Origin of the sequence: Gilvimarinus gilvus, from assembly GCF_030518155.1 — a bacterium.
In the GTDB taxonomy this organism is placed as follows: domain Bacteria; phylum Pseudomonadota; class Gammaproteobacteria; order Pseudomonadales; family Cellvibrionaceae; genus Gilvimarinus; species Gilvimarinus gilvus.
On record NZ_JAULRU010000569.1, the window covers coordinates 230687 to 346029 of the forward strand.

A 115343-nucleotide genomic window follows, 5' to 3' on the forward strand; every position below is an offset into this window, starting at 1 on the left:
CTGATATTAGCGAAGCCGCGAGCTATCTCGGCGAGATTAGCCGACAAGAGCAAGAAAAACATTCCGGTGGTGGCGGTCCCAATGCCGGCGCGAGCTTCGAAGCAAGTTTTATTCTGGGCGGCCAGGTCGAGGGAGACAAGCCCCGATTGGCCATGGTCTACCCCCAAGGCAACCATATCACCACATCAAAAGACACCCCATATCTGCAAATTGGCGAAAGCAAATACGGCAAACCGATTCTTGATCGCATTCTGAGCCGTACCACCTCACTGGAGGACGCGTCACGTTGCGCCCTGGTTTCGATGGACTCCACCATGCGCAGTAACTTAACAGTCGGCCCACCGATAGAGCTGGCGGTATACGCTACCGACAGCTTTAATTTGACCCGATTCCGCTTTGACGATGACGATGAATATTTGCGCGAACTGAAAAAAGCGTGGGATCAGTATCTTATTGAAGCCTTTGACCGGTTGCCACCATTGCAGTGGTCTGATGCTCAATCACCCGATGAATCAGCTTGAGCTTCTCGGTAATCTTTGGCGTGATAACAAACGGGTAGGCGTCGGGTAACCCCATACTTCTATTCAGCGCATTGAGCTTTACCGACAAAGCCAGCCACTGCTCGATCGCTTCGCCAGCATCGACCCGGCCATTCTTTTGCAGCGGTTCTACCAGCTTGAAGTGAATGGCGGTGTCCAGCGTATCAAGAATGTGTAGATAGTGCGCCCAAGTTTCTGCCCAATCCTCAAGCGGGTGCGATTGTGCGTATGAACTGATATACGCCGACTGCCAATTTTCCATCTGGGGTTGCTGATAGTGCGCCTTCAGCGCTTGCTGATAATCCAGTTGAGGGTTACCAAACAACGCTTCGAACGGAGCACGCCAAGATGTTCTGGCCACCAACATTTCATAGTAGTAATGACCTATCTCGTGACGAAAATGGCCCAAAATTGTACGGTAATGCTCCCCTAGCTCCTCTTTCACTCGCTCCCGGTAGGCGTCGTCAGCTTCCGCTAGATTGATGGTAATCAATCCGCTGCTGTGTCCGGTAGCAACGAAACTCTCTGCATAATTAGGATTAGTGCGGGCATCCTCTAAAAACGCAAACGCCAAACGCACCGGAGCGTGCTTGTCGCTTTGAATCGGCAAACCCAAACTAAGCAATGAGTAGATTAAGTGCCTTTTGGCCGCCTCCAACTTGCTCCAGCGATTGATATTTTCCGCCGACACCAGGTCGGGAACGGTTTTGTTGAGTCGACATGATAAACAGTAGCGATTTTTTGAGCCCTTTTTAACCAACCAGTTACACGCGTTAAAGTCGTAATAGTTTTGACAATAATTAAAGTCTTCGCCGCTGTCGCTGCGTAACCAACCATCCGTTTTCGGGAAAGCTCGCATAATCAACAGATTGGGATCGAAGCCAAGTCGGCGCTCACAACTTAAACACCGATTGTTAAAAAAGAATATGCGATTGCCACACTCGCATTGAAAGTCTTTCACTGAGTCACCTGAACCTGCGGCAAAAACCAAGTATCCGCAATTTCTGAATGAACTTCACCTATACTCGATTGAATCGAGTCGATGTACTCGTGTAAGCCTGATTCGATCAGCTGAAGGATATCCGCTGTCTTTAACTGTCTGCGAACACTCGCCAATACACGTTGGGCATTGTCGCTGTTGGGCAACCGATCAAATGCCTCGCTAAGCTCACTCAGGCAGTGTGCAACAGACCGGGGAAATAGAGAATCTTGCACCAAAAACATCACTACATCTTCGGCATTAACGCGGTCCAATACATGTTGGCGGTACATTTGATAGCCACTTAACGACCGCAACACGCTCATCCACAAAATGTTTTCGAATGGCTCATTGGCTTCAGTTTCCTCTAGCGCTTTGGTCAGTATGCGGCTAGTGCCCACATCAACAATACGCGAGGTCATATCGGCCCGCTCTAAATTTCGGCCGAGCCGAAGAAAACTATAGGCATCGTTATGGCTCATACAACCGGCCAGCATACCGGTAAATTGCTGGACCTTTTCAATAACCTCTTCCAGTAACGCCTGCCGTTCACCTCGGGCGGCCCCTTTAGGGAACCGATCTTTGAGATAAAGGTACAAGTCATTGACTAGCGTATACACCTCCGAGGGCAGAATTTCGCGGGTAATTCGCGCATTCTCCCGAGCGTAGGTGATGGAGCTCATCAACGAGCTCGGGTTATTCATATCGGCCAATAAAAACCGCATGACGGCACGCTCATCGGCGCTGTCCAAATCTCGCCGATAAAAATCACTGCCACCACTAATATCTACTAACGTGCCCCAGCCGACACTGACACCACGGGGCAAATCCAGCAACAACTTGGTGTTAACGTCAACCAGTCGCGCAACGTTTTCACAGCGCTCCATATAACGTCCCATCCAATACACTCGCTCGGCGACTCGTGACAGCATTACTTATCCTCCTCGGCAACGATCCAGGTGTCTTGACTACCACCGCCCTGACTGGAATTTACCACGTATGACCCTTTGCGCATGGCAACGCGGGTTAAACCCCCAGCGGTTACACTACTGGTGCGCCCCTGTAACACAAAAGGGCGAAGATCCACATGCCTGGGCTCAGCGTTTTTGCTATCAATAATCGGATTAGTGGATAACGCAATTAAGGGCTGCGCCATATAGTTTCGAGGGGACGCTTTTATTCTCGCAGCAAATTCTTCGCGCTCTTTTTTTGTGGATTGCGGCCCGATCAACATGCCGTAGCCACCGGACTCATTGGCAGGCTTTACCACTAACTTATCAAGGTTTTCGAGCACGTGATCGCGCTGTTTTTTGTCGATGCATAGGTAACTGGGCACGTTCGGAAGAATCGGTTCTTCGCCCAAATAATACTTAATCATGGCGGGCACAAAAGTGTATATAACTTTGTCATCGGCCACCCCCGCCCCCGGCGCATTGGCAATGGCCACATTGCCTTTAAGCCAGGCACGCATCAAGCCGGGAACCCCCAGCGCTGAATCAGGATTAAACGCTTCCGGATCAAGAAAAAGATCATCAATACGCCGGTAAATGACATCAACTCTGGACAAACCATTGATCGTGCGCATAAACACATGGTCGTCTTCGACCACCAGATCGCTGCCCTCAACCAACTCCACGCCCATTTGCTGAGCCAGATAGGAATGCTCAAAGTAGGCAGAATTGTAAATTCCGGGGGTCAGCACAACCACTTCCGGGAATTCCAGCGGTCGCGGAGATATAGCGGCCAGTGTGTCAAACAGTTGGTTGGGATACTCAGTCACCGGCAGAATGTTGTGATTCTCAAACAACTCAGGAAAAACACGCTTGGTAACCTTACGGTTTTCCATCATGTATGACACCCCTGATGGAACCCGTAAATTGTCTTCTAACACGTAAAAACTACCGTCGTTATCGCGAATCAAATCGCTACCACAAATGTGCGCCCATACCCCAAAAGCGGGCTTCATACCAACACACTCTGGACGAAAGTTAACAGAGTCGGCCAACAGCTCAGCTGGCAGGACTTTGTCCTTGATGATTTTCTGCTCGTTGTATATGTCGTCAATAAAACAGTTTAAAGCGGCCAACCTCTGAGTCAGGCCACGCTCTGTTTTTTTCCACTCTTTCTGCGAAATGACGCGGGGGATAATATCAAACGGCCAGGCTCGATCAATGTTGCCCGCTTCAGAGTAGACCGTAAAGGAGATTCCCATGGTCTTTATGGCCAGCTCTGCCGAGTGTTTACGTGCGGCAATATCTTCACTGGAAAGACTGGCCAGATACTTAGCCAGGTTGCGGCTTACCTTACGCGGATGGCCGGGAGAACTGATTAATTCATCGTAAAACTCGCCACTTTCATACTCTCGCCAATCGATCTGCATTGAATCTCCCTCATGCCACGAATATGGATTGCGAACTGAATGCACGGATCACTCTAACACGATCATTCACATCTGCGTTTTTTTACACTACAGGTAGCATAAGTCAGACCACAGTGCATGGCAAAACAAACCCGGTATTTCTGGCAATTTACCGCTAACACTGTGGCGCAGGTGCCTTGAATTGGTTCAATAACAGAAAATACTGCGCTATTTAGCCCCAATCGATCGCATCTTGCGTATAGACGTTGATTCTGCTTGCTTTATAATTGCGCCATGACAGCAAAAGATCGGTTTAACAAGTTCATGCAAGCGCCATTTGCAATCTGCTACAAGCAGTTTCGCTTAGGAGCCATGATCTTTTTCTGCGGTATGGTGACAATCTATATTGCCTCGCAAAGTATGGAGCCCTCACTTCAGCAAGAGCTCATCACTTTACTGGGCGTGGTCGTGGTAGGTATAGGCTTCGCAATTGCCATGCTGGCGCAAGCGCGCATACTGTTCAGTCGTTTGTATCACTTTTGGCACGATCGTCGCCATTGAGCACGTCCGGCATTTTCTGGAGCGCGTACACGTCAAACCGACTGGACTTGCCTTCCAACGAGTAGTTAGGTTTCATATCAGCCAGACACGGAGCCTTGCGAGGCCGTTTAACCACAACCCGCAAACGTGCCAGATTCAGCGCAAGCTGTATTAGTTCACCTGCATCGGGGTCGTCGCCCACCAGCGTGTGAAATGCCCGCATCTCTTTCTTTACTTGTGCCGACTTCTGTCTTTGTGGAAACATAGGGTCGAGATAGACAACGTCAAACCTCTCGGGGCCTGACATGAACGCGCGAGCATCTCCGGCTTCCAATTTCATCCGTGCAACAATGCCAGCTAGTGTCGTGTCACCTGTGAGCTGTGCTCGAGCGAGGCCATCGTGTAAGAGTGCATGCACCATAGGATTGCGCTCCAACAAATGAACCGAACAGCCCAGCGTCGCCAACACAAAAGCATCTCTTCCCAACCCTGCGGTCGCATCGAGAATATGGGGCTTTACGCGCGCCCCAATACCGCAGGCCTTAGCAATCATTTGTCCTTTACCGCCACCGAATTGGCGCCTGTGGTTTACCGCACCACTGGCAAAGTCACATTTGACCGGCCCCGGCGCCTTGCCACCTGTGTGAGCAAGCTCGACGCCCGTTGGGGCAAACACCAATGCAAAATCGGCGCGCTCTATTTCACTGGGGGATACATCGAGAAGCAACTCCACTTTGCAGGATTGGGCAAGCCGAGCGGCCTCTGGGCGGCGGTGGATATCATTGCAGATGACGACAACGTGAGACATAGAGAGCTCCTTAGCCCTCTATATTATCAAACAGGACCACCTATTTACGACTGTGGTATTAAGTCGATTTCGACACGGCGATTTTGCGCTCGCCCTTGTGCTGATCCGTTACTGGCAATGGGGTAACGCGGGCCATAGCCTACCGACTGCAATCTGTTGTAGGCGACATTCCCCCGGGCAAGATACTCTTTTACGCTCTGAGCCCGCCTTTCACTCAACAGCTGGTTGTACTGTGCAGAGCCAGTAGAGTCTGTATGGCCACTGATTTTCACATTGGTTTTCTTGTACTCACGCAGCACTGCGGCCACGGATTGTAAAACTTCGTGAAACTCGCTGCGAATCGTATACTGATCGGTGTCAAAGGTGACGTTCCCCGGCATAATCAGCGAGATGGTATCTCCCTCACGACGCACCTGAACCCCACTGCCTTGCAATTTTTGGCGCAACGCAGCTTCCTGTCGGTCTTGATAATGACCGATTCCGCCACCTATAGCACCACCGGCCAGAGCCCCCGTCAACGCGCCTTTCTCGCGGTCTTTTTTACTGGACGAGGCGACCCCAATGGCAGCACCGGCGACCGCCCCCACGATAGCGCCAGTAGTCGCATTCGACGTTTTTTCCTCGCCGCTGTATGGATCAGTGGTGGTGCAAGCGGTTACCGCAAAAAGCGTGGCACATACAATTATTTTCTTCATATTGACTCCTACATACTGCCAATGTTGTTAATAGCGCTGATGGTACAATAAATCCATAGCCAGTATCCGAGCACTTGTTAACACAACAGCCGACCGTAAATGTTGTTAGTGTTGCCAAACGCTTGTGCCACAATGGCAAAGTACGGCTTAACCGAAACTGAACACTACGAGCATCATAACCTATGTCTAAACTTACCCAGGCTCTCTGGCTACTTGCCACTGTCATTCTCGCGGCCTGCTCAGGCTATGAAGTCTCCTTTAACGACAATGTTCTTTACACGCCCAAAGAGTTACTCAAAGACGTTGAGGTCGCCGACCGCAACCTAGAGCTTTGTATTGTACAAACGATCAAGGATGAAAAGATTACTAATGTGGCGCAATTGACAAGGCTACGCTGCACGCACGCGGGGATCGTATCGCTGGCGGGACTGGAGCGTTTCTACGCTTTAACTGAGCTGGACTTGTCTGACAACGAAATCACTGACATTGAGGTGCTAGAGCGACTCGGCAAACTAACAATGCTTCTGCTCGATGGCAACAACATTCGAGAGGCAGCACCTCTGCTGCGCCTGCTTAAACTCACCGAGCTTACGCTTGGGGAAAACGAGCAGCTAGCGTGCGAAGAGCTGAATAAGGTGGAAACACAAATCAAACAAAACAACGGGACCATCGAGTATCCATTGCATTGTCAGCACTAAACCGCAAAGGTTAAACCCACGGAGTTGCGAAACTGGCGGACCACGCGCATAGCAACGGGCTCCGAGTTGATTGGGCCAACAACCTTGCGAAACATCACATGGACAATCGTACCCACAGGTGGGCTGGGTTGATTCTCGACCGTTACCTGAGCACCACCATCGGAAATGTCTGTGGTGAAACCGATAATCGTACCGATGCCCGGGTGGGTCATCTCAACCCGAATGCTACGGCTAGTCCGCTCATGCTGGCGACGCTCCATGGCAGCATTTTCTCCTCTATTGTGGCATAGAATGTTGTTCATTTTTGAATATAGCAGATTTCAGGCAAGCGCCGCGCTGGTTAATGGCGCGCGCAACTGAATCCAGCCAAACCCCTCATCCTGACACGCGTATTGCACTCTCGCCACCGACTGTGTGACGGGGTCGAGTACAGCGCGAGCAGCGGCAAGCGAGTTATTCTTCTGGCTAATATGGGCAATCACCAACGCTTGCAGCTTGTCAGTATCTACACGCGCCAGGAAACCAGCCGTCTGCTGATTGCTTAGGTGCCCCCACGCGCCCCCCACACGCTGCTTAAGCGATGGCGGGTACGGGCCACTGGCGAGCATCACCGGATCGTGGTTGGCCTCCAACAGCAGCGCATCACAGTCGCAGTAACGCTCCTCCACGTGGGGCGATATGCTCCCCAGATCCGTCAAGACACCGAATTTTATACCGTCACTGCAAAATATAAATTGCGATGGTTCACGGGCATCATGAGGCACAGGTACAGGTTCGACCTCAAGGCTACCGATACGAAAAGCCCGATAACCTTCAATCAAGCGCAACTGAGGAATAACACCTAAATCACGGCTGTGATAGGTGCCAGGTGTCATGTAAACCGGCAGCTGATATCGGCGAGCCATAGCCGCTATGCCCTTTATGTGGTCGCCGTGCTCGTGGGTGACAAGTAAGGCACTGAGGTCGCGGGGGCTGCGCTCTAGACGGGCCAGACGCAGCTCAGCTTCTTTCATACTGAAGCCGCAATCGAGCAACAGAGCTCCGTCACTCCACTCAATGAGTGTACCGTTGCCCTGACTGCCGCTACCGAGAGAGGCGAACCTCATAAAGCCCCCACGCCCAGCGGCGACTTAAATAAGATTGGTACGCAGCACAGTAAGCAACTCTCTCGCCAAATGGGGATCGAGGCGTTTGCCGTAAGCATCGCGCAGATGCACGGTATAGTCGCCACTTTCACCTTTGAGGAAGACAAGGTAGCCTGGTGCTTTCGGAAATTGTGTTTCTTTATTGGGCTTAGACAAGGGCGCTGTCTTAAAGTTATCTCCGGTCGGAACAACGGTCATTAATTGCGCTAATGTGTAGGGGCTCTCATGTATAACCTTGCCATCGCTGGCAAATAGCCCACTAAACCAACCCTCATCATCCTCTTCAACTTTTTCATAGTGCAGGTAATAGATGCCCTGCTCTACCGCGCTGTCGTAAATAGCAAAGCCATCTTGCTTCATAGCGTGGAATAACGTCGCTTTTGCACGCGCTTCGTTTAAGCGTATTTTCATCACCGGTTCGTTGGCCTCAACCACCAAACCCGACTTAGCATCACCACCAATGGCTTGCGCCAACAGCGACGTACCGCCAATCGTGGTATCGGCGGCCAGTGCCGCGGCCATTTCATCCAACAACCAAGACTCCCGCTCCTTAGATGAAGACTGCGCTGGCCATTCGGCCGACTCAGGCGGCTCGCTGCCTACAACGGATTGGTGCAGGATATGTATTTCACTGGTTTCGGGCTGAACGCCCTGATCAATTTGAACGCGATAGCGATCTGTTGTGCTTAAATCCGACTTGAATTGCAGCCAATGACTGTCAATTAGACCCCGACTGATATCGGCGCTTGCCACATCGACATTGTTTTCGTTGAGGAAACTACGCACCCTCGGCCATACTTCTCCGGGCGATACGTTCATCAAAATCCAACGTTCTTCGGCTAATCGCTGGATCTTGATGTTTTCCTGCATAAGGTTTGTCGCCAGTGGCTGCGGCCGCGGCACCCCTGCCCGGTATTCGGACTCTTCGTCGAACTCGCTTTCCGTGATCGGCGGTATAGGATACAGCTTACCCAGCGCCTGGTCGTTCATTCCCTCGGGCACTTTCATGGGCTCAATCTTATCGGCCTTTTGGTAATCACCATCGCGATTACGAAAATAAGCGTTATCTCCAAAGAAGACGCCACAACCGCCTACCAAGAAGGTCAAACCTAACACCGTAACCCGAAGGGCTATTTTTTTTATCATAGTGACTATTTCAAATCCGCTTAAATCAAATTGGCATGGCGTAAGGCTGCCCGCACTTGCTCGTGATATTGCTCCGACAAAGGCGTCAATGGCAGTCGAATTCCCCGCTCACAAACCCCCATTTGCGCCAGCGCCCACTTAACCGGGATCGGGTTGGCCTCTAAAAAAAGTGACTGATGCAAGGGCATTAAGTCGTCGTTAAGCGCCCGGGCTTCATCTGCTTTTCCGGCAATGGCCAACTCGCACATTTGCGCTAGCTTATCCGGTATGACATTCGCGGTGACAGAAATATCCCCATGACCGCCAAGAATCATCAATTCAACCGCCGTCTCGTCGTCGCCAGAGATCACCTTGAACCCCTCGGGGGCCGCATCAATGATCGCTTTGGCGCGATCCATATCGCCTGTGGCCTCTTTAATGCCGATGATATTGGGGATTTTCGCCAGCTCCAGCACCGTTTCTGGCAGCAAATCAACGGCGGTTCTGCCAGGCACGTTATACAAAATTTGCGGAATATCAACGGCTTCGGCAATGGCCTTGTGATGCAGATACATGCCCTGCTGGGTGGGTTTGTTATAATACGGGGCGACCAAAAGACACGCATCGGCGCCCACAGACTTAGCGCCTTCAGTCAGCTCGATGGCCTCAGAAGTTGAGTTCGCGCCAGTACCCGCGATAACCGGAATACGCCCAGCCACCCGGTCAACCACAAATTTGATTACAGCCAAATGCTCATCGACATCAAGAGTTGCTGACTCACCAGTTGTGCCCATAGCCACTATGGCGTGCGTCCCCTTTTCCAAATGCCAATCCAGCAAGCGGGACAAGCTGTCCCAGTCCAGACTGTTGTCATCGTGCATGGGGGTTACCAGGGCAACCATACTGCCTTGAATCATAGTTACTCCAAACTCGGAAGGTGCGCCGACTAGGGCGCTATTGCGGCCAGATGCAAGGTACAACGACCGCAGGTTAAACAATGGGCGTCATGTTACGCACCACCGAAGGTCGAGACAAGCGCCGCCTAACTCTTTTTAAACTCCAGCATACGTCGCAGTGGCCGCATGGCTTGCTCCGCTAAGGCTTCGTCCACAAAAATCTCATTGTCCGTGCGCTCGAACACATCCGCCAAATTATCCAGAGCGTTCATGGCCATCCACGGGCAATTGGCACAGCTGCGACAACTCGCACCACTACCGGCGGTTGGGGCCACATGAAACACCTTATCCGGACAACGTTGCTGCATCTTGAAAAAAATGCCTTGGTCTGTCGCCACAATAAATTCCCGGTTTGGCAAAGTTTCCGCCGCCTGAATTAACTGTGAAGTTGAGCCAACCACATCTGCCAACTCCACCACCGCCTGTGGCGATTCTGGATGCACCAGCACAGCAGCACCCGGGTAAAGCGCTTTAAGGTCTTCAATGCCCCGGGCCTTGAACTCCTCGTGAACAATGCAGGCACCGTCCCACAGCAGAACATCGGCACCGGTCTGTTTCTGCACATAGGCCCCCAGATGCTTATCCGGAGCCCAGAGAATTTTTTCTCCGCATTTATCAAGATGCTCTACCACATCCAGCGCGATGCTTGAGGTAACCACCCAGTCAGCACGGGCCTTAACCGCCGCCGACGTATTGGCGTAGACAACCACTGTTCTATCGGGGTGCTGATCACAAAACTCTGAGAACTCGTCGGCCGGACACCCGATATCCAGTGAGCATGTCGCCTCTAAGGTTGGCATTAACACACGCTTATGCGGCGTGAGAATTTTGGCCGTCTCGCCCATAAACTTCACGCCCGCTACGATCAACGTATCGGCGGGATGCTCTTTGCCAAAGCGAGCCATCTCAAGCGAATCTGCCACACAGCCGCCGGTCTCTTCGGCCAACTCCTGAATGATTGGGTCGGTATAATAATGCGCCACTAAGACCGCATTGTGCTGTTGCAACAACGCCTTAATGCGCGCTTTATAGTCACTCTTTTCCTGTTCGCTAAGTTGAGCATGAGGGTTAATGCCAGCCAGATGCTCAATCACAACCTGACGATCGGCAGCAAACGACTCATCAACATCGGCTTCAATAACTTTACTGGACATAATGTAACGACCCCAATTGCCCCACATCCTGTGCAGGACGGGTTGATCTGTAAACACGGCATTCTAACATAAGGCTCGCTGTATTCGTGCCGCTTGCCCGCTAACTGGCTGAGAATTAAGCAAAAAAAACGCCGAACCCACAGGGCTCAGCGTTTTTGAATGGTGGGTCGTGCGCGACTCGAACGCGCGACCAATTGGTTAAAAGCCAACTGCTCTACCAACTGAGCTAACGACCCATAAAAACTGTTTGTAACTTCGACGCATTCGTTGTCGACCGGCCCGCGGCGCTCAGTAACCGTTGACGATGAAAATGGTGGGTCGTGCGCGACTCGAACGCGCGACCAATTGGTTAAAAGCCAACTGCTCTACCAACTGAGCTAACGACCCGTCTGACCTTGCAAAGCCTTGCTTGTGGCGTCCAAATCAGAGGCGCACATAATAATGATTTAGTCAGAAAAAACAAGCAATTTTTTGCAATTCACCCGTAATAAACCACAACTGATCAATAACTTACCGATGCGGGCAGTTTTTCAGCGCATTTCCATCATGCCGGGCGCTACAGGCCTTCTCTGCACTAAGTTGCACAGCCTAGCGATAACGGGTTGGATCTATCACACCCGCCTGCTCGAATCCCACTTTACGCAGCCGACAGCTGTCGCATAAACCACAGGCACGGCCGTCGTCATCAGCCTGATAGCAAGACACGGTAAGACCGTAGTCTACCCCCAACGACAGGCCTCGCTGCACAATCTCAGCCTTGGTCAGGTCAATCAGTGGCGTTCGTATACTTAAGGTGTGCCCCTCGGTACCCGCGCGTGTCGCCAAATTAGCCATCTTTTCGTAAGCCGCAATATAATCGGGCCGGCAATCCGGGTAGCCTGAGTAGTCGACCGCGTTCACGCCAATGAAAATATCATCTGCGCCGAGGACCTCAGCCCAACCCAATGCAATAGATAAAAACACGGTATTTCGGGCCGGTACGTAAGTCACCGGAACCCCCTGTGTTGCATGCTCCGGAACGTCGATTTTGTCATCGGTTAACGCCGAGCCGCCAATGCTGCGTAAATCTAAATCGATAACTTTGTGCTCAACACTGCCTAGCGCTTTTGCGGCTCGCTCTGCCGCTAGCAACTCGGCGCGCATACGTTGCCCATAGTCAAAACTAATCGTGTAACAGGCAAAACCCTCGCTGCGGGCAATGGCCAGGGCCGTGGTTGAGTCCAAACCACCGGATACAAGCACAACGGCTTTTTTCTCGCTCATAACGACTCCATCAAATCTTAATGACCCGGGGTGTCATCCCACAAAAGTTTATGTAACTGTAACTGAAAGCGCACCGGCAGATTATCGTCGACAACCCAATCGGCAAGATCGCGCGGCTCAATTTCACCAAAGCTGGGCGAAACCAGCACATCGGCGACTCGCTCAGCCAGTTTGTGCTCATCCATCTTCAGGCGCGCCCAGTCGTAATCTTCCCGTGAACAGATCACAAACTTAATCTGGTCCCGACCGCTTAAATGCTCCAGGTTCTGCCAAAGGTTGCGATGGCTTTCGCCGGACCCGGGTGTTTTCAAATCCATAACTTTTACCACGCGCGTATCAACATTATCTAGCGCTATTGCACCGCTGGTCTCCAGTGACACTTGATACCCCTCATCACATAGCCTGGACAGCAATTCAGGCGTGCCGGGCTGTGCCATCGGCTCACCTCCCGTCACACAGATGTAGCGCGCCCTGTAAGAAGCAACCTTCGCCAACACCTGCTGCAAAGACATACGCTCGCCACCGTAAAATGCGTACTCACTGTCACAATATCCACAGCGCAGCGGGCAGCCCGTCAGTCGCACAAATACGGTGGGTAACCCCACGGTATTAGACTCCCCCTGCAGCGAGTAGAAAATCTCTGTAATTTTTACGCTTGGTTCACTCATTAAATCTTCGCTCAAATCAGGCGGCCAGCTTTCAGGCAACCGCTGCAAATGCTATTCTAATCGGCTATTTTGCCACTTCGTACTAAATTCATGAAACCGGTCAAATCCAAAAAGGAACAACGCCAGGAACTTGAGGCGCAAATCCGCGACTATCAAGACCGCGGTGGTACGGTATATGAAGTACCGCGTGGCATCTCTGGCAGAGAGGATACCAACACCCCTCTGCCTCACGTGTTCGATAAAAAGGCCGATCCGGATACCAGAACACCGGTCAACGAAGTGATCGCTGCCATAGAGGAGCGCAAGAAACCCAAAGCACCACCCAAGCGGCCTCGCCATGGCGCCTCAAAGTCACGCAAAAAAATCATCTACGATGAATTTGGCGAGCCATTGCGCTGGGAATGGGTAGATTAGCCGACAATGCCGGCCACCCACTAAACTAATCGTCTATCAAACCGTACTGCACGCGCAGAACGTCAATAATTTCCTGTTTCGGGTTATCCGACAAGACAATTGCTTCGCCAGTAATTTTTTCAGCAATGTCGCAATAAGTTTTTGACACCTGCATGAGTGCCGCCGAAGGCAATGCATTGTCTTTGGCCAGCGCCTTGCGCTCTTCCATGCGGTCTTTATTAAGCAAAATATCCGGGTCTTCAAAGTGATTCAGCAGCAGCTGACGGAAGGCTTCTTTCGACTTTTCGACAATTTTGCCATCACGGTATTGCGGCCCATCCCAAATACGCGACGAATCCGGCGTACCCACCTCGTCCATATAAATAAGCTTATCGTTACCAGAGGCATCGGTAACGTAGCCAAATTCAAACTTGGTATCGACAAATATTTGGTCGAGCTTGGCCAGCTCTTCCGTGATTACGTTAAAACCTTCTTGCAGCAGCTTTTCATACACATCAACATCTGCCTTACTCTGCAAGTTGAAGGCTGCATAATTTGCCTCAATGTCGCTGCGGGTAATATTGACATCATCCACCGCAGGTACCCCGGGGATACCTTCAAGAATACCCTTTGTTGACGGCGTTATGAGCAGCTCAGATAGCTTCTGGTCTTTCTGCAGACCATCCGCCAGCTCAATGCCACAAAACTCGCGTTCGCCTTTAGCGTAAGAGCGCCACATAGAGCCTGTAATGTAGTGTCGGCAAATTGCCTCAATCAGCACGGGGCGCGCCTTTTGGACGATCCAGACCAGCGGGTGCGGAATATCCAAAACATGGCTATCGGCCAAGCCTCTCTCGCGAAACAAGCGAAACCAATGATTAGAAATGGCGTTGAGCGCGGCTCCCTTGCCGGGCACGCCTTGCATCCCACCCTCACCATGCCATATACAGTCAAAAGCAGAAATACGGTCACTGATGACCATAATGGCCAATGGCGCATCCGCCGTTACGTCGTAGCCCTTCTCGGCAATCAGCCGCCGACTATCGGCTTCGGTAAGCCAGTAAACAGAGCGTACTTTACCGCTGTGAACCGGCAATTCAGTGCGAATGGGGAGATCGTTGTTAACAGCGAGAACCCTGTCAGCAAGATTCATAGGATATTCCTATCAGTGTAGGTCGAAAAGCGGGCGATAATAGCATATTTGCCGCCCGGTGAAACGGCTCTACCAGGGCAAACGGGAGCCATCCCAGTGGAAAAATTGCCCGTTATCCTCAGCGCTTAAACCGTCAATAACATTGCACAAGCGCTCCGCCGACTGCTGGGGCGAATAAATTTTGCCTTTGGGAATGCGATCGACAAACGGCTCTGAAAGCGCAGAGTGTGTTGTACCAGGGTGCACCGCCACCACACAAATGCCACTGTAGCGCCTCGCCAACTCTATTGCCGACGTTTTAATCAACATATTGAGTGCCGCTTTGCTGGCCCGGTAGCCGTACCAGCCTCCCAGCCTATTGTCCTCGATGCTGCCGACCTTAGCACTTAAGAACGCCATCCGGGGCTCGCTGTTGGCATCAAGCACAGACACTATATGTTTTAAGAGGAGAGCCGGCACAATCGTATTGACCGCAAAGTAATGCTCGAGAGCGTAGAATTGAATATCAGCCAAACGCTTCTCAGGAACAACCAGAGAGTCGTGCAAGACTCCAACACAACAGACAAACAGTGATGGCTTGTAACCGCGTTTTTGAATGTGCGCCACCGCCCGACTAAGGCCGGCCTCTGTATACGCGCACTGAACTATGTCCTCAAAATTGGGCCTGAGCCGTGAATCGCGACACAGTCCAATCACCCGATCGCCCTGAGCGCATAAACGCGCAGCCAACGCCTGTGCCAGAGCACTGCTCGCTCCGGCGATTAATACATCGCGCATATACCCACCTGATTTTCAAACGTTACAACCAGTCTTTACGTTTGAAATACCAAAGTGGTGCAATGGCTGACGCCAACATAATTAAAATTCCGGTTATGTAGCCCCACTCCCAGTGCAAGCCTGGAATAAATTCGAAGTTCATTCCGTAGAAGCTGGCAACCACTGTCGGTGGCAGAAAAATCACCGCCGCAATCGAAAACGTTTTAATAATTTGGTTTTGCTCGATATTGATAAACCCCTGCGTGGAGTCCATCAGAAAGTTAATTTTATCAAACAAAAATGCCGTGTGAGACATCAAGGTATCCACATCACGCTTAATTTCGCGCGCGGTTTCCTGCAATTCAAAGTGCTCGCGTAAATGACGCTGCAAAAATGAGATAGAGCGCTGTGTGTCCATCAGGCACAGACGGATTTTGCCGTTACTATCCTCGAGCTTCGCTAACCGATCAATGGCGTCCTCGAGATCCGCATCGTCATCTTCCAGCACGGTGTGACTAACATCCTCAAGTTTACGATGTATGTCTTCGAGCACATCGGCGAGATTCTCCACCTTTTGCTCGAACATGGTAATCAACAAATCCTGCGGCGAGTGGGCCTGAACCTGGCCGCGGCGAGCACGCATTCGCAACAGGCGGAAATCCGCCAACTCACCATCGCGCAGCGTAATGAGGCGCTTCTCCTGTAAAATAAAAGCAACCGTGCTGGTAATATGGCGCCCCTCGGTTGGCGCCAAAAACAAGGAGTGAACGTGTAAACCCGCCGAATCCTGAAAGTAGCGTGCAGAGAATTCGATCTCTTCGACATCTTCGGTCTCGGGCAATTCCGCGCGCAAAAAAGTATTGAGTTGCTCGCGCTCCTCTTCCGTTGGCTCATGCGCATCAATCCAGACTGCCTCGCGCATTGCGGATCGCACATTGTCTGGCTCGACATTTTGATCTCGCAATTTGGCGCTCTGAATATCAAACATTCTCAGCATGCTCTGCACTCCCGGCCTATAGTGGTGATTCTTATCTTACCGTATTAAGTCTACTCAGCTTCTAGTCTTTTTTCTCCGTATTGCTCTTGTCGCGCTTGCGTCGTCTGGGTGGATACGGTGAAGCCTCCCCCTCCGGTCGCGTTTTAAACCGCCGATGCACCCACAGATACTGACTGGGAAACCGTCGCACAACGGATTCTACGACAGCATTCGCGCTGGACGCATCACGCTCATCGTCGCCACTGGGAAAATTGGCAAGGGGCTCTTTAATACGCACATGGTAAATGCCTTGCTCGTCCCGCCAGTGTTCAAAGGGACAGACAACTGCACGACCCATTTGCGCCATGCGCGCCGTCGCTGTCACTGTGGCGGCCTGAATACCAAAAAAAGGAGCGAATACCGTATTTTGCACCCCGTAATCCTGATCGGGTGCGTACCAGATACGGTGTTTTTTACGTAAATTTTTAACCAGCTGGCGGACATCATTGCGCTCAATGGCACTGCCAGAATAGCTTTCACGAGCCCGTGCCATAGCGTCCGCCAGCAGCGGATTGCGATCCACGCGGTAAATCATGTCGCACTCTATATTCAGCCCCATAATCCGGCCGGCCATATCAAGTGTGGTGTAATGGCCGCCGAGCAATAGCACCCCCTTGCCCTGTGCCTGCAAACGCTCAAGGATATCCAGCCCCTCTATGGTGTATAAATTGTTAAACTTACGATCGGGCGCCCAGAGCGCAATGGCTGTTTCGATAAAGCTTAAGCCAACATCACGCATGATATCCCGCACTCGCTGCTCTTTTTGTTCAGCGGACAACTCCGGAAAACACAAGGCCACATTAACCCGGGTGATCTCGCAACGACTCGCCGCAAAGCGATAAAACAGCGCCCCCAATCCTCGCCCTAAAGGCCGGGTTATCGACAGTGGCAAGTAAGCAATAAGCACCAATACACCCAGTACCAACCAGGTTCCCCAGTATTTTGGATGGGTATAGCCGCTGAGAGGGCGTTTGGGAGGGGTAACGGCCATAAAGACAGCGTTCCTGCATGAAAATCGTATATATTTGGTTGCGCGAGACTTACGGCGACAACCGAGAAGCTGGCCGGGATTATAGCAGGGCTCAGCAAGCTTGTGATCCACCTGTCACGGCCAAAAGGTATTAAACCTCAGTCAATGCAAAACCGATTGGAGTTAGTGAGCGAAACTCTGGTAGTGTTGGCGTTGGCATATGCGACGGAGACACCCGAGTGCAGCACACCGAAGACCAGAAATTAACAGCGCTGAGCCAGCGCATTGACGATAGCCATGACGCTCTGAAGGCCAGGCTAGACCAGCTATACACGCAACGCGAAGCCAGTACAGGCGCAGAACGGGACAACGTCGAAGAACAAATACGCGCTTTGCGCGACCAGGAAATTCGCCTATTAAAATCAAAAAAAGCGGCTTGGATGGCGCACTGGCTGCGCACTGAAGGCGAGATCGAAGTTATCGAGCACCCTTATCGTAAATTAGGGGCAACACTGATGATCATTAGTGTTATTGCACTGATGGGGCTTGCCACTTACGCCTGGCAGATTAACAGCTAATTCTTTTGTAAATAGCCTTTAACGGGCCTAAATGGCAGCAAATTACCAGCCGCCAGCTAACACAGCGGGTTAGATACAGAGAAATTAATGAGGGGCTTAAAAAAGAAATGGGCAGCGCCCGAAACGGGAGCTGCCCCAACAGGAGCATGAATCAATCAGAAGAATCGGCAGGAACCGAAGACTCGATAAGAGTCTTAAGCTCACCACTTTCATACATCTCGGTCACAATATCGCAACCGCCTACCAGTTCACCGTTCACCCACAATTGCGGGTAAGTCGGCCAATTGGCGTACTGCTTTAAACCTTCGCGGATTTCAGGGTTTGACAGTACGTCCACGTACGCAAATCGCTGACCGCACGCCATCACGGCCTGTGATGTACGCTGTGAAAAACCACACTGAGGGGCATTTGGCGAGCCCTTCATATACAAAATAACCGGGTTTTCAGAAAGCTGCTGTTTAATCGTATCTACGACGCTCATAGACAAATACTTACCTCTAAACTTCGGATCGGGGCTTAAAAGCCCGAATGCTGGTGGGTCGACGAATAAGAAACCAGAATAACCTAGCGGCTTACTCAGGTATTCTATTCTACCGCACTGCAGCACCTGATCCAAATTTGCGTCGCCAGCATTCCCTGCGGCCACCCAATTGGGCAACCTGACTTGGACAACAGGGCCCATCGAATCTCTCGCACCGGCCCCGTTACCCAGTCTGGCAATGATACCCCAATTACTTGGCAAATGGGACTCTTAATCGTGAATAAATTGCTACTTTTGGTCAATATTTGCGCTTTTTTACCTAACGTCAAACCTCGCGCTCGTTCACCGGGGCAATGACAACGCTACCATTGCTGTGTAACCGCCACCCCCAAATTAAATTGCCTGCCAGGCGCGGGTTCAATGGTGCGCCCCCGGCTCTGATTGACGATGACCGAGCCCACAACACTTTTATCGGTCAGATTGGCGCACTTTGCCCACAGTTCAACGCCCCAGCGCCCGAGTTGCCAACCGGAAGATACCGCCACATCCCAGGTCAGCGCGCTCGGCACACGCTCCGAATTATCATCCGATGTCATCACCCCCGACCGATAATAGCCGCTGATCGACACTTTAACGTCGTCACCCCAGGGCTTCCAATCCCACTGGCTGTATAGATTTTCGCGAGCCACCCCGGGGATTTGATTGCCGGCATAGGGCCCCTTGCTGTATTCAGCCTCTAACCAGGTGGCACTGAGTCGCCAATCCAGCTGTGCTGAAATCGCGCCATCCAGCATCCACTCAATCCCCTGCCGTTCGGTCTCGGCACCGTTGCGATAGGTGGTCCGCCCCCCTTCCGATTGGTCGACAACCAACTCATCAAGAGTCCGGATAACAAACATAACAACGCTGTTTTGCCAGTTGTCTGAAGCCAATCGCCACCCCAGCTCCAGCTGACGGTTACGGGCAGGCACCAGCGCGTCGTTAAAGCCCGTCCCCTCATTGCGATACGCCAACTCCGTTAATGTTGGCGTTTCAAATCCTGAACCGATATTCCCAAATAGACTGGACTGCCCGACTTCATAATTGACCCCCGCAAAATAGGACGGTTCGGAAAAACTAAGCTGGCTGCTATCGTCAGGATTCACCTCGGTTACGAAGTTATCCATCACATCAAAGCTGACCCGACTGAACCTCGCACCAGTGCGTACGGTCCAGGGCGGCGCTATGCGCCACGTCAGACCGGTAAAGACATCGCTGTTGGCAACTTCATCGACCTCATCTCGCTTTAGCTCTCCGCGCCCACCGCGGTTATTAACGAAGCCTTTACGATCATCGCGCATGAAGCCAAATTCCCCACCCAATAACCAATCGAGCGAGCCAACACTGCGCTGCGCACTTGCGGTGACGCCAGCGAACTGCCGGTCCAGATCGATCACCGCACCACCGCTGTTGAGATCGTCGCCGGGAAAACTTAAAAACTGAGCAACATCTCGTGTGCCCAGCCAACCAGACGCCTGCCACTGTCCCCACGTCTGCGCCTTGCTGGCACTGAGCGACATTTGTTGATGCTCAATAGACTTGCGCGGATCAAAGATCTTTGCCACCGGGTGGACCTGCTGCGGGTCCTCTATCCATTGCTCGTAGGTAATACCCTGAGGGTCTTCTGTGAGGGGGTCGCGACTGGCATCAAAACGGGCGCGCACATCGAGCCCCGAGTCGCCCTGAAAGTACCACTGAGCGGCCAATTGTTGGCGCTTAGCACTTGAGTGCTCGCGAAAACCCTCGGTGGAAAATTGTCTGGCGATCACACGCGCAGAGTGCTGTGCGCCGGCCCAGTCCGATTGCAATTGATAGCGGCGCTGTCTGGCCGAACCGGCAGCAATCCCGAACGAGGTTGCAGTGAACTCTGGCGCCACCGAATTAAATGCAATTGTGCCCCCGGCTGCGTTACCGTATAAAGAAGCGACGGGGCCACGCAATACCTCAACACTTGCCACACTGTCCAGCAACAAACTTGACGTCTGGCTCTGACCATCAGGCATGGTAAGCGGCACACCGTCCACACGCAGATTGATACCTCGCACCCCAAACGCTGAGCGCGCGCCGAACCCCCTGAGAGAAATACGGGTATCTTGCGCGAAGTTTGACCGACTGTCGGCTTGCACTCCGGCAAACCCGGCCAACAATTCGGCGCTATCTTGACGCAAACCGGGCATCTGACGCTCAGCATCCAGCACACTGACAGCTCCCACGGCCTCTTTCCAACGGCCAGAATGAAAAGCCGTGGTTACTACCACGGTCTCTATGTCCGGCTCTTGGGCAACCTCTGCACCGAGTACTCCCGGGCAAAGAATTAAGGCCAACAGTCCAAGCGCTCGCGCCTGGCCCCAACGTGTCAACATCATGTATTAATTTTTCGCTCCCGCGGTTAAGACTCAAGCTTGCGTTTGGTTAAATGCGTCGCACTGTGATCAAGTGGATCTTCCGGCCAGGGATGCTTGGCATAGCGACCGCGCATCTCCCGACGCACGTCAGGGTATACATCGCGCCAAAAGAATGCCAAATCACGCGTGATCGCCAGTGGACGCCCCGCCGGCGACAGCAACTCAATCGCCAGCGGAACTTGACTGGCAGGCAAAGTAAAATGTTCTGCCCCGAAAAATTCTTGCAACTTAGCGGCTATGCGCGGTTCCGACATGGGCCCATTTTGAATCTGACTTTGAATGTCTCCTCCTGCACTGTAGTCCACACTAAGCTTGCGTCCGCTCGGTAAGGTCAGCGCTGGCGGCAACAACTTAGCCAGAGCCTGGACGGACTCATGGCCGAGATAAAACACAAGTGCCTCCTTGAATGGTAAATGCTCAATGTCCGACTGCGCGTTGAGAAACCCTGACAGCCAATCCCCCAAATTGGCCAACAGCGCGTCTGCGTCTAGTGCCGGTAGGTCAAGCATGTCATGGCGCAGAGCCAAACGGGCCCGCAACAATAAACTTAACGCTTCCTGACTCCAGTGCAGTGAGGCCAAGCCCCGAGATTGAATCGCCTCGACAATTGCAGCGGGAATATCGGCGGCCAGCACAGGCGCCCGATCGGTAGCAACCAGCTTACCGCCCAAACGATAGCGGTAAATTTGGTACCAGGTTTTTTTTCTGCCCGCCCCCTGCTGTTCCACCGCCGACTCTGCGGTTGCCAGCTGTCGCACCTGCTCGTCGGCCAGCTGTAAATCGGTCGCAACACCCACCAGTGATTTGCCCCGTGTCGACACTTGCAACACCAAAACCCACGGGGCACGGTTAGCCAGCTCTACGGTAACACCAGAATTAATTCGGTAGCGACCATCACCATCACTGTGGCCGATCCGATCCGCCAAAATCATCGCCAGACACTGAGCGGCCCGGGGTGCAAGCGGCTCCCAACGTGCGCTCGGTTTAACGTCTACCTCAAGAACCCGACACCAACGTCGCAGCAATGCTGCCCAGCGGCGATCAAGCCTATACTCTCGCTCGGCCTGACGCAGCCAGTCTTCTATATCTCCGTCGCCGGGCAGGTCAAAGTGCATGGCGAGCGCCAGTAACAGCAACCAAGGGGATTTCTCTGCAAAATCCACGGTGTGCAACAAGAGCGCAGCAATACGTGGGTGGGTCCCCAAGGACGACACTTTTTGTCCCAATTTGGTGATCGCACCGCACTCGTCAAGCAGCTGCCATTGACGCAAACTACGCTGGGCCTGCTGTATCGCCATCTCTCCGGGAGCCTCCAACCACGGCAGCTCCAATGCAGCCGTTCCCCAGTGCGCCAGCTGCAGTACCATCGGCAGATAGTCGCAGCGGCGAATCTCCGGAAGTGTTTGGGGTGGCAAATGTTCAGACTCTGCCCACAAACGAATACAGTGCCCGGCTTGCACACGTCCCGCACGGCCGCGCCTTTGCTCGGCGCTGGCAGCAGAAATTCGGCGCGTCTGCAGCCGACTCACTCCGGTACGTTGCTGGTAATCAGGCTCGCGCACCAAACCAGCATCCACCACCAGCGTAACATCGGCGATGGTTAAAGAGGTTTCCGCTATATTGGTGGCCAATATGACGCGGGGGCCCGAAGCCGGATCAAGCGCAGCCAATTGTTCCCCGCTGCCTACCCGGCTGTGTAGGGTGAATACAGATAAATTCGGATGATTGACCGACAGTGCGCGCTGACACCGCTCAATATCCCGCCACCCGGGCAAAAAGACTAACACGGTTTCCCGCTGCCAACCGGGCGACTGAGAGAGCGCCCGCAGCAGGTGATCCTCTATGCGCTCTTGGGCGTTAGTCAGTATCTTCGGCGGGCAGTAACTGACATCAACTGGAAAGCAACGTCCCGGGCTGTACAAAGCTTGTGCGACCTGTTTGCGCAACAGGCGGTCAGGTGTCGCCGACATAAGCACCAGCTGCAAATCTTCTCTTAGCACCTGCGCCTCTTGCAGCAACGCCCAGGCGATATCTTGCTGCACAGAGCGCTCATGAACTTCATCGAGCATAACCGCAGCCACACCGGTTAACTCTGAATCAGCCAATAGACGCTGCAACAAAATCCCGGGGGTCATCACCAGTAACTGGGTTGTATCGCCGCTGCGCGATTCAAAAGGAACGTGATAACCAACGACACCGCCAACCTTGTCATGAACCAATGCGGCTAAACGGTTAGCCAAAGCACACACGGCGAGAATGCGCGGCTGTATTAACCAAATTTGACCTTGGCCACCGAGCTTATTGAGCACCCAAAGCGGCGCCAGCGTTGACTTGCCCGCACCAGGCTCTGCCTCCAATAAAATACTGCCGTGCGTCAGAGCTACCAGAAAATCACTTTCTAGCGCCTGCAAAGGTAATTCGTTAAGGCGTTCAGTCATAGTGCCTTAGCAGGCTCTCCCCAACCGCCGCCTCCGGCAGTCGCAAGTGTCAGAACATCACCGGCCTTAACGTCCAATGCAATTTTGGCCGGAACCTTCGCACCATTAATTTTGTTTTCCCCCACCGCGCCCGGCTTACCGCCGTTTAACCCCCACGGGGCATAGCGCCGTCTTTCGGTCAACAGGGTTAATCGGGCCGGCGCCAGAAACGTATATTCCCGAATCAGCCCGTCGCCCCCTCGCACCTGGCCGTCGCCGCCCGAATCGCGGCGTAACTGATAGCGAGTTACCCGTATCGGATAGTGCCGTTCAAGACTTTCAATCGGCGTATTTAGGGTATTGGTCATATGGGTTTGCACACCACTTAAACCGCCACCGGACACGCCTGCTCCCATGCCGCCGCCGTTTGTTTCGTAGTAATCCCAACGCGGCTGATCTGGCGTGGCCATTGCGCCCATGGCCACGTTATTCATAGAACCTGTACTGGCGGCTGGTATGCGTTCAGGTAGCGCCTGCGCCAAGGCACCCAGCAGCACATCCACCATGCGGGTTGACGTTTCAACATTGCCGGCGGCTACCGCAGCCGGTCGGCGGGCGTTCACCAGACATCCCTCTGGCGCCGTTATATGAATTGCCCGAAAAGTGCCGGCACACGCCGGCGTTTGCGCCGGCATCAAACAACGCAAAACATAAAAGGCCGCTGCGGCCGCGACCGATAGCGGACAATTAATATTGCCTTTGACCTGATCGGCAGTGCCGCTAAAATCCACGGCCACTCCATCTTCATGTACATCAACGGTCGCGGCGATAACAACATCTTGCTGGCCTAAGCCATCGTCATCCATGTAATCACGAAATTGGTAACGTCCATTGGGAATAATACTGAGTGCATTTCGGGCCAGACGTTCGGCATAATCGTTCAGCAACGCCACGGCCTGTGCAAAGCGGTCAAGCCCCACAGCCTGAACCTGCTCCGCCAACCGCTCAGCCCCTAAACCGCTGGCACTGATTTGCGCCGCGAAATCACCGCGGGCTTGTATCGTGTGAGTCGCTCCGGTATCCGTGCCACACAACCGCGTCAGCACAGGCTCCACCACCGCACCGTCCTCAACCAGCAGGGTCGGGGCAATGATTACCCCCTCTTGCGCCAAACTTTGCGACACCGGCATGGAGCCTGGCTCGCTCGCACCAATATTGGCGTGATGCGCGCGATTGGCGGAAAATCCGATGAGCTGCTGTTCGACGTAAATCGGGGCAATCACCGTGACATCAGGCAGGTGTGTCCCGCCCAGATAGGGGTCGTTCACCACCAGCATATCGCCGGGCCGCCACCGCTGCGCATCGACAATATCGGCCATCGCATAAGCCATACTGCCCAGGTGCACGGGGATATGAGCAGCCTGCGCGACGAGCTGCCCCCGGTGATCAAATAAAGCACATGAAAAATCGAGCCTGTCCTTGATATTGGGAGAAAACGCTGCGGACTTAAGCAACGCGCCCATCTCATCGCAGATGGCAGACAATCGGCTGGCAAATACACTCAATTCTATGGCGTTCATAATATCTCCTCGCTGGCGGCATTTTACGGTATTTGCCAAGCGTGCCCAATCCCTATAATATCGGCTGTTTGGCGGTGTTTGTGCGGCGCCCGTTCGCCGAACACATAAGACTAAAAGCAGGTCGCTTGCGGCTGGTGGTCACAATTGGCCGCCCACTATTTCGAAAGTATTTCCTTGAATACGTCCTCGATCAGAACCAACTTATCCTGGTTCCGGCGAAGCGTTTTTTGTTTTTGACTTTGGGAGTTGGAGTAATTCAGATGTCGACATTGATGAATACCTATGGCGAACGGACCCTCACCCTAACCAAGGGTGCTGGCAGCCGCGTGTGGGATGATGCCGGCAATAGCTACATTGACGGTATTAGCGGTATCGCGGTGTGCGGACTGGGGCACTCCCACGCCGCCGTCACTCGTGCGCTTAGCGAACAAGCCAATACACTTTTGCACGTCTCTAACCTGTACAACATTCCCCCGCAAAAAGTGCTGGCCGATAAACTCTGCGCGGTGTCGAAAATGGACAAGGTATTCTTTTCCAATTCAGGCGCTGAAGCCAATGAAGCGGCCATAAAGATTGCACGTAAATACGGCAATGATAAAGGCATAAACACACCCACGATCGTGGTTATGAACAGCGCTTTTCACGGTCGCACCATGGCGACACTAACCGCCACAGGTAACACCAACGCACAAAAAGGCTTTGAACCTTTGCTACCTGGCTTCGTTCGCGCACCCTTCAATGACATTGCTGCCATCGAAGTACTGGCCGCCGAACACAAAAATATTGTCGCTGTTTTAGTCGAGCCCGTTCAGGGAGAAGGCGGAGTGCGCGTGCCCGATGACACCTACTTACCCGAACTTCGCGATCTGTGTAACCGCCACGAATGGCTACTGATGCTCGACGAAATTCAAACCGGAAATGGCCGCACGGGCACCTACTTTGCGTATCAGCATTACGATTTTATGCCCGACGTCGTCACTACCGCCAAAGGCCTTGGCAACGGTGTGCCGATTGGCGCATGCCTGGCACACGGTATTGCCGCCGATGTGTTCGCCCCTGGCAATCACGGCTCGACGTTTGGTGGCAACCCGCTGGCCTGTCGCGCGGCCGAGGCGGTCATCGACACCTTGACCGAAAGCCAATTGATCTCCACTGTGGCCCAACGCGGCGCGCAAATGCTGCAAGCATTTCGCGACAAGCTCGCCGGCAACGAATTGGTTGTCGATATTCGTGGCAAAGGTTTGATGATCGGCATCGAACTCGAACACCCCTGCATGGAGCTGGTGGCTGAAGCCAGAAAAGCCGGATTACTGATCAACGTTACGGCTGGCAACACCATCCGGTTATTGCCGACGTTCATCATGACAGACGATGAAACTGACACCTTGGTAAACGGTGTTGTTGAACTCATCCAAAATTTTCAACCGACCGAGTAAGGCGTCATTATTATGAACTCTCGCGCCCCCCAGACACACAAAACAGTTCGTCACTTTCTGACACTGAATGACATCAGTAAAACGGAACTGCAAGATATTATCGCTCGCGCCATTGAGCTGAAAACCGAAGTCTACGAAGGTCGCGACAAACCATTGTTAGAGCGCAAGGTAATGGGGATGATTTTTGAAAAATCCTCCACCCGCACCCGCGTCTCCTTTGAAACTGGCATGGCCCAGCTTGGCGGCCACGCCATGTTTTTGTCTCCTCGCGACACCCAACTTGGCCGCGGCGAACCGATCGAGGATTCCGCGCGCGTACTGTCTCGCATGGTCGATATCGTTATGATTCGCACCTTTGGTCACGACATCATCGAGCGTTTTGCGGCCTACTCGAAAGTACCGGTTATTAATGCGCTAACCGATCAGTTTCACCCCTGTCAGCTACTTGCCGACATACAGACCTTTGTCGAATTACGCGGCTCAATGCAGGGCAAGAGCGTAGCCTGGATTGGGGATGGCAACAATATGTGCAATTCCTATATCAACGCCGCGGGCCTTTGTGACTTTGAATTGCGTATTGCCGCGCCCGAAGGTTTTGCCCCGGATGCCGACTTGGTTGCCTCCCAGAAACATCGAATCAAGTTGTGCGCCACACCGACCGAAGCGGTGCGCAATGCCGACCTTGTCGTCACCGACACCTGGGCCTCGATGGGCCAGGAAGAAGAAAAAGGTGCGCGAGAGCGCGCTTTTGCCGACTATCAGGTGAACAGTGAACTTATGAGTCATGCTGCCGCCGACGCTTTGTTTATGCACTGCTTACCGGCGTACAGAGGCAAAGAGGTCAGCGCCGAGCTTTTGGATGCGCCCGATTCCGCAGTCTGGCAGGAGGCGGAAAATCGATTGCACGCGCAAAAAGCGCTGATCGAATTCCTCCTCACTCAGTAGACCAACGCAGGGCTTTTCATCGAGCCCTGTGTTGTGCTTTGATGGCATTAAATTTCGACTCAACAAGTGGAGCTTTATGAGCCATTGGCAAGCATTTCTCGAAGATCAGGGAGCGCACATTTACCCCGATGGCGCTGCCGATTTTCCACCTGATGACACATCACCAAATGCGCTGTGCCATTTAGGTACGTCAACACTGGTTACCGTGACGGGCCCCGATGCTATAAAATTTTTGCAAGGTCAAGTAACCTGTGACTTGCGCGAGCTTACGCCCATGCGCTGGCTCAGAGGGGCCCAGTGCAATTTAAAAGGTCGCGTTACTACCAGCTTTGCCGTCGCACAACTCGATCAAGACACGCTGTTGCTGCGCTGCGCCACGGACCTTGTCGAGCCGTTTGTCAAAGGTCTGGAAAAATACGCCGTTTTCTCCAAAGTTACGATCCGTCCCGCCCCCGACTGGCACGTTATTGGCGTATGCGGAATTAATTCCGCGGAGGTATTGGCTGAAACCACAGGCCTGCGCACAAGTGAAGCGGGGGGGCTCGCAATAAACGAACAAGCGCTGGCTCTGCAGCACAATGCCGAATTGATAGAAGTTTGGGTTCACGACAATCAAGCCCAGCCCCTTTGGCAGCAACTGACAAGTTGCTGTTCACGCGCGCCGACCCACTGCTGGCTCAGGGGACAAATTGATGCCGGGTGTGCGGAGATAAGTGCAGCCACCTCTGAGCTTTTCACCCCGCAGGATTTGAACTACCCCGAGTTGGGAGCTGTGAGCTTTAAGAAGGGTTGTTACACTGGACAAGAGGTAGTGGCTCGCCTTCACTACAAAGGCAAATTAAAAAAACACCTCTACCCCATAGAGTTTGCCGCCGACACCAGCCCGGCGCCTGGTTGTGAGCTGGCGGATGAAAGCGGCAAAAGCCGCGGTCATTTAGTGCAAGCGGCACCCGTGCAAGATACACTCTACCGAGGCTTAGCTGTATTGCCTGACGATGAGAGCGTGCCGCTCTATATCGGCAAACAGCCACAACGGGCACTGCGCTTAAAATTGCCCTATGATATAAACAGCTAATGCACTGTAGACTAACTCCATAAGACAGAAACAGGACTGCTGATGAGTCAAGTAGTAGATACCGTCCGGCAGGACATAATAGCCGCAATTAAATCCGACAAGCTGGTACTGCCAACCTTGCCCGAAGCGGCGCTGAAAGTCCGCGAGGTAGCGGAAGACCCCGACGCCGATATGGACCAGTTAAGCGCCGTTATTGGCAGTGATGCCGCCTTATCTGCGCGAATTGTACGAGTTGCCAATAGCCCATTGTTGCGTGCCAACAAGGCCATTGAGGATTTGAAAACCGCGGTGATGCGTCTGGGTATTCAGTACACCTGTAACATTGCGACCGGTCTCGCGATGCAGCAGATGTTTCAGGCCACCTCGGACTTGGTCGACAAACGCCTGCGCGACACCTGGAACCGCGCCAGCGAAATCGCCGGCATTAGCCACGTTTTGTGCCGCCATTACACTAAACTGCGCCCCGATCAGGCGACCCTCGCCGGGCTTATCCATAAAATTGGCGTTTTACCCATTCTAACCTACGCCGAAGAGCACCCCTCTTTACTCAAAGACAGCTTCACGCTGGACACAGTCATTAATCAACTGCAAGGTGCGATTGGGGATTTGATTCTGAAAGCCTGGGACTTCCCGCCTGAGCTTGCACACATACCCTCTCAACACATGAAATTTGACCGTGAGGTAGCACAAGCCGATTACGCCGACATTGTGACCGTGGCTATGTTGCAGAGCTACCTCGGCACCGACTCATCGCTGGGGCAGGTCGACTATCATCAGGTCAAAGCCTTTACCCGCCTGGGCATGGACCCAGACATGCAAATGGCCGAAGGCGAAGATCTATCCGATGAAATGGAAGCGGCAATGACGTTGTTGCAGTAAACAAAGTCTGACGACTGAGGTCGGATGTCTGAAGCGTCCGACTTCAGACCTCTGGCACCCGACGAAAGCAGCCTTCCGGCTGCTTTTTGATTTTCCCGTTTCCCGTAGACCGCCTCTTCCGTCCGCCCTTTCACAACCGCCAATCTATCGGCTCTACGCCTCGACTTCGCAAATACTCATTAGCTTGACTAAAGTGTCCATTGCCAATAAATCCGCGGTGAGCAGACAAAGGCGATGGGTGTGGCGACTTCAGCACCAGGTGCTTGCGCGTATCAATTAACCGGCCTTTCTTCTGGGCATAGCTGCCCCACAGCAGAAACACTACGCCTTCGCGATCGCGGTTTAGGGCGTCGATTGCAGCATCTGTAAACGACTCCCAGCCCTGTTTTTGATGCGAACCGGCTCGCCCTTGCTCAACGCTCAAGGTCGCATTAAGCAGTAACACGCCCTGCTCCGCCCAGCGCTGTAAACAGCCGTGATCTGGCCTTTCGATACCCAGGTCACGCTCAATTTCCTTGAAAATATTAACCAGCGAGGGGGGTGGCTTTACACCTTCGGGAACCGAGAAACACAAACCATGAGCCTGACCCGGCCCGTGGTAAGGGTCCTGCCCCAGAATCACCACTTTGACCTTATCAAAAGGCGTACTGTTAAAGGCGTTAAACATAAGCTGGGACGGCGGAAAAACCACTTTTTTAGCCTGCTTTTGTGCTAACAAAAAAGCCTTAAGCGAAAGCATATGCGGCTGGCTAAACTCACCCTCCAGCTCGCGCAGCCAACCGGGCTCTAAATCGACAGAATTTGCCAAGGTTCCGATTCCTGTTCTGAAGTTGGTCCCAATGTATCATAGAGCCAACCATGCTATGCGATACCGATTTTCAGAGATAAAAAAACCCGGCAAAAGCCGGGTTTTCGAATCCATAAAGCCTTAACTTACAGCTTGCCAGAATTCTCAGACAGGTAAGAAGCAACGCCATCGGCTGAAGCGTCCATACCCTTGTCACCTTCCTGCCAACCTGCAGGACATACTTCACCGTGCTCTTGGTGGAATGCAAGCGCGTCAACCATACGCAGCATTTCATCAACATTGCGGCCCAACGGCAGATTGTTAACCACTTGATGCTGAACCAAACCGTCTTCGTCAATCAAGAAAGAACCGCGGTATGCAACACCGGCGTCGGCTTCTACGTCAAAGGCCTGACAAATTTCGTGCTTGGTGTCAGCTACCATGGTGTATTTCACTTGGCCGATACCACCTTCATTGACCGGGGTGTTGCGCCATGCACTGTGGGTGAACTGCGAGTCAATAGACACGGCAATCACTTCAACGCCGCGCTTTTGGAAAGCTTCAAAACGATTATCAAAAGCAATCAGCTCAGATGGGCAAACAAAGGTGAAATCCAGAGGGTAGAAAAAGATAACAGCTTTCTTTCCTTTGATGGCTTCGGACAATTTAAATTCGTCAACGATTTCGCCGCTGCCTAATACCGCTGCTGCTGTAAAATCTGGTACTTGCTTACCTACTAATACGCCCATGTCTTAATCTCCTAAGTTTACGGACTGACAAAATATCTCCCCAGAGAGATGGGGGCTGCAACGCAAATTGCAAGGACCTCTCGGGGAGTGTGACAAAGCTTTTACAATCAGGCACTTAGCCTGTGATAGAGAGACACTATGTTACACCCTCCACGGCTACTGTCTTATTAATTTTCTATATAGGTCTGATTGTTTTTACCGAACCTGTGCATAAACCCGACAAATTGATGATTTATGTGTCAGTGTCTTGCCGGACAAGCTAAACAACAACCATTCTCAAAACCTATTGACAAGGATTCTCATTAGCAATATTATCCATTTATAGTCTTTACTCGGGAGTGATTACGGCTCTATGTACGTCTGTTTATGCAAAGGGATAACCGATCGCCAAATTCAGGCCGCTGTGCATGATGGCGCTCACAGCTTGGGCAAACTGCGCAAGTCACTTGGCGTTGCTAGCCAGTGCGGCAAATGTGCGAGCCTTACCCGGGATATATTAGACGAAACCCTGCAGGAGATTCCCGAAATTGGCGGCCTACCGCAATTTTATGCCGTTGCATGATAAACTTGCTCAACCGCAAAAGACAATAAGAACCACTCTCCTAATCATTTAAAAACCCTTTCACATCAAACACTTAGCTTGACAGGTTCAAGTTTTGGGCCCACACTTACGCCGAAAACATTCACCCTACGCCGTCAGTGGTAAGGAGTTACTCATGAAAGGCGATCCTAAAGTTATTGAATTTCTCAACAAGGTACTTGGCAACGAGCTTGTGGCTATTAACCAGTACTTTTTGCACGCCCGCATGTACAAAGACTGGGGCCTTAAAGAGCTAGCTGACCACGAATATCACGAGTCCATCGATGAGATGAAACACGCCGATATGCTGGTAGAGCGAATCCTGTTCCTGGAGGGCTTGCCCAACTTACAAGATCTCGGCAAGTTATTGATTGGTGAAAATACCAAAGAGATGCTGGAGTCCGACCTAAAAGTCGAAATGAAGGCGATTCCTGATTTGCGCGACGGCATTGCGTATTGTGAGGAAGTTCGTGACTACGTGAGCCGCGACTTGCTCAACGATATACTGGAGTCGGAAGAAGAACACGTGGACTGGCTCGAAACACAACTGTCACTGATTGAAAATATAGGCCTGCAAAACTACCTGCAATCGAAAATGGATGGGGATGAGTGATTTGCTGAGGTCTGAGGTCTGAGGTCTGAGGTCTGAGGCATTAAAAAGGCTGGGTTAAACAACCCAGCCTTTTTAGTCTAACTACTCTTTTTTCGTCCGACTTCGGACGTCCGACATCCGACTGTTTAATCAATTCAACAAGCCATAAACCCCTACCGAGTACGCTCGTTTTTCCTTGGCGCCCTTTAAACTGCGAATTTTCAGTGATTGTCCTAGCGTAACAGGGTCGTCATAATAGCGGGCATTACCGGTCCCCTCATCAAAACTTACAGTGCCGGCTTCCTGAAAGAAGTAACCAATATAATCGCCCTGCTCTACGCCCACACTGACAGGGAGGTTAACCCGCGAAACACCGGCTTCCGTCGCCTGTAGTACCTGACTTTGCCAGATAACAACCACCTGGTCCTCAACCGGGCGCATCACCTGAACGGTGAACGTACCTGGCTTTACAAAGTGTGCGCTGATACCGGTAATCGTGCCGTCGGCAGGCATTGGGTTGTCCATATCGACCATTAGCAATGGCTCGCGATCCACCTGGCTGCGCTGTACTAATTCACCGCCAACGTAATCGAGCAAATCACTTTGCACCATAAAATCTTTCAGCTCATCGATTTCTTTTTGTACAAATCGACGCACCTGGCCGCGCAGCTCAGATGATTCTTGCACCCGCACAGTTTTTTCTGTGTCCAGCACCGACATAACCCGGGTGAGCTCATCAATTTGTGACTGCAGAGCTTGCTCCTGATTTTTGAGGGAAACGATTTTGGCGCGCGCCTGATCAAGCTCAGTTTGCAATTGCTCGTTCTCATCCTGCATTTTTTGTATATTGGGTTGGGTCTGACACCCCGTGGCCAACGCCGTAACCACCAATAGGCTAGCTACCAATGTTTTAGTCATCTCAAGCCTCATTAATCAATTCTGACCACAGCAGGCACTGTGCCCGCTGAATATTCGAGTTTTACTGCCACTAAGTATAGCGCTATTCGGCCACTTTAAAGGATATTGTTGCCAGGCGATCGTCAGCTAACGACAAATCAACGTGATACGCCCCTTTGCCAAACCCCGCCACCGGGCGCTCAATGGCAAAAAACTTAATACCCTCGGTACCACTCACAATAACCGGCTTTTGCGCAATTTGAACACTGCGCGAACCGTCCATCAATACAGCCTGTATAACAGTCGTTTCGCCGCTAAAATTAGCGTACTCAAAACCGACATGAATAATGCGCCCGGGGCTCAATGTTTCAGCCTGCGGCGCACTTATGTCTGTCATCGCTTGCGTCGCCAAACGCAATGTCGCTATTTTGGGCTGAAGCTCCTCCAGTAAGCGGTCAAGCTGCAATCGCAGTGCCAGCAACCCTTCGCTTTGCGGAAAATGGTCGCGCGCATTATCTAGCTGCAGCAGAGCTTCATCCACGTTTTTATCTTGGATAAGCTGATCAATGCGATTGATTAAGCCCTGTTCCACTCTAAACAACCCTTCTTCAGCAACGTCTTCGGCCTCTGGAACTTGCTCCAGCAATTGTTGGTATGTGTCAAAAGCGCTGTTGCCGGACGGGGTGATCAACTGATTATGCGACATCTGCTCCTGCGCTTTGGCATCAAGAGACGCGATGGTGCTTTGTCGCTCTTTGAGTGCAAGCTGCGCGTCGGCAATCTCAGATTGCAAAGTGCGCAAAGCCTCATTTTCTGGTTGCACCTTAAGGCCACGTTCGACCATTGCCAAAGCCGCTTCAAATTCTTGTACGGCAACTTTTTCGCCACCGAGCTCGTAATAGCGCGCGGCGATTTTATCGAGCCCCGCTAAGGCTTCTGTATTGTCGGGATCTCGCTCCAATACCGATCGGTAGCTGGCCAACGCATTGGCGCCCGGGGGCGAGCTTAGGGCATCGCGCTGCAAATAGGCTTCGGCTTCGGCAAGTGTACTGGCAATTTCATTCGCACCGGCCAACCTTTCTACCGCTTCGCTCAGGCCGGCATCGCGCTCAGTATCGGGAAACAGATCGGCACTTAGCTCAGCCAATTGCCTAGCTTCAGCCAGATTAGCATCCGCAACAGCACTGTCAAAGCGTGCCGCGATGGACGCTTGCATAGCCGCCAGCCCCTGCTCTGCGGCCGCCACTGACGCGGCATCTGCGCTTAGCAACATTTGGTTGTACAAGGCGGCGAGTTCCGGTGCTACCGATGCGTCCTGCTCAAACTCCGCGAAAAGAGCCTCAGCGCCGGCTGCGGGGCGCGGCGCCGCACTCGATTGCGTACTCGCCCCAGCAATATCGGCGCTATCGTCAGAACCTGCGCTGTCGCTATTGGCTGCAAGCGCACCGGCAGGCGCTATATTCGCCGTACCAGCCTCAGAGCCAGCCTTCTCATCAACCGGCTCACCACGAATAAGGGCCTTGACATCCGTAGGTTCTGAAACGGACTCGCCAGACGCCGAAATCGCCGCAACGGGCTGGGGCTTTAAGGCGTCCGACGCGTTGTTTTGCGGCGAGCTTGCGCCCAAATATTGCCAACCGAACCAGCCACCACCGCCGATCACCCCGGCGGTTATTACCGCACTCCACCAGGACCGGCGGCTCGTCTGAGTAGGCGCTTTCGGTCTGTCACCAATACCGTCATCTCCCTGAACGCTGAAGCTTTCGTCGCCCGACAGCGCCATATCGTCGTCGCGTGTGGCGCGCGCTACTTCTTCCGTATCGACACGGGTATTCGCAATGGGGGCAGAAACAACGGTCGCCGCCGACTCTTCGATCTCATCAATTTGTGGCTTTAGTGCCAGCTGGTGTTTGACTTTTTCAATCTCAGCTCGGGGCAGCGCATCGAGATCAGCGATAAATTCAGCGCCATTTTGATAACGCTGGTCAGGTTTTTTCGCCAGTGCTCTATTAATAATTGGCTGAAATACAGCAAGATGCTCGGGTAAATCTGGAATAGCATCGGAGACATGCATGATGCCGACCGCAACCGCTGAGTCGGCATCAAAAGGAACATAGCCACAAACTAACTGGAACAGAACAACCCCAAGGCTATATAAATCACTGCGCGGATCGACCTTGGCCCCTTTTGCCTGCTCCGGGCTCATATAGTGCGGCGTACCCATGGTAGTGCCCGTTTGGGTCATTCCCGAGGCGACATCAGAGGCGCGTGCAATACCAAAATCCATGAGTACGGCGCGCCCATCCTCGCCGTGGATCATAATATTTTCAGGCTTTACATCGCGATGCACATACCCCTTGCGCCCGGCATAGTCGAGCGCCTTCGCAACATCCTTGACAATGGCCAGAGCAACATCCAGATCCAGATTGTAGCGGTTAACTTTTAAATCATGCCCCGGCACGTATTCCATCGACAGGTAGTGGTTACCCTCGTGCACGCCAACGTCGTAAACGGTGACAATGTTTGGGTGCATCAAACGCGACACTATGCGCGCTTCGCGAATAAAACGCTCGCCAAAGCTCGGGTCTTTTGACAATTGCGGTGACATAACCTTAAGCGCCACTTCGCGCTCAAAGCTTTCCTGAATGGCCAGGTAGACGGTCGCCATACCGCCCTCACCTAGGGTGTCAATGATTTTGTAACCGGGTATTTCCATTTACTGCGCCATAAAAAACCAAATAGAAACGCTCTCGTAGGCGGCCTGGACGGCGGTTTCACCTACCACTGCAGCCATTGCGGCATTTATATGCTAGCGCCGCAGCCTTATGGCTACTTATAGCCACTGCTTATATTATCCCCGAACAATATAGCCCGTTACCAGTAATAGCAATAGATGGGTCGGATAGAAAAGCCAGACGGTTCATACTATAGCCTAGCAGGCGGTTGAAACAGGGGGTAATGGTGTCCATCCGCCACCGGCTCAAACTGGATCTCGCTTTACAGTAGGGCAGCCCTCTTTTCGCAGGATTAGGTAAACCCTAATTGCTCAAAACGCCGCCAATTGCTACTATTGCGCCCTTTCACTACCCCGGATTTATCCCAAGCCTCCCGCCAAGCAGGAGGCCACAGAACTGTTTGACCCCAGAACATTTTGCCTCAATACAAGAGACTCTCTATGACTCAGGATTTTCGCCGCGCCCCACTGGCCGAGCTAGCTCACCACGATGCGTTCATTCAGCGCCACATCGGCCCGGATCAAACTCAGGCCGCCACTATGCTGAACACACTGGGGCTGGATAGCATTGCGACCCTGATTGAGAAAACAGTACCTGAAAAAATCCGCAGCCAAGACGCGCTGGCGCTTGAGCCGGCCAAATCAGAAGTTGAAGCCCTAGCCGAATTGAAAACCATTGCCTGTAAAAATAAGCTGTTCACAAGCTTTATCGGCATGGGCTATTACGACACCCACGTGCCCAACGTCATTTTGCGCAATGTATTGGAAAACCCCGGCTGGTACACCGCCTACACCCCCTACCAGCCTGAAATCGCCCAGGGCCGGCTCGAAGGCTTGCTCAATTTTCAGCAGATGATCATCGACCTCACCGGTATGGATTTAGCCAATGCCTCCATGCTGGATGAAGGTACAGCCGCGGCTGAAGCCATGGCAATGTGTAAACGCCAGAACAAAAAAAACCGCTCCGACGTGTTCTTTGTCGCCGACGACACCCACCCACAGACCATTGCTGTTGTAAAAACCCGAGCCGAGCATTTTGGCTTTGACGTGTTGGTAGCCCCGGCAGAGCAACTTACGGGCACAGAGTGTTTCGGCGCCTTGCTGCAGTACCCGGGTACCACGGGTCAGGTGCGCGACCTAACAGATTTGATCAGCGCAGCTCACGAACAAAAAACACTGGTAACCGTCGCCTCGGACTTGCTGGCACTGACCCTACTCAAATCACCGGGCGAGATGGGCGCAGATGTGGTGATTGGCACCAATCAACGCTTTGGTGTCCCTATGGGCTTTGGTGGTCCGCACGCCGCCTTCTTTGGCTTTCGCGATGCCTTTAAGCGCAGTGCGCCGGGCCGCATAATTGGAGTATCGGTAGATACCCGCGGCAAAACCGCCCTGCGTATGGCCATGCAGACCCGCGAGCAACACATTCGCCGCGAAAAAGCCAATTCCAATATTTGTACCTCACAGGTATTACTGGCCGTTATGAGTGTGTTTTACGCCATCTATCACGGCCCGGAGGGGCTTAAGCGTATTGCCGAGCGCGTTGCGCGCTTAACCGACATGCTCGCCGTAGGCTTACGCGAGCGCGGTTTCGACACCCTTCATGCGGATTACTTTGACACACTGTGCATCAAAGTTGGTGAATCCCAGCAGGCGCTGTATCAAACCGCGTTGGCCAACAAAATTAACCTGCGACTGGTCGGTGAAGATTGTATCGGTATCAGTGTCGACGAAACCACCACCCTGCACCAAATCAGCCAGCTGTTAAATGTGTTCAGCGCCGGTGATCACGGCATGGACTTAGCCGCGCTCGATGCGCAGTTGAGCAGCGATCAGGCCAGCGCCGGCCTGCCCGAACCGCTGCGCAGAAACGATGCCATTTTGACCCACCCGGTGTTTAACACCTACCACAGTGAAACCGAAATGCTGCGCTACTTAAAGCAGCTAGAGAGCAAAGACATTGCACTCAATCACTCGATGATTCCGCTCGGCTCCTGCACCATGAAACTCAACGCCACCGCCGAAATGATACCGGTGACCTGGCCCGAGTTCGGCAAATTACACCCTTTTACCCCGATCGATCAGGCGCAAGGCTACCAGCAAATGTTCGAGCAACTGCAACAAATGCTCGAAACCTGTACCGGCTATGACGCGGTAAGCCTGCAACCCAATGCCGGCAGCCAAGGCGAGTACGCGGGCCTGGTCGCCATCAAAAAATACTTTGCAAGCAAAGGCGAGTTCGAGCGCGATATTTGTTTGATACCGGCTTCGGCCCACGGCACTAATCCGGCCTCGGCACAAATGGTTGGCATGAAAGTGGTGGTGGTAAACTGCGACAGTAAAGGCAATGTCGACCTCACCGACCTCAATAGCAAAATCACCGAGCACGGCAGCCGTATCGCGTGCATTATGGTGACCTACCCGTCTACCCACGGCGTATTTGAAGAAGGGATTACCGAGCTGTGCGCGGCCGTGCACAACGTCGGTGGTCAGGTGTATATCGATGGCGCCAACATGAACGCCTTGGTAGGTGTTGCCGCTCCGGGCAAGTTCGGCGGTGACGTATCCCACCTAAACCTGCACAAGACCTTTTGTATTCCTCACGGCGGCGGCGGCCCCGGCATGGGCCCGATTGGTGTCGCCGAGCATTTAAAACCCTTTTTGCCCGCTCACCCAATTCAAGCAGTGCCCGGTACCGACATCGCCAACGGCACGATTTCAGCCGCGCCCTGGGGCTCCGCCAGCATTCTGCCCATCAGCTGGATGTACATTAAAATGATGGGCCGCGAAGGCATGGCACACGCCACAAAAATGGCTATCCTTAATGCCAACTATGTCGCGAAAAAACTCGGCGATCACTACCCCATTTTGTACAAAGGCGCAGAGGGCTTTGTCGCCCACGAATGCCTGCTGGACTTACGCCCACTGAAAGAAGCCAGTGGCGTGACCGAAGAGGACATCGCCAAGCGCTTAATGGACTTTGGTTTTCACGCGCCCACCATGTCATTTCCGGTGCCCGGCACACTCATGATTGAGCCAACCGAATCGGAAAGTCAGGAAGAGCTGGATCGCTTTTGCGAGGCCATGCTTATCATCCGCAAAGAAATTGCCCAGATCGAAAGCGGCGAAGTGGAATACAGCACCAGCGCTCTGCACAACGCCCCCCATACCCAGGACGATGTTTTAGAAGATAACTGGCAACGCGCCTATTCACGCGAGCAAGCATCAAGACCCGCCGCCTGGCTCAGAGCCCACAAGGTTTGGCCTTCGGTTAACCGCATTGATAACGTCTACGGGGACAGAAACCTGGTGTGCTCCTGCCCGACAATTGACGAGTATCGCAGCTAATAAAATCGTGATGTGGATTGGTTATCGGGTTAGAGACAAGCCAGCAACTTCAGAAAATTACGGCCTTCTTTCGTCACTTTATAGGAACCCGCTTTGCGTTCAATAAAGCCGAGTTCAAGGGCCGTATCATAAGAGTTGTGTGCGCTGGGCTGCGAAAGCCCCAGAAATCGAGAGGTCTCACACGGGCCATATAGGCCATACAAGGTGCCCGCCAAAATGGTCAGCAGACGAAGGCCAGAGGAGCTGCAATTTTCGCGAATGTATTTGTGGGCATTGATCGTTTTGCGCAGTGTGGCCCTTGGCACCTTGCCCTCGGTTATGGTGTGAAGCTGTGCGCGATGCTTCGCCAGCATGGCATGCCCCGACTTGGTGATGGTGTAGAGCGTGTGGGGCGGGCCAGAACCGCCAGTATGGACTTTTCCGACAGGGCGTATCCACTTGCGGGTTTTCAGGGCCGCCAACGGCAAGGGGCGCAGTGATTGGGATTTTAAATTATCGCGCAGGTCACTGAGGCTAAACTCATCGCCTATGTGCTCCAGTATGCTTAAGCTCGCCACGGTGCTGAAGGTCAGCAAGGGGGTTCGGGCGTTTAGCTTCTCAATGTCCTTAAGGATTTTGCGGTGGGGTTTGCTCAACTCTTCGCCGCAAGCATTGGTGGGGCCGCGATTGGTCACCCAAAAATCTGGAGCTTTCAGGCATTCGTCGCGATAGGCTTTGGCCTTGTTCGGTGCGCTCTTGCCGTACTTATTCTTAGAGAAAGTGCGCTGCTTTAAAAAGCCACCGCCCAGCTTGGGAACGCGGACGAGGTAATAGTCCCCCGCGTCTGTAATGTATCGCATGTCTCGACTCATAGCATAAAACCGTATTAGTGTTGTACCGCTGCTCGCTGTATTTAGGATGCCCCAAGTCGACGCTGGGGTGCAAGCCCGGCCGATAGCTGGATACAATCGTTGCAGGCGCTCATCCACAGTGGATGCTAAATAACCTGAATCGTTACGCGCCGTCGGCAACTCCCTTTAACCCATGCAGTGGCGCCGGACAATGATACACGCACTGTCACCTAACCAACATACGCCTGGCCATTGTGTTCAACCTGATATTTCGGTTGCCATTTTGCGTAACGCTCACCACTAGTGCATAGCGATTGCATAGCGCGAACCTGACCGTGTATGGCGCTGCGTAATCGCCCGACAAACAATGTTCGCTGGATCACCCAGCCAGACACGCACACCTCAAACGAATCTAGGGCATTTAAATGCCGCTATAAATAACGTCTATACTCAAATTCTCTGTTGCACACCTAAAGGATGAGACTATGGCGCTATCAACCCGTCAAGTGACATTGATTCAGGACAGCTTTGCCCAAGTGGAGCCTATTGCGGATACAGCGGCCGATATATTTTACAAACGGTTATTTGAGCTTAACCCGGAATTGAGGCTGATGTTCAAAGGTGACATGAAGGCACAAGGTAAAAAGCTAATGACGACCTTAAAGGTTGCTGTCGCAGGTTTAGACGATATCGGCAAAGTCGTGCCCGTACTTAAAACCTTAGCGGAGCGGCATGTACAGTATGGCGTTCGACCAAGTGACTACACCACGGTCGGTAACGCACTACTGCAAACATTGAAACAAGGGCTCGGTGATGCCTTTACCCCCGAAGCGCGCCAAGCCTGGGTGGAACTTTACCGCACTATAGCGCAGGTCATGAAGGCGCATGCCTACCCCGGTTTCAAGGGCTGATTTGCAATCCACTGTTGCTGGAAGTCGGCGACTAGCCCTCGCGTCATTCGGTTGGAGCTTAAGCGCCTAGAGAGTGAATCGCTTTGTATTCACAGTAGGCATACAGCCCTACAATGACAAACGTTATTGCAAGCAGTGCATGGAGTAGTAGGGAAATACTGTCATAGAATAAGGCCATGACGATGGGTGTTGCGATTAGCCATGCCAAATCCAGGATAAATATCATACCAATCCAAGCGCGAGAACCCGGCAGGTGTCGTTGAACAAACCATACCAAGGCCGCAAACACGCATAAACCGGCCCCCACGATTTGATAAACCAACGCCGATAGTTCGCCAAACCACGGGGCCAACCATTGCCCCCCTAGTACCAGAAGTATTCCCGCTGCCATTGATGTAGTTGCATTTAACTTTAATACCGTTGTAATTGCTGGCTTATTCATCATATTCTGCTCCTCCGCAATACCCCGTAGTATTCCGGAGTTCGATATATGAGGCCATTACCTAAGAGGTAATGGCTCTCAGAGTGAAGCGATCAAAGGCAAAAAAAACATTCTTGGCATTACGGAAGCAACATGACAGGCACAAAAAACATACTTGTTGAATTTAGAAAAAGTAAAGGCTGGTCGCAGCAATTCCTTGCACTGGAAGCGGACGTCTCTACGCGCCATATCAGTTTTATCGAAACCGGGCGCTCCACGCCGAGCAGAGAATTGTTACTCAAGCTTGCCTATACGTTAGAGCTTTGCCACCGCAACACCAATGCATTGCTTAATGCCTACGGCTACGCCGCTCAATACACGAGCATGGCGCTCACAGATACCAATCTAACGCCTGTACGCGACGCGCTTAAGTTGATGCTGGATAACCACGCCCCTTTCCCAGCCGCAGTCTTAGATGGCCAATGGAATCTCGCTATGGCCAACGCGCCGTTACAATGCATGCTAGAAACCTTGTTGCGAGAACAGCCAACGGGGGAGTTTAATATGCTTGAGGCAACCTTCGACCCAAATAGCTTAAAACCTGCCATAGAGAACTGGGCTGAGGTGGCCAGCGTTCTACTTCGCAGGTTACACCTACAAGTGCACAGCCAACCATCCCCCGCATTGCAGGAACTTTACCAAAAAGTACTGAACATGAACCCGCCCGAGAATTGGCGCGACACGCCAGCGGGTTTCAGTGAAGGGCCAATGCTAACCGCTAAAATTAAGGCCCAGGGAGAGAGCCTGGAGCTTTTTTCCACGCTAAGCACCTTTGGTACAGCGCAAGATGTTAATCTGCAAGAGTTAGTGATTGAGACCTATTTCCCTGTAAATCAGAAAACAACAAATTTCTTTTACGAATTAGCCAAGAGATAAAGAATTAACGAAATACCACCTTATTAAAATTCTGCACACCTGAGCTTATCGCAAAACGAACTCGCCGATAGCTCGTTCACAAATCCTTGATCCTATTTTCAAGGAATTTTCTACTAATAACCGTTGTGGATTATTGGGGGGTTACGGGACCGCACACCAGCATTAAAAAGCCGAGCCGAAGGTCGGCTTTTTCTTACCTACGATTCTATCAATCGATGGTAACCGTACCTTTCATCAGCGCATAATGGCCGGGAAAGGAGCAGAAAAAGCTGTAATCTTCCTCGGGGTTTAGCGCAGCGACATCAAACGTCACGGATGTACTCTCGCCACCGCCAATAATCTTAGTGGCGGCAATAACACGCGCATCGTCCGGGGGAAGGTAGTTGTTTTCAATGCCCGCGCTCATTCCCTCTTGCGCCAAAGCCTGCAACTCAGCTGTTTTAGTCAGCACCCAGTTGTGCCCCATAATGTTAGCGGCTATGGAGCCTGAGTGGGTCAGATTCACTGTAAAACTCTCGCAAGAAGCCGGAATACTAATAGCGTCAGTATCGAACCGCATCTGATCCGTACTATCGACATTAACCTCACAATCCGCCGCCAGAGCACCACCCGCAGCAAAAGTAAAAACGCCTGCCAACGCTGTTTTCAGCAAAAACTTCATATAACACTCCTATAACGGATTACCAATCAAATATAGGCTTAGCAAGCCCAAACTCACATAATAGAATACGAATAAGATCAAAATTGGATTACTTAAAAAAAGCTTTACGGAAAACTTTTTTCAGCCCTTCCGGCAGTGTAACTCCGTCGCCTACGCCGCGTCTAGGCCCTGCGCCAGCGCCAGCACAGCCTCATATATTGGGAAATAGCGCCCTGCATCATCACCTAAGCCATTCGCATAGAAAATGGGAAAATCCTTTGCATTTTGGACACTTCATACAATCTTCCCACTGTATATAAACCAATAAAACCAGAGAGAGCTAAATCAAGATCAATGACTGGACGTAAGCTTCTCCTGCAAGGCCATCAAAGTACCAGAAACCACAAACGTCATATGAATAATAACCCGCCACATAACAAGGCTCTGGTCACTGTCTTCGGTCATAGTCAAAAACACCTTTAACAACTCGATAGACGAAATGGCAACAATAGAGCCAATCACCTTAATCTTAAGGCCCGCAAAACCAACCTTACCCATCCAACCCGGGCGATCCCCATCATCTTCGACTTCAATCTTCGAAACAAAACTCTCATAACCGCTAAACACGATAATGAAAATCAAACTGGCAATCAGAGAAATATCGATCAGCGTCAAAATATGAAGAATAACCTCCGACCCGCTGAGATCATTGATATTCAGAACAATATGAATAATCTCTTTGACAAACTTCAACAACAAAACAGCAACCGCCGCCACCAACCCAACAAAAAACGGCACCAAAAGCCAGCGGCTAGCAAATAAATGGCGCTCAAACACTTCTTCAAAGTTTTTCATTATTAATCCTAATAAGTAGTTATCTCTCAACTTTTTATCACAGAAGCTTTAACGACTCTGACCCGATTGATCTGATCTACAACCCACATCGTCTGGCTCGATGTTAGTGTAAATGCAAATTACAAAGAACTCGTTACCAGGCTCGTAATCTGATTTCTTACCGGACCACATTTCTGTCAGTTCAAAAACAGCCTGTTCCATAAGATGAGGCTCTAGTTCGTATTCGATGGTTGACTTCGAGCCTACATCCTCAACTCTTGCGAGCCTGACTTCAGATACACTCAGGGATTCATCTTGAGTGATTCCAAATATTAACCCCAAAATCACAAGGCCTGAGGACGACTGACTTTTGGTGGGTTGAGATGCTTGGCAGCCCAATAGAGCAATGATTAAAAAACATACTGCAAATAAACGCATGAAACTTCCTTTTTAATTGTAAAAATCTAATGCCCACATCACGAGGAGCTTTGCATTTCAACAACTCTGACCCTATTGATCCTCAGTCTTTCTATACGCTAGTAGCCGTGTGCCTCTGCCACCAACTGATCGTTCACGAACACCTTGTAACTTTGAGGCCGAAGACCCGCTAGTAAGAGCGGGCGGACTTTCTCCACCACAACGCTCTGCCCCTCGATTCGACCTTTCCATGACTGCTTCAGCCGCGTGGAAAAGTGAGTAAGCGGATTAGCCGGATGTTGTAGCAGAGTTGTCTCGTGCGGAGTGACAAAGCGTATGCCACCGAATAACCAGTTTCGCTGAAACTTGACGGGAGTATTTCCAATTTGGAACTCAATTTCCATTGATGCCTCCAGTGACGCCTAACGCCTTTGGAAGGGGAAGCGTTGTGGCGAAGCCACGCTTTTAGCTGTCCCACTTGCCAAACTTGTTAAGTGTGAATTACGCACAGGCTCTATTTCTCCGCTAAGGCTTTTAGAAGCGTTTTAATGTCTTTGATTGCTTGGCTATGGCTCTCCACATCACCAGCTACGGCAAGTGACTCCAATGCGTCAACGGCCACCATTAAATCAGAAGAGAGTTCTGGCATAGTGCCTTGTAATTCTCGGGCAGACTCCTCGATATCAGATGCGACTTCATCTCTTCTTTTTGATGGCAGAGACCGCCACCCACCCACCAATTCTTGATAGTGCCAGCGCTTTCTTATTTCTTCGATTTCGCCGCTAAACTTCATATTTGATCCTGACACTTAACATTTGTATATAGGGCTCGCGCGCTATCCACCCCCGAAACAACAAGAAGACAATAGCGCAAAGCATTGATTTTTAATAGCTTACTTGTTTATTTTCGTTCCGGAAAGGAGAGGCAAAGCGTGCATGCGCGTTATCATGCATGCAGTGGTCTCACTATCTAACCTTCCGAGCTGGTTAAGTAATTGATACTAAAGTAATTTCAATGTATTGAAAACAGCAAAGCGTGCATTGGGGGAGAGGATGTCGGATGTCGGATGTCGGATGTCGGATGTCGGATGTCGGATAATATTGAAACAAATAGAGCTACGAAGTGACCCTCCCCATTGTAACCAGCTGAACGCAGGTAGATTTGGGTGGTTAATCGCGCATGGACGCGCGATTAAGGAAAAACGCGTGGGAGCGCGATTTTTTCCGACCGCCCAAATCTGCCGGAGAGAAGGAACCCGCAGGGCTGAGATACAGGGGTGAGTTTCTTGGCTACTTCTTTGCTCACCAAAGAAGTAGCTCGCCCGCCCGGCGAAACAGGGCAAAAGGGGGAAAGATTGTCTGAAGTCAGACGTCAGAGGACGGACGAAAAAGCCCCCCCCTACCCCAAACGCCTAATCAGGCAAAAGAAATCAATCCACAAACTTCGACAACAACCGAATATACCCCAACTGATACCCATTAGAATTCTCCGTCACCTGCCAGGAATTAATCGGCCAGCCATCATTAAAATCCGCATACGACTTCATCGGCGGCTGATTAAAGGGCGGTGCCGGCGGCGCCATACCGCAGCGGGCATTGTTATCGGTATTGCCACAGCTATCCGGGCAACAGGAATCCCAATTGTATTGCGGGTTGGCACCGCCAATCACAAAACCTGGCGCCGGGCCATAATTGGACTGCGACACCGAATCCCAATCGGCACTGCCGTCGGTAAACCAGGAGTGGTAGAAGCTATCCACCGAGTCTTCCGCACCAAACTGCGCCATATTCGACAAGTACACCTTACCCATGGCATTAGTGCCATGCAGGTAATTGATGTAGCCCAGAGCGACGCTCTCAATATCCGCAGCGCTGTTGTCGCCCAAGCCAAACTTTTTCAGGTGGTAGAAGGTGGAACCCTTAACCCCCATGGTGCGGCTGCTGCCCCAGGTGTAATTGCCATCCCCCAGATAGGCCCGGTAAGCGCCGGTTTGGTCGTTAACCGCGCCCCAGTTTTCCACGCTTTGCATAGATTGCACATAACCGGCCTCAATGGCGCTAGCGATATTGCCCGTGGCATTGGCAAGGCTCGCGTAGTGCAGCAAAGTGTGCAGCAACTCTTCATTCCAGGGCGCGACCCAGCCGATATTGGGTGTGTTGGCATCGACATAATCCCGGTACGCGGTATCACCGGTTAATGCAAACAGATAAATAGCCGCCATCAGCTTTTTCTCGGCGCGGCCATTGGCATCCACCTCTTGCTCGCCGGCGGCGACACCATTGTCGGAGTTGCGGAAGGTGACCTCGGGGTTGGCCTCCGCCCAGCTCCAGGCCTGCTCGGCGCGCGTGGCCAGGTCTTGCGCGTATAGATTAAGGGCGTCGTTATTAAACTGGCTGAAAAACTCCGCCCCCAATGCGAAAGCCGCGGCCCCGGAATAAGAGGCCGATGTGGTAGACGGGCCGTAAACGCTGGGGCCGGTTGCCGCCGAGGGTGGGCTGGCGTGCCCTAGCCCCATCACTGACAGGAGGGAACCATCGGCTTCCTGCATTTTTACCAGCCAATCCATTCCCCACTTAATTTCATCCACCCAATCGGGCAAGCCATTGCCGGACTCCGGGATATTGAAGTCATCGGTAAACACACCGGGGCGATCATTGTAAATATGCATCATGCTAACCAAGTAAGACGCATGCCAGTTGGTGTATTTGTTGTAATCACCGGCATCGTACCAACCGCCGCTTAAGTCGCGCTCGGTGCTGGCATCGCCGGTTTGGTTATAGAGCCGGGCCTGGGTATCCTGCCCCGCTCCTAAATGGCTGGCGCCATCCACCCAACCGGCATCGGCGTAAGGGGCTTGCTTGGCAAAACCCGCGCGCTGGTAAAAGAAGGTTCGCACCGCTTCAATTAACAGGGGCCGGTACGGGTTGTCCGCCACCTGGAACTCTACCGACCGCACATGGCGCTCGGCATCCACCAACACATAACGCCCCGCAGCGCTCAGCGCTGAAATATCCAGCCACCACACCCGATCCCCCGAAGTGGTATTGGTGGTGCCATCTTTCCATGCCGCCGGGCTTACCGTCAGGGCCACCTCTGCGGTATCCAGATTAACCACCTGGTACTCAGCGCCCGGTGTAAAGCTAAGCTCGGCGTCAAAGCCTTCGATCGGGTTGCGTAAAATGGCGATTTTGGTCGCGGCCGGCAGATAACCGAACTGATCCACGGCAATGCACTTTATCGCCGGCAATTGTGAGGCATCGGTGGGCATGACTTCGGGCGCATTTACACCGCAGGCTAGCGCAGCCACAGAACTGGATGAAGAACTGGAAGAAGAGCTGGACTCGCTGCTGGAACTGTCGCTGCTCGATGATTCACTGGAGGAGCTTTCGCTAGAAGAGCTTACACTGGAAGAATTAGGGCTGGGGCTGGAAGAACCACCGCCGCCACCTCCGCATGCACTAAGCCCAACCACAACGGCCAGAGCCCACAACACCGGTATTGAACGCATGAAACCACCCACTGTTAATTTATTATTGTCAGTCCAAAAGACTATATGAAACCGGTTACCAAGTAAACGATTTGGTCACACCTCAGCTGCACATCGAAAAGGTTAGGTTTTTGTTTGGAATTGTGCCAAATCACTATAGAATTCACTGTCGCCAATCCCAGACTCTCGCCTATGCTCAGCTACCGCCACGCCTACCATGCCGGCAACCACGCCGATGTGTTCAAACACCTGTGCCTGACGCTCATTCTGGAAAAGCTGCTTGAGAAAGACAAGCCACTGACCTATATGGATAGCCACGCGGCCGCCGGCCTGTACAATCTCGATGGCGATATGGCGCAGAAAACCCAAGAGTACGCCGAGGGTATCAAGCGACTGCTAAACGCGTCATCCAGCCTTCCTGTGGGTCAGAGCTACCTATCTTTGGTGGACACGCTCTACCGGAGCGGCCGTTACCCGGGCTCGCCAGCAATTGCCGCACACATGTTACGGGACAAAGATAAGTTGCAACTGATTGAATTACACAACACAGAGTTTGCCAACCTGCATCAACAGTTTCGTCGCGACGCTCGGGTCAGCTGCCATCATCGCGATGGGTTCGAAGGGGTGCAAGCGCTCTGCCCGCCCACTCCAAGACGGGGAATGCTACTGATTGATCCGCCGTACGAGCAGCAAAACGAATACGACCGAGTCATACAATGCGTAAAAAATCTGCACAGGCGATGGGCCACCGGAACCCTGGCCATCTGGTACCCGCTGCTGGGGCGGGCGCGTAATCAGGCCGATGGGCTGCTAGCGCGCCTCACCTCGCTCAAACCCGCCAACCTGTTTGTAGCGGAACTCTGGATAAAAGCGCAAAGTGAGGACTATGGTATGCACGGCAGCGGTATGGCCGTGATCAACTTACCGTGGCAAGTCGATACGCAGCTTGAGCAAACCCTTCCGCACCTCGCGACCGTATTGGGCAAAGAGCACGGCGGCTATCGCCAGCAGTGGTTAATCGAAGCTAGGTAGCTCGCCGCAAACTAGAAATTCGACTTCGCAGATAAAAAAACACCCGGCGAAAGCCGGGTGAGAGAGGAGAGTCACTATGTATTACTGCCACTACTACAGATATAGACAGCGACATCTGCGAAAGTTCCCCTCACTCCATATTTTCCCGCCTGGTAGTCGCCATACTGCCCCAACAACGCTTTACCGTCCCCCTTTAACGGGTTTATTACTTCCGGCTAAGCACCTGAATTAAACGCTGCTTGAGTCGTTTCAAAGCATCGGTGCTAAATGTCTCCATAATACCGCGACGCCCATCCGGCAGGTGGCTGCCAAGATCACCCGCATTGTCAAAAACATAGTGATTAAAATGGTGCCGCCAGGCTTCGCGCTGCCCCGCGGGGAGTGTGTTGAGCGCCATCATTGCGAAAAAAAGCGCATTGCGCGGATCGCCATAGCTGGGATTAGGTTCACCCCACCAGTAGTTCACCAGTACATTCAGGCCTTGCAAGGCGCGCACGTGGTGCCACCACAGATAAGGAATATACAGCCCGTCGCCAGGCTCTAAATCGGCAACCTGGGCGTGCGCCAACGCTTGCTCAAATCGCGGATGCGCTTGGAGATCCGGATTATCGAAATCAACCATACTGATCACCGCGCCGGCCGGTGTCATCTCAAAGGGCCCAGGGTACAAGTTTGTGACTTGCTCAGGAGGGAATAAAGTAAACCTTCTTTTCCCCGCAACGCAACAGGCGATATTTTCTGAGGCGTCGTAATGCGCCGCCACCGTCGCTTTGCCGCCAATCCATATGCGCGGCTCAACTTGCTCCGCCAACAACGGCATCGGCAGCTCTCGCTCAAGGCCCGGCAAATGATGAGGAACCACAATCGATTGAATGGCAAAAGTTGGGCTTTGTGCATCACCGGCATGCTTGCGAATAAACTCAAGCGCCGTGGGTAATTGAGTTTGTGAGGGGCGGCAATTGAGGCCGGTTAAATCTTGATTGTAGAATATTCGCCCATCGTTACTGGCCGGGCCCTGCATGGCCGTTAACGGCATACCGCGATCGAAGCCCGCCAGGTACTCGCACAAGGCATCATCACTTTGCAGGGCCTTGCGCACCATTGGCCAGTCGCCGACTAAGCCTCGCATAATAATGGGCTCACTGGCGCCCCTAATATCTTTATTAAACGTATAGGGGGTGGTACCTGTGACCTCGCGTACACGCGTGGCCTGCTTAGGTATGGGGTACTCAGTCATGATCACTCGGCGCTTATGTTTATAGAATATGCATCAGTATAAAGACTGCTTTACGGTATACGCAATTGACCTCAATCAAGCAGTGGGCGCTTCAGGTTAAGGGATATCAAGCTCCCTCAACGACCACCAAGGCGGTGTTGCCACCCATGTTGATTGCCATCCGGCGCTCTCAGGGCAAGCCCTGATGCTGCATTGCCCACCTGGACTTGAAAGGGTGACCTAGAGGTGGCTAGTAACAGTCTCCTAACAAAGGACGAACTGCCTCTTGATCGACAAAACCATTATGGCGGCGAATAGCGACAAGCAATTGCTCATCGGCATAGTGACACCCTGTGGTGCCCGGGTCTACCTGAGCGGTCTTGCCCGCCATCGTCGCACTGTGCGCCTCCCCATTTTGCAGAAGTTCCAGCAATGGCTGATAGCCAGGCTGCCAGGCCTGAGTCTGAGCAAAACTTGCACGCAAGGATCTGAGAATAGCCATTCCCGCAAAGTCGAGATCCCCCCAAAACCAAACTGGCACAGAGGCGTGAGCGTCGAACCAAAACCTTTCAAAACCGGCACGCGCTTCATCGGAAACTTGCGTGTAGGTAAAAACCACCTGCCCCTTTGTTCGGGTGCGTTCAGCACTCAGCGCAAAGCCTGCGCTATACACCAGCGCGAAATGTGACTGCGGCTGGGCTGCCAGTTCCAGAAACGTATCCTGATTTTCGATAAACAGAACTTCAGAGAAATGCTCGGGTAAGTGCAGCGTTACCAGCAGTGGCCGCGGCAAAATGCGATGGGCCAGATCAGGATACAACAGCCGCACCCAATCTTCGTGCCGGTCCAACACTTTAGAATGACCCGCAAAGCAGCGAGCGGAAAGCTGACGCAAGGTCATTGGCTGTTGCAACGTTTGACCAATGGCCAACAAACCGCGCAACGTTTGTTCGGCGCCCCACTCGGGAAGCCGAATAAGGTTGTGCGCCAGAACGGCTTTGGCAGGGTTTGAATCGGCTACTTTTTCCAGTTCACTGTTCCAAACTACCGCGTATGGATCGAGTGCGGGCCGATTTAACCACTCACGCAACACTTCCTCACGCTCTGGAATGAACCGCAACTGCGCCCCCTCATAGACTTCCTGAAAGGGCTTAACCTTGGCTTTTTTAATGGTAATCAGCTTACAGTCTTTGTCTAAACTCTCAACCAATGCCCAAAGATACTGTACGTCTTCATCAAACTCATACAGCTCAGGCGTTGTTTTGGCTCCGACTTTGATAATAAGTTTAACACCGCGCTCCAGTTTATCGACAAAGACGTTCAATAACCTTTGTATAAGAGGTTCCTCTAACCAAACCGGTGGTGTTGGTGTCGCTCTCATTTTACGCCTCGAACGTGTCCATAAAATCCAGCATTGCCTGATGCCTTACGGTTTTACGATGATTTTGCCAAAGCTTGCGAATTTTTTCCTGATCGCAAGCCTTACGATCCACCAAAACTCTGGATTTCAATTCCCCCATCGGCTGCGCTGTTGGGCATTTACTGAATACAAATTGGTTGCTGATTAAGTCCATAAAAGGGCCCGACTTGCTGCTTGGCATAATAAACAAAAGTTGCAGCCCCAAAGTTTGCGTCAAATAGTGAATCACTTCGCGTGAGCGATTCTCATCCATTTTTGAGAAGGCTTCATCCACCAGTACCATACGCAAGTGGCTGTCACCTTCGTTAAATCGAAAGGCACTCGTCACTGCGGCGGAACGAATAATATAAGCGGGCGTTTCCAACTGACCGCCAGAACCCGTACCATACTGACTAAGCGCAATAGCGGCTTTGCCCTCTGGCTCTTTATAAATTTCATAGTAGCGATAGTTACGATAATCGCTGATACGCGATAATTCACGCAGGGCTACCTGCTCGTCTTTATCGAGCAGCATGTCAAGCATTCGGTCCCGCACCTGACAGGCTTTTACCGACAACTCGGCGTCAAACAAGCTGGTGCCATCACCCAAATTCGGCACGGCTATCACTTCGGTAAAAAATCGCCAGTAGTCTTTAAACTCTGGCACCCAATCGTAGCCGAAGTAAAAACGCTCCCGATCGGCCCCAAAGCGATGGTATTCAAGCTCTTTGTTCAAGTCGGTCAACGTTCGCTCACCGTCTTTCACAGCCTGGTAAATGGAATGGCACAGATTGGTGACAAACGCGGTATTGAAACTATCGCGTAACTCAGCTAACTGTTCGTGTTTATCAACCAATACATTGTTTTTAAAACGGTTAAATAAACTGACCACTTCGTTGCCCATGGCCAATACGCGCCGGAAACATTCGATACCGTGAGGCTCGCCCATACCGGTGTCGTAAACAATGGAGTCCTGCATATGGCAACGCTGATTGTGTTGCATAATGGCGCTGTGCAGCGCGCGCTCGTGTGACTCCAGCTGTTGTTTAAGTGCGGCAATGTCGTCGGCGAACGTGAAATTTTCTGCCGCTTGTTCGGCGCGATGACAGGCCTCCCCGATCGCATTATCGACATCAAGTTCCGGGTAGTGATCCGCCATTAGATACACGGCCTGTTCGGCGTCGTCTTGCGCCTCGGCCAACGCATCTTGTGCATCCGCTAATTGGCCTACCTGGCGCGCCATGGTGCGCTCGCGCTCCTTAAGCTTGCCTGCGTCTTCTACCAGCGCCCGGTGACGGTTTTCTTCTTCCTGATACTGTGCCTTAAGCTGAGTCAACTCAGCTTCCAGCTCGTTAAAGTCGCTCAAATCCAATTGCGCCAATGCTTTTTCCGCGCTTTGGATGGCCCGATGACAATCCATCATACCGGCAATGGCTTCGCCAGCCTGTACTTGAGCAATCGCGTCCATCAACTCTATTACACGCGCCAACTGTTGGTAGGCCTGCTCGCTGTGATTAGCATCGGCAAGCAGTTGCTCACATTCGCGCAGTTTGGCTTTTAAGGCCCTTTCGCGCGCATGTTGACCAAACACTAGCTCGCTATCGTCTAAGTCGCAGCGCCACATGCTGTAATTACCGCTACCCAAACCTTCGGGGGTAATACCCCTTGCGGTGCCGCGCAGGGTCTGCGCATCATCCACTCGTAAAACATTACCGTAGGATGCGCGCAGATAATACTCTGCTACTTTGTGATCAAACGCCATAACATCGATGATCGATCCGCTCGGCGCAGTCCAACGTTCGGCATCGCGTCGGGCTTTCTCACCCTGAATCACCCTTGCCTTATTGCGACGCGCGCCGGGCATGGAGCGAACCAATCGCATGGCCTCGGCTTCATACGCGGGCTCAACAAGAATCGAGAATCTGGCACCCCCTAAATAGCCTTCGATGGCCATTTGCCAGTTCGCATCGAGTACATTGACATAGTCACACAATACACACGGCTCAGCTTCCGGTATTGCCTGGTGGATTGCCTGTAATGCCGCTTCGACATACGGGGGGTAATTCACTTTCTGCGTTTGCAGTAAGGCCACGTCTCGTTGCCTTTGCTTCAGCTTACCATTGAGGTCCTGCCGCTTGCGTTCCGCCTGCATCAATAAATGCGCTATTTGACTGCGCACGCTTTCACCATTGGCAGAAAGTGCCGCACTGTGCAAAGTATCGGCCCATTGACTGTGCGCACTCTCAGCGGCTTTGATTTTCGCCACGTCACTCTCAAGCTGCTCAATGCCTACCCAGTCTTTGTTGACGAGCTGCGCCAGATCTACTGCCACTTGATCGGCGGTGGCAACAACCTTTTGCCCCAGCTGCCTGAATGCTTTGCCATCAATGGTCGGAACATCAACGCCTAAAGAGCTTTGCGACAACAACTGCAGTAATTGCTCAGTCGCTTGCACATTGCGCTGCATTTGTTGGCTCTGTTCGTGCACAGGGCGAGCCCTGCCCGCCAACTCGCGGGTACGATCCGCAATGGTTTGTTCCAGATCATCCTTGCTTTTCAACGCGCTAATTCCCTGACGCTGCGCCTCTAAGGCAACCTGCGATTCGTGAGCCGCACGGCGCCGATCTTCGCTGTCACGCTGCGCCACTTCATTGGCGGTAATTTGCTCCAGAATATTTTTCTGTTCTGCTTTGGCGCTGAGATACCCGCGTTGATTAACCTTAGTGAGGCGGGTCGCTTCGCTGTACTCTGCCAACTGGCGTTCAACCCATGCATCGACATAACGAGTCGAGCAATCACGTGCACTTTCTAAGGTAACAATGGCATCGCGAATCGCCCGGGTATCGGATTCCATCTGGTGAATGGTTTTCATTAAGTCCGCTACATTGCGAATAGCATCGCCCAGATCGCGCGGCTCCAGAATTTCTCGGGCGACAAACTCAGTAATACTCTTCACCGGTTTGTAGGCCATAAAATTGGCAAACGTACGCGCCGCGTGCTTGGCTTCGCGATCTGAGACCGCGTCCTTGCGTCCGCGCAATGCCCCGTACAGACGGCGCAAGTAAGCGCCTTTTTTGTCGTATTGCTCAATGCCACTCGCGCCAAACTCTTTTTTAAGTAAGGTCACAATGTCGGTAATAGGAACAACATGCTTGCCATCGGGGTAGCTCTTCACAAAGTGAGAAAGACTTAACTGCTCGCCCGGTACAATCAAAAACTCTAATGTATCGAGACGCGCCTGCTTTTGACTGCCCGCACTGTCAAGATGCGCCCGGACACACATAACCGCAGTAAAGGGTTCCCCGCCTTCACCCTGAGTGGGGTGAAAAATGCCAGCCACATACCCATCAACTGTCCAGGGCCGGGCGTAACTGCCATCATCACAGCCTAAAACGTAGGACGCCAGAGTGCGCACTTGTTTGCCACCACGGCCACGCTGAGTGGTTTCATCCTGGCCGGGATTATAATTAAACAGATTTTCATGGGCCGCGGTCATTAATGTCTGAATAGCGTCGGCCGCCGTGGTTTTACCCGATCCGTTCCCGCCGGAAAACAAATTTATGGGGCCAAATTCGAACTCCAACTGAGGAATGTTACCCCAGTTAACAAAAATACCGCGCTTTAAAAACATTAACTGAGCTCCTCATTAATGTCTGCCGCACCTTCGTTTTCGGTGCTATCGTCGCCTACACTTGTTATGCGCTGCGTCTGTTCGCCTGATGCCCCGCCCTCAACCAACGCCTGCAATACCTCTTCACCCACAAAGCTGGTAATGGATGGCTGAATACTTATCCAGCTTTCGTCGCTGTCCAGGTCGTCTTCCAGTTGATACTGTATAAGACGCAATTGTTTTAAACGACGAAATATTTGCTTGCGCTCCACTAACCCCTCAGGCAATTGCCGCTTCAACAAATTATTCATAGCGATCGCCAAACCCTCGAGCGAGAGCATGGCTCGACCTTTCTCGTCCACCTGCCCCTCGCGCAAACTTTTCTGGTATTCTGCGCGCAGCACCAAAATAACCGCGACTTCATGCTGGCTAGGACGAACCCTAAACCCGTGATTAAACGGGCTACTGTCATCATCCGGAACTCCCGGCACATTCGCTCCGGGCGGAAAAATACGCACAAAGAAAAATTGACGATCGTGCTGCACTCGCACGTTAAGTACCGCCAGGTACTCCTCCACAAGTGCCGCGCATTGTACGTAGCGATCGTAAAGCATGGCCTCGGTTTGGCTTTCGTCGCGACATAACACGCCGTAATCCAGCAAGCGTATCATTAACTCGGAAAATTCCTGACGCGTTACCTGAACGCTGGCCAGGGCTTCATTTATATAGTTGTCTAGCATAGTTACTCGTTTGCACTTGTTTCACAAAGTGAAATTAAAAATTCATCGGCAGCGGTAAAGTAATCGGTTCTTAGCTGCTCACCCGTAGGCTCGACGTTAAATTTTTGACCGCTGGACAAATTATTGTGTGAGGCAACCTCGATAATATGGGCCATTGCCAGTAAATCACGGGCACTGTCTATCGGCAGGTGGCGTGTGGATACTTGGCGACCATCACGCAGGGCCTTCTCAACGTAGCCACGTAAGCTTGAGTTATCCATCGCGAAGGCCTGATCAAGCATTTGCTGAATCAGCAGTTCGCGCTCCGCTTCTGTATCCAGTGGTGGCTGTTCAGTGACGGCGGTTTTTACCACGGCGTTGGGTCGGCGCTCCTGCAATCGCAATGCGCCGGGGTCGACCAATTGCACTCTGATTCCCGCCATGGCGTCGGCCGCACGGGATAAGCTCGCACTTTGGCTTTTCTCATCTTGAGCGACCAACGACTGACAAACTTCGACCAGATCATTTCGACTTTGGCTGTTTAGGTAAGTCAGTTGGCGGATAATAATATCCGCTCGCTTGGTGAAGCTGTGAAGCGCCCGACGCAGTGCGGGCAGCATAATTTCAGCCGCATTACCCATGCGCCTTTCAATCGTATCGAGAATTGTCCAAAGTACCGATTGGCCAGGGTGTGCGAGCTCGGGAATAAGTCGGCGCAACTGCCGCTCTACATCCGCTTTGTGCTCTTTTGGCTTGCGACGGACCTTGGCGATGACTTTACTGATTTGATCCCGATGCTTTTCGACACTATCGGCAGACAACCTTACGGCCAAATCCGGCTGAAAGCGCTTTTCCATAAATTCAAAAAACTGGTCGGTGGCCTGTTGTACCAATTGCTGCGATTCCACCTCTCGCACTAGCTCGCGTTTACGCTCTTCGAGCTCTGAAATAACGTCGGTGAAATCGGTCACAATTCGCTCGGAATACTCGTAGGCATCGAGCAGGTCGTGCACCTCGGCGCGGTTGCAAAACGCCTCCAGTGCATTCAAGGTATTGCGGGTATTGCGATGGCGGGTTCGGATACGTGTCGTATCAGACTCTACCAGCGGTTGAGTAAATAAACGCCCCAGTCGACTAAAAGGATAAGTGGACTGCAAGGTGGCGGTATCGACCTGTTTTTCCAGCCATCCGCTTTCAAGCAATTGCTTCATCACCCAAGTGGCTTGCTCTCGCAGCGATTTAAAACGCTGCGGACTGTCGTCTTTGTCGTCAAACTCGCCCACGTCCATTTTGGGCGCGCGGGCCAACGCCTCTTCCAGTATCTCCAGTAACTGATCGCGTGACAAAGAGTGACCATAGTCAGCATTGGAGCTGTACAAACGCTCGTACAACAGGCACAAACACTGGGCGATGGATTCGCGATACTTGCTGGTAAGCGGCTTAAAGAAGTTCAGACGTTCGGGGGTAAAAAACATGAATGATTTATTGACTATTTATCGACCAACAACAGGCCTTTTCAATCCCTATTGTGAAGCCCGCTTTGTCTCGATGCAATCAAATTGTTGCATGACCGAGCCCCAACCGATAATATACGTTTCATATATATACCGTATATTCACTATAGACTGTTGTTTATCGTATGGGTATCGTTAAAATCTCCGAACATATGCATGATCAAGTGCGTACAGCGAGCCAGGTAATGGAGCGCTCTATCAACGCACAGGCCGAATTTTGGCTTAAAATTGGCCAACAGGCCGAGCTCCACCCCACTAAAACCTTCAGCGAGATTATTCAACAAGCGTTTATTGAGCAGCAGCGTCATGAGTAAGGTGGTATTGAAGAGCCCCGATGCCATCAACAAGATGCGTCACGCGGGTCAATTGCTGGCCCGGGTTTTTTCCGAACTAGACCAACGCATGCGGCCGGGTGTTACCACCGCCGCCATCAACCACTGGGTAGAGCACTATATTCGCAACGAGCTGGGCGCCAGGCCGGCGAGTTTGGGTCAATACGACTACCCTTTCAGCCTAAATGCATCGCCTAATCATGTGGTTTGCCACGGTTTCCCCACAGACTCGCCTTTGCAAGACGGTGACATAGTCAATATTGATATTACGTTAGAAAAGCACGGCTACATTGCCGACTCCAGTAAAACCTACTGTATCGGTCAGGCTTCAGAAGCCAGCCAAAGGCTGGTCGATGTAACCTACCAAGCTATGTGGCGGGGCATTCATGCGGTAAAACCCGGCAACACGCTGGGTGATATCGGCCACGCTATTGCAGCGTTCGCCAAGCTCAATGGCTATAGCGTTGTGCGCGATTATTGTGGCCATGGTATAGGCCAACAAATGCACGAGGCGCCCGATGTCTTGCATTTCGGCTCACCCGGCAAGGGAATCAAGTTACGACCCGGTATGACCTTCACCATTGAGCCGATGATAAATCAAGGCAGTGCGACAACTCGCACACTGGCAGATCAGTGGACTGTCGTCACCGAGGATCAAATGCTGTCTGCCCAATGGGAGCACACCGTTTTGGTCACCGATAAAGGGGTTGAGGTCTTAACCTTAAGGCCGGAAGAAGCCCCCTTAATTTAGACGGCCGACAAACGCTTGTGATTATTGGCACTGATAGCGAGCCGGCTGATCCGTCACCACTTCCCGCAACGCTTTGAGCAAAGAGGTATCGTCACCAGTATCCTGACTTAACTCCCACATCATGACACCGCAGGCGCCACTGTGAGTTAACGCCACCTTGGCACGTATGGCAGGAATGCCATTGTAATAGTCCTCACCGACCTGGCTGAGACAGGCGATATGGTCATTGGCCTCCCCCAACGCCCGCCCCGCTATTGCGCACAACTGAAACACTGCCGCACCAAAATTCGTTACCATTCACCACAGCGAATGCACTGTTTATACGCCTTTATTTCTTTTTCGCACACCTTAGGGTCATTTAAATTCCCATATGGAATATTTGTTTAGAAATATAGCTATTAATAATTAAAAAATCTTAAAATGCGTAACCTCAGGTAACACGACGGTAACATATATCCGTAGAATAGGTAGCAAGTCGGAACACTTCCGGCGTTACTCTTTTTGGCAATTATCTTTTACGGCATTTATGAGGACCTGTTCATGTTTACTATTTCAAAGCAAAGCAAAATCGCCACCCTAATAGCTGGCGCTGCACTCGCGGCATCCGTATCGGCCTCGGCCGCCGATCGCTACATTGACGGCAAAGTTCAATCCGTCGACTACGCGACAAAAAGTATCACCGTAATTGAAGACGGCACCGGCAAGCTCTACACCTACGCGTTCACAGGTAAGCCACAAATTGACATCAATGGCAACAAAAAGCGTGATATGTCACTCATTGAAGCCGGCCAGGATGTTGCCCTTCGCTTGAAAAAAGTCGAGCCGGTAGAAGCAAAAACTGACTTCCGTTTGGTGAAAGGTGAAATTTTGGAAATAAACCGTACTCAAGGCTTGGCTCTTATTCGCCCTGCTGACGGTAGCAGCCCACGTGTCATTGAATTACCAGAGTCTGTTTCTATTTCTGGTTTGCACTCGGGTGCCGGTGTAGACGACCTGAAAGAAGGTCACTTTGTGACACTGAAGTACACTGCCCTATAAGAGTCAAAATTTAGTTTATCGCATAGATATAAGTAAAGAACAGCGTAAAGAAAAAATGCCCTCATAAAAGTGCCCGGCCTCTTGAGCCGGGCATTTTTTTAGGTCCGGTATCTTTTACTGACCTTCAATCATTGTGTCGTTTACAGCGTTTAGGTGCAGGTCAACACAATTTCCGATACAACTTGCGTGCACACCGCTCAGCTAAAATCGCGGCAGTTTTCATTTACAACTCAAGGGTTAAACATATTGAGGGGATGGAATGAGGGTTGCGACCAATTGAGTCTGCGAAATAGCGTTCAATTTCTCGTATAGTAGTCAACCGGTAAAAGCCATACACGCGAAGCAGCATATCAATCAGAGATAATACTGAAGGCAAAGCGCTCATCATCCGACAAGCACTCAATAGGAGCGTTACCCGTAATTAAAAATCGCACAGCAATAAAGCCCGGGCGCTTGAATGACTCATAGACAGCGAGGCGTTTCCTGTCGCCATCGCGCTTCCCAATACCGCATACTCAATCGGTTTCAGTCGTGAGCAGCGCCACGCAGCATTGCCTGAATAAGCTCATCCACATCGAACTTAGTCAATGCTTCATTAGCACCAACCTGATGGGCCTGACTGACGCTAATTTCGCTTGAGATAGAGGTGTGCAATATAATATAAGCTTTAGCCAGCGATGGATTATCGCGAATGGCAAACGCTAACTCGTAACCATCCAGCCCAGGCATTTCGATATCGCTAACCAACAAGTCTATGGGGTGTCCCGCATCGGCCTCAGTGCGCATAATATCCAGGGCTTCCTGACCGTTCGCGGTAATTTGATAGCTGACACCAATACCATTTAAGGCATCCGATAGCTGCTTACGGGCAACCGACGAATCGTCTACCACAAGAATATTGAGGCGCTGAAGAACATCGGCTTGCTCATAAGGCAACTGATTCGTCGACACACTGCTTTCAATACCAAACAACTTGGCGAAAATGTGCTCAACATCCACCAATTGCACTAGCTGGTCATCTACCTTGGTTACCCCGGTAACACAAGCGCTACGCCCCAAGCTCTTTGGCGGTGGCTCGATATCTCGCCAATTACAATCAACGATACGATCCAGTGATCGCACCATAAAACCGATGGTTTTACGCTGACAGTCGGTGATAATGATGTAACAGCTCGAGTGCTCATCCGCGGCCACAGGCGTACTGCCAATTGCATAGGCCATATCCACTACGGGCATCGTGACACCGCGAATATGCGCCGTGCCCAGTACCGCTGGATGCTGTTCAGGCAACTGAGTTAACTGGGTAAACGGTACGATTTCTTTGATTTTCAGGGTACCTAACGCAAATCTTTGCTTTGGCGTTAGCCAAAACAGCAATATGCCCTGAGAAATCGAATTAGTCTTCATGGATCACTCCGCGTTTTGGTAATCAACCAATATTATAGGCGAGCTAAAGACCGTATCGGTCAGGAGAGCACTCTCTTTAATATTAATACATACAACAGCACCCGTATAAACTCATAGATACCGCCGACTGACAGCAAACAACGAAGGTATCAATTAATCCTGGTTGTACTCTGGTCTCTACAAGGTTCGTTATTCCACTCAATTTCAACGGTGGTATGCGACATTCCATTGCGGACCAATACATCGGCAATATTTTGCTTAATCACCCGATTCCGCTCAGCGCTAATTGCTGCATAGACAACGACATGCGCTGTAAGCACGTGATGCTCGCCATCAAGTGACCATATATGTAAATGGTGTACTTCGGCAACATCTTCAATCTCAAGCAAAGCGTCACGCACAGCAAACTGACTGAGTTCCCCGGGAACGCCCTGCAAAAACAGCCTTACAGTTGCCATTAAATTCTTAACCACGCTGTAGCCTATATAAAGGGTGAACGCGATAGATAACAGCGGATCGAGTATAGGCCATGGCTTGACTTGCAGTACCAGTGCGACCACCAGAACACCCAGCCAGCCAAGCACGTCCTCCAACAAATGCCAGTTAAGTACTCTTTCATTCATTGTGCGACCGGCACTCAAGCGGTAGGCGGCCAAGCCATTGACTACGACACCCAAAATAGCGAGCCCTATCATGCCCTCGGTATGCGGCATGACCGGATCAACTAAGCGCGGTATAGCAGCCTGTAATACCCAGACTGAACCAATGATCAAAACGACGGCACTAAACACAGCCGATAACAGTGACAGGCGCCGCAACCCATACGTAAATTGCGCGGAAGCCTCTCGACGGCCCATACGCTCTAGAAACCAGGCGCCTCCCAGCGCTAAGCTGTCACCCAAGTCATGCACAGCATCAGCCATAATGGCGGTACTGTTGGTCATGATTCCACCAACAAATTCGATGATGGTAAAACCAAAATTAAGGGCGAAAGCAAGGCCAATGCGGGCCGACCCCGACTGCTGATGCGCATGATTATGGTCGTGCATACCCCAGTTTCCTGAATGTCACGTGATTTTTTTCGACAACTTAAAGCTTTGTCATGAATTTCGGCACGAAGCTGGCTAGGCCAGCCTCACAGCACGACTCGCAAACCAGCTGTACACCGCAGGCAGTACCAGCAAAGTAAGCAAGGTCGCTGAAACCAGACCGCCCACAACGACCGTCGCTAGCGGCTTCTGAACTTCACTACCGGTATCCGAGGCGAACAACAATGGACTTAGACCCGCCGCCGTGGTGATAGCGGTCATTAATACCGATCGCAGTCTATTGCCGGCGCCTTCGATACAAGCAGCCACAGCCCCCTTGCCCTGCCGAATAAGCTCGTTAATCCTCGCGATCATTACCAGGCTATTTTCCAGTGCGATCCCAAATAATGCAATAAATCCCACTGAGGCAGGTACCGATAAACTTTGCCCACTCAACCAAAGAGCGACAAGCCCCCCCACCAGCGCCAGCGGAATATTCAATATGATCAACAATGCGGGAGTCAGGGCATTAAAGTTGAGGTACAGCATAAATAAGACCAACACCAAAGTAATGGGTACAACGAGCATGAGCCTCTCATTTGCCTTGCGTTGAAGCTCAAACTGCCCACCCCAGCGCAGAAAATATCCCGCTGGTAAGTCGACTCGTTCCTTAATTGCCTGGTCTGCCTCATGCACAAAAGAACCAATATCTCGTCCTCGCACATTAGTCTGTACGGTGATAAATCGCTGATTATTTTCCCGTGTAATTTGTCTGGGACCAACAACCTCTTCAACACTGGCCAGCGTACTCAAGGGGATGTTTTGACCTAATCCATTTTCGATGACAAGTCGCCGGATACTTTCCACACTATCGCGGGCCTTAGGCTCAAGACGCAATAATATTGAGAAGCGCTTGACCCCCTCCAGGACTTCGCCGGCCCGAGCTCCGCCAATAGCAATACTGACCACCTCCTGAACATCGCTAACATTTAAGCCATACCTGGCTATAGCCTCGCGATCCAACTCGATACGTAGCTGTGGCGTTCCGCCAATCTGGTCTCGCTGAACATCATGTGCGCCGGTAATGCTACGAATAACGGTCTCTACTTCACCGCTTTTTGCGGCAAGAACATCTAAATTGTCCCCCACCAGCTTGATAGCCAACTCCGCTTTAGTACCTGTCAATAACTCATCGACACTCGCCGCAATTGGCTGTGTGAAACTAAATTGAGCTCCCGGAAAATCAACAAACGATTCGCTCATTGCCGCATACAATCCATCAAGTGAATGTGCAGTTCGCCACTCACTTTTAGGTTTTAACTCGACAAACACTTCGGCATTGTTAACTGGGTCGGCATGGGCACCCACTTCTCCGCGGCCAACGCGAGACACAACTTGCGACACTTCGGGAAAACGCTCAAGCAACTGATTTTCAAAAACAGATATAATTTTCTCGGCTTGAACTAAAGAAATTGACGGTGCCATAGTCACTCGAATCAGCAGATCACCTTCATTCAACCTTGGCACAAACTCTGACCCCAAACGCGGCGCAACAAAGGCTCCAATCAAAAGCAATGTCATAGCCAATACGACGGCCAACCCCCTATACTTAATCATTGATGCAACGACTGGCAAGTAAATATTTGTCTGCGATTTACCTCGTCGGGTTCGCTTTTCCACGTAAGGTGTCAGTAACAATGAAGACAGTACCGGCGCCACGAAAACCGCAAAAAATAAGGAGCCTAGCATGGCAGCGACCACTGTATAGGCTAAAGGCCGGAATGTTGCACCCTCCACTCCTTGCAATGTAAACAGTGGTAGAAAAACAATAACAATAATACTGATAGCGAACACTATAGGACGGACAACCGAGCCACTGGCATTTGCCACTATTGTCACCATCGACGTATTTTTATGATTTTCTCGCAAAGCACGCTCAATATTTTCCACCACAACCAGCGCACCATCGACCATCATACCAATCGCAATGGCAATGCCCCCCAAGGACATCAGGTTGGCCGACAATCCAGTGCTGTACATCACAACAAAAGCAAACGCCAAGGAGAATGGAATCGACAACGCCACAACAACACTCGGGCGAACACTGCCCAAGAAGATAAAAAGCACCAAGGTAACGATTGCTACGCCTAGAGCCAGTGCGTTAACGACAGTGTTAAGCGCTGCATTCACCAAAGTGGCTTGATCATAGTAAGGGGCCACTTCGAGCCCATCTGGCAGCTGCTCATTAATGACTTCTAACTCCTGCTTCACGGCCGAAATTACTTTGTCGGTATTGCTCCCTGCCAGCTTAAGGACCATTCCGACGACAACCTCACCCATACCGTTCTTGGTGGCGACACCGCGCCTCGTTTCTCCGCCAATTTTCAGCTCACCTAGTTGGCGTAAATACACAGGTGTGCCATCCAATGTCTTGACAACAATACGGCCAATGTCATCAAGATCGCTCACCAAGCCAACTGAACGTACAATGTACTCTTCATCGTTTTTAACGATAAATTGGGCTCCAGCATTTGCGTTATTCATTTCGATGCGGCGTTTAACTTCAGGCAAACTTAGGTTAAATCGCCGCAATGCGAGCGGATCAATTACCACCTGAAACTGTTTAACAGCACCACCAACCGACAATACCTCGGCAACACCCTTCACGGTCTGCAAATTAAGTTTAACCAACCAGTCTTGGACCTCTCGCAACTGGGAATTCGAGTATTGGTTATTCTTATCTTCCAATACATAGAACAACACCTGACCAAGGCCCGTGCTGATTGGCCCCATGCGGGGAGCCCCGAACTGCTCGGGAATATCCTCCCGAGCAAGCTGTAGGCGCTCTCCTACCAATTGGCGAGCAAAATAAATGTCCGTATTCTCATAGAAGTAAATGTTGACGACTGACAAGCCGAAATTTGAGATCGAGCGTACGTAATCGAGCTGAGGCAATCCGCTCATTGCGTTTTCAATGGGGTAGGTAACGTATTTTTCCACCTCCTCCGGCGCCAGACCTTCTGTTTCCACAAATACCTGAACCAGAGCCGGTGATATATCCGGGTACGCCTCCACAGAAAGGTTTTGGTATGAAAAATACCCTGCCAAAAGAACCGCCACAAAAAATAAAAAAACGAACGGACGGCTGGACAAAGCTAACTCTATAATGCGCTGCATACCGCCCCCTTCAGTGGTTATGCCCAGATTCGAACTCTGATTTTTGCAAGTGTGCTTTTAGAATGAAACCACCTTTTCTGACGTAAGCTTCACCCACTTCAAGGCCATGGATAATTTCGACACGGCTGTCATCCCTACGTCCCAACTCGACAAGCTGGGCTTGCCAAAACTCGCCGCTCTGTGTAAACACCACATTCCCGCCCTCCAATTCAAAGACTGCACTCAGCGGTACGACAACGTCGGCTGGTTCAGTTTTCAACGTCACAGTTGCCTCTACAAACATCCCCGGCTTCCATCGACCACTTTGGTTGTTCAAAAACACGCGGGCTATACCAGTATGAGTGAGCTCATTGATTGTTGGCGCCACATAATCAATATTACCCTCAACCACTTCTTCACCATTTGGGAAACCAACACTCACAATTTGATTCTTACGAACGCTACCCCAATACGCAGGGTAAAGCGCTATATCTAACCAAACAGAACTCATATTCGCGACCACGAATGCATTGTCGCTTGGCATAAGGTGCTCTCCCAGCGTTATATGACGTTCTATAACCTGCCCGTCGATCAGGGACTTTATTTCAAAGCGCGCCAGAGTTTCTGAGCTTTCTGCTTTTGCCAAAACCTGTCCAGATTTGACCGTATCGCCAATTCGAGCACTTACATCGAGGATTTTGGCAGGAAAGCGCGGTGAAATATGGGCAATATTTTCAGTGTTCATTCTAATCTGACCTGGCAAAACTGTTTGTTGTCGTATGACGCCAGCAGACACCACATCAAATTCAACATCAAACTCACTCAACTGCGCTCGCGTTAGCTTTATATAAGCCTCGTCATGCTCATCGCGCGGTGCCCCAAGTCTTGATTCAACGTGTACATTATTAGTGGCCGAGTTCGAGGAAGCCTGAGAGTGGTCATGATCATGGCCTTCATGATTTTCTTCAGCCTGTGAAAAATCAATCAATAAAACTGCGCAGCAAAAAAGTGCTGCCACGCTTAAGCGAGGAAACAAATTTGAAATCATCGTTAACATCCAAATACGAATTAATACCAACTGACAGCTAAAGCAATCAGCGGTAATAAAATATTTACGGGTAGCGAGTACTTTCGACAGTTATACGATGGGAGGGGGTGAGTCTGGGCCGGTGTAATAGGAGAGATACGTATTGCAATACAGAAATTGCTGAGATCTTAACTGAATTTCGAGCTGAATCGTAGTTGCCGATAAACATTTAAGCGAGTGACCATGACAACAATGGTGACAATCGTGATCACCGGCATCTTGCTCGATACCGGCATGATCAATATCGTTTTTTTCGTTCGTGAGATGATTCAGATTGACACTTTGGTTGCCTGCTTGCGTATGGTGATGCAGGGTTTCCCCTGCCGCGTCATGCAATACGTGCGCGTCGGCCGCGGCCAGGCTGCCCTGAGCGAAAATAACAAATATCAATAATAGACCGACAAAACGCTGCATAACTTAACTCATACTCGATTACGAGCTAGCCTAGCAAACCAAAGCCCCTCTGGAAACCCCATAGAACAAGCTTTACAATCGTGCAATCAGCCACTGAACACCAAACAGCGCAATTACCAGGGAGCCCGCAGGCATTGCCCACCGGCGATACCAGAGCCCATAGCGACTCAGCATGAGTACTGGTAACACCAGCATTATAATCGCGAGCTGCCCGAGCTCCACCCCAATATTGAAGCCTAAAACGGCCAGAACTGTGTTTTCTTTCGGTAGCCCCAACTCACCCAGCACACCCGCGAATCCCATGCCGTGCAGCAAACCAAAGCCGAAGGTCAGCCAGCCAATCCGTGCCACCCAACTAAACACGTTATTCAAGGCAGCGATGACTACTGTTGCCGCAATGCCCACCTCAACCCATTGACTGGGTAGTGCAATGATCCCGAGCGCTGTCGATGTCAAGGTGAGGGAATGAGCTAAGGTGAACGCTGTAACAATCGACAAGGTATGTAGCATGATTGTTCGTTTCTTCAGAACTGGCTGCCACTGACTTCCAGGCCTGTGCAGAACACTCACCAACAATATGCAAAGCAAGAACACTATGTGATCCCAGCCTATTAGAATATGAACGACTCCCTGATACACATAGTCAGCGAAACCACCCCACGCCTGTTCAACTTCCGTCAATACCAGGCCGCGTTGGCTGGAGCTCAAAACGCGGGTATAGGCCGCACCACTTTGCCCTGGGTCAACATTTAGCAGCAGTTTGTGACTGGCAATTGTCTCAAACATCGCACTGTAAGAAAGCGCTACGTCACCTGAACCGGAGCAGGAAAATCGCAGAGGCAGTATGATGTAGGGCTCATTAAAATGCGTATCTATTTCGGTCATTGCGCCCACCGACAGATCGCATTTCTCCGCCCCTTGATTGACGCCAAGCCCCGCATGGAGTAGCTGGGAGATATTCGCTTCGCTAGCTTTCAGCTCTCCCCAGGTAAGCCGTCCGTTGCGGTTACTATCCAAACCGAGCAAGCGTTCCAGATCGTATAGCCGCCACTGTAAGTTGCCATCCCACTGCCCTGCACCTTTCTCGGCAATGGACAGATAGGCTGTACTCATCTGGTGTGCATTGACTGCGAGGGGTAGGCTAAGGAACAGGACGGCGAGCCATTTTATGATTGATGCTCCGCTCATGATTGATCCTCCGCAACGAGATTTTCTGATGAACGGCACAACTTCTCATAACACTCTGTGATCAGAGCCAGGGCGCGAGCAAGCAATTCTTGATCGTACAGTTCTTTAGATTTGGTGATATTTATTTGCGCCCAATGCAGGGCTTTGGCATTATCGCTTGCAACATCTAGATAGTAACGAGCCAAGTGCGCCGCATGCTGCCAATCATTTCGTGCCTCGCGCAGCGCGACGCGTTCTGCCATTTGCTCCCGCCAATGACTCTGCTCACCCACTAACCTTTCGGCTAATGCAAGCTTCAGCACAAGCACATCGTCTAAATTATCCTCCGCCACATTCAGCGAGCCAAGAGTCTGAAGAACGCGGTTAGGATGACCCAGCAGTAATTGTACTTCCGCCCACTGGCTTAAGTAGCTAACGCTGTGCTGGGTATTGTCCAACTTTAGCCAGGATTGGGCCAGCTCGTACTTTTCCATTCGCACAGCCATGTCTGCCATCATCTGCTCAAGCCAAGCACGACGATTGTCTGAGGGTAGACCCGCCCGTTGAATAATTTTTTCTAAAGCGGGATACACAGCTTCTACATCTTGCTGATAAGATCGCACCTCTAACAGGCAGGCGCTGGCGCTAAGCAGATCGCTACTTCCCAGCAAATCGGAGCAGTGTGTATTGGCTTGTTCTAAATTGCCCGCCACGAGTTCGATGCGCGCCGCCATTAATCGTGCTTGAACATCTTGCGGACTCTCGCGCAGAACATAACGTAAATTGATCCGCGCTTGCTCAAATTCGTGCTGATGTTGTGCAACGTAAGCGCGCGCCAACCAAAACCTAATTCTATCTGTACGTTTTTCTATTTTTGCAACGGACAGTGTCTGCAGTACCTGCGTTGCCAGTTCGTACCGAAAACTTTGCCCCGGTCGTTTAGCCTGCTCTAGCTGCTGCTCGACCCACTGCAACTGCTGGTCAATTGATTGTAGTGTAGCGACGTCGAGACTGATGGGCTCGCCCCAGTCAGCAATAACTTGCTCCAACGACTCAGGTGAAAAAGGTGACGCTAAAACACCTGTGCTCATTAAGACAGTCATTCCCACCACAAAACGTTTAATTGTCCGCATATATGTATCGAGCCCACTCTGTGCAAGAGTGGGCTCTGCCTCCTATTGATTCGAACTTTGAATTATTTCATCGTATGCGTTGGGGGACTCAACATCCTGCTCAAACTCCCGACCATTAACAGGGAGCGGTTCAGCCGTTTGCGCCTGATTGAATACATCCAGGCTGTAAAGACTGTAAGAGAGCATTTGCGGATCCACTACAATATTCACCGTCGCGGGCATAGATACAGCGTCACCGTCTGAGACGACAAACGTAAAGCTAACCGTTCCGGTTTCCAACGCTTTTGGCGTATACATAAAACTGCCGTCTGCATCCAATGCCAACTCACCTGACTCCGGCGGCATGTCAACCGAATACATTAGATTATCGCCATCGGCATCAGTCGCACTGAGTTGATCCATGAGCGCAATGTCAGCCTGCGTCATAAATTCAGCACTTTGCGCTACTGGCGCTGAGTTTTCTGGCTCGGGGGCAGGCTCTTTGTGGCTGTAGTCATCGTCACTGCCACAACCGACGACAAACAATCCCAGACTTACTGCCGCTATACATGTTATTTGTGAGCGATTCATAACAACCTCCTTATTCCGACCCGGCAATGGGCGTGGCAAGGTAAGGGAACTGTGAACCCATCATCTGCGCATTGAGTGGAGCACCATCGGTAAAAGGTACGGTGCCGACAGCGGCATCCTCGGGAGCGCACAAGCCCAAATCTGTATCACTACCGGCTACCGGTATTGGATGGCACAATCGCCCCATGACAACGCGCAGCGCAATGTCCACCACATCGTCCCCGGGACGGCGACCGTTGGGAAAACCCGCCAAGTCATCACCTGCCACACCAAACGCTGACTGCTGATCAGCGGGGGTCGCAGCGATAGCCGTGTTGAGCCTTAACATTTCCGATGGCGTAACAGAAGCCAACTGATTCACACCGGCAAAGCCCGTTAGAAATGCTGTCACTAAATCTGTGCGGGGGAAGTTGGTCGGTGCCAGGGTCTCAATGTCCGTACCCAGAGTTTGGTTAACAGCGTCTTTGAATAAAATGTTTAGTAACTCTGGCAAACTTGGATGAGTGACATAGTCGGCAAATTGACCATCGTCCTTGGGTTCGCTTGCCGAGAATTTGTCTTTGTCTTTTAAACCTATGACCAGTTCATTGACCAATGGGTTACCCAGACGTGACACTTGAGTCAGAGCACCGCCATTGACTTCAGGTTTGTCAAAACTCGCCTGAGGGTTAAGAATGCGAGCCTGTGGCAAGCTGGCCGTTGTCCATGCACCGATAACACCGTTGCCGTTTCCAGTCACACACGACTTGGGAACCTCTATGGCAAGTGCGGTGACATTCTTCCAACGCAGGTCGTCGTTTTCGTTCGACTGTGTGATGCCTCCAGGGAAGCCACCTGCGTCGCCCGCTCCCGGCGAACTGTCGCCTTCAACGGGCACGTAGTTCACCAAATCAAACGTCTTGCCCAGGTTCACGGTGAAGGGGTCTTTGCGTTGTCCTACAAATACCCGACCATTCATGTTGCACTCGGGTATGGATACTTCGTGGACGAAACTGTGCGCGTAATTGGCGTATCCATCCATTGAGGCAAACGTTTTGTTGCCAATGTAATCAAGCGGCTTGGCGAACTCGTTACCCGAGCCATCCGCAGCGATAACGTCCATCGCCGTTCCTGTGCGGCGATCACCACTAACCAAGGTTAGTGTGTAGCTTTCCATAAAGTTTGCGGCGGACATATCATCTGCCGATATACCACCGACATTTTTTAACGGTACAGCGATATTTTTACTATTACCTTCGGGACCAATACTAAGCGCGACCCCCTGTCCATCCGCGGGTAGAGATTGCTCAAAGCGGAATTGATAGGTGAGATCTTCGACCGCATCACCGTCATTATCGATGTGTATGCTGTACATCGCAGCCGGGTCCATTGCAAAGTAGTTGGGCCCGCCATAGGCGTCCTGTAGCGGAATATAATTGGCGATTAAGGTAATGTAATCACCACGATCAGGTTCATAACTGTTAAACGCGTAGAAATCCGCCGAATCTACCGTAGGCATCCTTGTAAGATTCGGGGCCTCGCGGTGACTGGAAGCTTGTGTGGGTACGCAAACGCTAGTACACAGCGCCGCAATTGCCAGAGTGAGTCGATGAAATCGCATATCTTTCTCCTTATTTACGTTGACTTCACTCACCTAACGAGACAGGAGACAGACTGGATTCAAAAAATAAAAAATAAAAAATAAAAAATAAAAAAAATGCCGAATGAGAACCATTCGGCATTCAACTCTACACAGCGTCAAAGGACGCTACTGCTGGCGACTGCATTGCTACTACATGGCGACTAGCTGCGCAGTATAAAGCACCTCTGTGGGCGAGCCCGTCGGTGAGCCGCCTGGTGGCTCCAAGCTTACCGCCAACGCAGCCACAGTGACTTGATCAAACAATTCGCTGCGCGCCAAGCTGGCCCTTCCCTGCTCTGGAAGAAGGCCAAGTGAAATCGGGGCGCGACCATCCGCGGAAACCAGCCACAGTTCGTAGTCTTTGTTCGATGCAGGCGAGAACTGATCAGTGGCCTGAATGTTGATTTGAGATTCCGTCAACTCAATTAACCACAGGGCTTCGGCCTTAGCGCCTTGCACCACCGCAATCTGCGACGGCTCGGGCGTCACTACCGCAGGCTGGCGTATTAGCACCAGCGCCAAGGCAATCGCCGCAACACTCGCCGCCGCGGCCAACCAGCGCCAGCGATTCTCCGGTTGAGACTTAGCCTCAAAAGCGACCACGTTGTCCGGTGGGGTCTCAATAAAACCTAATCGCGCTTGAATACGCACCCACACACTGGCGTCCGGGGTCTGCTCAGGTAAAGCCGCGCCGAGTGCGTTAAGGTGCTTCTCCCAACGCCACAACGCCTGTCGCATGGGGCGATGTTCAATCAATAAGCTCTGATAACGCAATCTGGCCCGTCCCTGCAGTGTACCCAGCACATACTCCGATGAAAGGCTGTTTTTTCGCTCTTCGGTAAGATAGTTCATGGTTCCAGGCACCTCTTGAGTTTTTGCAGGCCGCGTCTAATCCAGCTTTTAATGGTTCCTAACGGAGAGCCGGTATGTTCGGTCAGCTCGGCGTGTGTTAAGCCCCGAAAATAGGCCAGTTGAATCATCTGCCTTTGGCCGTCTTCAAGGGTGTCCATGCACTCGTCAATGCGCACCCGATCACGCTGATCAAACAGCGCGTCCTCCGGCGTATGCTCATCGCTTTGCTCTAAATCGGATTCCCGACCTTCACGGCGATAGGCCGCCGAGCGCAATATATCCAAAGCCCTATAGCGGGCAATACTGACCATCCAAACGACAACGCTACCCTTGTCGCTGTGATAGTCACAAGCGTTGTGCCATACACGCACATAGGCTTCTTGCAGCGCCTCCTCAGCGAGGTCTTTGCGCTGTAACAGCTGTAGGCATACTGCGTACATTTTGCCTGAGGTAAGCCTATACAGCTCATTAAACGCGCGCCTGTCGCCCTCTGCTGTGGCACAGAGCAATTTCATGTGTTGCACTTCCATATATTCCCCAATTATTTTTGTCGTCTTAGTCAGGTACGGTGCCGATGTACTTTTGGATGCAGAACAGTCGAGAATCTCAATGTACTATAGCAGTGGCAACGGATACAGGGGCACCGCGCATGAAGCATGCGCGGCTTGTGGGTTTGCGGAGCATTCAATCCCAGTTGGGAGCAAAATCCGGGTTGGCAATCCGGTCCCCGCTGTCGAGAGCATCAATACGGGCAATTTCCGCATCACTCAATTGAATTTTCAACGCATTCAGATTGGATTGCTGATGGGCCGACTTAGTCGACGAGGGAATGACCACTATGTTTTTACTAACAACCCAGGCCAAGGCAATTTGCGCAGGCGTTGCACCGTGATTAGAAGCGATCGCCTGAAGAACAGGGTCATCCATTACCTTGCCAACGGCAAGTGGCATGTAACCTGTCACTGTAAGCCCCCGGGCTTGACAGTGCTCTACCAGTTGTTGATTGCGCAGAAACGGATGCACCTCTATCTGATTGGTCACAATATGTTCCCCGCCTGCGCAGGCCAACGCCTGATCTACCTGAGCGATCGTGAAATTGGATATGCCAATATGGCGTGTTAGACCCATCTCGCGAGCCTGATTGAGCTTGCCAATGTAATGCGCCATTGGCACTGCATTATTTGGCGATGGCCAGTGGATTAACGCCAGATCAACATAGCTCATTTGCAGCCTGCTTAAGCTTTGCTGAAGGCTTTCAATGACGCCGTCAGCATCCAACGAATCGAACCACACTTTGGTGGTTACAAAGAGCTCGCTGCGATCGATGCCACTGCTGACAACAGCCCGACCAACAGCACTCTCATTATCATACAATTTAGCAGTATCGATGTGCCGGTAACCCAACTCAAGCGCTGAGCGAACCGACGCGATGACAATCTCGTCTTTTAAACGAAAGGTACCAAGGCCTGGTTGCGGAATAATTGAATGCATTCGGGGAGTATCCTTGTCAGTGTTCGCTCTGATTTAACGCCGCCAATCCTTCGCCCGCAAGAGGCCTTTACACTACTTGAAAAATCTCTAAGCCTGAGCGGGTACTTGATAAACCAGTATTTGTATATCCGCACTGTCGACAAGCGGGCCGGAATCCAACAAGCGTTGCTGCTGCATAGAGTTCGTACTCCAGTAGTGGGGGGTCATTTTAAGCAGGTTTTCAATGTCCGTTTTATCATCTAGTCGCAACGGTATGCGCAGCGACCTCTGCAGTACCGATTCAAACTCCGCAAAATACAAGTCTGGCTTATCGCTCTCGTAGGCCCGCACTTCATCATACAAACGATCGCGCAACTCGGCCAAATGCGTTTCGCCGGGCCCGACGTAGATAATATAGCCCCCGGGCTTTGCGACCCGGCTAAACTCTTGCGGTTCAACTCTACAAAATACAGATAGCACAGCGTCGAAGCTGGCATTCATATAGGGCAAGTCTGCGACACTGGCAATGCACCAGGGGATGGTTTTACTGCGTCGACAGCAAGCCATTATTCCCTCTTTGGAGATATCGACACCTGCGACCTTAATCCCTTGCCCGGCAAGCATGGCTGCGTAATAGCCCTCGCCACAGCCTGCATCGAGCAACGTCTCCACCTCCAGCTGTGCACATGTTTTCTCCAACTCGTGCACGATTGGCTCGTAGAATCCGGCGCTTAAATAGTCTGTACGAGCGGCAATCATCATTTTGTTGTCGCCGGGGCTCTTTGAGTTCATTTGATGGGAAAGCAGCAAGTGAACATACCCTTTGCGAGCCATATCAAAGTTATGCCCCGATTCGCACACATAGCGGTTTTCATGCCGCTGCAGTGACGCCTTGCATACCGGGCAGCGGTACTGAACCCAAAAATCTTCCACTCAAGCCTCTCTTTTTGTCTTTGGATTGTGCGCTCTAATACGCGCACAACATGGAACCGGCACAACGGCTGTTATATGATTGGCGCTAAGACCTTGCCACATAAGCAACAAGGCAATGACAATAATTCGTAACAGGATGACACTATGGGCATTTCCGCGATAATTTTGCTGGTAATTACCGCTTTTTTTGCAATTAGGGGCTACTTTAACGGCACCTGGGCCTCACTTGCGCGCACTGTTGCCTTTATTGGCGCCTATGGTACGGCATTTTATTTCTCCAAACACGCCGCATTACAGGTGAAGGCAAATACGGCCATAGATGGCATCATGGCCTACATTGTCGGCGGTGTGGCTATTTTTGTTGTCACCATGGTGGCCATACGCTTGGTTTTCTGGGTGCTCGCCAAAATGACTCCCGGGGCAGATCGCAAACCCAGCCAGGCGTCCCGGATTGGCGGACTGCTCATTGGCGGCGCTGTCGGGGTTTTTACCGGTTTAATATTGGTGTATTTGGTCGGCATTTACACCTCAACGAAAACCGCCCAAACGCCAGACTATGCCGCAGCGGCAAAAAAAGCCGACCCTGTAGATAGCATGGCTAAAGCGGCCATTAGTAAATCCGTCGGCGCTATTATGTCGGCTAACGGGGCCAACGCAAACAACATAAAACTGACCGAAGCATTTGTGGCCGACCCAGTAGACAGCGTTGACCGCATTACCCGCGTTACCAATAGCCCGGACTTACAGGCCCTGTTAAAAGACCGCCGCTCTCAACGATTGCTTAAACAGGGGGATATTGACGAGCTGATGAAAGTGCCCGAGTTTAGGCGCCTAATGAACGATCAGGATATGCGCGAGCTCATGGCCGCCTCCGGTATGGATGTCAATGATCAGGATTCCGCCCGCCAAACCGCACAAAAAATTGCTCAGGGCTGGCAACGTATTGAATCGATGAAAAATGATCCACGAGTCCAGAAAATCGTTAATGACCCTGAATTTCAGCGCAAACTTAAATCCGACAATAAAATGGCCCTGCTAACCAGCCCGCAGCTTAATGACCTGGCCGGTATTATATTTGTAGAAGGTGCCGGCTCAGTGGGCGCCATTGACGGACACGACACGGTCAGAATCAAAGATATGGACGCGAACTCTGATGCCGATCGCACCGAAGGCACCGTCTATCGTTACGTAGATAAAAACGGTAACGTGCGATATTCCGACCGCCCGGTCAACCAATAGCTATATCGAGCGGTACTTTAATGTGCCGCTTTTTTTATGATTCGCTTAGGTTACCGCCAAATTTGTCTACTGTCGACGCGATCAAAGCCTGCCGTTGCCGTATCGTATCGGCGCGACAATAATTCCAAGAGTCCTCTAGCGCCAGTGCGTGCGCTAGAGGGCCAATAGCCCCCATCACTGTTGGCACTAAACCAACAAAAAAGCCGCTGCGTTTCCACAGCGGCTTTTTGATGCGAATTGAGATGCAGCTTATGGCAGCAAGTGCTTAACGCCGTCGCGCTCTTCTTTCAATTCGGTTTCGGTCGCGGCCATTTTCGCTTTCGAAAAGTCGTTCAACTCGATACCCGGAACAATGCTCCAGTCGCCGTTTTTACACACGCATGGGAAGCCGTAGATCAGACCTTCCTCAATGCCGTAAGAACCGTCTGAGTAAACACCCATAGTGACATAGTCACCGTCAGCAGAACCCAGTGCCCAATCGCGCATATGGAAAATAGCGGCGTTGGCGGCAGAGGCAGCCGAAGAAGCTCCGCGGGCTTTAATAATAGCGGCGCCGCGCTGCTGTACGGTTGGGATAAAGTCGTTCTCATACCAGTCTTGCTCAATCAGCTCCATGGCGTTGGTGCCGGCTACCGAGGTGTTGTGCACGTCAGGGTATTGAGTCGCTGAGTGATTGCCCCAGATAATAACCTGCTTAACGTCATTAATGCTTTTACCGGTTTTCTCAGCCAGCTGGCTCATAGCGCGGTTGTGATCCAAACGCATCATGGCAGTGAAGTTGCGCGGGTCCAGATCCGGCGCATTGCGCTGAGCGATCAGCGCGTTGGTGTTGGCTGGGTTACCCACCACCAACACTTTAACATCACGTGAGGCGTGATCGTTCAGTGCCTTACCCTGAACCGAGAAGATGGCAGCGTTGGCTTCGAGCAGATCTTTACGCTCCATACCAGGGCCACGCGGGCGCGCACCTACCAGCAGTGCGTAATCGGCGTCTTTAAAAGCTACGTTTGGATCGTCGCTGCAAACCATACCGGCCAGCAGAGGGAAGGCGCAGTCGTCCAGCTCCATGGCAACACCCTTGAGGGCTTCCAGGGCTGGGGTGATTTCAAGCATTTGCAGAATCACAGGCTGATCTTTGCCCAGCATTTCGCCAGCGGCGATGCGGAACAACAGGGAGTAGCTGATTTGACCAGCTGCGCCGGTAACGGCAACACGTACAGGTGCTTTCACGATAGATCTCCGTAGTTTGCAGGTGGCCGCGGGATGGCCGCTGCCTGCCTGTTATTAGATTAGGCCGATGCGTCGATTGTCAGGCCCGCCTCCGCCCCACTTCCCCACGCACGGTCGGCGCGGGTATTGGCGTTGGCTCAGCCCGCGGGATAAATCCACAGCACGGCAACGGGCCGGTATTATAGGCTATTGAGAGAAAATTTCATCTATTGGAGGGGAGAAAGGAGCATGGAGAGCGAAGAATCACGGTCATTAACAAAGAAACCTGCTCCTTCGCTCCCTTACCTCTAATGTAGGCTAGCGCCTGACGACGGATGTCTGAGGTCTGAGGTCTGACGCAAAAGTCAATCGCATCCGACATCCGACATCTAGCTGTTTTACTCTGCCACCAGCACGCTAAAGGTGGCCGCTTTGCGTTCAGCAGCCGTTGCAGGGCTAGCTACACTCAGTGTTCCGTCTGCAAGTATGAGGTAGGCTGAACCGTCGAGAGTGCGTAAAGATACCGAATCAGCGTCTGCCAGACCGGCAACCTGCTCAAAGGTTGCGCTATTGGCAAAAGTCTCTCGTCCGTCATGCTCAACAATGCTCGCGGCACCGTCATTCACGCTTACGTAGTACCCCATGCGGGTTTCCGGTTGCAGCGACACGGTTGTTTTACCGGGGACTTGAATCAGTGGCTTTACGTGCCACTTAAACTGCCAGTGATCTTGCGCATTTAGCTCAGCTGCGCCGACCTCACTGCCCTCGCCGTAACGCAGGTACTCATCGGTATCTACGTGGCCTTGCAGCGCCTGAGCCGAGTGGGTAATACCCGATGCGGTGGGCGTTAGTTTTTTGATGGTACCATCGGCGTTGTAACGCAAGTGCTCCATCGACACCGAACGGCGATAATTCCCACCGGTCGGCAAAGCTGAGGTGTGGTAAATAAAGTAGTCTTCGCCTTCAAACTCTAAAATTGCCTGGTGACTGGTGCCGCTGTCCTCCAGCACATCCATCAGTAGCCCTTTATAAACCCAGGGGCCGGTGGGGCTGTCGCTCATGGCGTAGGCTAACTCTTCCGGGTAATTCATGGCGAAGGTTAGGTAGTACTTGCCATTTTTCTCATGCACCCAGGGCGCCTCGGTAAATGGCCCGGGGATGCCTTCAATATCCACTTTGTGGATATCACCCGCAAAGGAAATCATATCGCCGGCCAATTTCGCGTAGTAAAGATGCGAGTTGCCCCAATACAGGTAGGCCTGCCCGTCATCATCAATAAACACACTAGGGTCAATATCATCCCAAGTATGGTCGTGCTCCAACATATGCGGAGCAGCCTCTGTCTCGTTAGGGTCAACCAAGGGCTTGCCCAGTGGATCGGTCCACCCCGTTACGGGATTGTCAGATACCGCAACCGCTGTGGTGTAACCGCCTTTGCCTTCTCCATTTTCGGGTACCGGCATGCGAACCGTGGTGTACCAGTAGAATTTACCGTCGTGCTCTACAGCCTGGGATGCCCAAGCCGAATCGTGCTCCGCCCAGTCAAAAATGGTCCGTGGCACAGCACCTTCAAGCGTCCAACTCTCAAGATCTGTCGAGGAGTAGATATTCCATTCCCGCAATACGAAAAAGTTACCGTCTACGGTCGCTTCATCATGGCCTACGTATAGGTAGACCTTGCCGTCATGCACAATGGCAGCGGGATCAGCGCTAAAGCGGTCTTTAATAATGGGGTTATCGGCTTGTGCGGTTACACACGCCAAGCCAAGAGCGGCCGCGCCGATGGCGCGTTTAAATGGAATGGGCATCGGATTCTCCTGTTTACTATTCTTATTCCGGCCGAATTAAAGACCGTATCAACAAACATAAAGAATATAATAATACAATATGACGCTAACATGCCAGCTTTTCCAGGCTCGCCCCACTAACTCAGCTGAAAATCAAATGCACAACGAGGCATCTCACCTATCAGCAGAATTGCCGAAACCAATGATTTTACTGTCACGAAGGGATACGAATAACTGCCAGAGAAGATACAGGGAGAGAAAACCCCTCCCCGCTTTTTATAGATTTATTCCACCGAAAACGTTTTGAAAAACACGTCTTTTTGACCATTGACGTACTTTGCCGCAGCGCCCGCCAATGAACCGTCACCGAGCAAGGTTAACTCGAAGTCAACATCAAGGCCATGTTCGATATAGTGGCTTTCGCCAACACCCTCTCCGGTCAAGGTGTAAATACGAATATTATTAGTACCACTATCAGAGATCTTTACCATGCCTTGACCTTCCAACAGCTTCAAACCCTGACCAAAATCTGAAAATACTGACAATTCCGAGTACTCTTCCCAAGTATCGCCGTCGTTTGAAATAAGTATCTTATAAGAGCCGCTATACCCGTCTGGATACGCCAGCCAATAGGTTCCATCAGATGAAACCAACAAGCTCACGTACCAGATACCATTTTCGGTGTCTGATATTTTGACAGGCTTGCTCCAGCTTCTGAGTGATGTACTTTTCGACAAATACAATTCACCAAAGTAAGAATACGCCAAGGTATAAGTCCCATCTTTTTCAACCAAGCGGGCGGTATTAAACCCATTGATATCACAAGCTACTTTATCGCACTCATGAAAGTTTGAATCATCCATCAGGTCTACCGTATTCCAACTACTACCATCAAGGACTCCTATACAGTAACTGTCGCAGCGGTACAACACGGCAAAGTTTCCGTCTTCATTGTAGGTTAGATCATTGGCACCGTAGCTGTTAAAAGTGCTCAACTTGGGGGACGACCAGGTAACACCGTCATCTTTGGAGGTGGAGAGCAGCAACGCATTACCGGCATTCGACACTCTCTCAAATAATACTCCGATCTCGCCATCAGGTTTTACCGCTATATCGGTTACCCAATCCTCTAGCTTGGAATTGGAAACTTGATGTCCTGGCAATTCCTCGATAATTTCGGAGCAATTTTCATTGTTGCACGCTACGGTAAAATAAAACGTTTTCCTGTATTGAACATCAGTCCCGTTGTCACACAATGAGCCTCCAAAAGAGCAATATAGAGTCATTTCGAGCCTATAGTCTCCTTCAAGGTTCGGAGCAGGGAACGCTATCGACCAACGTTGTTTATCCTCTGAAAACTGAGCATTAAAGTAGCCTTGCTCAATATATGACTCTAGCCTGTGGTCGAGTTCATTGTCTTCGTATACATGATATTGAATATGCCATCCAGCATCGTGCGTCCCTTCTAGTTTTACACCATTAGAAGCCTTGCCCAACGCGTCTAGCTGAACGAACTCGGCAGGTTCAAATGTATCTCCATTGCTCAACCAAACTAAATTCTGAAGCGTATCAGCCTGCCCATCAGCATCAGAGTCCAAATCAAATCGATCGGCCAAACCATCAAGGTCCATATCCGCAATATCAGCGGCATCCAGAGGTAACTCATCATAGTTATCCCCAAACCCGTCACCATCAGAATCGTCCCACTCGGCTGCATCGGCAGGAAAAGCATCTTTATTATCACCGACACCATCCAGATCAGAGTCGACGGTCTCTCCTGCATCCATCGGAAATTGATCTGCGTTATCACCAACGCCATCTGCGTCACTGTCGACAGACTCGGCTGGGTTTTGTGGAAATGCATCTGCATTATCGCCAATTCCGTCAAGATCGGTGTCTGCGCTTTCAGCGGCATCTGCAGGAAATATATCGGTATTATCACCCACACCGTCAGCATCTGTATCTGCTGACTCCGTTGGATCATCGGGAAACGCATCAGTGTTGTCTCCAACACCATCTAGGTCGGTATCTTTGGTTTCGCTTGCATCTTGAGGGAAAGCGTCCTGTGCATCTGCAACCCCATCTCCATCAGAGTCTACGATTTCCCTCTCTGGAGTAGTAGTGCCGCCTCCCGACCCTCCGCCTGAGCCTCCACATGCGGTTAGGAATAGTGCTGTTAATATTATTAGAATTTGTGCTGCTATATGCTTCATCTTGTCCCTTCTCAATTTGTCTTTATCCAATCTCACTCAACACCTGCCGTATTGATGAGCGGGCAGGATTATTTCACAATTACGTAAATAAAGGGTAATTCAGCGAGAAACCAGCGACCACCACATACACAACTGGGCCAAACCTCCACAAGCGAGCATGGCAAGAATAACCGCCGGTAAGGTATGAGGCAGCAGGCCGGACAGGGCACTCAGCACACCCGCCCCACCGAATTGAAACGCCCCTAGCAAGGCTGCAGCTGAACCACCGTTGTGAGGAAAATGCTCCATGTAGCAGGCCTGCAAATTGGGCGAAAGCGCCCCATGGGCGCCAACCGTTATCATCATCGCCGGTAAGAACACCCAAACAGACCAATCCATAAGTGTCGCGAGCAACAGCAGTAACAACCCAAATCCCTGCAACCCGGTGGCAAGCTGCAATATTGATAACGAACCAAAGCAGTGAGCCAACAATGCCCTATTGATTAAGTTGCAGCAAAACATAGCGACAATATTAGCGCCAAACATTAAGGCAAAAGCGTCGGTTGACTGGCCGAAGTGCTCTTGGTAGATAAACGATCCGTGAGTAATAAATACCATCATTACCGAAAACGCACCCACTTGCCAGGCCAGATAAATCAGTGCCGGTCGAGTTCTGAATACGGCCACGTAGGGGCGAATAAACCCTTTGAGCGGCACGGAAACTGAGCCGGAGCGGTTCTTTTCAGCCTCACTTAACTCAACCACAGGCTCTTTTTCAGCCAACGCCCTAAGTAAAACCGGAATCAGCAGAGCCGAATAAATCGCCATAAATACAAATATGCCCATCCAGGGGCCAATTTTCAGCAGTAAACTGCCGATACTGGGCGCGATCGCTGGCGCCACGACCAGAATGAGCCCTAGCAAAGAAAATAGCTTGGCGGCTTCTTGCCCGCTGACCCGATCTCGCACCATGGCAGGAACCGATACCAGCACCCAACCGGCACCAATTGCCTGCAGCGCCCTACCCGCCAGAAAGTGTGGCAGAGTGTGTAGCATTGCCAGCAAAGTACTCGCAATGGTAAACAGAACCAGGCCCGCCAGCAGTACTGGCTTGCGCCCGAAGCGATCCGACAAGGGGCCGCCGATGAGCTGGCCGAGCGCCAGCGCAAAAATATAGACTGACACACTCACCGCTACCGCTTGCGACGATACACCCAAATCTAAAGCAATAGCAGGGAATGCGGGTAAGTAAGTATCCAGCGAGAACGGACCGAGCATCATGGCTGCGGCCAGTGCAACGACTAATGAGAATGAAAAAGATCGAGTCGGCATGAAGGTCCGGGTAGGCAAAACAGCGAGTTTAATCAGTGTAGGGGATTATAGCGGTACTAATGGCCAATCAACGTCGACTTTGCACAGCCTTGCAAATATGACGAATTCTGCGCGGGGTATGGGGTATGGGGTATGGGGTATGGGGTATGGGGTATGGGAAGCTTAAGGCAGATACAAAAAAGGCAAGCCATTGGCTTGCCTTTTTCAGGTAAAACAGCGTGCTACTTAGATAGCAACGATGTTCTCAGCCTGAGGACCTTTTTGGCCTTGAGTTACAGTGAACTCAACTTTTTGGCCTTCGGCCAAAGTTTTAAAGCCAGAACCAGAGATTGCACTGAAGTGTGCGAAAACGTCTGGGCCAGACTCTTGTTCGATGAAGCCAAAGCCTTTAGATTCGTTGAACCACTTAACGGTACCAGTAGTAGTAGACATAATAGATATCCTGTAAAAAATATATTAAAGATGCCTTGTCAGGGCATGTGTAGCGTGAAAACAGGCGAAACTTTAATAACTACAGGACGATGTACTACAAGAATGCAACGTAATGAAGACTATACAAAGAGGCTTACTTTCTAGCTACGACCAAATTATAGGCTATGCGCCCCCAAGTCAAGCTTTATTTTCGCAATCGCCTCGATGGTCCTACCTGATGTTATTAACCTTGACCAAAGCTCACTTTGTCTTTCTACCACAAAACGCATTTATGTCGCTATCTGTCCATGTAAAAATTTACCGTTCAAGCAAATTCGTGGCATCTATTACCTCTTTAACCGCCTCCCGCCGACAAATCGCCCTACCAAACCAAGGTTTCTCCGGACTCTACAACCCTTCCTGACGCGAGAATATGCACCATTACCAAAACAGCAGCGGAGTCGACCCGCCAATACTCGGCCAGCGCCCGAGCCAAACCAGTCTGTAGAGCATTAATATCCTCCTCGGACCAAATCGATGGTAAATACAGGCTGGCTACAACCGAGTACTGTTTGCCAGCCTGCTTATTGCTGGCAATCATATTTACCGTCATTTCGTCACTGGACTTGCCGGCGTAAACCGACCACAACTCAATAATATCGCCTTGCCCCTCTGGGCAGTGTGGCGCGAAAATACAATTTGCAATAGGCACTCGCATGCTCCTTCTATTAACTGAGTTTTTATCAACACTTTAAACAGCGCCCTGACCCGCCGCTTCGAAAAAGGTGAAATCTTCGCCTCTCGCTCAGCAAAGCGTAGAATAAGCATCCAGTTTAAGCTCTACCAAATAAAACCCAAGCGGGAACACCCTATTGAATAAGAACAACGGAATCCCTGCCATGCTTTACCAAGAGTTTGAATGCTGCCCCGGGTTAAGCTCAGCAGTACTGTGTTACTGGAAGTTTGAGGTTGGGCCGTCACCCGATCCAACCCCTTCGTTTACCCACTTTATAATGCCAGATGGAGCACCTTCACTGGTTGTTTTCAGCCTTCCTGCCCACAAGGTAACAGCAACCGCGCTGCAGGGCCCGACTAAGCGGGTAACCGAAAAGGACGTATTTTATAACTCGAAGACAATGGGTATACGGCTGCGACCCGGCATAATCCACAGTCTGGGCTATAAACATGGCGGCGATTTGCGCGACCAAACAATTGCCCCGGCACCGGTAAGCGGCGAGCTCGACCTGACCGCACTGTCCCCACTGCTAAACGATGACACAGCCTGGACCGAGTGGCTCAACACAAAGCTTACCCAGCTCGAGTGGGGCGAAAAAGCAACAAAGGCAAAATCTGTCATTACACTCGCGGCACAACGCATTATGCAAAGCGCCGGCACTCTATCCATCAGAGAGTTAACCGACGCGCTACCTTTAAGTGAAAGACAACTGCAAAAACGCTTCCGCGAAGAGGTAGGGCTCACCATGAAAGAGTTTGCCATGACCATGCGCCTACGCGACGGTATTATCAACTTAGAATATCAGCAGCAGTCCTACCAGGACGTCGTAAACAACAAGGGCTACTTCGACCAAGCGCATTTTATTCGCGACTTTAGCCGGGTATCCGCCATCCCCCTGCCCGACTTTAAACGCTACGTCCGCAGAATCGAGCACAAAAACCTAAACTTTCGAAAATGACGGTTTTATCCAATCCCACCCGAGCCCAAAGCGCTACGCTTAAAACCAACTGAAACGAGTGTTAACAAGGAACCCACCATGAAAATTCTAATAGCAGGAATCCTTAGCGGTCTTATAGTTATAAGTGCGAACGCACAATCTGACTCACCGCTCAAGGAGCTGGAGCAGTTGCAAGGACAGTGGCACGGGCCCAGTTGGTACATGACCCGCGAAGGCCGATCGGACTCAATGGTTACCGAAAACGTCCGCTGCCAGTGGGATTGCGAACTGATCATCGTCGAAGGCAAGGGCCAAACGACCAATGAGCAAGGCAAACCACAAACTGCTCACCAGGCGCTGGGAGTCATTCACTACGACGCAAGCGCACAACAAATTATGATGCGCGCGTACGCCCAAGGCCGTGGCGCCACCGACTCCCCGGTGGAAAAAATCGCAAACAGCACCTATCGCTGGTTTCTAAGCCTACCCCACAACAGCGGCCAGCTGCGCTATACCCTGGACCTAAGCGAAGAAAACACATGGTCAGAGAAAGGCGAATTCAGCCGTGACGGCAAACAATGGCATCAAATTATGGAAATGACACTGACCAAAACTAAGTAACGGCAAAGGCGGCAATCAAAATAGGAGCGCATCGCGCGCTCCTAAGTAAGCCCACGCACTATCTGTTACACCGTATTCGGCTTTAATTTCGGTGGTACCGGCGCGAGAAACCCTACAACCAACAGCAGCAAGCCGACCCCGATAAATGAAACAATTCTTTCCAACGTGCCGCTTTGCGATAAATCGACTAAAAACAATTTAGCTACGACGACAACCATTAATGCCGCCCCACACAAATACACATTCCTTCCGGCGCGGCGATGTCCGACCACCATCGCCGTTAACGCCGACAGCGCCCATACCACGGAGATACCAGCCTGAACCTTCACCGACGCAAACAAAGCGTCGGCGGTAAAGGCAACACCTGTCCAGTTATGAACAGCTCGGGTGACGTTCCCTGAGAGCAGAATTAACCCAACACCGCATAAGGTAAAACCGACAAATCGCTTAGCGGGTACTTGCCCCCAAAACCCAGCAAGTAAGGCATTGACTCTTAACCAATGGACTACCGCCAAAGCAACAGCGCAGGCAGCAATATCGAGCGGGTTGAGTAAGGGTACATAGATTATTGGCGAAGGATCGCCACTGTTGGTTAACAGCATTGCTAATGCGACTAACGCCGCCACACCTAACAAAGGACCCACACCATTTTTAGACCAGTTATCACTGTGCCGTGCAATCCCGAACAACGACCTCTGCCACAACTGCCAAACAACAAGGTGAATCGCGATAGCCACAACAATAATCGATACGTTCGCCCAAACTCCACCCGGCAGAAGCAACGACGTAAGCCAATAAAATTCGCGCGCTAAAATCAACGCAGACAACCAAACACACACTGATCGTTGCCAGGGGCGCACTGATTGTAAAAGACTGTTTTTACTGCAAAACACAAAGAGCAATGTCAGTACCGCCAGCGGCCAAGCCAGCCAACCAAAATGCGCAAAATAATGTTCAGAGGTGTTCTTACTAAGCCCGCCCAGCGCAGTCAAAAACAAAACCGGCAGATAACCACTTAATGCCGCCCGCACTTTTTGCCACGGCCACTTAACCTGCCCGAGGCACAGCAGCGTTGCCGTCACCGAAAGTAGTGCTACCCAGCTCGCCGGATGTAAGGTCGCATCAACAAAGCGGGCGATATCATGCCAAACAATGGCAAACCAACATACAAGCCCCCAGCCAAACAATGCCCACGTCCAACTCGCTGCGGCGCCGTTAAACCAGGAGCCCAAAGGCTCGAGCCAGCGCGCCGATGCAACCCCCGCCAGGGCCAATAACAATCCGCACAACACCGTTGTATTAGCAAACAACCACTGCCCCTGCAACAAGCCGTCGTTAAGCGAATAAACCAGTGATGCCCCGGCGAGAAGCTGCATCGCAATGCCGGCGATGGTCGATAACTTGCGCTCCTGTCGGGTGCCGATCCAAACCATTGCGGCACCTTCCAAAACCCAGGTAAATGCCGTCCAGTGAGCGCTAAGCGCCAGGGGTACAGCCAAAGTGGCAAAACCTACCGCCAGAGCAATATAGGCCTCCCCCAGCATACGAACCCGTTCGCGCAAGCGCGAACAGAGCAACACGACGGCCGCCATTAAATAGATCGCGGCTAAGGCTGCAGCGCTTATGGCGGTACCGTACTCAAAATCATGAACTAGTTGAGTTTGCAGTGGATAAACTATCAGGGGCAGGCCAAACACTAAGGTTGAATCAATATACGACTTCAGCCGCACTGAACGCCCCAGGGCATAGGCCATACTAATACCCAGATACATAATGAAATAAAGCGCAAGGAATGGCTGTACAGTAGCGAAGAATTCGGGCTGATAGAACCGATACCCCCACGCTGTCGCGATGATGAAGGTAAATACAAAGCCGATAACGTTCAGCACGCGCCAGGTACGCAACCAGGAAACACCAAAAATTACACCATTAAGCACCGCATAGTAACTAAATAGAGCGACATGACTACCAGAGCCGGTGGAAATCAAAACGGGCGCTAAGAAGCCACCCACAACACCGAGTACCGCGAGTGCCATGGCATTTTGTATAATGGCAAGCACACCTGTAATTGCCGTGAAGACTATCAGAAGCACAAATGCAGGTAACGGTGGCATTAAATCGTACAACCTAAAGGCGGCAAACACCGTTAAAAACAATACGCCGATTGCCCCACCCTGCAAACTTAAGGCAAACGCTCTTTTCTTCTCTCGCTGCAACCACCCGAACACCAAAGCCCCCATCGCCGCCAGTGCCACCGCACCCAACCGTACAGGAATAGACAGGTGTAAATAATTCTGCTCTGCGGCGTATTTAAACAAGAACGAAACGCCAAAAAATGAAATCAATACCCCTACCTTGACAGGCACGTTGCCAGTAGTGAGCCAGCGCTTTACCCAGCGTACCGCGACAACCTCAAAGGGGTCCGGTTCAGGCTTTGATTTGGAGCCCGGGGTTTGTGCAGGTGCCTCAACCCAATCGGCAGCTTCAGGAACATCTTCGACCGTAAAGAAATCTTCGTCTGGAGTATCTGTAGCCTCGTGGCGAGTATCTTGCTCAGAAGTAGTCTGAGGTGGCATGTTGTCTTGCTCGGACTTGCCTTGTGAGAGACTTGCTTCGATGGGGATTGCCGGTTGCTCGAACTGAGATTCAGCTGCGGACGCTCGAACCGCTTCGCTGTCTACAGTGCCCTTAACCGAGAGCTCCTCTAACCGCTTTTCAAGATTCGCAATCCAGATAGATTGGCGTGTCAGTTTTGAGTGCAGATTAAAAACTAAAATAGATAAGCCACCGGCGGCGGCGCCAAAAACAAATTTAACGAAGTCTCCGTCAAACTCAAGCATAACGGCACCGACAATAAGCGCCACAACCAAAGCTATCCACATACACTCAAACTCCTTGTCTCCGGTGATACCGGCGAATGATTCAGAGATTTTCTACAACCTACTTATTCTGCGTCGGATCAAATATTACAGTATTGCCACTCGCCTCGCCTTAACTTGTACCCCTCTCCCAAATCAGCCATTCTGCTCGCTCCATATCAATAGCGGATAGAGTATCCAATGGCTGTGGGGCGCCAACCAATGAGACACTTTCATTCCACCTAGAAAACGGACGGTCAACATAGTATGTTAGACTTTCTCAAGAAGTGCTGAGCATAACCCGTGCTAGAGCGCTAGTTCGAGTATTCATCTGTGCGGCGCAATAACAATGTCGTAGACAGCACCACTTTTGACACTTGCCTGTATGCCAACAGGCTGATCAAACTCAGCCAGCACATTGGGGCTGGATACCAGTACAAATTGACCATCAGGCTCGAGCTCATAGACCCTAGATTCAAGATACACATACCCCTCGGAAGTTATACTCGGCAAAACGCTCAACCGCAGCTTGTTCTCTAACTCATATTCACTGACAACACCTAGCTGTCCGGTGAAGGTCACATTGGCAAACGTATGTCCGTTGTAACCCGCTTTCACGGCCAAAGTAATATTCTCTGCAGACTCAAACGTTGTAAAAGCAATTCCAACGACAAGAACGACTGCGGCAATCATTGAGAACACCAAAGGCCTGCTCTTGCGCCAAGGTCGAGAAACCGGTGGCATTAACTCAGCTGCAGTCAGATCAAAGGCAGCCGCCAACGCTAGCGCGGACTCTTTAGAGGCCACGCCCTTATTCTCAATACGCTGCACCGTACGCAAACTAATGCCTGCCGTATCCGCCAGGTGCTGTTGACTCCACGCCCTCTGATTTCTTAATGTTATTAGTTTTTGAGTATTTATATTCACGTCCATTTCTACGCCCTCGGTTACAATCCGGAAATTGTGCCCGAGACTGCGCCTCCCAGTGACGAATTCACTACGTTACTATTACGACATCTTTGCGACAGTGCTCATATTTAAACCAGAACAAACGTTACTTAGTCGATATGCAGGAAAAGTCCATGTGCATACAACCGACCAGAAATTAATGCTATAGAACAGCTGAGTGCCAGGAGCACATAAGGGAGGGCATTAAAGATCTATTTTCTGAGCCCTTGGGTAGGCTATATTGCGAACACTAACGAACAAAAGCACCAGCTTGAGCGCAAAACGAGAGCTGTTGCCGGAACACCCTCCCGGCAACAGCGGCAACTACGGCCTGGAATATCTATCCCCAAGCGCTGTATAAACATCCTTCGAAAAGCTCTGTGCAGAGGCATCCAACGCTTCAACCACTTCTACCAAATGCTCGTTGTCCTCGCGACCATCAAACCACAGTTTGCGGTAAGTTCCGTCTTTGTAACCGTTATCCTGACGGAAAAAATTCAGAACATTCTTGCCCACATAGCGACGGTAAAGCTCGGCGTAGTCCATATTGACGCCGGCCAAAAGACGACCGAACAAGTCTAAGTGAAACTGTTGGTCTGCCAGTGTGGCCGCAGTGAACGCTTCAACATCGAGACGTAAATCAGTCTGATCGGTATTGATTACCAGCTCTCGGGCAACCTGATCGGCAATTGCATCCGGGCTGGCGCCGCCTTCCAATAATATACTCAGCCCGAAGTGCCAAATATCCACCAGCTCCAAGGCCACCTGCTCGGTGTCGGGCGTTTGGTGCTTCCACCACTTCCAGCCGTAGTGATCCATCAGCTCGCCACACTCAATCCAAATTGCCCGATACCAGGCATTGCCCTGCACTCGCCACTCGGGGTGCACCTTACTGTTCATATCATCCTGCAACTGCAGCATGGTCAGAGTTTGTTGTTTTACAGTTTCCAATGACACAGGGGTTCCTCGTGTACTTTTATTATTCCGGACGATAGGCTTGAGCCCGATTAAACAGACGATAAAAATTTTCGGTGGTAATGTCGGCCAACTGCTCGAAACTTATGCCTTTAATATCGGCGACAAACTGCGCAACCTCATAGACATTTTTCGGCTCATTGGGTTTACCGCGGTACGGTACCGGTGCCAGATAGGGTGAATCCGTTTCGACCAACAAACGGTCCAGTGGCATTTTACGCGCGACCTCTTGCAGCTCTTTAGCGTTTTTAAAGGTCACAATGCCGGAGAGGGAAATGAAGTAGTTCATCTCCATGGCAGCCTCAGCCATCTCCCAACTTTCGGTAAAACAATGCAGCACACCGGCGTGCTCCGGATTGCCGTGCGCTTTAATTAATTCAAGCGTATCGGAACGCGCATCACGTGTGTGCACGACAACGGGCAGGCCAACCTCACCCGCCACCTCTAAATGCAGTGCAAAACTTGCTTTTTGCTCGGCAATGGAATCCGTTTCATGGTAGTAATCGAGGCCGGTTTCACCAATGGCGACGACCTTGTCGCGGCCCGCCCATGTGGTGAGCTGCTCACGGGTGGCAGTACCGGCACTGACATCGCACGGGTGCACTCCCACCGAGGCCAGCACGCTCGGGTGTTGGTGAGCAATATCAATCACAGTTTCGACATTATCGAGACTGATGCTGATGCACAGCATCTGGCCGATACCGCGCTCGTGGGCTGCACTGAGTGCACCGGTTAATTTGCCATCGTAGGGTTCGAGTTTGAGGCGATCCAAGTGGCAATGGGAATCCACTAGCATAATGTTGCCAATCGTTAAGTCGGTTTGAAGTCAGTAATGCGGATATTACATGGTGTGAGTCGGGCGGTCCGACTCCAGAGAACCCGCGAGATAGTTTTCGATTTTGGTCACCGCGGTATTATCCTCGTCGGTGAACTGCACCCCAATGCCGGCAGCGCGGTTGCCCTGCGCCCCTTTAGGTGTGAGCCACACCACCTTCCCGGCTACCGGAATTTTCTCCGGCTCGTCCATCAGGTTAAGCAGCATAAACACCTCATCCCCCAGCTTGTAGGGTTTGCCGGTGGGAATGAACAGGCCGCCATTTTGCACAAAAGGCATATAGGCGGCATAGAGTACCGCCTTGTCCTTGATTGTCAGCGAAAGTATGCCGTTGCGGGCGCCGCCTAGTGCTTGCATTGATCAGTCTTCCAAATTCATTCAGTTTGTTAACACTAATCCATAACCCATTGACTGTCCAGCTCGAAAGTGCCCTAAGAGCATCGCCCAAACGCCTGATTTATTGGGCCGGCTCAGTCTTGCAGCTCGTCCGACAACAAGCCAATGGACAGCGCGTACTTAAAAGCCGGGTTAAAGCTCATCAGGGTGCAAAAATTGCGATATACGACATAACCGCGATTATCCCCCTTGTCGGCCACGATCAAAGCGGCCGGAATCGATACATCGGGAAGATCAGAGCCGTCAGCTCGACGCACCCCCAACTCCTGCCACTTTCTCAGGTCACGCCAGGCGCCCAGTGACTTAAAGCGCTTGCAATCGGCATCCGGTGTAACGCCACGGTCCTGATCCGCCATTAATGCCGCCTCACCGCCGGGTGGAAAGCGGATTGCCCTGCCCCAGGTTTGATCATCGCGCCAGCCCCGGCTATTAAAATAGTAGGCGATTGAGGCAAATACATCGGCCTCGGAGCCCCAAATATCTTTTTTGCCGTCGCCGTCAAAGTCCTGCGCATAAGATTGATAGCTGGTAGGCATAAACTGGGACTGTCCCAGGGCTCCGGCCCACGAGCTTTTCATCTCCGCCATGGTGGGGAAACCGCTATCGACCATTTCCAGAGCGGCAAGAAACTCTTTACGAAAGTAAGCGCCGCGCCGTTTGTCATAGGCCAGCGTCGCCAGTACGTTAAATGCCGACTCCTTCAGGGGGAAGGTACCGTAGTTGGTTTCCATGCCCCAAATCGCCAACAGAAAACGAGGCTGCACACCATAGTGCTCGGACACCTGCTTGAGCACTTGTTCGTGTTCATCGGCTAGCTTGCGACCCGTCGTTTTCTTCCAGTCACTGAGGCGCCGACTTAAATAGCCATCATATGTTTCCACCACCTCAGCCTGCGAGCGGTCATTCTTAATGATGCGCTTTACCGGCGGGGTAATGCCGGCAAAAGCCTGCTCAAGCGTCGATTCACTGATGCCTTTTTGCGCGGCTTCGGCCCGAAGGGCATCCAACCACTGATAAAAATCACTGTTGTCTTCCTCGGCTTGCGCCCAAGTGGCCCCAGCCAGCAGTAACAGCAGGGCCGTAACAACGGCTTTTAAGCGAACAGACAGCAGGTGGCGCGGGCGGCACACACCGTTCGGCATTTTTAAGGTCATAAGTTTACATCCAACTGATCACGGCTTCGACTGGCGGGTTTTTAACAGCACCCCCCAATCCATTAACAGCTCTTCAAGTAATAATTGTTTATTCGGGTTGGCACCACTGGCCAGACGTTTTTTGCAGCCAAGCAATTTCTCCTGAAAGCGATGCACAAGTACCGGCTGCATCATACGTAACGATTGCCTTATGGCTTCATCCAGTTGTTCAATATGCGGTATCGGGGCTCCCACTTGCCAGCACGACAAATCGTGTAGCCAACTGATCAGCCAGTTTACCTGCTCTACCACATCGCCTTTTTGCCAGTCACCGGCAACAACCACAGGGTCGGCCTGCCCGAGCGTCAGGCGCCCCATGTCGTTGAGCCAGCCTTGTTGTCGCTCCAGGGCATCACCCTGCACCAGGTCGCGTGCCCGCAAAGGAGCACCTCGAGCCATTGCCAGTAACTCCTTGGCATTGTAATCAGTGCCAGAGACTAAAGGCGTGAGCCAGTGCAGACTTTGCTCGGCCGGCGGTATGGCCAAACTGCGAATCTGACAGCGACTGCGAATGGTTGGCAACACAGAGCTGGGCGCATCACTCACCAACACCAACAGGGTTTTCTCGGCGGGCTCTTCCAGTGTTTTTAACAGGGCATTGGCAGCATTGGTGTTCATGGCCTCGGCCGGCTCCAACACTACAACCTTGTAACCCGACTGCTGCGCGGTTTTACCCTGAGTTTCTGCCAGTGCACGAATATCATCTACGCGAATTGCCTTACCCGGCTCCTCCGGCGCCACCGTCTTATAGTCCGGGTGGGTTCCCGCCTTATTTAACTCGCAGGATTTACACCGGCCACAGGCCGACTCTGAGCGCGGGGACTGGCACAACAAATACTGCGCCATAACCCGGGCAAAATGACGCTTACCCAAGCCCTGCGGGCCCGCCAACATAATAGCGTGAGGCAGGCGTTCGCTGAGAACTTGCTGGTAAAAGCTCTGCCAAATATCGTGCTGCCAAGGGTAAGGTAACGCCGGAAAATCGCTCATGAGTATCTATTTACAGACTTCTTTGACCTGAAGCTTATCAAGCCCCCCGCCGATTTGCGATAATTGCGCTCTTAAATTTTGCAACGAGCTGCATTATGCCCTGTTCCACTGACCCACTGACCCCTTCTGTTTCTATTATTTGGCAGGATGCAGACCTTCTGGTTGTCAACAAACCATCCGGATTGCTAACGGTGCCCGGGCGCGGCCCGGACAAACAAGACTGTCTCATTAACCGCCTGCTGGTAGATTATCCCAACAGCCGCATAGTCCACCGGCTGGATCAGCCAACATCAGGGTTAGTGCTGGTTCCGCAAAATCATCACGCTCATAAAACCTTAGGTAAACAGTTTGAGCAGCGGCAGATCAGCAAACGGTACCTCGCGGTCGTGGGGGGATTGCTAGAGCAAGATCAGGGCGACATTGAGTTGCCGCTTATTTGCGACTGGCCAAACCGCCCCAGACAAATGGTTGACTTTGCCAACGGCAAACACGCCCTAACCCGCTACCGGGTCATTGCGCGCGACAATGAAAAGCGGCGCACCCGGGTCGCCTTGACGCCGGTAACCGGCCGTTCGCACCAGCTGCGCGTTCATATGCAGGCCCTTGGCCACCCGATACTGGGCGACAATTTTTACGCGACACAGACCTTGCGTGATGCCTCAGAGCGCTTGCTGCTGCACGCCGAGTGGATAAGCTTTGCACACCCGGTGACAGGCGACACCGTTAGCCTTGAGTGTCCCAGCGAGTTTTAACGGACTCGAGTCCGCGGGCGATATCCGCCTGCACTTGCTGCAGCGGCTGCCCTGCATTCACCAGTAAATAACGCTCGGGCGCGGCCTCGACCCGGGCCCGGTAGGCGCTGCGCACCCGGTTAAAAAAGGCAATATCTTCGTGCTCGAAACGATCGAGTTCAGCGCGAGCGGCGGCTCGGGCCAAACCAACTTCGGGCTCGATATCGAGAATAATCGTTAAATCGGGGCGCAGCTCGTCTTGCACGCAATTTTCTAACTGTTCAATTAGCTTGCAATCAAGGCCGCGCCCGCCGCCTTGATAAGCATAGGTCGCATCGGTAAAACGGTCGCTCAATACCCAATCGCCGCGCTCCAGACTGGGGACAATCATCTGCTCTAAGTGCTGCGCCCGCGCCGCAAAAACCATTAATAATTCGGCTTTGTGACTGACGATTTCACTGCGATTCTCCAGCAGTAGCTCGCGAATTTGCTCAGCTAAAGGGGTCCCACCGGGCTCGCGGGTTTGTACTATGGTTTGCCCCCAGCTGCGCACAAGCTCGCTCACAAATGCCAAATTCGTACTCTTACCGACCCCCTCGGTGCCTTCGACAGTGATAAATCGACCCTTGCGTGTCACGCATTACTCCCCAATTCATTTCCGTACCCTTGACCTTACCCCAAGGTCAAGCCGCACACTTAATCTTTTAAGCACTATATTTAATGCCATCGACAAACCGCGTGGGTACGAAGTTTACACACAGTCTTGGCCCAGCACGAGCCAGTTAAGACTTTGGCCACTCGCTGAGCCTTGTTAAGCGACAATTCTGAGCCAGATAAAAAATTGTCATCAAACCATCTTTACAATGTAAACTTTACGGTGTTAACTATGCGCATTGTCGCGCTGGCCCCTGAGTGCCAGCCACGCCTTTAATCAGGAGGATTTAACGTGCAGAGGTTTATCTCGCTTTGGGCCAAACTGGTGGTGCGAGGCCGCTGGTGGGTTATCGCACTGGCTGTAATCGGCTTTGGCTTGGCCTTTTTACCAATGGGCAAACTCTATTACGACAACGCCAACGAACGCTTCTTTGTGGAAGGTGACCCAAATCTCGTCGCTTTCAACCAATTGCTGGATTTGTTTGGCGACATTGAGTACCTGTCGGTCGGGCTAGAGGCGAGCGGCACAGACGATGTGTTTAGCGCTACCAATTTAGCGGTCATCCAGGACATCACCGAGTTTTTAGAAGACCAACCGCAAGTCACTCAGGTGCGCTCACTCACCAAATACGAATACACCCACTCCGATGGTGCCATGATGGCTACCGACGAGTTACTGGAAGATATTAGCGACGAGTATTACCGCGATCAGGGGCGCAAGCTCATCGGCGAGCAGCCGATGGCTCTGGGCAGCTTGATCACCGAAGACCTCAAACACACCAGAGTTGTTGCTCGCGTGCGTTATCAGGTCGGCAGCAGCGATAATAAAATCACATTGATGACGAACCTCCGCCAATTTTTAGCCGATCAGCGCTACATTGAAAATGGCATTAACCTGCGGCTAAGCGGGCAGCCGGTATTTAATGAACAATTTGAGGTGTTAACCAAACGCGATCAGAGCTGGATTAACCCCACCATGGCAGTGGTGATGATCATTATTTTGTTTATCAGTTTTCGTTCATGGTTGGCCATGCTCTTGCCCTGGGTCGTCATCGGCACCAGCATTGTCTATGTTACCGGCATACAAGGGCTTATGGTTTGGCCCCATTCGGTCGTGGAATCGGCGTTAGTACCAGCGCTAATTATCATTGGCATTGGTATTTCCGTGCACGTATTGGTGGAGTTCTACCACGGCCGCAGTGACGGGCTAGCCCCTCGCGAAGCGTCGGAACAAACCATCCGCACTTTGTGGGTGCCTGCATTTTATACAGCGCTGACCACTGCAGCGGGCTTTTTAGCCTTGAGTGTTACCGAACTTTTGCCCGTCAAACAATTTGCCTGGCTGGGCGCCATTGGCGCAATGATGTTGTTCTTCGTATCCTTTACTTTACTGCCTGCGGTGCTGAGTTTTGTAAAGCCTTTTTCGATCAAAACGGACCGGGCGGTCAGTTCCGGTTTTGTCGCGCGCCTTACACAAAAACTGCCAGAGTTCACTCAGCACTACCGTAAACCACTGTTGGGTTTCGGGCTAATTTTGTTACTGGGCAGCATAGCGCTAGTGCCACAACTAAACATTGACTCCAACTTTATCACCTACTTTAAGCAAGACAACACTACCCGGCAGGATCTGGAATATTTTGATCAAACCTACAATGGCATTCAGAACATTGATGTGATCATTGATAGCGGAAGTGAAGGCGGCATTCACGAACCAGCCTTTTTACGGGAAGTCGACGCTTTGCAAACCTGGCTGGAGTCTCTACCCGAAACCGGGGCCGTAAACTCGCTCGTGGATTTCCATCGCGAAATTAACCAAGCCCTGCACTTCGACGATCCCGAGTGGTACCAGTTGCCCACCGACAGGCAAATGGCGGCTCAATTTTTATTACTGTATGACAACACCGGAGCTGAAGAAGACCTAACGGATGCCAAAGATTTTTACGAGCGTTATTTACGCCTGTCTGTCCCAATTAAAAATCTGGACGCCAGCGACACCCGCGCTCTTCTCGGCGGTATTGAAAATCACCTCGCCGAACAACACCCGGGCTTGAACGTTCAGCTTACCGGCTCATTAGTCATGTACAACGCGCAGGACATATACATCAACGAGGGTATGACCAAATCTTTCTCGGTGGCATTGGTCATCATTGGTCTTAGCTTTATTGTGTTATTCCGTTCGGTCAAATATGGCCTTATTGCCCTGATTCCCAGTGTGGTGCCCATCTTAATTACCGGAGCCCTTTTGGTGGTGCTTGGCATTCCGCTTAACCTGGGCACCATGATCGTCGGCGCCATGACGATGGGTATAGCCGTAGACGATGCTATTCATGTCATGAACCGCTACCTAACGGCGAGAAGGAGTGGCTTAAACACCCGCGAAGCTCTCAAAAAAACCATGAACCAAGCTGGGCGCGCGGTAATTTTCACCTCCATCGTACTGGTGTGTGGCTTCAGCGTAATGTTACTGGGCTCGTTTATTCCGTATATCTACACAGGTCTTTTCGCGGCAACGATTATGGCTCTGGCGCTACTCGGTGACTTGTTGTTTTTACCCGCATTGTTGTTCGTTATCGACCGAAAAAGTGACGCTAAACTCGCCGCCAAAACCAATTTGCAAGAGGAGTTATCGAAATGATACGCCGTTACCTTCACGCCCTATTAACCTTAAGTTTAATAACAGGCATGTCAGCCACGGCCGTTGCGCAAGAGTTGAGCGCACGCGAAATTGCCGTTAAATCCGACACCCGCTATACCGGGGACTCTTCGCGCGCCGACGCCCAACTTATTCTAATTGACCGCAAAGGCCGGGAGCGAGTGCGCGACATACGCCTGTATTCACTCGACCAGCCCGAGGTCGAGAAATCCATCTCATTTTTTGTATCGCCAAACGACGTGGCCGGCACCACTTATATGAATTACGACTATGACGATGAAAAAGATGACGATTCCTGGCTGTATTTGCCGGCCTTAAAACAGGTGCGAAGAGTGGCCGCGGGTGACAAGTCTGGCTCTTTTATGGGCAGCGACTTCACCTATTCCGACATTAATGGTGTCAATACCGACTGGTACAACTACACCATGCTCGATGAAAACGCCGAAGTCGACGGTGCCGCTGCCTGGAAAATTGAATCCACCCCAAAGCCCGAGTTTAAAGATAAGGTCGAAAGTGAGACCGGCTACTTAAAATCACACATGTGGATTCGCAAAGACAACTTCGTGCAGGTACAAGGTCAAATTTGGACCCAACGCAAAGGCCGAATGAAATATTACAGTGCCCAGCAATTGGAATTAATCGATGGTATTTGGACCCCACTGCGCTTACAAATGATCACCGTACGTAACAACGAAAAAGAACACGCCAGTGTTTTTCAGTTCAGCAACTTTGTCTATAACGAACACACTGACGACGCGTTATTCACCACCCAAAGTATGCAGCGCGGTATTCAATGAACCAAATAATACCGACGTTGGCAGTGGCAGCCGCTGCCCTCTTCAGCAAGGGTATTGGGGCACAGAGTTTCTTTGAAGCTATCCCCACCGAAACAACAACGGAAGAGCTCGACCTTGATAGCCCCTGGACGCATCGTGCCTGGGTTCAGCAAAAAACCGGCTATGGCTGGCACGCACCAAGCTTGCCCGCCAGTCGAGATAAAGCCGCGCTGACGAGAACCGAAACGCATTTGTTTGGCGAAATTGCCTGGCGCAAGAATGCCTGGCGTTTGCAAGCCTCCGGCTCCATTGTGCAGGGTTGGCTGCCTGACCTCGAAGATGCGGGCGTGTATTCCCGCTACACTTTCACCACTGAACAGCACCAGCAGCGACGCTGGCACCTGGAAATGGCGGACACCTTCGTTTCCTGGCAGAACGATGACTGGTGGATTAAGGCCGGCTACCAGACTCTGGCATGGGGCGAGTCCGAGTCACTTAAGGTAACGGATGTTTTAGCAAGGCGAGATCAACGCTGGCCGGGGCAAGAGGATTTAGAAAAACTACGCCTGCCGGTACCCGCAGTGCAAATTACGTGGGGCAAACAATTGGATCTGGTTACTATCATTAACCCCCTGCCCGATCGCATGCCCGCAGCGGGCGATGAATTTGACCCGTATGCAGACCTGGGCCAGCAGCAGCCGAATATCGCCATTGTCGAGCACAGTGACAATCGCCCCGGCGTTGCCCTGCGTTACCGTCAACAGTGGCAAGGGTTAGACACACAGTGGATACTGGCTGATGTCGCCAGTTATGAAACCGAACTGGAAACGGTCAGCGCTGGTGAAAAAGGCCCGGTGGCTTACGTAGCGCCGTGGCGCCAACAGGTAGCAGGGGCCAGCGCCCAATGGGTCAGTGGAAGCTGGTTGGTCCGGACGGAACAAGCCCTGCACTTCAATACCAAGGTCGCCAGCGCCGACCCTGTCGCGCCCTGGCAAGACACTCGTCAGTGGCGCGGCATGCTGGGGGCTGACTATAACGGCATCAATGATTTGGTGCTGACCGCCGAATACAGCTGGCTGTATGTTGATAATTGGCACTCGGGCCTTGCGGGCGAACGCTACCAACCGGCGGCCTCCGGGCGAGCCAGTTATACCCTTCTAAACGAGCAGCTGACCTTAGAAGCCTACGCACAAGCGGTCACCGGTGGTGAAGGCTCAGTGATGCGGCTGATGGTCGAATGGCAGTTCTCCGATCGATTTAGCGCAGCAGTTACGGCCATTGAATACAATGGCGACCACCCAGAGGACTTACTCTACCCCTACCGTCACAACGACACGCTTTTACTGAATTTGCGCTGGGGCCTTTAATAAGCCTCAGATTTGGCTGCGCCCACTTCGCCGCTTGCGACGGCATCTGCTACCATAGCGGTATTGTAAACGTAAGCGACACCCTATGAACGCAGACACTCCATCTCCCACAACGCGTAAAAGTACCTATCACCACGGCAACTTGCGTGAATCTCTGCTCGCTGCAGCGCTGGCGTTGCTGGAAACCGACAGCCTCGAAGCGCTCAGTCTGCGCTCGCTGGCAAAGCGGGTGGGCGTCAGCCCGACTGCGGTCTACAGCCATTTTGCAGATAAAGTCGAATTGCTCGTTGATATCCGTACACTGGGTTTTCGACAGTTGTCAGAACATTTGTCAACGGCGTTGAGCTGCGAGCCCGATGCCAGCGGTGAGCGCCGGGTTCGGTTATTGGGTATGAGCTACATGAGCTTCGCCGTGCTAAAACCGAATTTATTCGATGTCCTGTTCTCTTGGTCGCCTGACCTTGAGCGCCTCAAGCCAGAATGCATTGAGGCAGGAGTCGACAGCGTCGACGTACTGCGACAAGCCATTATTGGCATGTTGACCGAAAATGGACTTCCTGCCAGCGATTACATTGCGTCGGTGGGCTCTCTCAGCTCATGGTCTTTGGTGCACGGCCTAACCATGCTGGTAAAAACCGGCAGCATTGAGGGCGCCGTGTACTGCGGCCACTGGTCCACCCAGTTTTCAGCCCAAGAGCCTGAATCGCAGCAGCGTGTTTTTGAACACCTGATGACCATAGAAATTGAAGGCATCAAAGCCGCCGCCGCCCAGATAACCCCCTAAATTTCCAATCCGCTACGTTTAATACAGGTTTGTGCGCCAACGCGATTTACTCGCGAGCCGCCTAAACGTATCATTACGCCCTTTTCTATCATTGAGCACCATGAGGCTACACGCATGATCACGCTGCACACCAACAAGGGCGACATCACCCTGGAACTGGACTTCGAAAACGCACCCAAAACTGCCGCCAACTTCAAGCAATACGCCGAAGACGGTTTTTACGCCGGTACGATTTTCCACCGTGTTATTAAAGGCTTTATGGTTCAAGGCGGCGGCATGACCGAAGACATGCAACAAAAGCCGACCCGCGACGAAATTGAAAACGAGGCCGACAACGGTCTAAAAAATGACCAATACACTGTTGCTATGGCGCGTACTGGCGACCCTCACAGTGCCACTGCTCAATTTTTCATCAACGTTAAAGACAACGGGTTTTTAAACCATACCGGCAAAAACGCGCAAGGCTGGGGATACTGCGTATTCGGCAAAGTCACCGCTGGCACCGATGTCGTAGATGCCATTGAAGGCGTCGCCACGGGCTCCAAAGGCTACCACCAGGACGTACCGGTAGACGCCGTTATTATTGAAAAAGTCACTGTAGCCGACTAAACGACTATGACCACGCTTTTTATATCCGATTTGCATCTGCACGCCTCACGCCCCGAGGCGACGCAGGCGTTTTTCCAGTTTCTCGCCGAGCAAGCCACAGGCATCGACGCGCTGTATATTTTGGGCGACTTTTTCGATACCTGGATTGGCGACGATGACGACGCCCCACTCGGTACCGAAGTAACCGCTAAGCTTAAGGAAGTAGGCGACAGCGGCACTGAAGTGTACCTAATGCACGGTAACCGTGACTTTTTGCTAGGACAAAAATTTGCGCGAAGTGCAGGCGCAAAACTGCTGGAAGATCCGACCGTTATCGAGCTCTACGGTACTCGCACTCTGCTTATGCACGGCGACAGCCTCTGCACCCGCGACACCGAGTACATGGCCATGCGCCAACAGCTGCGATCCGCAGCTTGGCAAGGCCAAGTTCTCACTCAGCCTTTGTCCGCGCGCCGGGCGCTTGCCGATGGCCTTCGTGCCAAAAGCAAAACCATGAACAGTTCCAAGCCCGAAGACATAATGGACGTTACTCAAGAAGCCGTTGAAGAGTGCATGCGTGATCACAAAGTGGTTCGCCTGGTACACGGCCACACGCATCGTCCAGATCGTCACAAATTAACGGTTAACGGCGAACCGGCGGAGCGCGTGGTGTTAGGCGACTGGCACGATTTTGCCTGGTGCTTTAAAGCCACACCGGATGCACTGTCGCTGGAGAAGTGGGAAATTTAACATTGTCTGATGTCTGATGTCTGATGTTCAGCATTCGGCGTCTGACATCAGACTTCTGACGTTTAAAAAATCAAATCACCTTCGAATACTGTACGCTCTGGCGTGGCAGGTAGGCATCAAACACCATGCAAATTCGGCGCACGAGTAGTTTGCCTACTTCGGTTATGTGTATGCCACGGTGATTAACGACGACCAGCCCATCGCCACTGAGCTCTTCGAGCTCCTCCAGCTGATCAGCGAAATACGTCAAGGGATCAACGCTGAAGCGGTCTTCAATGTCCGCGAAGCGCAGCTGATAGTGGCAAATCAATTGATTGATCACCCAGCGACGTATCTCATCATCGGCACTTAGGCGATACCCCTTTTCCACCGGCAGTCTGCCCTCGTCAAGCTTATTCTGATAGTCATTTATACACCGGGAATTTTGCCAGTACACATTACCGACCGCACTGATAGACGACACCCCAAACCCCAGCAAGTCGCAATCACTATAGGTAGAGTAACCTTGAAAATTTCGGTGCAAGTGACCTTCGCGCTGCGCTACCGCCAAGTCATCGTTTGGCAAGGCGAAATGATCCATACCGATATGCACATAGCCTGCCTGTGTCAAAGTGGCAATAGCTTGCGAAAAAATATCCATTTTTTGCTGGGGAGCAGGAAGCTCAGCGACTTTAATTAACCTCTGACCTTTAAACTTATCCGGCATATGCGCGTAGTTAAAAAGACTAATACGGTCCGGGCGCAGAGTCATGAGCACCTGTAGCGTGCGCGCAAAACTTTCCGCTGTTTGTAACGGCAAGCCGTAAATAAGATCCATATTCAAAGAGCGAAAATTATTTTCACGCACCGCGTCACACAATGCGGTAACCTCTTCAATACTATTGCGACGGTTGACCGCCTCTTGTACCTTGGCATCAAAATCTTGTACACCCATGCTAATGCGATTGAAACCCAACTCGCGCAATACCGGAATAACCGTGACATTGGTTTGTCCGGGATGAATCTCAATAGCGTAATCGCCGGAGTCGTCATCGGTCAGATGAAAATGTCGCCGGGTCATTTGCATCAGCAAACGCATTTCATCAACATTCAGATAAGTCGGCGTGCCCCCGCCCCAGTGCAGTTGCTTAACTTTGCGCCGCCCTGAACTTAGCGCCCTGTAGTCGGCCATCTCTTGCTCTAAACGATTCAAGTAGGCAATGACTCGACTCCGGTTATGTGTCACAACTTTATTGCAACCGCAGTAGTAACAAAGGCTTTCACAAAAGGGCAGATGAAAATAAAGTGACAGAGGCCGCTGTAAGCGCGCACTACGCGCCATGGCATTGAGCAGATCTACCTGAGGAAAATCATCGCTAAAATTTGGCGCTGTGGGGTATGAGGTATAGCGAGGGCCCGCGATGTCGTATCGATCAATTAGTTCAGTGGCAATTGCATTTTGCGTCATGGCTTAAGCTCTGGTTATAAGGTGGCTGATAACAGCGCGACCGCAATAACTCAAGCATTGGCAAACGGCGAGCCAATAAATCGTGCGGCTATAATTGATTGAAGATATGGGCTTCGACAATCGTTAAGCACTAGATTACCGCTTCAATGGTAGGGGATTATTGATCTAAATCAACTTCAGGGGGCAAGAAGAACTCCCGAATCCGGGCAGCTTCCCACATGGTATCCTGGTAACCGAGCTCAATAAGTTCGGAAATAAAGGGATTGGCAAACAGCAGATAACTGGCAGCCGTAGCACCGCCACCTTTTGCCGTGGCGCCAATAGCACGCAAAAAGAAACGCACACTGCGCGGTAAGTAACGCACTTTACGCCCGGCTATAACGTCAACCGCTTTAGTAGGTGATACCACTAAGTTGCGTACCGGGCGCAAATCAATACCGTTTGCCTCGCGCACGTCTGCGGGAATAACCTCAAGCAACGTATTGAGCCTCTCCATATGCTCAATATCGTTTTCCAGCGCATCAATAAACGCACTATTGAGCAAGTGCCCCACGATTTGCGCCATGGAAGGAGAATGCCGTACCGGCACACGTTTACCCCAATGCTTAGGATTGCGGTTGCCACTCACACCAATCACAAACAGCGCATCCGCCCCCAAGTGTAGTGCCGGGCTCATCGGCGCCAGCTGACGCAGAGCGCCATCACCAAAATATTCGCGGTTGATTCGCACGGTAGGGAAAATAGTAGGAATGGCCGACGATGCCAGTAAATGTTCGAGACGAATATCGGTGGCCACGCCCGCGCGGCGAAAACGTCGCCAAGACTCAAGTTCAGGCTGGCCCTGGAAGAAACTGACCGATTGCCCGGACGTATAACCCATTGCAGTAACACTGAGTGCATGCAGTTTATTTTGCTCGATGTTACGGGCAATATTGGAAAACTGAATTTTGCTCGCCAGTAACTCCCACAGCGGTGTGTTGTCGAGTAACGACAACGGGCGGTGCCGCCCCACCCCTTCATTAAAAAGCGAGAATCCAATGCGACTTAAACCCCTAAACATATCGCCCCAGCTGTGGCGATAAACCTGGCCAATACTCAGCTCTTGCCATATCGCGCCCAAGTCCGTCACCGCTTCGCGGAAAGTGCCCGGGTGCGAGGCCAAAGCAACGGCATTAATAGCACCGGCGGAGGTACCACAGATAACAGGAAAGGGATTGTCGATGCCTTCCGGAAGTATATCGGCTACCGCTTGTAATACGCCGACCTGGTAAGCGGCTCTGGCGCCGCCACCGGATAATATGAGTGCTGTTTTACTGCTCAACGATTTTGCCCTTAAGCCACTGGCCCGTAATTATTCTTTTAATTTGCGGCGCAGTACTTTACCTACATTGGTTTTCGGCAGCTCATCGCGAAACTCCACGTAATGAGGGACCTTATAACCGGTCAGTGATTCTCTGGCAAAGCTACGTATTTCTTTTTCGGTAAGCTCAGAGTTGGAGCAGACCACAAAGGCCTTGACGACCTCGCCACTCTCTTCGTCTTCTACGCCAACAACCGCTGCTTCAACGATATCCGGGTGCTCGCATAACACGTCTTCCACTTCATTGGGGAAGACCTTAAACCCGGAAACGTTGATCATGTCTTTTTTACGATCGACAATTTTGACATAACCATCTTCATCAATCGTGGCGATATCGCCGGTTTTAAGCCAACCTTCATCGTCTAAAATTTCACGTGTCGCCTCTGGCCGCTGCCAATAGCCTTTCATAACCTGGGGGCCGCGTACGCAGAGCTCACCCGCCTCACCCACAGGTAGTGACTCACCATCCTCTGATATCACTTTTACTTCAGTTTCAGGTAGTGCCACACCGACCGTGCCTAACTTAATACTAAAGCGCGGATTGATACAAACCACCGGAGAGGTTTCGGTCAAGCCGTAGCCCTCGCTGACCGGTACCCCGGTAAGCTCTTCCCAACGTTTAGCCGCGTCGTGGGTCAGGGCCATACCACCCGATGAGGTACACCGTAAATTGGAAAAATCGAGCGCGCGAAAATCTGTATTGCGGATCAGCGCGTTAAACAGTGTGTTCAGTCCCACAAAACACGTAAAAGGCACGCCTTTCAGGGCCTTCACAAACCCAGGTATATCGCGCGGGTTAGGGATCAGTAAGTTATGGTTCCCCAACGAAAGCGCGCACATGCAGTGAATCGTGTATGCATAAATGTGATAAAGGGGCAAAGGCGCGACAAATAAATCCTGATTCTTCTTAAACACATCATTCATGTGCAAATTCACCTGCAACATATTCGCGACTAAATTGCGGTGGGTTAGCATAGCGCCTTTGGCAACGCCGGTTGTGCCTCCGGTATATTGCAACACAGCGACATCGTCCGGGATTCCGCTCACAGGTTGCCATGGGCGTGTAGCCCCAGAGGCCAGGGCCTTATTAAACGGAATACTGTTGTTAAACGAAAAGGCAGGCACCATTTTCTTGATATGTTTAACCACGAAGTTAATGAGGGTGCGTTTTAGAGGCGGGTGTAAGTCGGCAAGCTCGGTCAGTATCACCTGCTCTACGTCAGTTTCAGCAACGACCTCTGAGGCGTGTCCGGCAACATTAGCCAAAACCACCAGAGCTTTGGCTCCGGAGTCGGTCAGCTGATGTTTTAACTCGGTCGCCGTGTACAGTGGGTTGGTATTGACCACCACAAGCCCCGCACGCAGCGCACCAAACACCGCCACCGGGTACTGGAGTACATTCGGCAGCTGAATGGCTATACGGTCACCCGGTTTAAGGTTGGTGTGATTTTGCAAGTAGGAGGCAAACCGAGCCGACAGCTCGTCCAACTCGCGGAACGATATCGTATGGTTTATGCACGTAAACGCTGGGCTATCGGCGTAATCGCGACAGGCCTCAGCAAATACATCAACGATCATTCGATTGCTGTCCAGACTCATTACCAAACTCCTTCGTCTATTTTTTCTATTATCGACGTTTCCCTGGTGCCAGCGTGAACCACCAGCGATTGATCTGTTTCACGACCAACACACCACGATTGTGCCATTGTAGTGGCCCTCAGTTCCAGCACTAGCCGTCAGTGAACTCCGCTAGCTTGGACAGCCCGACCAGCAGCGAGCCGGTATGGGGCCCGCCCGGGCTGCACCCAAATGACGAACCGGCCGCAAAGCCTATACCTAAGGATTCTTTTCAACGGCCTACTTGGCTGTGTTACTGCGATTATAGCTCAGTGTGAGAATTATGGTTGGCGCAGAGCATCCGCGGCCAAACGCGTGGCAATGGCAGCGGTTAACCCCCAAATGGTGTACTCCTTATACTTGAACTGAGGAATTCGGTAATGTTTGCCCTCGTGCTCATAGCTACGCCAGGCGACAGCTTCATCGGCTTGCAATAAGCGCAGTGGCATTGTGAATATTCGGTCGAGCTCGGCCGGATCAGGCACCAGTGTCACTTTTTCAGGTATCACTCCAATAACCGGAGTTACAACGACGCCGCGACGCGTCTGGTAATCGGGGTAGCGCCCCAAAACCTCAACCTTATCTGACGCCAGGCCGATTTCTTCAAAACTTTCACGCAATGCCGTTGCCACCAGATTGGTGTCATGGCTCTCCCATTTGCCGCCGGGAAAGGCGATTTCAGAGGGGTGATGCGCCAAATGTGCGGCGCGCCGGGTCAATACAATAGTGGGGTCTTGCGGGTCGCCAGAAAGGGCCAGTAAAACGGCTGCCTGGCCCACAAAGGGCCCCTGCGGCTGGTGACGAGCCGCCGGCAGTAACTGACTGGTAAGCGACAGCCAGCGCGGGTTAGACATCCGCCAATCGCCAAATGTCGTAAGCGGGCTCCTCAAACGGGTGGGCCGCAATCAGGGCATCGCGCACAGCGCCAATACAATCATCCAGGCAAACAGTTTCGACGCGCCACTCGGGCTCACGGCTAAGCTGTTCTTTCTCACCCGTAAACGGCTGAGCGCCGGCTAAAGGACGGAACTGGCCCTGCCCCTCAATCTGCCAACAGCATTGATCGTAGTCGCCGATTCGGCCCGCGCCGGCCGCAAACACCGCCGCCTTAACCGACTCGAGATGACTGCCGGGTACAAAAAAAACGAGTTTGTACAAGGGCGCCTCCGGTTAACGGTTAACGGGGTACGTTCACCGTACCCCATCCACCGTCTGCCAATTAGATAACCCGCACCGCTATCACATGCTCGACGGCGCCAATGGCCTCTATCACATCGTCGGCTGGGGTTTGTTCAATATCAATAATATTGTAGGCAATATCGCCGCGGCTTTTGTTAACCATGTCGATAACATTCACGTTTTTCTCGGCCAACACCGACAATACGTGCCCGAGTACACCGGATACATTGTCGTTACAGAAGGTGACGCGGGCACTGCCATTGGCCGCTCGCTCCATGTGCACTGCCGGGAAATTAACCGAGTTTTTGATGTTGCCGTTTTCCAGGTAATCCATCAGCTGGTCAGCGACCATAATCGCACAGTTTTCCTCTGCCTCTGCGGTGCTGGCACCGATGTGAGGTGTGGCGTAAACATCTTCACGATTGAGCAGAACAGGCTCTGGGAAGTCGCAGATGTACATACCCAAATGCTTAGCGTCCAAACTCTTAACCACTGCATCGGCATCCACAATCGCTTCGCGAGCGAAGTTCAGTAGAACCGCACCGGGCTTAACTGATTTCAGTGTTTCTTCGTTAATCAGGTGATGGGTCGCGTCAATGGCTGGCACATGCAGCGTCATAAAGTCAGAGCGAGACAGCAGCGCTTGTAAGTTTTCAGCGCGCGCTACCTGACTCGGCAGGCGCCAGGCCGCTTCAACCGACAGCGCCGGGTCGTAACCTATTACATTCATGCCCAGCGCTAAAGCCGTTTCCGCCACCATCGAGCCAATGGCACCCAGCCCGACAACACCCAGGGTTTTGCCCATCAGTTCACTGCCGGCAAACTGCGACTTTTGCTTTTCCATCAGCTTGCTCATTTCGCCGGCGTCGGTCATGTCGGTGAGCGAGTTAGACCAATTCATGCCGCGAATAATGCCGCGTGATGACAGCAGCATACCGGTAAGCACCAACTCTTTTACCGCATTAGCGTTCGCACCGGGCGCATTAAAAACCACCACACCTTTTTTGGTGTAATCGGCGACGGGCACATTGTTGGTACCGGCACCGGCACGGGCGACGGCTTTTACCGACTCAGGCAAGGCTTCATCGTGCAACTTGTGGCTGCGCAGAATGTAGCCATCGGGGCTGTTGATATCACTTGCCACTTCGTACTTGGCCCGGTCAAAACGGTTCAGGCCTTTTACCGAAATCTTGTTGTAGGTTTTAATTTTATACATGATCTTTCCAGTTATTCTGTGTTCGTGTCTTAGCGCAATCACTCAGTCACTTATCTACAAGGAGCATCCCATTGCGCCAAGACCTTTTCAGCCGTTGTCCAGGCTGTGCAATTCAAGCTATGGTAATTAAGCTGTTACTTGGGCGTAGGCCCAGCTCAACCAAGGCGTCAGCGCTTCCAGGTCCGCCGCTTCAACCGTTGCACCACACCAAATACGCAAGCCCGGAGGCGCATCGCGGTAAGCGCCAATATCGTAGGCCACGCCTTCGCTATCGAGCAGTTTTACCATGGCTTTAACTTGCTCAGGGGTAGCGTCGAGCTTAAAGCAAACACTGGTGTTAGAGCGCGTGGCTTTGTCTTGCGCCAAAAATTCAATCCACTCGTTAGCAGCGACAAAGTCTTCCAGCACTTTAAGATTGGCTTCACTGCGCTTGATAGCGGCAGGCACACCACCGATAGACTCGACCCAGTCGAGCGCGTCGAGGTAGTCGGCCACACACAGCATGGAAGGCGTGTTGATAGTGGCACCTTCGAAAATGCCTTCAATCAGCTTGCCGCCTTTGGTCATGCGGAACAACTTAGGCATGGGCCAAGGTGGCTCATAGGTTTCTAAGCGTTCAACCGCGCGGGGCCCTAAAATAAGTACACCGTGAGCGCCTTCACCGCCGAGCACTTTCTGCCAACTGAAAGTCACAACATCGAGTTTTTCCCACGGCATGTCCATGGCGAATACAGCCGAGGTGGCGTCGCAAATGGTCAAGCCTTCGCGGTCATCGGCAATCCAGTCACCGTTAGGGACTTTTACGCCGGAAGTAGTGCCATTCCAGGTAAAGATCACGTCGTGGTCAAAGTTCACCTTATCCAGCTCCGGCAGTTCGCCGTAGTCGGCCTCCAGGGCGGTAACATTGTCCAGCTTAAGTTGCTTGGTAACGTCAGTCAGCCAGCCCTTACCAAAAGACTCCCACTGCATAACATCGACCGGACGCTGGCCCAGCATGGACCACATGGCCATTTCTACCGCACCGGTGTCGGAGCCTGCGACGATGCCAACTCGATAACCGTCCGGCAAACCCAACATTTGTTTGGTTTGCTCACAGGCACGACCGAGAGCGGCCTTACCGATGGACGAGCGGTGCGAACGTCCCAGCGTAGAGATGTCCAGTTTGCTTACGTCGTATCCTGGGCGCTTGCTACAGGGGCCAGACGAAAAGTTAGGGTTTTGCGGTTTCACCGATGGTTGCATGACGTTCCTCTGAATTGGTCCAGAATGACGGAGCGAACACCCGGGAGTTCGCCTCCGGGGTGTATGAAAATTGGGCGCTGATTATGCCAGTTAGGCAGCGACTGGTCTACGCCTTGGCGGGATTATTAGCAGCGCTCAATGTACCGCCAGATAAGCTCTGGGATGCGGTATAGTAGAAAAATGAAAATGTACCCCCCATCCATGGTACTGGCGGTGCTGGCAACACTTGCCCTGCTTGCCTTAGGCGCTGCCAGCGAGCAGGTTAATCCGTGGCTACAATACCAGCCAAACGGGACCACAGGTGGCGAACTCTGGCGGTTGCTAACGGCTCACATCGCCCATTTAAACCTGACCCACGCGGCGCTTAATCTTGCCGCACTGTGGCTGATACTGCTTTGGCTTGGGGAGCAATACCACGCTTGGGAGTGGTGGCTGGCAGGGACCTTTATTTCTGTTTGTATCAGCATCAGTCTATGGTACTGGAACCCAGAACTGGGCTACTACGTAGGCCTTTCCGGCACACTGCACGGTTTGCTTATCTATGGGCTGGCGCCCCTGTGCTTGCAAAAATCTCTTTCCGCCTGGTTGGCGCTACTGGTCATTGGCGGCAAAATTATCACCGAGCAGCTCTACCCGGCCTCCAGCCAGCATACAGCGGAGCTCATAAATGGCGCGGTCATTACCGACGCTCACCTGTACGGCGCAGCTTGGGGGGCTGCGGCTGTTGCCATTCGCTATGCGGGAGTAATGCTTGGGGGTAAGAAAAATAACCGAATAAAACTTGCGGATAAATCGAGCTAAGCGAGAACATTGGCCGTTCACCGTTCACCGTTCACCGTTCACCGTTCACCGTTCACCGTTCACCAGGGCAAATATATCTTCCGGGAAAAACCCACGATACTGCAGGTAGCGTACCCGCCTTGCCTTTTCTTTCATGTCGGCTTTTTTGTCGGCGCTAACATCGGCAACTGGCTGGCGGAACTTTCGCTCCAATACATCGCGGGCCTGCTCGCGCCAATCCACATCCAGCTCGGCAATCGCCTGCTCCACTAAAGTGGCATCCACGCCTTTCTGTCTTAACTCTTGGGTAATGCGAATAGGGCCTCGGCCGCGCGCAACACTGGAGCGAACAAAAGCTTCGGTAAAGCGCTTGTCGTCGAGATAACCCAGCTCTTGCAGCCATTCAACGGCATCTTCAGCTAAAGCGACATCACCAAATTTTGCGGTTAGCTTTGTTTTCAGCTCGGCAACGCCGTGCTCGCGACGGGTTAGCGAGGCAAGTGCGCTATTGCGCACCTGCTCACGACTCGCTTGCGTATCATCTTGCAACATAACAAGGGAGACTTGGCCTCAAACTTAGGCCTCTTCTTCCGCGGTTTCTTCTGGCGCCTTGACTACGGTGCCAAGCAGCTCACCACGAACGCGCGCTTCCAGTTCTTCGGCCACGGCGGGGTTTTCTTGCAAGAACTTCACAACATTGTTTTTACCCTGGCCAATTTTGTCGCCGTTGTAGCTGTACCAGGCACCGGCCTTGTCGACCATTCCCAGCTTAACGCCACAGTCGACCACTTCCGCTAAGCGGTTAATGCCCTGGCCATACATAATTTGGAATTCGGCTTGTTTAAACGGCGGGGCGACCTTGTTTTTCACCACCTTAACGCGCGTTTCCGAGCCGGTGACTTCGTCGCCGTCTTTCACCGCGCCAATGCGGCGAATATCCAAACGCACCGATGAATAGAACTTAAGGGCGTTACCACCGGTGGTGGTTTCGGGGTTACCGAACATCACACCGATTTTCATACGGATTTGGTTAATAAAAATCACCAGGCAATTAGCGTTTTTAATATTACCGGTAATTTTACGCAGCGCCTGCGACATTAACCGCGCCTGCAAGCCAACGTGGTGGTCACCCATTTCGCCTTCAATTTCGGCTTTAGGCGTAAGGGCGGCAACAGAGTCAACTACCAGTACATCAACGGCACCGGAGCGCACCAGCATGTCAGATACCTCGAGCGCCTGCTCACCGGTATCGGGCTGCGAAATAATTAAGTCATCGACATTAACACCGAGCTTTTCGGCGTAAATGGGGTCAAGGGCGTGCTCGGCATCAATAAACGCACAGGTGCCACCGGCGCGCTGCGCCTCGGCAATCACCTGTAACGTTAGGGTGGTTTTACCGGAAGATTCAGGGCCATAAATTTCAACAATACGGCCTTTAGGCAGGCCGCCAATTCCCAGGGCGACATCCAGCCCCAGCGAACCGGTGGAAATAGAGGGTACGGCAACCAATTCGCGGTCGCCCATACGCATAACGGTGCCTTTACCGAACTGGCGCTCGATTTGGCCCAGTGCTGCATCCAAAGCCTTCTGTTTATTCGTGTCCATTTATCACCTCAACTTAAATTCAATTCGTACAATTTTTAGCGCTGGCACTTAGGTTTCGGCCAGTTTATTTGGTGTCCGGCTTAAGGAGTACACCGTATTTCAGTAAGTCATCCAGGTGCTTTGGCAAGGCGCGATTGGCAGCGTATGGCCGCAGCCCTCGCAAGATTCGCAACACATCCAAAGAGCCTGCAGGCTTACCTGTAAGGAGCCACACCCTGAAAGCGAGTGCGCTTCTTAAACCGGACACCTAAAGCATACAGTAAAAACCTGTACATGCAAACAGCACTAGGCATTTATACAGTGTTTTTTACCGGATTCTGGCGAATAATCGCCAGCAAGCCCCGCAACGCGGTCACTGAGGCCTGCTCGCGCACCTGGGCCCGGCTACCTTCGTATACGTAGCACTCACTCAATAGGGCGTCACCCGGCCCGGCCCATGCCAGCCAAACCGTGCCCACGGGCTTATCTGGCGTACCGCCATCGGGCCCGGCGATACCACTGACCGACACGGCGATATCCGCCCCGCCCACACGCAGCGCGCCCTGCGCCATTTGCTCTACCACCTCGCGACTAACCGCGCCGCAGCGCTCAAGCACCTCAGTCTCAACGCCTAACAGCTGCTGTTTGGCCGCATTGGCGTAGCTGACGATTCCGGTGCCAAACCAGGCCGAACTGCCGGCCACCTCGGTAATAGCCGCCGCAATGCCGCCACCGGTGCAAGACTCAGCGGTGGCCACCGTCCAGCCACGCTCCAGCAGGTCACTACCAAGCTCGGCCGATAAATGGTGCAATGTCGATTGATAAGTGGGCGGCGCCATAAGTACCTACGGATAAGAGCCTGCTTTTGAGTACCGGAGCGCCTGCTCCAGCCTTTGGAAACACCCAATATACTGAACTTACACCGGCAAACGCCAGCCCTATTCCACCCCGAATTCCGCCACCTGAAACATGGCCGATCCTGTGACCTACGACTATAGTGAGAGAAGTTCACCGTCACATAGCCGCAAGGACAACAACAATGCAGCGATTCAACACCAAGCTACTCGCATTAGCCACCATGGGGTTCGTATCAGCCGGTTTAGCCGCCCCGCTGAGCGCCGCGCCCATTGAGGGCACCTGGGTCACCATCGATGACAAAGACCGCAGCCGCAAAAGCCTGGTGGAACTGGTGGTTACCGAGGAAGGTGAGCTGCGCGGTACCATCACAAAACTACTGCAAGAAAAAAATCAGGGTTTAACGTGCGAAAAATGCCCAGGCGACTTCAAAGATAAACCCGTCGAAGGGCTAACGTTTATGTGGAGCCTGGAAAAGGCCAGCGAAGGCGAGTGGCGCGACGGCAAAATTCTCGACCCCAAAACCGGCAAAGTCTACAAAGCCCGCGCATCACTCAGTGAAGACAAACAAGAACTTACCGTACGCGGGTTTGTCGGGTTTTCGCTGTTTGGGCGCAGTCAGGTTTGGGTTAGGGAGGGCGATTGACCCCCTAACCCGGTTAACCTTAAACCCTGCGCCCTCCTAAAACACTAATAAATGTTCTCTCCCGCAGACTCGGCAAACAATGTAAACCCCACCTCGTCAATTTCTACATCTTCAACAATTTCTAATGGCGGATACCCAAGCTTCGCGCGCTTCTTGTTGTAATCATCAAAAATAACCTTAGCTTGACTATAGATATACTGCCTATCAGAGTCAGTTAAAGTAAAATCCCCATATACATGTTCGTACATATTCATTTCAATGTCAGCATGCATGTATTTGAGACCAGGCACACCGCGCAGCGAAGCAAACTCCAGGTAGGAAAGTTGATTTAAAAGGTTCTCTCTGGATATATCAGCACCTTCAAAATTAACCCCTTCGTACTGACTAAAAGCGGTGCTTATATATTCATTACTCCCCAAGGTCACAGATAGGTCCGCATACTGGCGCATTCGATTGAAGTTTTCGCTTAGTGCATGATAATCCTCATCACTAAACGGTTTTTCTATTTTTGATACAACCTCTCTCGCCCGTGTAACGATCTCGCCAATTGCGATTAAATCGCCACTTTCAGCAAGGTCTTCCAGGGCAGAATCGTCGTAGTGAGCATAATCTCTTACCTTCGACCAACTATACTCCGGAATATAATCATCGCTATTGTGTACATAGTCGGCATTTGACGTCGACTCGACCGTATCTACTTTTGGTATTACGTCAACGACTTCTCGATCTAAATTGAGATCACTGTTATCTTTTTTGTCTTTGAGTCCACTAGTAAAAACAATACCGGCGATAACAGAGACTAACAAAGCAAATATCCATAAGCCTCTCATTCGTAATCCCCTTCATAATTATATTCCCAAAAGTTAATATCACTGCCCAAGCACATTGACATATTTTCATTTCGAGAATTTTGAGCCTGAATCTTACAGTCAGAAATATTAGAATCATAATTAAATTCGTTTTCATGTATACACTTGTCATATGAAACGAACTCAACCTCAAATTCTCCCTCAAAGCGCAGATATTCGTCATATCCAGCCGATCCCCCACCCCGAAAAGTCCAATTATTTATGGGGGCACAAATATTTTTATAAAAGGATGAGCGATCTTCAATAGCATCGTCTTTACATGAACTGAATTTCTCTTTAATACTACTTACCAGTGACCCACACTTATTTCGCCACTGTCCGTATAACATAGCTCTAGTCCTATTTGCTTGCCCGTAACGCCTAATAGAACTGAGAATAAAGGACATCTCAGCATCAGGTGTCCTCATATGGTTGGTTAAGTAGTGGTAGTATCCACTAGGGAGATAAACCCCTCGCACATAAACCTCTTCTAAAGGTTTATCATCAGCGTAAACGTAAGCCGTACAGAATACTTCTAGGATGATTAAAACAGAAAGGGATAATATTGATTTCATAAACACCTCCATGTGTCGTTGGACTTTCCCTGTCACACCCAAAGGCTAGCTCACCAATTTCAAACAAACAACTACGATTTTGAAATAACAAAATAATCTATTATTACGGAAGAAATACTGAAACACTCATAATTTTTACCAACACCACGAAAATTAGTCACCCAAATCAACCAAATTACATTCAACGACAATAAGACTAGATGAAATTTTCATTTATTGACAAATCGAGTTTTCCTGCCAGCCAACCGCTTCATCAACCGGCCAATATCGCAGGGGCAATCGTTGGCCCCGACAACTAAATGTACATGATTGGTCATCAGGCAATAGCTATACACCCGCAAACCAAAGAACGCTTTCCACTCAGCCAAATTATCGAGATAGTATTCGTAATCCCGACCCTCAACAAACACCACGTTACGGTTATGGCCGCGCTGCACAATATGATGCGGCAAATCCGGCACAATTACCCTCGCCCGCCTTGGCATATCAACTCCTCCTTGAGCCCTAGTTCAAACCTCACCACTACCGATCACGTATTGGGGAAAATAAATCTGTCCCCTTTTTCTTCGAAATTTCAGTGTATTTCATGCCATTTCACATTCTTCATTTTGCCGATTTGCCAAGTAAGGATCGGATGATTCTGAGGTCAGCGAATCGCAGTATGCGCGAAAAGTAAGCGGGCTTGGCCCGATGGAGTGAAGCCTCAGCTACAATTTTTAGATAGTGAATTGGACGGTTTAGGATCTCGCCCACCAATCACTCAAAAAGCAGCAAGCTAAATATTACGATTTCAGTATTTTTTCCAGCTCATTCAACTGCTGCGCATAAGCTTCTGGATTACTTTTCTTGAATTTTTCCAGGTTAAGGAGCTTCCATTTCACTGAGGGGAATTTTTGATAATCGTAGATTGACCAATCCGGCTTGAGGCGATTAAGGCTCAACAAAAAGGTTTTATCCTCTTCGTTCAAACTACCCCTGCCCGCGTCGATGAGCTGGAGTCTCGTGGCCTCGTAGTCGTCGTAGCTAAACTCGATCTCGCTCATGCCTTGGAATTGACTTTCAAAAGCCGCACGCTGATCCTGCAGGTTTGGAACAAGCATTTCGTGGGTCGGGCGATTACTACTCACTAATCCCAGAATAAACCCTTGCTTAATCTCGTCAGTAAAGGCTTTATTGTCTAGCCCTTCATTTTCAAAAAAGAGCTTCACATCAAATAAATCTCTTGGGTGCTGCCTATCAAGGGCAGCGCACAATTTGCCGCCATATAGCTGTGCTAAGGGCACCAGCGGCATGGTACAAAACGCATCGAACTGCTCTTGTGCAGCCTCGCAAAGGGGCACTTTATTTG

Annotated in this window: 110 protein-coding genes and 2 tRNA genes (2 of these 112 running past the window's edge); 32 read left to right on the plus strand and 80 right to left on the minus strand. The window is 51.6% G+C overall.

The window, feature by feature from the left end:
• Positions 1–521: the 3' portion of a proteasome-type protease gene (locus QWI17_RS11680; protein ID WP_302722683.1), read on the plus strand. The gene continues 235 nt to the left of window position 1, outside the view; 521 of the gene's 756 nt are visible here — the last part of the coding sequence; the start codon falls outside the window, past its left edge; the stop codon is at positions 519–521.
• On the opposite strand, the gene QWI17_RS11685 is transcribed toward QWI17_RS11680, so the two are convergent.
• From QWI17_RS11685 to QWI17_RS11695, 3 genes are read right to left on the minus strand one after another with little or no spacing between them, the layout of a single operon-like run.
• Positions 451–1500, minus strand: a complete 1050-nt coding sequence (locus tag QWI17_RS11685; protein ID WP_302722684.1) for a zinc-binding metallopeptidase family protein — start codon at positions 1498–1500, stop codon at positions 451–453. The two genes, QWI17_RS11680 and QWI17_RS11685, sit on opposite strands and share 71 nt — an antisense overlap.
• Positions 1497–2450, minus strand: a complete 954-nt coding sequence (locus QWI17_RS11690; RefSeq protein ID WP_302722685.1) for an alpha-E domain-containing protein — start codon at positions 2448–2450, stop codon at positions 1497–1499. Before QWI17_RS11690 ends, QWI17_RS11685 begins: the two co-directional genes overlap by 4 nt.
• The gene (locus QWI17_RS11695; protein WP_302722686.1) at positions 2450–3898 is read right to left on the minus strand and encodes a circularly permuted type 2 ATP-grasp protein; all 1449 of its coding nucleotides are present in this window, start codon (positions 3896–3898) and stop codon (positions 2450–2452) included. The genes QWI17_RS11690 and QWI17_RS11695 overlap by 1 nt, the downstream gene beginning before the upstream one ends.
• A 273-nt stretch (positions 3899–4171) precedes the next feature.
• On the opposite strand from QWI17_RS11695, the gene QWI17_RS11700 reads away from it, so the two are divergent.
• Positions 4172–4438: a hypothetical protein gene (locus QWI17_RS11700; protein ID WP_302722687.1), complete on the plus strand. Its 267-nt coding sequence runs from the start codon at positions 4172–4174 to the stop codon at positions 4436–4438.
• Here QWI17_RS11700 and QWI17_RS11705 read toward each other — a convergent pair.
• Positions 4398–5225 carry a class I SAM-dependent methyltransferase gene (locus tag QWI17_RS11705; RefSeq protein ID WP_302722688.1) on the minus strand — a complete coding sequence of 276 codons (828 nt, stop codon included), beginning with the start codon at positions 5223–5225 and terminating at the stop codon, positions 4398–4400. The genes QWI17_RS11700 and QWI17_RS11705 overlap by 41 nt on opposite strands.
• 44 nt (positions 5226–5269) lie before the next feature.
• Positions 5270–5920 (minus strand): YiaD family glycine zipper/OmpA-like lipoprotein, encoded by a 651-nt coding sequence (locus tag QWI17_RS11710; protein ID WP_302722689.1) that lies wholly within the window; start codon positions 5918–5920, stop codon positions 5270–5272.
• A gap of 182 nt (positions 5921–6102) precedes the next feature.
• On the opposite strand from QWI17_RS11710, the gene QWI17_RS11715 reads away from it, so the two are divergent.
• Positions 6103–6618: a leucine-rich repeat domain-containing protein gene (locus tag QWI17_RS11715; RefSeq protein WP_302722690.1), complete on the plus strand. Its 516-nt coding sequence runs from the start codon at positions 6103–6105 to the stop codon at positions 6616–6618.
• Here the strand turns inward: QWI17_RS11715 and QWI17_RS11720 are convergent.
• From QWI17_RS11720 to queE, 9 genes are all read right to left on the minus strand, one after another.
• Positions 6615–6878, minus strand: coding sequence for a PilZ domain-containing protein (locus QWI17_RS11720; RefSeq protein ID WP_302722691.1), 264 nt, complete (start codon positions 6876–6878; stop codon positions 6615–6617). The two genes, QWI17_RS11715 and QWI17_RS11720, sit on opposite strands and share 4 nt — an antisense overlap.
• Before the next feature lie 60 nt (positions 6879–6938).
• Complete coding sequence (locus QWI17_RS11725; RefSeq protein ID WP_302722692.1) at positions 6939–7724, minus strand: MBL fold metallo-hydrolase; 786 nt, start codon at positions 7722–7724, stop codon at positions 6939–6941.
• A gap of 24 nt (positions 7725–7748) precedes the next feature.
• Complete coding sequence (locus QWI17_RS11730) at positions 7749–8909, minus strand: NlpB/DapX family lipoprotein (RefSeq protein WP_302722693.1); 1161 nt, start codon at positions 8907–8909, stop codon at positions 7749–7751.
• A 20-nt stretch (positions 8910–8929) separates the two neighbouring features.
• Positions 8930–9805 carry a 4-hydroxy-tetrahydrodipicolinate synthase gene (gene dapA, locus QWI17_RS11735; protein WP_302722694.1) on the minus strand — a complete coding sequence of 292 codons (876 nt, stop codon included), beginning with the start codon at positions 9803–9805 and terminating at the stop codon, positions 8930–8932.
• A gap of 125 nt (positions 9806–9930) precedes the next feature.
• A complete protein-coding gene (nadA, locus tag QWI17_RS11740; protein WP_302722695.1) occupies positions 9931–10998 on the minus strand; it encodes a quinolinate synthase NadA in 1068 nt (355 codons plus the stop codon).
• A gap of 160 nt (positions 10999–11158) precedes the next feature.
• Positions 11159–11234: transfer RNA gene (locus QWI17_RS11745), tRNA-Lys, on the minus strand.
• 75 nt (positions 11235–11309) lie between these two features.
• A tRNA-Lys gene (locus QWI17_RS11750) sits at positions 11310–11385 on the minus strand.
• A gap of 201 nt (positions 11386–11586) precedes the next feature.
• Positions 11587–12261 carry a 7-cyano-7-deazaguanine synthase QueC gene (queC, locus tag QWI17_RS11755; protein ID WP_302722696.1) on the minus strand — a complete coding sequence of 225 codons (675 nt, stop codon included), beginning with the start codon at positions 12259–12261 and terminating at the stop codon, positions 11587–11589.
• Positions 12262–12278: 17 nt separating this feature from the next.
• Positions 12279–12929, minus strand: a complete 651-nt coding sequence (gene queE / locus QWI17_RS11760) for a 7-carboxy-7-deazaguanine synthase QueE (protein ID WP_302722697.1) — start codon at positions 12927–12929, stop codon at positions 12279–12281.
• Between the two features lie 90 nt (positions 12930–13019).
• On the opposite strand from queE, the gene QWI17_RS11765 reads away from it, so the two are divergent.
• A complete protein-coding gene (locus QWI17_RS11765) occupies positions 13020–13343 on the plus strand; it encodes a hypothetical protein (protein WP_302722698.1) in 324 nt (107 codons plus the stop codon).
• A gap of 25 nt (positions 13344–13368) precedes the next feature.
• Here the strand turns inward: QWI17_RS11765 and QWI17_RS11770 are convergent, their stop codons facing one another.
• The 4 genes from QWI17_RS11770 to lpxL all read right to left on the minus strand — a co-directional run bounded on the left by QWI17_RS11770 (position 13369) and on the right by lpxL (position 17258).
• Entirely contained in the window at positions 13369–14475 is a 1107-nt protein-coding gene (locus QWI17_RS11770) for a phosphoribosylaminoimidazolesuccinocarboxamide synthase (protein WP_302722699.1), read from the minus strand.
• A 69-nt stretch (positions 14476–14544) separates the two neighbouring features.
• Positions 14545–15252: an SDR family NAD(P)-dependent oxidoreductase gene (locus QWI17_RS11775; RefSeq protein ID WP_302722700.1), complete on the minus strand. Its 708-nt coding sequence runs from the start codon at positions 15250–15252 to the stop codon at positions 14545–14547.
• A 22-nt stretch (positions 15253–15274) separates the two neighbouring features.
• Positions 15275–16228 (minus strand): magnesium/cobalt transporter CorA, encoded by a 954-nt coding sequence (gene corA / locus QWI17_RS11780; protein WP_302722701.1) that lies wholly within the window; start codon positions 16226–16228, stop codon positions 15275–15277.
• A 61-nt stretch (positions 16229–16289) separates the two neighbouring features.
• A complete protein-coding gene (gene lpxL, locus QWI17_RS11785; protein ID WP_302722702.1) occupies positions 16290–17258 on the minus strand; it encodes an LpxL/LpxP family Kdo(2)-lipid IV(A) lauroyl/palmitoleoyl acyltransferase in 969 nt (322 codons plus the stop codon).
• Positions 17259–17476: 218 nt separating this feature from the next.
• Between lpxL and QWI17_RS11790 the strand changes: the two genes are divergently transcribed.
• A complete protein-coding gene (locus QWI17_RS11790) occupies positions 17477–17815 on the plus strand; it encodes a hypothetical protein (RefSeq protein WP_302722703.1) in 339 nt (112 codons plus the stop codon).
• A 151-nt stretch (positions 17816–17966) separates the two neighbouring features.
• Here QWI17_RS11790 and grxD read toward each other — a convergent pair whose 3' ends face one another.
• The 4 genes from grxD to QWI17_RS11810 form a co-directional block, all read right to left on the minus strand.
• On the minus strand, positions 17967–18296 hold the full coding sequence (grxD, locus tag QWI17_RS11795) for a Grx4 family monothiol glutaredoxin (RefSeq protein WP_302722794.1): 330 nt from the start codon (positions 18294–18296) through the stop codon (positions 17967–17969).
• Between the two features lie 362 nt (positions 18297–18658).
• Entirely contained in the window at positions 18659–20701 is a 2043-nt protein-coding gene (locus QWI17_RS11800; protein ID WP_302722704.1) for a TonB-dependent receptor family protein, read from the minus strand.
• Between the two features lie 23 nt (positions 20702–20724).
• Positions 20725–23178: an ATP-dependent helicase HrpB gene (gene hrpB, locus QWI17_RS11805; RefSeq protein ID WP_302722705.1), complete on the minus strand. Its 2454-nt coding sequence runs from the start codon at positions 23176–23178 to the stop codon at positions 20725–20727.
• A complete protein-coding gene (locus QWI17_RS11810) occupies positions 23175–24737 on the minus strand; it encodes a hydantoinase B/oxoprolinase family protein (RefSeq protein ID WP_302722706.1) in 1563 nt (520 codons plus the stop codon). Before QWI17_RS11810 ends, hrpB begins: the two co-directional genes overlap by 4 nt.
• 254 nt (positions 24738–24991) lie before the next feature.
• Here QWI17_RS11810 and QWI17_RS11815 point away from each other — a divergent pair, with 254 nt between their 5' ends.
• The 4 genes from QWI17_RS11815 to QWI17_RS11830 all read left to right on the plus strand — a co-directional run bounded on the left by QWI17_RS11815 (position 24992) and on the right by QWI17_RS11830 (position 29072).
• Positions 24992–26173: an aspartate aminotransferase family protein gene (locus tag QWI17_RS11815; RefSeq protein WP_370659586.1), complete on the plus strand. Its 1182-nt coding sequence runs from the start codon at positions 24992–24994 to the stop codon at positions 26171–26173.
• A gap of 12 nt (positions 26174–26185) precedes the next feature.
• Positions 26186–27118 carry an ornithine carbamoyltransferase gene (argF, locus tag QWI17_RS11820; protein WP_302722708.1) on the plus strand — a complete coding sequence of 311 codons (933 nt, stop codon included), beginning with the start codon at positions 26186–26188 and terminating at the stop codon, positions 27116–27118.
• 76 nt (positions 27119–27194) lie between these two features.
• Entirely contained in the window at positions 27195–28193 is a 999-nt protein-coding gene (gene ygfZ / locus QWI17_RS11825; protein ID WP_302722709.1) for a CAF17-like 4Fe-4S cluster assembly/insertion protein YgfZ, read from the plus strand.
• A 42-nt stretch (positions 28194–28235) separates the two neighbouring features.
• Positions 28236–29072 carry an HDOD domain-containing protein gene (locus QWI17_RS11830; RefSeq protein ID WP_302722710.1) on the plus strand — a complete coding sequence of 279 codons (837 nt, stop codon included), beginning with the start codon at positions 28236–28238 and terminating at the stop codon, positions 29070–29072.
• 130 nt (positions 29073–29202) lie between these two features.
• Here QWI17_RS11830 and ung read toward each other — a convergent pair whose 3' ends face one another.
• Together ung and QWI17_RS11840 are read right to left on the minus strand one after the other, a co-directional pair.
• A complete protein-coding gene (gene ung, locus QWI17_RS11835) occupies positions 29203–29880 on the minus strand; it encodes a uracil-DNA glycosylase (protein ID WP_302722711.1) in 678 nt (225 codons plus the stop codon).
• A 125-nt stretch (positions 29881–30005) separates the two neighbouring features.
• A complete protein-coding gene (locus QWI17_RS11840; protein ID WP_302722712.1) occupies positions 30006–30608 on the minus strand; it encodes a peroxiredoxin in 603 nt (200 codons plus the stop codon).
• 352 nt (positions 30609–30960) lie between these two features.
• Here QWI17_RS11840 and QWI17_RS11845 point away from each other — a divergent pair, with 352 nt between their 5' ends.
• Both QWI17_RS11845 and bfr read left to right on the plus strand, forming a co-directional pair.
• Positions 30961–31170, plus strand: coding sequence for a bacterioferritin-associated ferredoxin (locus QWI17_RS11845; RefSeq protein WP_302722713.1), 210 nt, complete (start codon positions 30961–30963; stop codon positions 31168–31170).
• A gap of 154 nt (positions 31171–31324) precedes the next feature.
• Positions 31325–31801, plus strand: coding sequence for a bacterioferritin (gene bfr, locus QWI17_RS11850; RefSeq protein WP_302722714.1), 477 nt, complete (start codon positions 31325–31327; stop codon positions 31799–31801).
• A gap of 129 nt (positions 31802–31930) precedes the next feature.
• Here the strand turns inward: bfr and QWI17_RS11855 are convergent, their stop codons facing one another.
• Positions 31931–32698 (minus strand): hypothetical protein, encoded by a 768-nt coding sequence (locus QWI17_RS11855; protein ID WP_302722715.1) that lies wholly within the window; start codon positions 32696–32698, stop codon positions 31931–31933.
• A gap of 82 nt (positions 32699–32780) precedes the next feature.
• Complete coding sequence (locus QWI17_RS11860; protein WP_302722716.1) at positions 32781–35393, minus strand: protein kinase domain-containing protein; 2613 nt, start codon at positions 35391–35393, stop codon at positions 32781–32783.
• Positions 35394–35852: 459 nt separating this feature from the next.
• On the opposite strand from QWI17_RS11860, the gene gcvP reads away from it, so the two are divergent.
• On the plus strand, positions 35853–38759 hold the full coding sequence (gene gcvP, locus QWI17_RS11865) for an aminomethyl-transferring glycine dehydrogenase (protein WP_302722717.1): 2907 nt from the start codon (positions 35853–35855) through the stop codon (positions 38757–38759).
• 29 nt (positions 38760–38788) lie between these two features.
• Here gcvP and QWI17_RS11870 read toward each other — a convergent pair whose 3' ends face one another.
• Complete coding sequence (locus QWI17_RS11870; protein WP_302722718.1) at positions 38789–39598, minus strand: hypothetical protein; 810 nt, start codon at positions 39596–39598, stop codon at positions 38789–38791.
• Positions 39599–40074: 476 nt separating this feature from the next.
• On the opposite strand from QWI17_RS11870, the gene QWI17_RS11875 reads away from it, so the two are divergent.
• A complete protein-coding gene (locus tag QWI17_RS11875) occupies positions 40075–40500 on the plus strand; it encodes a globin family protein (protein WP_302722719.1) in 426 nt (141 codons plus the stop codon).
• Positions 40501–40558: 58 nt separating this feature from the next.
• On the opposite strand, the gene QWI17_RS11880 is transcribed toward QWI17_RS11875, so the two are convergent.
• On the minus strand, positions 40559–40945 hold the full coding sequence (locus QWI17_RS11880; protein ID WP_302722720.1) for a hypothetical protein: 387 nt from the start codon (positions 40943–40945) through the stop codon (positions 40559–40561).
• 129 nt (positions 40946–41074) lie between these two features.
• Between QWI17_RS11880 and QWI17_RS11885 the strand changes: the two genes are divergently transcribed.
• Positions 41075–41857: a helix-turn-helix transcriptional regulator gene (locus tag QWI17_RS11885; protein ID WP_302722721.1), complete on the plus strand. Its 783-nt coding sequence runs from the start codon at positions 41075–41077 to the stop codon at positions 41855–41857.
• A gap of 208 nt (positions 41858–42065) precedes the next feature.
• Here the strand turns inward: QWI17_RS11885 and azu are convergent, their stop codons facing one another.
• The 6 genes from azu to QWI17_RS11915 form a co-directional block, all read right to left on the minus strand.
• Entirely contained in the window at positions 42066–42518 is a 453-nt protein-coding gene (azu, locus tag QWI17_RS11890; RefSeq protein WP_302722722.1) for an azurin, read from the minus strand.
• 330 nt (positions 42519–42848) lie between these two features.
• Positions 42849–43352 (minus strand): TIGR00645 family protein, encoded by a 504-nt coding sequence (locus QWI17_RS11895; protein ID WP_302722723.1) that lies wholly within the window; start codon positions 43350–43352, stop codon positions 42849–42851.
• A gap of 48 nt (positions 43353–43400) precedes the next feature.
• Positions 43401–43769 (minus strand): hypothetical protein, encoded by a 369-nt coding sequence (locus QWI17_RS11900; RefSeq protein ID WP_302722724.1) that lies wholly within the window; start codon positions 43767–43769, stop codon positions 43401–43403.
• 98 nt (positions 43770–43867) lie between these two features.
• Positions 43868–44152, minus strand: coding sequence for a hypothetical protein (locus tag QWI17_RS11905; protein WP_302722725.1), 285 nt, complete (start codon positions 44150–44152; stop codon positions 43868–43870).
• A 110-nt stretch (positions 44153–44262) separates the two neighbouring features.
• Positions 44263–44541 (minus strand): hypothetical protein, encoded by a 279-nt coding sequence (locus QWI17_RS11910; protein ID WP_302722726.1) that lies wholly within the window; start codon positions 44539–44541, stop codon positions 44263–44265.
• A gap of 636 nt (positions 44542–45177) precedes the next feature.
• Entirely contained in the window at positions 45178–47016 is a 1839-nt protein-coding gene (locus QWI17_RS11915; RefSeq protein ID WP_302722727.1) for a glycoside hydrolase family 9 protein, read from the minus strand.
• On the opposite strand from QWI17_RS11915, the gene QWI17_RS11920 reads away from it, so the two are divergent.
• Positions 47015–47305: a hypothetical protein gene (locus QWI17_RS11920; RefSeq protein WP_302722728.1), complete on the plus strand. Its 291-nt coding sequence runs from the start codon at positions 47015–47017 to the stop codon at positions 47303–47305. The two genes, QWI17_RS11915 and QWI17_RS11920, sit on opposite strands and share 2 nt — an antisense overlap.
• A gap of 122 nt (positions 47306–47427) precedes the next feature.
• Entirely contained in the window at positions 47428–48267 is an 840-nt protein-coding gene (locus QWI17_RS11925) for a 23S rRNA (adenine(2030)-N(6))-methyltransferase RlmJ (protein WP_302722729.1), read from the plus strand.
• Between the two features lie 205 nt (positions 48268–48472).
• On the opposite strand, the gene QWI17_RS11930 is transcribed toward QWI17_RS11925, so the two are convergent.
• From QWI17_RS11930 to QWI17_RS11950, 5 genes are all read right to left on the minus strand, one after another.
• Positions 48473–49504: a cupin-like domain-containing protein gene (locus QWI17_RS11930; RefSeq protein WP_302722730.1), complete on the minus strand. Its 1032-nt coding sequence runs from the start codon at positions 49502–49504 to the stop codon at positions 48473–48475.
• Positions 49505–49733: 229 nt separating this feature from the next.
• Positions 49734–50864: a Wadjet anti-phage system protein JetD domain-containing protein gene (locus QWI17_RS11935; protein ID WP_302722731.1), complete on the minus strand. Its 1131-nt coding sequence runs from the start codon at positions 50862–50864 to the stop codon at positions 49734–49736.
• Between the two features lies 1 nt (position 50865).
• Complete coding sequence (locus tag QWI17_RS11940) at positions 50866–54513, minus strand: ATP-binding protein (RefSeq protein WP_302722732.1); 3648 nt, start codon at positions 54511–54513, stop codon at positions 50866–50868.
• The gene (locus tag QWI17_RS11945) at positions 54513–55232 is read right to left on the minus strand and encodes a DUF4194 domain-containing protein (RefSeq protein ID WP_302722733.1); all 720 of its coding nucleotides are present in this window, start codon (positions 55230–55232) and stop codon (positions 54513–54515) included. Before QWI17_RS11945 ends, QWI17_RS11940 begins: the two co-directional genes overlap by 1 nt.
• A 2-nt stretch (positions 55233–55234) precedes the next feature.
• Positions 55235–56686 carry a Wadjet anti-phage system protein JetA family protein gene (locus QWI17_RS11950; RefSeq protein WP_302722734.1) on the minus strand — a complete coding sequence of 484 codons (1452 nt, stop codon included), beginning with the start codon at positions 56684–56686 and terminating at the stop codon, positions 55235–55237.
• A gap of 164 nt (positions 56687–56850) precedes the next feature.
• On the opposite strand from QWI17_RS11950, the gene QWI17_RS11955 reads away from it, so the two are divergent.
• Together QWI17_RS11955 and map are read left to right on the plus strand one after the other, a co-directional pair.
• A complete protein-coding gene (locus tag QWI17_RS11955) occupies positions 56851–57039 on the plus strand; it encodes a ParD-like family protein (RefSeq protein WP_302722735.1) in 189 nt (62 codons plus the stop codon).
• The gene (gene map / locus QWI17_RS11960) at positions 57032–57808 is read left to right on the plus strand and encodes a type I methionyl aminopeptidase (RefSeq protein ID WP_302722736.1); all 777 of its coding nucleotides are present in this window, start codon (positions 57032–57034) and stop codon (positions 57806–57808) included. The genes QWI17_RS11955 and map overlap by 8 nt, the downstream gene beginning before the upstream one ends.
• Positions 57809–57829: 21 nt before the next feature.
• Here the strand turns inward: map and QWI17_RS11965 are convergent, their stop codons facing one another.
• Entirely contained in the window at positions 57830–58105 is a 276-nt protein-coding gene (locus QWI17_RS11965; RefSeq protein ID WP_302722737.1) for a hypothetical protein, read from the minus strand.
• Between the two features lie 243 nt (positions 58106–58348).
• Here QWI17_RS11965 and QWI17_RS11970 point away from each other — a divergent pair, with 243 nt between their 5' ends.
• The gene (locus tag QWI17_RS11970; RefSeq protein ID WP_302722738.1) at positions 58349–58846 is read left to right on the plus strand and encodes a hypothetical protein; all 498 of its coding nucleotides are present in this window, start codon (positions 58349–58351) and stop codon (positions 58844–58846) included.
• Positions 58847–59371: 525 nt separating this feature from the next.
• Here QWI17_RS11970 and QWI17_RS11975 read toward each other — a convergent pair.
• The 4 genes from QWI17_RS11975 to QWI17_RS11990 all read right to left on the minus strand — a co-directional run bounded on the left by QWI17_RS11975 (position 59372) and on the right by QWI17_RS11990 (position 65515).
• The gene (locus tag QWI17_RS11975) at positions 59372–60253 is read right to left on the minus strand and encodes a chemotaxis protein (RefSeq protein WP_302722739.1); all 882 of its coding nucleotides are present in this window, start codon (positions 60251–60253) and stop codon (positions 59372–59374) included.
• Positions 60254–60402: 149 nt separating this feature from the next.
• Positions 60403–61302 carry a cation diffusion facilitator family transporter gene (locus QWI17_RS11980; protein WP_302722740.1) on the minus strand — a complete coding sequence of 300 codons (900 nt, stop codon included), beginning with the start codon at positions 61300–61302 and terminating at the stop codon, positions 60403–60405.
• A 75-nt stretch (positions 61303–61377) separates the two neighbouring features.
• Complete coding sequence (locus tag QWI17_RS11985) at positions 61378–64458, minus strand: efflux RND transporter permease subunit (RefSeq protein ID WP_302722741.1); 3081 nt, start codon at positions 64456–64458, stop codon at positions 61378–61380.
• 10 nt (positions 64459–64468) lie between these two features.
• Positions 64469–65515 (minus strand): efflux RND transporter periplasmic adaptor subunit, encoded by a 1047-nt coding sequence (locus QWI17_RS11990; RefSeq protein ID WP_302722742.1) that lies wholly within the window; start codon positions 65513–65515, stop codon positions 64469–64471.
• Positions 65516–65707: 192 nt separating this feature from the next.
• Here QWI17_RS11990 and QWI17_RS11995 point away from each other — a divergent pair, with 192 nt between their 5' ends.
• Positions 65708–65917, plus strand: a complete 210-nt coding sequence (locus QWI17_RS11995; RefSeq protein WP_302722743.1) for a hypothetical protein — start codon at positions 65708–65710, stop codon at positions 65915–65917.
• Positions 65918–66010: 93 nt separating this feature from the next.
• Here the strand turns inward: QWI17_RS11995 and QWI17_RS12000 are convergent, their stop codons facing one another.
• The 8 genes from QWI17_RS12000 to QWI17_RS12035 all read right to left on the minus strand — a co-directional run bounded on the left by QWI17_RS12000 (position 66011) and on the right by QWI17_RS12035 (position 73684).
• Positions 66011–67126, minus strand: coding sequence for a HupE/UreJ family protein (locus tag QWI17_RS12000; RefSeq protein ID WP_302722744.1), 1116 nt, complete (start codon positions 67124–67126; stop codon positions 66011–66013).
• Positions 67123–68238 (minus strand): tetratricopeptide repeat protein, encoded by a 1116-nt coding sequence (locus QWI17_RS12005; protein WP_302722745.1) that lies wholly within the window; start codon positions 68236–68238, stop codon positions 67123–67125. Before QWI17_RS12005 ends, QWI17_RS12000 begins: the two co-directional genes overlap by 4 nt.
• Before the next feature lie 42 nt (positions 68239–68280).
• Complete coding sequence (locus QWI17_RS12010; protein WP_302722746.1) at positions 68281–68808, minus strand: Ig-like domain-containing protein; 528 nt, start codon at positions 68806–68808, stop codon at positions 68281–68283.
• A gap of 10 nt (positions 68809–68818) precedes the next feature.
• Positions 68819–70408: a DUF4331 domain-containing protein gene (locus QWI17_RS12015; protein ID WP_302722747.1), complete on the minus strand. Its 1590-nt coding sequence runs from the start codon at positions 70406–70408 to the stop codon at positions 68819–68821.
• Between the two features lie 171 nt (positions 70409–70579).
• The gene (locus QWI17_RS12020) at positions 70580–71281 is read right to left on the minus strand and encodes an anti-sigma factor (RefSeq protein ID WP_302722748.1); all 702 of its coding nucleotides are present in this window, start codon (positions 71279–71281) and stop codon (positions 70580–70582) included.
• Positions 71278–71811 (minus strand): sigma-70 family RNA polymerase sigma factor, encoded by a 534-nt coding sequence (locus tag QWI17_RS12025; RefSeq protein WP_302722749.1) that lies wholly within the window; start codon positions 71809–71811, stop codon positions 71278–71280. The genes QWI17_RS12020 and QWI17_RS12025 overlap by 4 nt, the downstream gene beginning before the upstream one ends.
• Positions 71812–71965: 154 nt before the next feature.
• On the minus strand, positions 71966–72772 hold the full coding sequence (gene dkgB, locus QWI17_RS12030) for a 2,5-didehydrogluconate reductase DkgB (RefSeq protein WP_302722750.1): 807 nt from the start codon (positions 72770–72772) through the stop codon (positions 71966–71968).
• A gap of 87 nt (positions 72773–72859) precedes the next feature.
• Complete coding sequence (locus QWI17_RS12035; RefSeq protein WP_302722751.1) at positions 72860–73684, minus strand: putative RNA methyltransferase; 825 nt, start codon at positions 73682–73684, stop codon at positions 72860–72862.
• 144 nt (positions 73685–73828) lie between these two features.
• Between QWI17_RS12035 and QWI17_RS12040 the strand changes: the two genes are divergently transcribed.
• Complete coding sequence (locus tag QWI17_RS12040) at positions 73829–74923, plus strand: CvpA family protein (RefSeq protein WP_302722752.1); 1095 nt, start codon at positions 73829–73831, stop codon at positions 74921–74923.
• Positions 74924–75172: 249 nt separating this feature from the next.
• Here the strand turns inward: QWI17_RS12040 and QWI17_RS12045 are convergent, their stop codons facing one another.
• The 6 genes from QWI17_RS12045 to QWI17_RS12070 form a co-directional block, all read right to left on the minus strand.
• Positions 75173–76153 (minus strand): malate dehydrogenase, encoded by a 981-nt coding sequence (locus QWI17_RS12045; RefSeq protein ID WP_302722753.1) that lies wholly within the window; start codon positions 76151–76153, stop codon positions 75173–75175.
• Between the two features lie 377 nt (positions 76154–76530).
• Positions 76531–77940: a family 43 glycosylhydrolase gene (locus QWI17_RS12050; RefSeq protein WP_302722754.1), complete on the minus strand. Its 1410-nt coding sequence runs from the start codon at positions 77938–77940 to the stop codon at positions 76531–76533.
• A 263-nt stretch (positions 77941–78203) separates the two neighbouring features.
• A complete protein-coding gene (locus tag QWI17_RS12055; protein ID WP_302722755.1) occupies positions 78204–80162 on the minus strand; it encodes a hypothetical protein in 1959 nt (652 codons plus the stop codon).
• Positions 80163–80231: 69 nt separating this feature from the next.
• Complete coding sequence (locus QWI17_RS12060; RefSeq protein ID WP_302722756.1) at positions 80232–81443, minus strand: multidrug effflux MFS transporter; 1212 nt, start codon at positions 81441–81443, stop codon at positions 80232–80234.
• 225 nt (positions 81444–81668) lie between these two features.
• Complete coding sequence (locus QWI17_RS12065) at positions 81669–81875, minus strand: cold-shock protein (protein ID WP_215975385.1); 207 nt, start codon at positions 81873–81875, stop codon at positions 81669–81671.
• 361 nt (positions 81876–82236) lie between these two features.
• Positions 82237–82566 (minus strand): hypothetical protein, encoded by a 330-nt coding sequence (locus tag QWI17_RS12070; RefSeq protein WP_302722757.1) that lies wholly within the window; start codon positions 82564–82566, stop codon positions 82237–82239.
• Between the two features lie 160 nt (positions 82567–82726).
• On the opposite strand from QWI17_RS12070, the gene QWI17_RS12075 reads away from it, so the two are divergent.
• Both QWI17_RS12075 and QWI17_RS12080 read left to right on the plus strand, forming a co-directional pair.
• Complete coding sequence (locus QWI17_RS12075) at positions 82727–83548, plus strand: helix-turn-helix domain-containing protein (protein WP_302722758.1); 822 nt, start codon at positions 82727–82729, stop codon at positions 83546–83548.
• Positions 83549–83626: 78 nt separating this feature from the next.
• A complete protein-coding gene (locus QWI17_RS12080) occupies positions 83627–84148 on the plus strand; it encodes a hypothetical protein (protein ID WP_302722759.1) in 522 nt (173 codons plus the stop codon).
• 65 nt (positions 84149–84213) lie between these two features.
• Here QWI17_RS12080 and QWI17_RS12085 read toward each other — a convergent pair whose 3' ends face one another.
• The 7 genes from QWI17_RS12085 to QWI17_RS12115 all read right to left on the minus strand — a co-directional run bounded on the left by QWI17_RS12085 (position 84214) and on the right by QWI17_RS12115 (position 92343).
• The gene (locus QWI17_RS12085; protein WP_302722760.1) at positions 84214–87030 is read right to left on the minus strand and encodes a DUF2339 domain-containing protein; all 2817 of its coding nucleotides are present in this window, start codon (positions 87028–87030) and stop codon (positions 84214–84216) included.
• A 303-nt stretch (positions 87031–87333) separates the two neighbouring features.
• Positions 87334–87939 (minus strand): helix-turn-helix transcriptional regulator, encoded by a 606-nt coding sequence (locus QWI17_RS12090; protein WP_302722761.1) that lies wholly within the window; start codon positions 87937–87939, stop codon positions 87334–87336.
• A gap of 339 nt (positions 87940–88278) precedes the next feature.
• The gene (locus QWI17_RS12095) at positions 88279–88875 is read right to left on the minus strand and encodes a dUTP diphosphatase (protein ID WP_370659587.1); all 597 of its coding nucleotides are present in this window, start codon (positions 88873–88875) and stop codon (positions 88279–88281) included.
• A gap of 58 nt (positions 88876–88933) precedes the next feature.
• Positions 88934–89725, minus strand: coding sequence for a TatD family hydrolase (locus QWI17_RS12100; protein WP_302722763.1), 792 nt, complete (start codon positions 89723–89725; stop codon positions 88934–88936).
• Positions 89726–89770: 45 nt separating this feature from the next.
• On the minus strand, positions 89771–90121 hold the full coding sequence (locus QWI17_RS12105; protein WP_302722764.1) for a PilZ domain-containing protein: 351 nt from the start codon (positions 90119–90121) through the stop codon (positions 89771–89773).
• A gap of 113 nt (positions 90122–90234) precedes the next feature.
• Complete coding sequence (locus QWI17_RS12110; RefSeq protein WP_302722765.1) at positions 90235–91314, minus strand: lytic murein transglycosylase; 1080 nt, start codon at positions 91312–91314, stop codon at positions 90235–90237.
• A gap of 18 nt (positions 91315–91332) precedes the next feature.
• Complete coding sequence (locus QWI17_RS12115; protein WP_302722766.1) at positions 91333–92343, minus strand: DNA polymerase III subunit delta'; 1011 nt, start codon at positions 92341–92343, stop codon at positions 91333–91335.
• A gap of 95 nt (positions 92344–92438) precedes the next feature.
• Here QWI17_RS12115 and QWI17_RS12120 point away from each other — a divergent pair, with 95 nt between their 5' ends.
• Entirely contained in the window at positions 92439–93095 is a 657-nt protein-coding gene (locus tag QWI17_RS12120) for an RluA family pseudouridine synthase (RefSeq protein WP_302722767.1), read from the plus strand.
• On the opposite strand, the gene tmk is transcribed toward QWI17_RS12120, so the two are convergent.
• Positions 93067–93711, minus strand: coding sequence for a dTMP kinase (tmk, locus tag QWI17_RS12125; protein WP_302722768.1), 645 nt, complete (start codon positions 93709–93711; stop codon positions 93067–93069). The genes QWI17_RS12120 and tmk overlap by 29 nt on opposite strands.
• A 309-nt stretch (positions 93712–94020) precedes the next feature.
• Here tmk and QWI17_RS12130 point away from each other — a divergent pair, with 309 nt between their 5' ends.
• The 6 genes from QWI17_RS12130 to QWI17_RS12155 all read left to right on the plus strand — a co-directional run bounded on the left by QWI17_RS12130 (position 94021) and on the right by QWI17_RS12155 (position 100646).
• The gene (locus QWI17_RS12130; RefSeq protein WP_302722769.1) at positions 94021–96363 is read left to right on the plus strand and encodes an efflux RND transporter permease subunit; all 2343 of its coding nucleotides are present in this window, start codon (positions 94021–94023) and stop codon (positions 96361–96363) included.
• Positions 96360–97178, plus strand: a complete 819-nt coding sequence (locus QWI17_RS12135) for an outer membrane lipoprotein-sorting protein (RefSeq protein WP_302722770.1) — start codon at positions 96360–96362, stop codon at positions 97176–97178. The genes QWI17_RS12130 and QWI17_RS12135 overlap by 4 nt, the downstream gene beginning before the upstream one ends.
• Positions 97175–98524, plus strand: coding sequence for a DUF1302 family protein (locus tag QWI17_RS12140; protein ID WP_302722771.1), 1350 nt, complete (start codon positions 97175–97177; stop codon positions 98522–98524). Before QWI17_RS12135 ends, QWI17_RS12140 begins: the two co-directional genes overlap by 4 nt.
• A gap of 85 nt (positions 98525–98609) precedes the next feature.
• Entirely contained in the window at positions 98610–99308 is a 699-nt protein-coding gene (locus tag QWI17_RS12145) for a TetR/AcrR family transcriptional regulator (RefSeq protein WP_302722772.1), read from the plus strand.
• 114 nt (positions 99309–99422) lie between these two features.
• Positions 99423–99917 (plus strand): peptidylprolyl isomerase, encoded by a 495-nt coding sequence (locus QWI17_RS12150; RefSeq protein WP_302722773.1) that lies wholly within the window; start codon positions 99423–99425, stop codon positions 99915–99917.
• Positions 99918–99923: 6 nt separating this feature from the next.
• The gene (locus QWI17_RS12155) at positions 99924–100646 is read left to right on the plus strand and encodes a UDP-2,3-diacylglucosamine diphosphatase (RefSeq protein ID WP_302722774.1); all 723 of its coding nucleotides are present in this window, start codon (positions 99924–99926) and stop codon (positions 100644–100646) included.
• Positions 100647–100716: 70 nt separating this feature from the next.
• Here the strand turns inward: QWI17_RS12155 and hemN are convergent, their stop codons facing one another.
• The 7 genes from hemN to QWI17_RS12190 form a co-directional block, all read right to left on the minus strand.
• Positions 100717–102093 carry an oxygen-independent coproporphyrinogen III oxidase gene (hemN, locus tag QWI17_RS12160; RefSeq protein ID WP_302722775.1) on the minus strand — a complete coding sequence of 459 codons (1377 nt, stop codon included), beginning with the start codon at positions 102091–102093 and terminating at the stop codon, positions 100717–100719.
• Between the two features lie 157 nt (positions 102094–102250).
• Positions 102251–103414: a patatin-like phospholipase family protein gene (locus tag QWI17_RS12165; RefSeq protein WP_302722776.1), complete on the minus strand. Its 1164-nt coding sequence runs from the start codon at positions 103412–103414 to the stop codon at positions 102251–102253.
• Positions 103415–103444: 30 nt separating this feature from the next.
• Positions 103445–105052 carry an AMP-binding protein gene (locus tag QWI17_RS12170; RefSeq protein WP_302722777.1) on the minus strand — a complete coding sequence of 536 codons (1608 nt, stop codon included), beginning with the start codon at positions 105050–105052 and terminating at the stop codon, positions 103445–103447.
• A gap of 299 nt (positions 105053–105351) precedes the next feature.
• A complete protein-coding gene (locus tag QWI17_RS12175; protein WP_302722778.1) occupies positions 105352–105924 on the minus strand; it encodes a CoA pyrophosphatase in 573 nt (190 codons plus the stop codon).
• Complete coding sequence (locus tag QWI17_RS12180; protein ID WP_302722779.1) at positions 105917–106228, minus strand: YqfO family protein; 312 nt, start codon at positions 106226–106228, stop codon at positions 105917–105919. The genes QWI17_RS12175 and QWI17_RS12180 overlap by 8 nt, the downstream gene beginning before the upstream one ends.
• 61 nt (positions 106229–106289) lie before the next feature.
• Positions 106290–107465 carry a phosphoglycerate dehydrogenase gene (locus QWI17_RS12185; RefSeq protein WP_302722780.1) on the minus strand — a complete coding sequence of 392 codons (1176 nt, stop codon included), beginning with the start codon at positions 107463–107465 and terminating at the stop codon, positions 106290–106292.
• Positions 107466–107591: 126 nt separating this feature from the next.
• Positions 107592–108707, minus strand: a complete 1116-nt coding sequence (locus QWI17_RS12190; protein WP_302722781.1) for a phosphoserine transaminase — start codon at positions 108705–108707, stop codon at positions 107592–107594.
• Positions 108708–108887: 180 nt separating this feature from the next.
• On the opposite strand from QWI17_RS12190, the gene rrtA reads away from it, so the two are divergent.
• Positions 108888–109508: a rhombosortase gene (rrtA, locus tag QWI17_RS12195; RefSeq protein ID WP_302722782.1), complete on the plus strand. Its 621-nt coding sequence runs from the start codon at positions 108888–108890 to the stop codon at positions 109506–109508.
• A gap of 45 nt (positions 109509–109553) precedes the next feature.
• Here rrtA and QWI17_RS12200 read toward each other — a convergent pair whose 3' ends face one another.
• From QWI17_RS12200 to QWI17_RS12210, 3 genes are all read right to left on the minus strand, one after another.
• A complete protein-coding gene (locus tag QWI17_RS12200) occupies positions 109554–110039 on the minus strand; it encodes a regulatory protein RecX (RefSeq protein ID WP_302722783.1) in 486 nt (161 codons plus the stop codon).
• A gap of 24 nt (positions 110040–110063) precedes the next feature.
• Positions 110064–111092 carry a recombinase RecA gene (gene recA, locus QWI17_RS12205; RefSeq protein ID WP_302722784.1) on the minus strand — a complete coding sequence of 343 codons (1029 nt, stop codon included), beginning with the start codon at positions 111090–111092 and terminating at the stop codon, positions 110064–110066.
• A gap of 293 nt (positions 111093–111385) precedes the next feature.
• Positions 111386–111910, minus strand: coding sequence for a CinA family protein (locus QWI17_RS12210; RefSeq protein ID WP_302722785.1), 525 nt, complete (start codon positions 111908–111910; stop codon positions 111386–111388).
• Positions 111911–112110: 200 nt separating this feature from the next.
• On the opposite strand from QWI17_RS12210, the gene QWI17_RS12215 reads away from it, so the two are divergent.
• The gene (locus QWI17_RS12215; RefSeq protein WP_302722786.1) at positions 112111–112572 is read left to right on the plus strand and encodes a DUF2147 domain-containing protein; all 462 of its coding nucleotides are present in this window, start codon (positions 112111–112113) and stop codon (positions 112570–112572) included.
• A gap of 44 nt (positions 112573–112616) precedes the next feature.
• Here QWI17_RS12215 and QWI17_RS12220 read toward each other — a convergent pair whose 3' ends face one another.
• The 4 genes from QWI17_RS12220 to QWI17_RS12235 all read right to left on the minus strand — a co-directional run.
• Positions 112617–113402 (minus strand): hypothetical protein, encoded by a 786-nt coding sequence (locus QWI17_RS12220; RefSeq protein WP_302722787.1) that lies wholly within the window; start codon positions 113400–113402, stop codon positions 112617–112619.
• Positions 113399–113995: a hypothetical protein gene (locus QWI17_RS12225; protein WP_302722788.1), complete on the minus strand. Its 597-nt coding sequence runs from the start codon at positions 113993–113995 to the stop codon at positions 113399–113401. The genes QWI17_RS12220 and QWI17_RS12225 overlap by 4 nt, the downstream gene beginning before the upstream one ends.
• A gap of 209 nt (positions 113996–114204) precedes the next feature.
• Entirely contained in the window at positions 114205–114480 is a 276-nt protein-coding gene (locus QWI17_RS12230; RefSeq protein ID WP_302722789.1) for a transposase, read from the minus strand.
• A gap of 297 nt (positions 114481–114777) precedes the next feature.
• Positions 114778–115343, minus strand: the 3' portion of a protein-coding gene (locus QWI17_RS12235) for a nucleotidyl transferase AbiEii/AbiGii toxin family protein (RefSeq protein WP_302722795.1). The gene runs 325 nt beyond the window's last position; only the last 566 of its 891 coding nucleotides appear in the window; the start codon falls outside the window, past its right edge; the stop codon is at positions 114778–114780.

Bases quoted from the DNA above. Each gene is read 5' to 3' on its own strand.
- QWI17_RS11690 (WP_302722685.1), bottom strand. From the start codon at position 2,450: ATGCTGTCACGAGTCGCCGAGCGAGTGTATTGGATGGGACGTTATATG.
- QWI17_RS11695 (WP_302722686.1), bottom strand. From the start codon at position 3,898: ATGCAGATCGATTGGCGAGAGTATGAAAGTGGCGAGTTTTACGATGAA.
- QWI17_RS11700 (WP_302722687.1), top strand. From the start codon at position 4,172: ATGACAGCAAAAGATCGGTTTAACAAGTTCATGCAAGCGCCATTTGCA.
- QWI17_RS11705 (WP_302722688.1), bottom strand. From the start codon at position 5,225: ATGTCTCACGTTGTCGTCATCTGCAATGATATCCACCGCCGCCCAGAG.
- QWI17_RS11710 (WP_302722689.1), bottom strand. From the start codon at position 5,920: ATGAAGAAAATAATTGTATGTGCCACGCTTTTTGCGGTAACCGCTTGC.
- QWI17_RS11715 (WP_302722690.1), top strand. From the start codon at position 6,103: ATGTCTAAACTTACCCAGGCTCTCTGGCTACTTGCCACTGTCATTCTC.
- QWI17_RS11720 (WP_302722691.1), bottom strand. From the start codon at position 6,878: ATGGAGCGTCGCCAGCATGAGCGGACTAGCCGTAGCATTCGGGTTGAG.
- QWI17_RS11725 (WP_302722692.1), bottom strand. From the start codon at position 7,724: ATGAGGTTCGCCTCTCTCGGTAGCGGCAGTCAGGGCAACGGTACACTC.
- QWI17_RS11730 (WP_302722693.1), bottom strand. From the start codon at position 8,909: ATGATAAAAAAAATAGCCCTTCGGGTTACGGTGTTAGGTTTGACCTTC.
- dapA (WP_302722694.1), bottom strand. From the start codon at position 9,805: ATGATTCAAGGCAGTATGGTTGCCCTGGTAACCCCCATGCACGATGAC.
- nadA (WP_302722695.1), bottom strand. From the start codon at position 10,998: ATGTCCAGTAAAGTTATTGAAGCCGATGTTGATGAGTCGTTTGCTGCC.
- queC (WP_302722696.1), bottom strand. From the start codon at position 12,261: ATGAGCGAGAAAAAAGCCGTTGTGCTTGTATCCGGTGGTTTGGACTCA.
- queE (WP_302722697.1), bottom strand. From the start codon at position 12,929: ATGAGTGAACCAAGCGTAAAAATTACAGAGATTTTCTACTCGCTGCAG.
- QWI17_RS11765 (WP_302722698.1), top strand. From the start codon at position 13,020: ATGAAACCGGTCAAATCCAAAAAGGAACAACGCCAGGAACTTGAGGCG.
- QWI17_RS11770 (WP_302722699.1), bottom strand. From the start codon at position 14,475: ATGAATCTTGCTGACAGGGTTCTCGCTGTTAACAACGATCTCCCCATT.
- QWI17_RS11775 (WP_302722700.1), bottom strand. From the start codon at position 15,252: ATGCGCGATGTATTAATCGCCGGAGCGAGCAGTGCTCTGGCACAGGCG.
- corA (WP_302722701.1), bottom strand. From the start codon at position 16,228: ATGCTGAGAATGTTTGATATTCAGAGCGCCAAATTGCGAGATCAAAAT.
- lpxL (WP_302722702.1), bottom strand. From the start codon at position 17,258: ATGGCCGTTACCCCTCCCAAACGCCCTCTCAGCGGCTATACCCATCCA.
- grxD (WP_302722794.1), bottom strand. From the start codon at position 18,296: ATGAGCGTCGTAGATACGATTAAACAGCAGCTTTCTGAAAACCCGGTT.
- QWI17_RS11800 (WP_302722704.1), bottom strand. From the start codon at position 20,701: ATGATGTTGACACGTTGGGGCCAGGCGCGAGCGCTTGGACTGTTGGCC.
- hrpB (WP_302722705.1), bottom strand. From the start codon at position 23,178: ATGACTGAACGCCTTAACGAATTACCTTTGCAGGCGCTAGAAAGTGAT.
- QWI17_RS11810 (WP_302722706.1), bottom strand. From the start codon at position 24,737: ATGAACGCCATAGAATTGAGTGTATTTGCCAGCCGATTGTCTGCCATC.
- argF (WP_302722708.1), top strand. From the start codon at position 26,186: ATGAACTCTCGCGCCCCCCAGACACACAAAACAGTTCGTCACTTTCTG.
- ygfZ (WP_302722709.1), top strand. From the start codon at position 27,195: ATGAGCCATTGGCAAGCATTTCTCGAAGATCAGGGAGCGCACATTTAC.
- QWI17_RS11830 (WP_302722710.1), top strand. From the start codon at position 28,236: ATGAGTCAAGTAGTAGATACCGTCCGGCAGGACATAATAGCCGCAATT.
- QWI17_RS11840 (WP_302722712.1), bottom strand. From the start codon at position 30,608: ATGGGCGTATTAGTAGGTAAGCAAGTACCAGATTTTACAGCAGCAGCG.
- QWI17_RS11845 (WP_302722713.1), top strand. From the start codon at position 30,961: ATGTACGTCTGTTTATGCAAAGGGATAACCGATCGCCAAATTCAGGCC.
- bfr (WP_302722714.1), top strand. From the start codon at position 31,325: ATGAAAGGCGATCCTAAAGTTATTGAATTTCTCAACAAGGTACTTGGC.
- QWI17_RS11855 (WP_302722715.1), bottom strand. From the start codon at position 32,698: ATGACTAAAACATTGGTAGCTAGCCTATTGGTGGTTACGGCGTTGGCC.
- QWI17_RS11860 (WP_302722716.1), bottom strand. From the start codon at position 35,393: ATGGAAATACCCGGTTACAAAATCATTGACACCCTAGGTGAGGGCGGT.
- gcvP (WP_302722717.1), top strand. From the start codon at position 35,853: ATGACTCAGGATTTTCGCCGCGCCCCACTGGCCGAGCTAGCTCACCAC.
- QWI17_RS11870 (WP_302722718.1), bottom strand. From the start codon at position 39,598: ATGCGATACATTACAGACGCGGGGGACTATTACCTCGTCCGCGTTCCC.
- QWI17_RS11875 (WP_302722719.1), top strand. From the start codon at position 40,075: ATGGCGCTATCAACCCGTCAAGTGACATTGATTCAGGACAGCTTTGCC.
- QWI17_RS11880 (WP_302722720.1), bottom strand. From the start codon at position 40,945: ATGATGAATAAGCCAGCAATTACAACGGTATTAAAGTTAAATGCAACT.
- QWI17_RS11885 (WP_302722721.1), top strand. From the start codon at position 41,075: ATGACAGGCACAAAAAACATACTTGTTGAATTTAGAAAAAGTAAAGGC.
- azu (WP_302722722.1), bottom strand. From the start codon at position 42,518: ATGAAGTTTTTGCTGAAAACAGCGTTGGCAGGCGTTTTTACTTTTGCT.
- QWI17_RS11895 (WP_302722723.1), bottom strand. From the start codon at position 43,352: ATGAAAAACTTTGAAGAAGTGTTTGAGCGCCATTTATTTGCTAGCCGC.
- QWI17_RS11900 (WP_302722724.1), bottom strand. From the start codon at position 43,769: ATGCGTTTATTTGCAGTATGTTTTTTAATCATTGCTCTATTGGGCTGC.
- QWI17_RS11905 (WP_302722725.1), bottom strand. From the start codon at position 44,152: ATGGAAATTGAGTTCCAAATTGGAAATACTCCCGTCAAGTTTCAGCGA.
- QWI17_RS11910 (WP_302722726.1), bottom strand. From the start codon at position 44,541: ATGAAGTTTAGCGGCGAAATCGAAGAAATAAGAAAGCGCTGGCACTAT.
- QWI17_RS11920 (WP_302722728.1), top strand. From the start codon at position 47,015: ATGACTTCGGGCGCATTTACACCGCAGGCTAGCGCAGCCACAGAACTG.
- QWI17_RS11915 (WP_302722727.1), bottom strand. From the start codon at position 47,016: ATGCCCACCGATGCCTCACAATTGCCGGCGATAAAGTGCATTGCCGTG.
- QWI17_RS11925 (WP_302722729.1), top strand. From the start codon at position 47,428: ATGCTCAGCTACCGCCACGCCTACCATGCCGGCAACCACGCCGATGTG.
- QWI17_RS11930 (WP_302722730.1), bottom strand. From the start codon at position 49,504: ATGACTGAGTACCCCATACCTAAGCAGGCCACGCGTGTACGCGAGGTC.
- QWI17_RS11935 (WP_302722731.1), bottom strand. From the start codon at position 50,864: ATGAGAGCGACACCAACACCACCGGTTTGGTTAGAGGAACCTCTTATA.
- QWI17_RS11940 (WP_302722732.1), bottom strand. From the start codon at position 54,513: ATGTTTTTAAAGCGCGGTATTTTTGTTAACTGGGGTAACATTCCTCAG.
- QWI17_RS11945 (WP_302722733.1), bottom strand. From the start codon at position 55,232: ATGCTAGACAACTATATAAATGAAGCCCTGGCCAGCGTTCAGGTAACG.
- QWI17_RS11950 (WP_302722734.1), bottom strand. From the start codon at position 56,686: ATGTTTTTTACCCCCGAACGTCTGAACTTCTTTAAGCCGCTTACCAGC.
- QWI17_RS11955 (WP_302722735.1), top strand. From the start codon at position 56,851: ATGGGTATCGTTAAAATCTCCGAACATATGCATGATCAAGTGCGTACA.
- map (WP_302722736.1), top strand. From the start codon at position 57,032: ATGAGTAAGGTGGTATTGAAGAGCCCCGATGCCATCAACAAGATGCGT.
- QWI17_RS11965 (WP_302722737.1), bottom strand. From the start codon at position 58,105: ATGGTAACGAATTTTGGTGCGGCAGTGTTTCAGTTGTGCGCAATAGCG.
- QWI17_RS11970 (WP_302722738.1), top strand. From the start codon at position 58,349: ATGTTTACTATTTCAAAGCAAAGCAAAATCGCCACCCTAATAGCTGGC.
- QWI17_RS11975 (WP_302722739.1), bottom strand. From the start codon at position 60,253: ATGAAGACTAATTCGATTTCTCAGGGCATATTGCTGTTTTGGCTAACG.
- QWI17_RS11980 (WP_302722740.1), bottom strand. From the start codon at position 61,302: ATGCACGACCATAATCATGCGCATCAGCAGTCGGGGTCGGCCCGCATT.
- QWI17_RS11985 (WP_302722741.1), bottom strand. From the start codon at position 64,458: ATGCAGCGCATTATAGAGTTAGCTTTGTCCAGCCGTCCGTTCGTTTTT.
- QWI17_RS11995 (WP_302722743.1), top strand. From the start codon at position 65,708: ATGACAACAATGGTGACAATCGTGATCACCGGCATCTTGCTCGATACC.
- QWI17_RS12000 (WP_302722744.1), bottom strand. From the start codon at position 67,126: ATGAGCGGAGCATCAATCATAAAATGGCTCGCCGTCCTGTTCCTTAGC.
- QWI17_RS12005 (WP_302722745.1), bottom strand. From the start codon at position 68,238: ATGCGGACAATTAAACGTTTTGTGGTGGGAATGACTGTCTTAATGAGC.
- QWI17_RS12010 (WP_302722746.1), bottom strand. From the start codon at position 68,808: ATGAATCGCTCACAAATAACATGTATAGCGGCAGTAAGTCTGGGATTG.
- QWI17_RS12015 (WP_302722747.1), bottom strand. From the start codon at position 70,408: ATGCGATTTCATCGACTCACTCTGGCAATTGCGGCGCTGTGTACTAGC.
- QWI17_RS12020 (WP_302722748.1), bottom strand. From the start codon at position 71,281: ATGAACTATCTTACCGAAGAGCGAAAAAACAGCCTTTCATCGGAGTAT.
- QWI17_RS12025 (WP_302722749.1), bottom strand. From the start codon at position 71,811: ATGGAAGTGCAACACATGAAATTGCTCTGTGCCACAGCAGAGGGCGAC.
- dkgB (WP_302722750.1), bottom strand. From the start codon at position 72,772: ATGCATTCAATTATTCCGCAACCAGGCCTTGGTACCTTTCGTTTAAAA.
- QWI17_RS12040 (WP_302722752.1), top strand. From the start codon at position 73,829: ATGGGCATTTCCGCGATAATTTTGCTGGTAATTACCGCTTTTTTTGCA.
- QWI17_RS12050 (WP_302722754.1), bottom strand. From the start codon at position 77,940: ATGCCCATTCCATTTAAACGCGCCATCGGCGCGGCCGCTCTTGGCTTG.
- QWI17_RS12060 (WP_302722756.1), bottom strand. From the start codon at position 81,443: ATGCCGACTCGATCTTTTTCATTCTCATTAGTCGTTGCACTGGCCGCA.
- QWI17_RS12065 (WP_215975385.1), bottom strand. From the start codon at position 81,875: ATGTCTACTACTACTGGTACCGTTAAGTGGTTCAACGAATCTAAAGGC.
- QWI17_RS12080 (WP_302722759.1), top strand. From the start codon at position 83,627: ATGAAAATTCTAATAGCAGGAATCCTTAGCGGTCTTATAGTTATAAGT.
- QWI17_RS12085 (WP_302722760.1), bottom strand. From the start codon at position 87,030: ATGTGGATAGCTTTGGTTGTGGCGCTTATTGTCGGTGCCGTTATGCTT.
- QWI17_RS12090 (WP_302722761.1), bottom strand. From the start codon at position 87,939: ATGGACGTGAATATAAATACTCAAAAACTAATAACATTAAGAAATCAG.
- QWI17_RS12095 (WP_370659587.1), bottom strand. From the start codon at position 88,875: ATGCTGCAGTTGCAGGATGATATGAACAGTAAGGTGCACCCCGAGTGG.
- QWI17_RS12100 (WP_302722763.1), bottom strand. From the start codon at position 89,725: ATGCTAGTGGATTCCCATTGCCACTTGGATCGCCTCAAACTCGAACCC.
- QWI17_RS12105 (WP_302722764.1), bottom strand. From the start codon at position 90,121: ATGCAAGCACTAGGCGGCGCCCGCAACGGCATACTTTCGCTGACAATC.
- QWI17_RS12110 (WP_302722765.1), bottom strand. From the start codon at position 91,314: ATGACCTTAAAAATGCCGAACGGTGTGTGCCGCCCGCGCCACCTGCTG.
- QWI17_RS12115 (WP_302722766.1), bottom strand. From the start codon at position 92,343: ATGAGCGATTTTCCGGCGTTACCTTACCCTTGGCAGCACGATATTTGG.
- QWI17_RS12120 (WP_302722767.1), top strand. From the start codon at position 92,439: ATGCCCTGTTCCACTGACCCACTGACCCCTTCTGTTTCTATTATTTGG.
- QWI17_RS12135 (WP_302722770.1), top strand. From the start codon at position 96,360: ATGATACGCCGTTACCTTCACGCCCTATTAACCTTAAGTTTAATAACA.
- QWI17_RS12140 (WP_302722771.1), top strand. From the start codon at position 97,175: ATGAACCAAATAATACCGACGTTGGCAGTGGCAGCCGCTGCCCTCTTC.
- QWI17_RS12145 (WP_302722772.1), top strand. From the start codon at position 98,610: ATGAACGCAGACACTCCATCTCCCACAACGCGTAAAAGTACCTATCAC.
- QWI17_RS12150 (WP_302722773.1), top strand. From the start codon at position 99,423: ATGATCACGCTGCACACCAACAAGGGCGACATCACCCTGGAACTGGAC.
- QWI17_RS12155 (WP_302722774.1), top strand. From the start codon at position 99,924: ATGACCACGCTTTTTATATCCGATTTGCATCTGCACGCCTCACGCCCC.
- hemN (WP_302722775.1), bottom strand. From the start codon at position 102,093: ATGACGCAAAATGCAATTGCCACTGAACTAATTGATCGATACGACATC.
- QWI17_RS12170 (WP_302722777.1), bottom strand. From the start codon at position 105,052: ATGAGTCTGGACAGCAATCGAATGATCGTTGATGTATTTGCTGAGGCC.
- QWI17_RS12175 (WP_302722778.1), bottom strand. From the start codon at position 105,924: ATGTCTAACCCGCGCTGGCTGTCGCTTACCAGTCAGTTACTGCCGGCG.
- QWI17_RS12185 (WP_302722780.1), bottom strand. From the start codon at position 107,465: ATGTATAAAATTAAAACCTACAACAAGATTTCGGTAAAAGGCCTGAAC.
- QWI17_RS12190 (WP_302722781.1), bottom strand. From the start codon at position 108,707: ATGCAACCATCGGTGAAACCGCAAAACCCTAACTTTTCGTCTGGCCCC.
- rrtA (WP_302722782.1), top strand. From the start codon at position 108,888: ATGAAAATGTACCCCCCATCCATGGTACTGGCGGTGCTGGCAACACTT.
- QWI17_RS12200 (WP_302722783.1), bottom strand. From the start codon at position 110,039: ATGTTGCAAGATGATACGCAAGCGAGTCGTGAGCAGGTGCGCAATAGC.
- recA (WP_302722784.1), bottom strand. From the start codon at position 111,092: ATGGACACGAATAAACAGAAGGCTTTGGATGCAGCACTGGGCCAAATC.
- QWI17_RS12210 (WP_302722785.1), bottom strand. From the start codon at position 111,910: ATGGCGCCGCCCACTTATCAATCGACATTGCACCATTTATCGGCCGAG.
- QWI17_RS12215 (WP_302722786.1), top strand. From the start codon at position 112,111: ATGCAGCGATTCAACACCAAGCTACTCGCATTAGCCACCATGGGGTTC.
- QWI17_RS12220 (WP_302722787.1), bottom strand. From the start codon at position 113,402: ATGAGAGGCTTATGGATATTTGCTTTGTTAGTCTCTGTTATCGCCGGT.
- QWI17_RS12225 (WP_302722788.1), bottom strand. From the start codon at position 113,995: ATGAAATCAATATTATCCCTTTCTGTTTTAATCATCCTAGAAGTATTC.
- QWI17_RS12230 (WP_302722789.1), bottom strand. From the start codon at position 114,480: ATGCCAAGGCGGGCGAGGGTAATTGTGCCGGATTTGCCGCATCATATT.